Source organism: Paraburkholderia panacisoli (genome assembly GCF_008369935.1).
GTDB lineage: Bacteria > Pseudomonadota > Gammaproteobacteria > Burkholderiales > Burkholderiaceae > Paraburkholderia > Paraburkholderia panacisoli.
In genome coordinates, this window is record NZ_VTUZ01000007.1 from 226,114 (window position 1) to 341,456 (window position 115,343).

92 protein-coding genes (2 of these 92 only partly in view) are annotated in these 115,343 nt (G+C 64.7%); 35 read left to right on the top strand and 57 right to left on the bottom strand.

From position 1 onward, the window contains the following. Window positions 1-435 carry the end of an enoyl-ACP reductase FabV gene (gene fabV / locus FVF58_RS13290; protein WP_149670350.1) on the top strand. It extends 762 nt beyond the left edge of the window, so the window shows 435 of its 1,197 coding nt (coding positions 763-1,197); its start codon lies beyond the left edge, outside the window; it ends in the stop codon at window positions 433-435. A 112-nt stretch (window positions 436-547) separates the two neighbouring features. After that, a complete protein-coding gene (locus FVF58_RS13295) occupies window positions 548-1,120 on the top strand; it encodes a hypothetical protein (RefSeq protein WP_149670351.1) in 573 nt (190 codons plus the stop codon). A 21-nt stretch (window positions 1,121-1,141) separates the two neighbouring features. Here the strand turns inward: FVF58_RS13295 and FVF58_RS13300 are convergent, their stop codons facing one another. The 3 genes from FVF58_RS13300 to FVF58_RS13310 form a co-directional block, all read right to left on the bottom strand. Next, window positions 1,142-1,486 carry a hypothetical protein gene (locus tag FVF58_RS13300; protein ID WP_149670352.1) on the bottom strand — a complete coding sequence of 115 codons (345 nt, stop codon included), beginning with the start codon at window positions 1,484-1,486 and terminating at the stop codon, window positions 1,142-1,144. 151 nt (window positions 1,487-1,637) lie between these two features. Continuing rightward, window positions 1,638-2,261, bottom strand: a complete 624-nt coding sequence (locus FVF58_RS13305) for a glutathione S-transferase family protein (protein ID WP_149670353.1) — start codon at window positions 2,259-2,261, stop codon at window positions 1,638-1,640. A 115-nt stretch (window positions 2,262-2,376) separates the two neighbouring features. Beyond that, the gene (locus FVF58_RS13310; protein ID WP_149670354.1) at window positions 2,377-3,282 is read right to left on the bottom strand and encodes a LysR family transcriptional regulator; all 906 of its coding nucleotides are present in this window, start codon (window positions 3,280-3,282) and stop codon (window positions 2,377-2,379) included. Window positions 3,283-3,427: 145 nt separating this feature from the next. On the opposite strand from FVF58_RS13310, the gene tam reads away from it, so the two are divergent. Continuing rightward, window positions 3,428-4,201 carry a trans-aconitate 2-methyltransferase gene (gene tam / locus FVF58_RS13315; RefSeq protein WP_149670355.1) on the top strand — a complete coding sequence of 258 codons (774 nt, stop codon included), beginning with the start codon at window positions 3,428-3,430 and terminating at the stop codon, window positions 4,199-4,201. A 171-nt stretch (window positions 4,202-4,372) separates the two neighbouring features. Then, window positions 4,373-4,738, top strand: a complete 366-nt coding sequence (locus tag FVF58_RS13320; RefSeq protein WP_149670356.1) for a hypothetical protein — start codon at window positions 4,373-4,375, stop codon at window positions 4,736-4,738. 29 nt (window positions 4,739-4,767) lie between these two features. Here FVF58_RS13320 and FVF58_RS13325 read toward each other — a convergent pair whose 3' ends face one another. From FVF58_RS13325 to FVF58_RS13335, 3 genes are all read right to left on the bottom strand, one after another. Next, a complete protein-coding gene (locus tag FVF58_RS13325; RefSeq protein ID WP_149670357.1) occupies window positions 4,768-5,982 on the bottom strand; it encodes a porin in 1,215 nt (404 codons plus the stop codon). Window positions 5,983-6,039: 57 nt separating this feature from the next. Further along, window positions 6,040-7,491, bottom strand: a complete 1,452-nt coding sequence (locus FVF58_RS13330; RefSeq protein ID WP_188130810.1) for an APC family permease — start codon at window positions 7,489-7,491, stop codon at window positions 6,040-6,042. Window positions 7,492-7,785: 294 nt separating this feature from the next. Continuing rightward, window positions 7,786-8,781: an AraC family transcriptional regulator gene (locus FVF58_RS13335; protein WP_149670358.1), complete on the bottom strand. Its 996-nt coding sequence runs from the start codon at window positions 8,779-8,781 to the stop codon at window positions 7,786-7,788. 156 nt (window positions 8,782-8,937) lie between these two features. Between FVF58_RS13335 and FVF58_RS13340 the strand changes: the two genes are divergently transcribed. The 3 genes from FVF58_RS13340 to styD are packed head-to-tail and all read left to right on the top strand — an operon-like array spanning window position 8,938 to window position 13,458. After that, window positions 8,938-10,923 (top strand): primary-amine oxidase, encoded by a 1,986-nt coding sequence (locus tag FVF58_RS13340; RefSeq protein WP_149670359.1) that lies wholly within the window; start codon window positions 8,938-8,940, stop codon window positions 10,921-10,923. Between the two features lie 25 nt (window positions 10,924-10,948). Continuing rightward, entirely contained in the window at window positions 10,949-11,935 is a 987-nt protein-coding gene (locus FVF58_RS13345) for a hypothetical protein (protein ID WP_149670360.1), read from the top strand. Between the two features lie 44 nt (window positions 11,936-11,979). Next, window positions 11,980-13,458, top strand: coding sequence for a phenylacetaldehyde dehydrogenase StyD (styD, locus tag FVF58_RS13350; RefSeq protein WP_149670361.1), 1,479 nt, complete (start codon window positions 11,980-11,982; stop codon window positions 13,456-13,458). Window positions 13,459-13,572: 114 nt separating this feature from the next. Here styD and FVF58_RS13355 read toward each other — a convergent pair whose 3' ends face one another. From FVF58_RS13355 to nirB, 6 genes are all read right to left on the bottom strand, one after another. Continuing rightward, window positions 13,573-13,938: an ArsR/SmtB family transcription factor gene (locus tag FVF58_RS13355; RefSeq protein WP_149670362.1), complete on the bottom strand. Its 366-nt coding sequence runs from the start codon at window positions 13,936-13,938 to the stop codon at window positions 13,573-13,575. Continuing rightward, the gene (locus tag FVF58_RS13360) at window positions 13,922-14,383 is read right to left on the bottom strand and encodes an SRPBCC family protein (protein WP_149670363.1); all 462 of its coding nucleotides are present in this window, start codon (window positions 14,381-14,383) and stop codon (window positions 13,922-13,924) included. Before FVF58_RS13360 ends, FVF58_RS13355 begins: the two co-directional genes overlap by 17 nt. Window positions 14,384-14,679: 296 nt before the next feature. After that, window positions 14,680-16,047: an MFS transporter gene (locus tag FVF58_RS13365; protein ID WP_149670364.1), complete on the bottom strand. Its 1,368-nt coding sequence runs from the start codon at window positions 16,045-16,047 to the stop codon at window positions 14,680-14,682. A 195-nt stretch (window positions 16,048-16,242) separates the two neighbouring features. Beyond that, window positions 16,243-20,427, bottom strand: a complete 4,185-nt coding sequence (locus tag FVF58_RS13370) for a bifunctional nitrate reductase/sulfite reductase flavoprotein subunit alpha (protein WP_149670365.1) — start codon at window positions 20,425-20,427, stop codon at window positions 16,243-16,245. 43 nt (window positions 20,428-20,470) lie between these two features. Next, a complete protein-coding gene (gene nirD, locus FVF58_RS13375; RefSeq protein ID WP_149670366.1) occupies window positions 20,471-20,821 on the bottom strand; it encodes a nitrite reductase small subunit NirD in 351 nt (116 codons plus the stop codon). A 67-nt stretch (window positions 20,822-20,888) separates the two neighbouring features. Further along, on the bottom strand, window positions 20,889-23,429 hold the full coding sequence (gene nirB, locus FVF58_RS13380; RefSeq protein WP_149670367.1) for a nitrite reductase large subunit NirB: 2,541 nt from the start codon (window positions 23,427-23,429) through the stop codon (window positions 20,889-20,891). Between the two features lie 659 nt (window positions 23,430-24,088). Between nirB and cobA the strand changes: the two genes are divergently transcribed. Both cobA and FVF58_RS13390 read left to right on the top strand, forming a co-directional pair. Continuing rightward, the gene (cobA, locus tag FVF58_RS13385) at window positions 24,089-24,904 is read left to right on the top strand and encodes a uroporphyrinogen-III C-methyltransferase (RefSeq protein ID WP_149670368.1); all 816 of its coding nucleotides are present in this window, start codon (window positions 24,089-24,091) and stop codon (window positions 24,902-24,904) included. A 429-nt stretch (window positions 24,905-25,333) separates the two neighbouring features. Then, window positions 25,334-25,714 (top strand): response regulator, encoded by a 381-nt coding sequence (locus tag FVF58_RS13390; protein ID WP_149670369.1) that lies wholly within the window; start codon window positions 25,334-25,336, stop codon window positions 25,712-25,714. Window positions 25,715-25,809: 95 nt separating this feature from the next. Here FVF58_RS13390 and FVF58_RS13395 read toward each other — a convergent pair whose 3' ends face one another. Continuing rightward, window positions 25,810-26,691, bottom strand: a complete 882-nt coding sequence (locus FVF58_RS13395) for an MOSC domain-containing protein (protein ID WP_149670370.1) — start codon at window positions 26,689-26,691, stop codon at window positions 25,810-25,812. A 97-nt stretch (window positions 26,692-26,788) separates the two neighbouring features. Further along, entirely contained in the window at window positions 26,789-27,556 is a 768-nt protein-coding gene (gene glcC, locus FVF58_RS13400; protein WP_149670371.1) for a transcriptional regulator GlcC, read from the bottom strand. Between the two features lie 245 nt (window positions 27,557-27,801). On the opposite strand from glcC, the gene glcD reads away from it, so the two are divergent. The 5 genes from glcD (at window position 27,802) to FVF58_RS13425 (ending at window position 34,388) form a co-directional block, all read left to right on the top strand. Beyond that, on the top strand, window positions 27,802-29,301 hold the full coding sequence (gene glcD / locus FVF58_RS13405; RefSeq protein WP_149670372.1) for a glycolate oxidase subunit GlcD: 1,500 nt from the start codon (window positions 27,802-27,804) through the stop codon (window positions 29,299-29,301). Further along, entirely contained in the window at window positions 29,301-30,368 is a 1,068-nt protein-coding gene (gene glcE, locus FVF58_RS13410) for a glycolate oxidase subunit GlcE (RefSeq protein WP_149670373.1), read from the top strand. Before glcD ends, glcE begins: the two co-directional genes overlap by 1 nt. Window positions 30,369-30,403: 35 nt before the next feature. Then, a complete protein-coding gene (glcF, locus tag FVF58_RS13415) occupies window positions 30,404-31,681 on the top strand; it encodes a glycolate oxidase subunit GlcF (protein WP_149670374.1) in 1,278 nt (425 codons plus the stop codon). Window positions 31,682-31,700: 19 nt separating this feature from the next. Next, window positions 31,701-32,105 carry a heme-binding protein gene (locus FVF58_RS13420; RefSeq protein WP_149670375.1) on the top strand — a complete coding sequence of 135 codons (405 nt, stop codon included), beginning with the start codon at window positions 31,701-31,703 and terminating at the stop codon, window positions 32,103-32,105. Between the two features lie 108 nt (window positions 32,106-32,213). Continuing rightward, a complete protein-coding gene (locus FVF58_RS13425) occupies window positions 32,214-34,388 on the top strand; it encodes a malate synthase G (RefSeq protein WP_149670376.1) in 2,175 nt (724 codons plus the stop codon). 154 nt (window positions 34,389-34,542) lie between these two features. On the opposite strand, the gene galU is transcribed toward FVF58_RS13425, so the two are convergent. Together galU and FVF58_RS51410 are read right to left on the bottom strand one after the other, a co-directional pair. Beyond that, entirely contained in the window at window positions 34,543-35,448 is a 906-nt protein-coding gene (gene galU, locus FVF58_RS13430) for a UTP--glucose-1-phosphate uridylyltransferase GalU (protein ID WP_149670377.1), read from the bottom strand. A 327-nt stretch (window positions 35,449-35,775) separates the two neighbouring features. Next, on the bottom strand, window positions 35,776-35,919 hold the full coding sequence (locus tag FVF58_RS51410) for a hypothetical protein (protein WP_188130811.1): 144 nt from the start codon (window positions 35,917-35,919) through the stop codon (window positions 35,776-35,778). 240 nt (window positions 35,920-36,159) lie between these two features. Here FVF58_RS51410 and FVF58_RS13435 point away from each other — a divergent pair, with 240 nt between their 5' ends. Beyond that, window positions 36,160-37,371, top strand: a complete 1,212-nt coding sequence (locus tag FVF58_RS13435) for an acyltransferase family protein (protein ID WP_149670378.1) — start codon at window positions 36,160-36,162, stop codon at window positions 37,369-37,371. A 168-nt stretch (window positions 37,372-37,539) separates the two neighbouring features. On the opposite strand, the gene FVF58_RS13440 is transcribed toward FVF58_RS13435, so the two are convergent. The 3 genes from FVF58_RS13440 to FVF58_RS13450 form a co-directional block, all read right to left on the bottom strand. Further along, the gene (locus FVF58_RS13440; RefSeq protein WP_149670379.1) at window positions 37,540-39,987 is read right to left on the bottom strand and encodes a glycosyltransferase family 4 protein; all 2,448 of its coding nucleotides are present in this window, start codon (window positions 39,985-39,987) and stop codon (window positions 37,540-37,542) included. Beyond that, entirely contained in the window at window positions 39,984-41,450 is a 1,467-nt protein-coding gene (locus tag FVF58_RS13445) for a flippase (RefSeq protein ID WP_149670380.1), read from the bottom strand. The genes FVF58_RS13440 and FVF58_RS13445 overlap by 4 nt, the downstream gene beginning before the upstream one ends. Window positions 41,451-41,582: 132 nt before the next feature. Continuing rightward, window positions 41,583-43,730, bottom strand: a complete 2,148-nt coding sequence (locus FVF58_RS13450; protein WP_246217051.1) for an NHL repeat-containing protein — start codon at window positions 43,728-43,730, stop codon at window positions 41,583-41,585. Between FVF58_RS13450 and FVF58_RS52670 the strand changes: the two genes are divergently transcribed. The 4 genes from FVF58_RS52670 (at window position 43,657) to gmd (ending at window position 47,661) form a co-directional block, all read left to right on the top strand. Beyond that, window positions 43,657-44,124, top strand: a complete 468-nt coding sequence (locus FVF58_RS52670) for a hypothetical protein (RefSeq protein ID WP_246217053.1) — start codon at window positions 43,657-43,659, stop codon at window positions 44,122-44,124. The two genes, FVF58_RS13450 and FVF58_RS52670, sit on opposite strands and share 74 nt — an antisense overlap. A gap of 369 nt (window positions 44,125-44,493) precedes the next feature. Beyond that, window positions 44,494-45,621, top strand: coding sequence for an acyltransferase family protein (locus tag FVF58_RS13455; RefSeq protein ID WP_149670382.1), 1,128 nt, complete (start codon window positions 44,494-44,496; stop codon window positions 45,619-45,621). 95 nt (window positions 45,622-45,716) lie between these two features. Beyond that, on the top strand, window positions 45,717-46,454 hold the full coding sequence (locus FVF58_RS13460; protein WP_149670383.1) for an SGNH/GDSL hydrolase family protein: 738 nt from the start codon (window positions 45,717-45,719) through the stop codon (window positions 46,452-46,454). 163 nt (window positions 46,455-46,617) lie between these two features. Continuing rightward, complete coding sequence (gmd, locus tag FVF58_RS13465; RefSeq protein WP_149670384.1) at window positions 46,618-47,661, top strand: GDP-mannose 4,6-dehydratase; 1,044 nt, start codon at window positions 46,618-46,620, stop codon at window positions 47,659-47,661. Between the two features lie 90 nt (window positions 47,662-47,751). Here the strand turns inward: gmd and FVF58_RS13470 are convergent, their stop codons facing one another. The 10 genes from FVF58_RS13470 to FVF58_RS13515 all read right to left on the bottom strand — a co-directional run bounded on the left by FVF58_RS13470 (window position 47,752) and on the right by FVF58_RS13515 (window position 61,070). After that, the gene (locus tag FVF58_RS13470) at window positions 47,752-48,918 is read right to left on the bottom strand and encodes a glycosyltransferase family 4 protein (protein ID WP_149670385.1); all 1,167 of its coding nucleotides are present in this window, start codon (window positions 48,916-48,918) and stop codon (window positions 47,752-47,754) included. A 101-nt stretch (window positions 48,919-49,019) separates the two neighbouring features. Beyond that, window positions 49,020-50,249 carry a glycosyltransferase family 4 protein gene (locus tag FVF58_RS13475; protein WP_149670386.1) on the bottom strand — a complete coding sequence of 410 codons (1,230 nt, stop codon included), beginning with the start codon at window positions 50,247-50,249 and terminating at the stop codon, window positions 49,020-49,022. Then, window positions 50,246-51,736 (bottom strand): glucose-6-phosphate isomerase, encoded by a 1,491-nt coding sequence (locus tag FVF58_RS13480; RefSeq protein ID WP_149670387.1) that lies wholly within the window; start codon window positions 51,734-51,736, stop codon window positions 50,246-50,248. The genes FVF58_RS13475 and FVF58_RS13480 overlap by 4 nt, the downstream gene beginning before the upstream one ends. A gap of 3 nt (window positions 51,737-51,739) precedes the next feature. Then, window positions 51,740-52,993 carry a glycosyltransferase family 4 protein gene (locus FVF58_RS13485; protein WP_149670388.1) on the bottom strand — a complete coding sequence of 418 codons (1,254 nt, stop codon included), beginning with the start codon at window positions 52,991-52,993 and terminating at the stop codon, window positions 51,740-51,742. Between the two features lie 118 nt (window positions 52,994-53,111). Continuing rightward, window positions 53,112-54,035: a glycosyltransferase family 2 protein gene (locus tag FVF58_RS13490; RefSeq protein ID WP_149670389.1), complete on the bottom strand. Its 924-nt coding sequence runs from the start codon at window positions 54,033-54,035 to the stop codon at window positions 53,112-53,114. Window positions 54,036-54,094: 59 nt separating this feature from the next. Continuing rightward, entirely contained in the window at window positions 54,095-56,290 is a 2,196-nt protein-coding gene (locus FVF58_RS13495; RefSeq protein WP_149670459.1) for a polysaccharide biosynthesis tyrosine autokinase, read from the bottom strand. A gap of 143 nt (window positions 56,291-56,433) precedes the next feature. Continuing rightward, window positions 56,434-57,642, bottom strand: a complete 1,209-nt coding sequence (locus tag FVF58_RS13500; protein ID WP_149670390.1) for a polysaccharide biosynthesis/export family protein — start codon at window positions 57,640-57,642, stop codon at window positions 56,434-56,436. Continuing rightward, entirely contained in the window at window positions 57,636-58,076 is a 441-nt protein-coding gene (locus tag FVF58_RS13505) for an arsenate reductase/protein-tyrosine-phosphatase family protein (RefSeq protein WP_149670391.1), read from the bottom strand. The genes FVF58_RS13500 and FVF58_RS13505 overlap by 7 nt, the downstream gene beginning before the upstream one ends. Before the next feature lie 52 nt (window positions 58,077-58,128). After that, a complete protein-coding gene (locus FVF58_RS13510) occupies window positions 58,129-59,592 on the bottom strand; it encodes a UDP-glucose dehydrogenase family protein (RefSeq protein WP_149670392.1) in 1,464 nt (487 codons plus the stop codon). A gap of 80 nt (window positions 59,593-59,672) precedes the next feature. Then, window positions 59,673-61,070 (bottom strand): undecaprenyl-phosphate glucose phosphotransferase, encoded by a 1,398-nt coding sequence (locus FVF58_RS13515; protein ID WP_149670393.1) that lies wholly within the window; start codon window positions 61,068-61,070, stop codon window positions 59,673-59,675. Between the two features lie 664 nt (window positions 61,071-61,734). On the opposite strand from FVF58_RS13515, the gene FVF58_RS13520 reads away from it, so the two are divergent. Then, on the top strand, window positions 61,735-63,303 hold the full coding sequence (locus tag FVF58_RS13520; RefSeq protein ID WP_149670394.1) for a mannose-1-phosphate guanylyltransferase/mannose-6-phosphate isomerase: 1,569 nt from the start codon (window positions 61,735-61,737) through the stop codon (window positions 63,301-63,303). Between the two features lie 163 nt (window positions 63,304-63,466). Here FVF58_RS13520 and FVF58_RS13525 read toward each other — a convergent pair whose 3' ends face one another. Both FVF58_RS13525 and FVF58_RS13530 read right to left on the bottom strand, forming a co-directional pair. Continuing rightward, window positions 63,467-64,666: a transposase gene (locus FVF58_RS13525; protein WP_149670395.1), complete on the bottom strand. Its 1,200-nt coding sequence runs from the start codon at window positions 64,664-64,666 to the stop codon at window positions 63,467-63,469. A gap of 584 nt (window positions 64,667-65,250) precedes the next feature. After that, on the bottom strand, window positions 65,251-65,547 hold the full coding sequence (locus FVF58_RS13530; RefSeq protein WP_149670396.1) for a YciI-like protein: 297 nt from the start codon (window positions 65,545-65,547) through the stop codon (window positions 65,251-65,253). 450 nt (window positions 65,548-65,997) lie between these two features. Between FVF58_RS13530 and FVF58_RS13535 the strand changes: the two genes are divergently transcribed. The 3 genes from FVF58_RS13535 (at window position 65,998) to FVF58_RS13545 (ending at window position 68,052) form a co-directional block, all read left to right on the top strand. Next, entirely contained in the window at window positions 65,998-66,291 is a 294-nt protein-coding gene (locus tag FVF58_RS13535) for a PsiF family protein (RefSeq protein ID WP_149670397.1), read from the top strand. A 272-nt stretch (window positions 66,292-66,563) separates the two neighbouring features. Continuing rightward, complete coding sequence (locus FVF58_RS13540; RefSeq protein ID WP_149670398.1) at window positions 66,564-67,013, top strand: hypothetical protein; 450 nt, start codon at window positions 66,564-66,566, stop codon at window positions 67,011-67,013. A 445-nt stretch (window positions 67,014-67,458) separates the two neighbouring features. After that, window positions 67,459-68,052: a BPSL1445 family SYLF domain-containing lipoprotein gene (locus FVF58_RS13545; protein WP_149670399.1), complete on the top strand. Its 594-nt coding sequence runs from the start codon at window positions 67,459-67,461 to the stop codon at window positions 68,050-68,052. A gap of 401 nt (window positions 68,053-68,453) precedes the next feature. Here FVF58_RS13545 and FVF58_RS13550 read toward each other — a convergent pair whose 3' ends face one another. From FVF58_RS13550 to FVF58_RS13625, 16 genes are all read right to left on the bottom strand, one after another. Continuing rightward, window positions 68,454-69,524 (bottom strand): glycosyltransferase family 4 protein, encoded by a 1,071-nt coding sequence (locus tag FVF58_RS13550; protein WP_149670400.1) that lies wholly within the window; start codon window positions 69,522-69,524, stop codon window positions 68,454-68,456. Between the two features lie 238 nt (window positions 69,525-69,762). Further along, window positions 69,763-70,926: an AAA family ATPase gene (locus FVF58_RS13555; protein WP_149670401.1), complete on the bottom strand. Its 1,164-nt coding sequence runs from the start codon at window positions 70,924-70,926 to the stop codon at window positions 69,763-69,765. Window positions 70,927-70,993: 67 nt separating this feature from the next. Next, window positions 70,994-72,406 (bottom strand): alpha,alpha-trehalose-phosphate synthase (UDP-forming), encoded by a 1,413-nt coding sequence (otsA, locus tag FVF58_RS13560; protein WP_149670402.1) that lies wholly within the window; start codon window positions 72,404-72,406, stop codon window positions 70,994-70,996. A gap of 307 nt (window positions 72,407-72,713) precedes the next feature. Beyond that, window positions 72,714-73,937 carry a mechanosensitive ion channel family protein gene (locus tag FVF58_RS13565; RefSeq protein ID WP_149670403.1) on the bottom strand — a complete coding sequence of 408 codons (1,224 nt, stop codon included), beginning with the start codon at window positions 73,935-73,937 and terminating at the stop codon, window positions 72,714-72,716. 338 nt (window positions 73,938-74,275) lie between these two features. Next, window positions 74,276-74,632, bottom strand: a complete 357-nt coding sequence (locus tag FVF58_RS13570; protein ID WP_149670404.1) for a Rap1a/Tai family immunity protein — start codon at window positions 74,630-74,632, stop codon at window positions 74,276-74,278. Window positions 74,633-74,840: 208 nt separating this feature from the next. Then, on the bottom strand, window positions 74,841-75,581 hold the full coding sequence (locus tag FVF58_RS13575) for an ankyrin repeat domain-containing protein (RefSeq protein ID WP_149670405.1): 741 nt from the start codon (window positions 75,579-75,581) through the stop codon (window positions 74,841-74,843). A gap of 52 nt (window positions 75,582-75,633) precedes the next feature. Next, window positions 75,634-76,425: a TatD family hydrolase gene (locus FVF58_RS13580; RefSeq protein WP_149670406.1), complete on the bottom strand. Its 792-nt coding sequence runs from the start codon at window positions 76,423-76,425 to the stop codon at window positions 75,634-75,636. A gap of 33 nt (window positions 76,426-76,458) precedes the next feature. Continuing rightward, complete coding sequence (locus tag FVF58_RS13585) at window positions 76,459-76,983, bottom strand: GNAT family N-acetyltransferase (protein WP_149670407.1); 525 nt, start codon at window positions 76,981-76,983, stop codon at window positions 76,459-76,461. Between the two features lie 96 nt (window positions 76,984-77,079). After that, window positions 77,080-78,105 (bottom strand): DNA polymerase III subunit delta', encoded by a 1,026-nt coding sequence (locus FVF58_RS13590; RefSeq protein ID WP_149670408.1) that lies wholly within the window; start codon window positions 78,103-78,105, stop codon window positions 77,080-77,082. Window positions 78,106-78,210: 105 nt separating this feature from the next. After that, window positions 78,211-78,831, bottom strand: a complete 621-nt coding sequence (gene tmk, locus FVF58_RS13595; RefSeq protein ID WP_149670409.1) for a dTMP kinase — start codon at window positions 78,829-78,831, stop codon at window positions 78,211-78,213. After that, window positions 78,831-79,841 (bottom strand): endolytic transglycosylase MltG, encoded by a 1,011-nt coding sequence (mltG, locus tag FVF58_RS13600; protein WP_149670410.1) that lies wholly within the window; start codon window positions 79,839-79,841, stop codon window positions 78,831-78,833. The genes tmk and mltG overlap by 1 nt, the downstream gene beginning before the upstream one ends. A 372-nt stretch (window positions 79,842-80,213) precedes the next feature. Continuing rightward, on the bottom strand, window positions 80,214-80,609 hold the full coding sequence (locus tag FVF58_RS13605; protein ID WP_246217045.1) for a hypothetical protein: 396 nt from the start codon (window positions 80,607-80,609) through the stop codon (window positions 80,214-80,216). 126 nt (window positions 80,610-80,735) lie between these two features. Then, a complete protein-coding gene (locus FVF58_RS13610; RefSeq protein ID WP_149670412.1) occupies window positions 80,736-81,158 on the bottom strand; it encodes an ACT domain-containing protein in 423 nt (140 codons plus the stop codon). A gap of 360 nt (window positions 81,159-81,518) precedes the next feature. Next, window positions 81,519-81,977, bottom strand: a complete 459-nt coding sequence (locus tag FVF58_RS13615; RefSeq protein WP_149670413.1) for an MEKHLA domain-containing protein — start codon at window positions 81,975-81,977, stop codon at window positions 81,519-81,521. 401 nt (window positions 81,978-82,378) lie between these two features. Further along, complete coding sequence (locus FVF58_RS13620) at window positions 82,379-82,636, bottom strand: nickel-binding protein (protein ID WP_149670414.1); 258 nt, start codon at window positions 82,634-82,636, stop codon at window positions 82,379-82,381. A gap of 57 nt (window positions 82,637-82,693) precedes the next feature. Beyond that, window positions 82,694-86,317, bottom strand: coding sequence for an AAA family ATPase (locus tag FVF58_RS13625; protein ID WP_149670415.1), 3,624 nt, complete (start codon window positions 86,315-86,317; stop codon window positions 82,694-82,696). Between the two features lie 618 nt (window positions 86,318-86,935). Here FVF58_RS13625 and ygfZ point away from each other — a divergent pair. Then, window positions 86,936-87,994, top strand: a complete 1,059-nt coding sequence (ygfZ, locus tag FVF58_RS13630) for a CAF17-like 4Fe-4S cluster assembly/insertion protein YgfZ (protein ID WP_149670416.1) — start codon at window positions 86,936-86,938, stop codon at window positions 87,992-87,994. Window positions 87,995-88,082: 88 nt separating this feature from the next. Beyond that, window positions 88,083-88,928 carry an NRDE family protein gene (locus tag FVF58_RS13635; RefSeq protein WP_149670417.1) on the top strand — a complete coding sequence of 282 codons (846 nt, stop codon included), beginning with the start codon at window positions 88,083-88,085 and terminating at the stop codon, window positions 88,926-88,928. Between the two features lie 103 nt (window positions 88,929-89,031). Here FVF58_RS13635 and FVF58_RS13640 read toward each other — a convergent pair whose 3' ends face one another. The 5 genes from FVF58_RS13640 to FVF58_RS13660 form a co-directional block, all read right to left on the bottom strand. After that, window positions 89,032-89,991, bottom strand: coding sequence for an alpha/beta hydrolase (locus FVF58_RS13640; RefSeq protein WP_149670418.1), 960 nt, complete (start codon window positions 89,989-89,991; stop codon window positions 89,032-89,034). A 76-nt stretch (window positions 89,992-90,067) separates the two neighbouring features. Further along, entirely contained in the window at window positions 90,068-90,979 is a 912-nt protein-coding gene (locus tag FVF58_RS13645) for an SDR family oxidoreductase (RefSeq protein ID WP_149670419.1), read from the bottom strand. Window positions 90,980-91,053: 74 nt separating this feature from the next. Further along, complete coding sequence (locus FVF58_RS13650) at window positions 91,054-92,052, bottom strand: NADP-dependent oxidoreductase (protein ID WP_149670420.1); 999 nt, start codon at window positions 92,050-92,052, stop codon at window positions 91,054-91,056. A gap of 158 nt (window positions 92,053-92,210) precedes the next feature. Further along, window positions 92,211-92,699, bottom strand: coding sequence for a PaaI family thioesterase (locus tag FVF58_RS13655; RefSeq protein ID WP_149670421.1), 489 nt, complete (start codon window positions 92,697-92,699; stop codon window positions 92,211-92,213). Window positions 92,700-92,893: 194 nt separating this feature from the next. Beyond that, window positions 92,894-94,393 (bottom strand): aminotransferase-like domain-containing protein, encoded by a 1,500-nt coding sequence (locus FVF58_RS13660; protein WP_149670422.1) that lies wholly within the window; start codon window positions 94,391-94,393, stop codon window positions 92,894-92,896. A gap of 177 nt (window positions 94,394-94,570) precedes the next feature. Between FVF58_RS13660 and FVF58_RS13665 the strand changes: the two genes are divergently transcribed. After that, window positions 94,571-94,945 carry a hypothetical protein gene (locus tag FVF58_RS13665; RefSeq protein ID WP_149670423.1) on the top strand — a complete coding sequence of 125 codons (375 nt, stop codon included), beginning with the start codon at window positions 94,571-94,573 and terminating at the stop codon, window positions 94,943-94,945. A 68-nt stretch (window positions 94,946-95,013) separates the two neighbouring features. Further along, window positions 95,014-95,535, top strand: coding sequence for an LEA/WHy family protein (locus FVF58_RS13670; RefSeq protein ID WP_149670424.1), 522 nt, complete (start codon window positions 95,014-95,016; stop codon window positions 95,533-95,535). Window positions 95,536-95,670: 135 nt separating this feature from the next. On the opposite strand, the gene FVF58_RS13675 is transcribed toward FVF58_RS13670, so the two are convergent. The 3 genes from FVF58_RS13675 to FVF58_RS13685 all read right to left on the bottom strand — a co-directional run bounded on the left by FVF58_RS13675 (window position 95,671) and on the right by FVF58_RS13685 (window position 100,933). Continuing rightward, complete coding sequence (locus FVF58_RS13675) at window positions 95,671-96,849, bottom strand: acetyl-CoA C-acyltransferase (protein ID WP_149670425.1); 1,179 nt, start codon at window positions 96,847-96,849, stop codon at window positions 95,671-95,673. A gap of 147 nt (window positions 96,850-96,996) precedes the next feature. After that, window positions 96,997-99,081, bottom strand: coding sequence for a 3-hydroxyacyl-CoA dehydrogenase NAD-binding domain-containing protein (locus FVF58_RS13680; RefSeq protein ID WP_149670426.1), 2,085 nt, complete (start codon window positions 99,079-99,081; stop codon window positions 96,997-96,999). A gap of 175 nt (window positions 99,082-99,256) precedes the next feature. Further along, complete coding sequence (locus FVF58_RS13685) at window positions 99,257-100,933, bottom strand: 3-(methylthio)propionyl-CoA ligase (RefSeq protein ID WP_149670427.1); 1,677 nt, start codon at window positions 100,931-100,933, stop codon at window positions 99,257-99,259. A gap of 201 nt (window positions 100,934-101,134) precedes the next feature. On the opposite strand from FVF58_RS13685, the gene FVF58_RS13690 reads away from it, so the two are divergent. The 5 genes from FVF58_RS13690 (at window position 101,135) to FVF58_RS13710 (ending at window position 105,166) form a co-directional block, all read left to right on the top strand. Continuing rightward, complete coding sequence (locus FVF58_RS13690) at window positions 101,135-102,691, top strand: protein adenylyltransferase SelO (protein WP_149670428.1); 1,557 nt, start codon at window positions 101,135-101,137, stop codon at window positions 102,689-102,691. Between the two features lie 188 nt (window positions 102,692-102,879). Further along, entirely contained in the window at window positions 102,880-103,302 is a 423-nt protein-coding gene (gene msrB / locus FVF58_RS13695; protein WP_149670429.1) for a peptide-methionine (R)-S-oxide reductase MsrB, read from the top strand. Window positions 103,303-103,530: 228 nt separating this feature from the next. After that, window positions 103,531-104,061, top strand: coding sequence for a septation protein A (locus tag FVF58_RS13700; RefSeq protein ID WP_149670430.1), 531 nt, complete (start codon window positions 103,531-103,533; stop codon window positions 104,059-104,061). Window position 104,062: 1 nt separating this feature from the next. Beyond that, entirely contained in the window at window positions 104,063-104,377 is a 315-nt protein-coding gene (locus tag FVF58_RS13705; protein WP_121318239.1) for a BolA family protein, read from the top strand. 9 nt (window positions 104,378-104,386) lie between these two features. Continuing rightward, window positions 104,387-105,166 carry a peptidylprolyl isomerase gene (locus tag FVF58_RS13710; RefSeq protein WP_149670431.1) on the top strand — a complete coding sequence of 260 codons (780 nt, stop codon included), beginning with the start codon at window positions 104,387-104,389 and terminating at the stop codon, window positions 105,164-105,166. Between the two features lie 244 nt (window positions 105,167-105,410). On the opposite strand, the gene purL is transcribed toward FVF58_RS13710, so the two are convergent. Beyond that, window positions 105,411-109,490, bottom strand: a complete 4,080-nt coding sequence (purL, locus tag FVF58_RS13715) for a phosphoribosylformylglycinamidine synthase (RefSeq protein ID WP_149670432.1) — start codon at window positions 109,488-109,490, stop codon at window positions 105,411-105,413. A gap of 306 nt (window positions 109,491-109,796) precedes the next feature. Between purL and FVF58_RS13720 the strand changes: the two genes are divergently transcribed. The 3 genes from FVF58_RS13720 (at window position 109,797) to pgi (ending at window position 114,769) form a co-directional block, all read left to right on the top strand. Continuing rightward, window positions 109,797-111,095 (top strand): FAD-dependent oxidoreductase, encoded by a 1,299-nt coding sequence (locus tag FVF58_RS13720; protein ID WP_149670433.1) that lies wholly within the window; start codon window positions 109,797-109,799, stop codon window positions 111,093-111,095. 188 nt (window positions 111,096-111,283) lie between these two features. Continuing rightward, window positions 111,284-112,873 carry an NAD(P)H-hydrate dehydratase gene (locus FVF58_RS13725; protein ID WP_149670434.1) on the top strand — a complete coding sequence of 530 codons (1,590 nt, stop codon included), beginning with the start codon at window positions 111,284-111,286 and terminating at the stop codon, window positions 112,871-112,873. A 273-nt stretch (window positions 112,874-113,146) separates the two neighbouring features. Further along, on the top strand, window positions 113,147-114,769 hold the full coding sequence (gene pgi, locus FVF58_RS13730) for a glucose-6-phosphate isomerase (protein WP_149670435.1): 1,623 nt from the start codon (window positions 113,147-113,149) through the stop codon (window positions 114,767-114,769). A gap of 230 nt (window positions 114,770-114,999) precedes the next feature. On the opposite strand, the gene FVF58_RS13735 is transcribed toward pgi, so the two are convergent. Then, window positions 115,000-115,343, bottom strand: the 3' portion of a protein-coding gene (locus FVF58_RS13735) for an ABC transporter ATP-binding protein (RefSeq protein ID WP_149670436.1). It continues 343 nt past the right edge of the window; the window shows 344 of its 687 coding nt (coding positions 344-687); its start codon lies beyond the right edge, outside the window; the stop codon is at window positions 115,000-115,002.

A 115,343-nucleotide genomic window follows, 5' to 3' on the forward strand; every position in this document is an offset into this window, starting at 1 on the left:
CGCGCGAAGCTCGCAGCCAAGGGCGCAGACGCGCGCGTGTCGGTGCTCAAGGCGGTCGTCACGCAGGCCAGCTCCGCGATTCCGATGATGCCGCTGTATCTGTCGCTGCTCTTCAAGGTGATGAAGGAGAAAGGCACGCACGAAGGCTGCATCGAGCAGGTCTATGGTCTGTACAAGGAGAGCCTCTACGGCGCCGCGCCGCATCTCGACGACGAAGGCCGGCTGCGCGCGGACTACAAGGAACTCGACCCCGAAGTGCAGCAGCGCGTGCAGGCGCTGTGGGGCCAGGTGACCAACGAAAATATCTACGAACTCACCGACTTCAGCGGCTACAAGACCGATTTTCTGCGGCTCTTCGGCTTCGAGATCGCGGGCGTGGACTATGACGCGGACGTCAATCCCGACGTGCAGATTCCGAAGCTCGTGCAGGTTTGACGGAGTACGGCGGCGGGCACGCGTCGCGCGGGCTCGTCGCTTGACGGCGCAGTTCGTGTCGCGTCGACGGGCTGCCGCAATTCACAGCGCAAGGCGCGAAGGCGTGCGTGCGATGACATTCGAAGCAGCCGAAGCCACGCTGTGGCAGCTCGTGCAGTGCTACACGGGCCGGGTCGGATACCGGCGCGGCGTGAAGTCCGAAGGACTGTCGGCGAGCCCGCCGGTCATCGATTGCTCGGGCTGGACCGCCCTGCTGCTGTCGCGAGCACTGCAAGCGCAAAACGAGGCGGCCGGGCGCACCCTGTTCGCCGCCGACGACATCGATGCGCTGCACAGCTGGTCCGACCGCATCATCGCCGAGATCGGGCAGCGCACGGGATACATGCTGGAAGGAACCGCCATCACGGCCGACGCGCTGCCGCGCTGCGCGACCATCGGACTGAAGATCGGCAAGCCCGCGTGGGCAATCAATCATCCGCGGCTGCGGGGCATCACGCATATCGTGCAGGTCGTCCGCCGTCCGGACGACGACGCGCCGTTCGTTTCGGAATCGTTTGACGGTTCGGTCAGCGGCATCCGGCTCACGCCGCTGGCGCAGTGGCTTGCGCGCGCGCAGCCGACGATCGGCGCGAATGAAGCGTGGGCCGTCGACCCATTCCGGCTGGCCGCCAGCGCCTCGCGTTAGCAGGGCCGGCGGGTCACGGGGTCAGCAGGGAAACGCGCCCTGAAGCGAGCGGAGAATCGCGAGGCCGACCGGAAAATCGTCCGAAATGCCCGGGTGATTGGTGAAAAACGCGTCGAGCAACGGATAGACGGTCTGATTGCCGATTGCGAGCGTTTGCGGCGGGCAGAACAGCGGCGGACGCTTCTTCGAGACCAGGTCGCCGTTCGCCCAGCCGAGCGCGTTGATCGTGCCGGTAATGTACGCGGCGTAGACGGAGTTGTTATCCGTATGCGCCCATTGTTTGTATTGCGAAGCCGTCATCTCGGCGCTCGCACTCACCGTGAAAAACGCTGTCAGCAGAGCCAGCGCCAATTTCGATACCCGCATTCTCGAACCTTCAAACTGAGTCGCAAAGGCGGCCATTGTAGGTGAGTCGGGAGGCGGTATGCACAAGCGTTGCGCGCGCATGAATCCGTAAGCGCGGAGCAAGGATTTTCGTAAGCAGCGCGGGCGCTGCAAAGCGCCCTGGGCGCACCGCTCACGGTGTGCCGTTGCGGCAGTACTCGCGGTAACCTTCGCGCTCGCCAAGACGCGCCATGTAGGCCGCAACCGCCGGAAATTCAGCGTGCTGCAGCGGCGTTTCGAGCCAGCGGTTGACGGACAGCGCGATCGGAATGTCCGCGAGCGAGAACGCCTGCCCCGCGATGAACGCGCCGGTCCGCGCCAACTGCCCTTCGACGATCGCCATATGCCTGGTCCAGTTCGCGCATGACAGTGCGATCTGCTGCCGGTCCTGATGGGCCGGCGAGTGCCGCACCAGCGCGAGAAACGCGTAGCTCCACGAGCGATTCAGCTCGCTCGCCTGCCAGTCGATCCATTGATCGCAGCGCGCGCGCTCGCCCGGGTCGGCCGGGTAAAGCGCGTCGCCGTGATAGCGGCCCGCCAGGTAGCGGATGATCGAATTGGACTCCCACAGCACGAAGTCGCCGTCGCGGATCACGGGAACCATCGCGTTCGGATTGAGCGCGCGAAATTCCGCGGTGTCCGTCGCGCGAAATCCGGAGCCCCAGTCCTCCTGCTCGAAGGACAGCCCGAGTTCCGCGCAGGTCCACAGCACCTTGCGCACGTTGATGGATGAGGTCTTGCCGAGTATCTGCAGCATGGGACGTGGCGTCTCGAGTGGTTGCGATGCCTGGATGAACCGGAACGGAACAGCTTGCGCGCAGGGGTTTGCATGCGATCCGCGTCACGCCGCGCGGCGTGGCACGCACAGCCCTTCAATTGTCTGCCGCTTTGAGCGTCGCCTGCTCGCCGATCATGTCGTACAGCGCCTGCGCGGCCGGCGACAGATGCGCGGTCTTGCGCGCGACCAGAACGAGCGTGCGGGACACGACCGGCTGCGTGAGTTCGACCGTGCAAACCGTAGGATACGCGCCCTTCTGAAGCGCGAGCGCCGGCACCACCGCCGCGCCGACGCCTTGCGCGACCAGCCCCACGGCGGTCGAACTGCGCTGCACTTCGTAGAACGAGCGCAGCGCGAGACCGCTCGCCTCCAGCGCGACATCGAGCAGCGCGCGGTTGCCGCTCACCTCGCCGGCAAAGATCAGCGGATAGGCTTGCAGTTGCCGCCACGCAATCCGCCGGCGCTTCGCCAGCGCGTGATCCTGATGGCAGATCAGCACATATCGGTCCTCTGTCAGGGGCACGCTTGCCAGATCCGGGTGGGGGTCACGCGCGATGTTGATGCCGAATTCGACCTCCCGGCGCAGCACGGCCTCCTCCACCGCGGACGACGCGTGATCGAGAATCTTGATGCGGTTGTGCGGATAACGCGCCGCATACGCCTGAAGAATGCGCGGCAGATATTGCACGCCGACGGTCGGCACGCACGCAATCGACACGTCGCCGCGGCGGGCCTCGCCCGTTTCGCGGATTTCGACCAGCGCGTCGGCTAGTTCGCCGAGCAGGCGGCGCGCCTGCGGCAAAAAACTGCGGCCGATCTCGGTCAGCGCCATCGAACGCGTGGTCCGTTCGATCAGCGTGACGCCGAGAAAGGTTTCGAGCTTGCGCAGCCGCTGGGTGATCGCCGTTTGCGTGACGTGCAGCGAATCGGCCGCGCTCTGGAAGCTGCCGCGATCCGCGATCGCCACGAATGCCTGCACGCCGAGGGTGTCGATTTTCATTAGAAAAATGAAGGAATCGGAATCATAAATTCATTTTACTGCACCGGCTGGGCCGCCGAGAATGCACGCACTGGATCGGTTCGGTACGCCGCCAATGCGGGCGCCGACCGCCGGTCCGGCTATTGCGCACACAAGGAGCAATCAGATGACAGCGACGACGGATTGGCAGGCGAAACAGTACGTGCTGTTCGAAAACGAGCGCACGCGCCCGGTCAGGGATCTGCTGGCGGCGGTGCCGGCCACGGACGTGCGGATCGCCGTGGACCTCGGCTGCGGCCCCGGCAATTCCACCGAAACGCTCGCGGCGCACGCGTCGGGCGCGGCGATCAGCGGGCTGGACAATTCCACCGACATGATCGCCGCGGCCCGTCGACGCCTGCCGCAATGCCAGTTTGACATCGGCGACATTGCGACGTGGAACGCCGCCGGACCGTACGACCTGATCCTCGCAAACGCGGTGATGCAATGGGTGCCTGACCACGAGCGGCTGTTTCCGTCGCTCGTGACAAAACTCGCGCCGGGCGGCAGCCTCGCCGTGCAGATGCCCGACAACCTGGATGAACCCGCGCACCGTCTGCTACGCGAGGTCGCGGCGCACGGCCCGTGGGCGCATCAGCTCGAAGGCGTCGAGCGGACCATGCGCCACGGCGCCGGCTGGTATTACGGCTTGCTCAAGCCGCTGTGCGCGCGGGTCGACGTGTGGCGCACCGTCTACCATCACCCGCTCGCGGGCGCCGACGCGGTGGTCGAATGGTTCAAGGGCAGCGCGCTGCGGCCGTTTCTCGCGAAGCTCGACGCGGCCGAACAATCGGCCTTTCTGCAGTGCTATCGCGACGAAATCGCTGCCGCCTATCCGGCACTTGACGACGGCACGGTGTTGCTGCCGTTTCCGCGGCTTTTCATCGTCGCCACACGGTAGCCGCGCTAGCGGACCGCCACGCTGCGTGCTCGTCCGCGACGCTTGCGGGCCAAGAGTGCGCCAGGGTACGTAGGTAATTGCCGCGCTTGAATTTTGCGTGATATTGTTACTGAAAGCGGAGGATGGCGGCCCGCCGTCCTCACCGGGCAATTTACAGCAGCGAGCGTCGCCATGAGTGATGTACGCCAACATCTGAGTCCACGGGACCGTTTGGAGCTGTTGTGCTGGCTCACATGCGGAAGCCTTGGTGCCTATTATCTGAATGAGGACTGGCCCGACGCGGCGTTCCACGTGCAGGCCGCGCACAAGTGGCTCGACCGCCGCGCGCGCGAAGCCGACTGGCTGAGCATCGCGAAGCTGTCGGCCACGGCGGTCCAGATCGCGCAGCGGCACGCCCGCTTCGTCGATACCGACTGGGCGCGCGACGCGGTCGAAGAAATCCTCGATACCGATGAACTCGACCCGCAAGCACGACTGCTCCAGCAGGTGCTCGCGGATTGCCAGAACGCGCTGGCGGATCGGCGCCTCGCGGATTGAGATTAGATGATTTTCCGGCTGCGGCACGCTCAGAAGTTGTGCCGCAACCCCACGATCACCGAGAGCTGCTTGTCCGAGTCCGAATTCACGATATTCGGAATCTGCGCAAGATTCTCCGTCGCGCCGGTCGACGGATTGATCGCGAGCCCCGCGCCCGACGACTTCTGCCCGATCGCCACCGCGTACACCGCCGTGCGCTTCGACAAGCTGTACACCGCCCCCAGATTCACCTGATGCACGCGCGTCGACGAACTGCCCGACGGTTTTGCGTCGTTGAAGATATAAGCGAAGCCTAGCTGCAAATCCGGCGCAAGCGCGTAAGTGGTGTTCAGCTCGGCGATGTCGAACGAAATATCCGCGCCGTCGGGCCGCGTCGCACTCGCGAAGTACTGGCTCTGCGACAGCCGCGTATGCGTGTAGGTCAGCCCCACGCTCGCCTTGCCGAACGCATACGATCCCCCTGCCCCGAAAATCCGCACCTTGCTCGCGTTCTGCAACTGGCAATACAACGCACCCGGGTTCGCGCAGCTGAAGTCGCCGATATAACCGTTGGCGCCGCCCAATGCCGCGTCGAACGGCTGGTTCAACTCCAGATACCCGGCGCTCAGCGACAACGGCCCTTGCGCGTAATTCGCGGCGAGCGACCATCCCTTGTTGCGCGAAAAATCGCCCGCGACGCCGCCGAGACTGAACAGTCCGCCGACCGTGAAGCCGCCGAAACTCGGGCTGATGTACTTGATCGAGTTGTTGAAGTTGAACGCTTCGTTCAGGTTGTCGACGTCGCCGAAATGCGAACCGTACAGCGTCGCCCAGTTGTTGCTCGACACATACGCGCCGAGGAAATCGGAGAACGGGTCGTATTGACGGCCGAAAGTCAACGCACCATAACTGCTGTTGTTCAAACCGACCCACGCATTGCGGCTGAACAGCGTGTTCGATTGCAGCATCGCGCCATTGCCGATCAGAAAGCTGTTTTCCAACGTGAAGTTCACCGTGGTGCCGCCGCCGATGTCTTCGGCGCCCATCAAGCCCCAGCGCGACGGCACCAAATTGCCGCCCGCCAGCTGGTAGTTCGCGTGCCCGTTGGTGCTGCCGTCGGCGAGCGTGGTCTGCTGGTTGTTCGTGTAGACGAGGCCGGCGTCGACCGTGCCATAGAGCGCGACCGAAGATTGCGCGTGTGCGCCCATCGCGAGGCCGAACGCGGCCAGCGCAAGCGCCGAGCGCTTGACGAATTTGTCTGCCATTTGTTTTATTGCCGGAAAGTGAGGTGGGCTGTTTCGAGCGCGGAGTGCGCGAATGGCTTACTGGCCGAAACGTGCGTAGATGTCCGGACGCTTCTTGCGCAGCACGAGACCGATCAGCACGCCGATCAACGCCACGGCGAACACGATCCACGGGAACGACTTGACGATCGGACTATCGGAGCCGCTGAGCGCGTCGAGATTGCGCACCAGAATCGCGCCGATGTACAAGAGGCCAAGCCCGCCGACCAACGGCGCGATCAACGAGTGCCATACGCGCGTGTCCTTGCGCGTCTTGCGGAAGAATGCGATTACCGAAAAACTCGTCACTGCCTGCAGCATCACGACACCGATCGTGCCGAGCGCCGAACTCCAGCTGAACACGATGTTGAACACGTCGCTGCCCGCTGCGATGAAGAGCCCGAGCAGCACGCACACCGACAGCGTTTGCAGATAGCTCGCCACGTACGGCGAACGGTACTTGTCATGCACGCGATTGAGCACTTGCGGCAGGATGCCCTCCATGCTGAGCGCGTGGATGTAACGCACCAGCGTGTTATGAAACGACAGCAGACTCGCGAAAATACTGCTGAGGAGCAGGAAGCTCATCACCGTCGTCACCGCGCTACCCAAGTACTTGCCGGACTGAATGAACCAGAAATCGCCGGGCTGTTTGGTGGCGACGTCGACCACGTCGGCGAGACCGTAGGCGCAGACGATCGTCCACGTGATGAACGCGAAGAACACCAGGATCATCAGCACCGACACGTATGTCGCGCGCGGTACGGTCACTTTCGGATCGCGGCATTCCTTGCCGTAGATCGCGGTGGCCTCGAAACCGATGAACGACGCAAACGCGAACATCACTGCAATGCCGAGGTGGCCGCTGAAAACATGTTGCGGCGAGAACGGCGCGAGCGTCAGGCCGTTGGGGCCGCCGCCATGAATCACGATCGCGATGGCGAGCAGCAACAGGATGCACAGTTCGAGACACATCAGCACGCCGAGCAGGCGGCTATTCAGATCGATGCCGCGAATGCCGGTGAATTGCACGACCGCCACGCAGATCAGTGAATACCCGTACCAGGGCAACGCTGTATGCAGAAGCGGTGACAGGATCACCGTGCAGAAGAATCCGAACAGCCCGTACAGCGCGATCTGGATGAAGGTGTACGACATCAGCGCGACGAGCGCGCCGGCCATGCCCAACGGCCGTCCGAGACCGGCGGTGATGTACGCGTAGAACGCGCCGGCGCGCACCACGTGGCGGCTCATCGACGCAAAGCCCACGCTGAAAATCAGCAGCACTACGCCGGCTATCACGAACGCGCCGGGAATGCCCGCGCCATTGCCGAGGCTGATTGCGGGTGGCACCGCGCCCAGCATGCCGGTGAGCGGCGCCGCTGCGGAAATCACGAGAAACACGATCTGCCACAAGCCCAGCGTATTGCCCTTCAACTCCACGGGGTTCTCCGCGTCGACCAGATTGGTCGGCGAATAGGGTTCATTCATCGCTGCCTCTATGTTATTGGCTAGTCTGAAACTCGCCAGAACCCTTTCACTCCCAGGTCATGGCGCTCGCTTGACCGACGTCAAATGCTTCGGGCTGAGCGCATGTTAGGTAGCTAAAAAATAAAACGACTTCGCGAACCGCGCCAAATTTTCGATAAAGCGCGCCAATGCGGCGCGAACCTCGAACTCGCTGGTTTGCATGAAATGCTTAGGAAGCCGGAATGGTTTCATTCCGACGTGAGCCTTATTGCGCGGGGCTTTCGGAATGAAAGGTATTGGACCGCAATCGTGCGATTATTTTTTCCAGTTGCGCGTGGCGCGCCACAACACTGTCGCGTCGGCATAACCGACCGCGCGCGCGATCGCCGCATTGGTGAGCCCGTCGCGTTCGAGCAGCCCTTCGACACTGCGTTGCCGCTCCTCGCGCAGGATCTGCCGGACGGACGTGCCCTCTTGCGCGAGATGCCGTTGCAACGAGCGATGCGACAGACCGAGGTCTTTCGCGATGTCGGCGACGATCAGCTTTTCATGCGCGAGGCGCCGCGCAATCAGATCGCGAACCTGCTCGACGATGCTGTGCGGCACCGCATCGCTCGCGATCAGATCGGTCGCGTGGCGCTCCATCATGCGCGCCATTTGCGTGTCGGCGCTTTTGAGCGACGCGTCGAGATCTTGCGGACGCAGGATCACGCCGTTGAAAGGTTGCTGAAATCGCACCGGTACGCGAAAGATCCGCGCATACGGTTTGAGATCCGCCGGTGCGGCGTGCTCGAAATGCACTTCGACCGGATTCCATGCCGCACCGCGCACGAGCCGGATCATGTTGCACATCGTAGACAGGCTGTATTCCGCATCCTGGCGGCGCGGCCAGATTTGCGCGCTGGTGATCCGGTAAGTCCAGATCGGCCATTCTTCGTCGCGCAGCAATTCGCAGCTCGTGCTGCTTTGCCACGACGCCAGTGCGAGCGAGAACTTGCGCATCGCCGAATTCAGCGTTGGCGACGAAAGAAACACCAGACCCGCCGGTCCGAGTTCCGTCAATTGCAATTCGCTGCCCAGGCGCAAGCCTAGCGACGCTTCGCCAAGCAATTCGGCCGCACGCTCGAATGCCGCCACATAACGCGTGAGCGGCAGGATTTCATAGGGATTGGACAGCAGCCGCCGGCTCATGCCGAAGGCTTCCAGCAGCGAGTCGCAATCCGCCCCCGATTGATCGAGTGCACGCACGACCGGTCCCATCACCGCCGCGCGAATCATCGGGAAACTGCCATTGAGCGTGACTTTTTTCATGTTGAGCGTCTCCTCTCCAGTCTGCGCTGTCGTGTTGCCCGAGTCATTTCATCTGGCGCACTTTATCGCCCAATTGGCGCGATAAGCAAGCGCGAAAATATTATTGGGTTCCTACGATTTGCCATCGACTCTAGCAAACGTCCTTACGGAAACCTTATGAATACGAATGCCACGAAAGCTGCTCACGCCACCATTCATCCGCTCGATCCGCTGAGTGGCGAAGAAATGCAGCTTGCCTGCGATCTCGTGAAGGCCGCTGAAAAACTCGATTCGCATGCCCGCTTTCCGATGGTCGAATTGCGCGAGCCGCCGAAAGCCGAAGTGGTGGCGTTCAAGACGGGTTCGTATTTTTCGCGCACGGCCTTCGTACTGGCGATCGACCGTTCGAATGGCGCGACGATCGAGTTCGACGTGGACCTGAGAGAGAAACGCATCGCGTCACGCCGTGTGCTGCCGTTCGATCAGGCGCCTTACGGCCAGCCGCCGATCATGATCGACGACTTCATGAACGCCGAGCAGATCGTCAAGAACGACGAAGCATGGCGCGTGGCCGTGATGAAGCGCGGCCTCAGCGAGCGGGATCTGGAGCGCGTGCAGATCGATCCGTTCTCGGCCGGCTGTTTCGATCGCGACAACGAAAACGGCCGCCGCCTCGTGCGTTGCGTGAGCTACTACCGCGAGACCCTGACCGACAACGGCTACGCGCATCCGATCGAAGGCGTGCTCGCGGTGGTCGATCTGCTCGAAAAGAAAGTGATCGAACTGATCGACGACGGCCGCATCATTCCGATTCCGCGCGCCAAGCACAACTATGACACGCCGAGCCTCGGCGAGCCGCGCAGCACGCTCAAGCCGCTGTCGATCAATCAGCCCGATGGCCCGAGCTTCAAGATCGATGGCTGGCACGTGAGCTGGCAGAACTGGAATTTCCGCGTCGGCTTCACGCCGCGCGAAGGGCTCGTGCTGCATCAGCTGTCGTGGGACGACGGCAAGAGCGCGCGGCCGATCATCTACCGGGCGAGCGTCACGGAAATGTGCGTGCCCTACTCCGACCCGACCACCAACCACTACTGGAAAAGCGCATTCGATGCCGGCGAATACGGTCTCGGCAAACTCGCGAACCAGCTCGAACTCGGTTGCGATTGCCTCGGCACGATCCGCTATTTCGACATTCCGTCCGCCGACGATTTCGGCAATGCGTTCGTGATGAAGAACGCCGTGTGCATGCACGAAGAGGATTACGGCACGCTGTGGAAGCACTATGAATTCCGCACCGGCGTGTTCGAAATGCGCCGCTCGCGCCGGCTCGTGATTTCGTTCTTCGCGACGGTCGGCAATTACGACTACGGCTTCTACTGGTATCTGTATCAGGACGGCACGATCCAGCTCGAATGCAAGCTGACCGGCATCGTGCAAACCTCGGCGGTGGCCGATGGCGATACGTATCCGTGGGGCGGCATGATCACGGAGAACCTGGGCGGCCCGACCCATCAGCACTTCTTCAACGCGCGGATGCACATGATGGTCGACGGCGAGCGCAACACCGTCACGGAGCACGAATTCGTGCCGCGTCCGATGGGCGATACGAATCCGTACGGCAACGTGTTCGATACGACGAAGCGCGTGTTGAAGACGGAAAGCGAAGCCGCACGGCTCGCGAACGGCAGCACGGGACGCTACTGGAAAGTGAGCAACCCGAACGTGAAGAACGCAGTCGGTGCGAATCCGGGCTACAAGCTGGTCGTCAACGATTCGCCGCTGATGCTGGCCGACGAGCGTTCGAAGGTCCGTCAACGCGGCGGCTTCGCGACGCGTCACGTGTGGGTCACGCCGTTCGATCCGGCTGAGCGCTATGCGAGCGGCGACTACCCGAACCAGCACTCGGGCGGCGACGGCTTGCCGCGCTACATCGAAGCGAACCGCAACATCGAGAATCAGGACCTCGTGCTGTGGCACAGCTTCGGTCACACGCACGTGTGCAAGCCCGAGGACTTCCCGGTGATGCCGGTGGAATACGCCGGTTTCATGCTGAAGCCGAACAACTTCTTCTCGGGCAACCCGACGATGGATCTGCCGGCCGAGCGCGATCTGAACAGCGTCGAAGATGGCAAGTCCGCGGACCATGGCTGCTGCAAGCACTGATCCGGCGATGCGCGGCGCGCAGCGCATGAGCACGAGCACGAGCACGGCGGCGAGCGTTCTTGCCGCGTGCGCGGCAGGCTCCGCCTGCGCGCTTATTGCTAGCGGCGGCGCCGCGCTATCGATGCGGGCCGGCCTCGGCCAGCACGCCAGCGCGCTGTGGATGAGTGCGCTGGCGCTGGCGGCGATGATGGGCGTGCCGCTCCTGATGGCGCGCCCGGCGAGCCGGCACACGACGCTCGCGAGCGCTGCCACGCTGATCGTGACGATGAGCGCGATGAACGCATTGCCCGCGTATCTGAATGGAATGCAGCAAGGCGGCGTCGTGGCTGCATTGATGATCGCGGCCGGCGGCATGCTCCTGTATTACTGGCGGCATGTGTGTGCTTCGGCCGCCAACACGCGTCGCCATGCGGACATGCCGATCGAAGCGACTCGCCCTGTGGGCGCGGCCGCCCTGCTCGCGTTGTTCGCGGGACTTTCGAGCGGCACGCTCGCGCGCTTCCAGTTGTACGCGCTGTGCGGTTCGAACGGCGCGCAACCGTGCTGGCAGATCGCGCTGTCGTTGATCGCGGTCTGCGCGTTGGCCTTGCTCGTCGACCGTTCGCGCAACAACAACAGCATGCTGACGACTTTGTACATCGCGCGCGCTGCGTTGATCGGCGCACTCGCGACGCTGGACGATCCCGCGCTTGCCCCACTCGCGGCCAAGTTTTTTCTGCTGCTCGACTGCGTGACGATTCCGGCGCTCGCGACGCTACGCGGAAGCTCTCAGCGCGTATTGAGCGCGAGTTGCCCCGGCATCGCGCATCACCTCGGCATGGTGACAGGCGCGGCGCTCTCGACCACCCCCTACTTTTTCAACGACGGATTCGTCGTGCTGTTCGCACTAAGCGCGGCGGCGAACCTGATATGCGCGGCGTCGCTAGCCACCCATTGGCGCGCGAGGAAAACGCCGCATCCCGTCGCGCAGATTTACCACCGCTTTCACCGTCCGGCCCACTCTTCCAGCTAGCCCCGCGCCGGTCTCACCCCAACACTCAACGGAGACGAAACACCATGAGCGAACACCACCTCGCAACGGCGCTGCCGCAGGCCATGTTCATCAACGGCGAGAAAACCCGCAGCGCCGCGGGCAAAACCTTTCCCGTGTATAACCCGGCCACGTCGGAAGAACTCGCGCAAATTCCCGACGCGTCGGAGTCGGACGTCGATCATGCAGTGAGAACATCGAAGGCTGCTTTCGAATCCGACGCGTGGCGCAGAATGCCGCCGGCCGCCCGCGAGCGTTTGCTGCTCAAGCTGGCCGACCTCGTCGAACAGCACACCGACGAACTCGCGACGCTGGAAACGCTGAACCAGGGCAAGCTGATCGGCTTCTCGAAGATGCTCGAAGTGGCGGGCAGCGTGCAGTGGTTGCGCTACATGGCCGGCTGGGCCACCAAAGTCGAAGGGACCACTTTCGATCTGTCGATTCCGTTTCCGCCGGGCACGCGCTACAACGCGTCGACGCGGCGTGTGCCGGCCGGCGTGGTCGCCGCGATCGTGCCGTGGAATTTCCCGCTGCTGATGGCGGTGTGGAAGATCGCACCCGCGCTCGCGTGCGGCTGCACCGTGGTGCTCAAGCCCGCCGAAGAAACGCCGTTGACCGCGATCCGTCTCGCCGAACTCGCGCATCAGGCAGGCTTCCCGGCCGGCGTATTCAACGTGATCACCGGCCGTGGCAAGACTGCCGGCGCGGCGCTGGTCAAGCATCCGTTGGTGAACAAGGTCACCTTCACGGGATCGACCGAAGTGGGCCGCATCATCGGCCGTCAATGCGCCGAAGATCTGAAGCGCGCGTCGCTGGAACTCGGCGGCAAGAGCCCGGTGATCGTGCTGGACGACTGCGACCCGCGCAAGGCGATCGAAGGCGCTGCTGGCGCGATTTTCTTCAATCACGGCCAGGTTTGCACGGCGGGTTCGCGTCTCTATGTCGCGCGCTCGATCTACGATGAAGTCGTGCAAGGCATCGCCGCCGTGGCCGACAGCATCGCGCTCGGCTCGGGCTTCGATGCGGCGACGCAGATGGGACCGATGGTCTCCGCGCGGCATCGCGACAAGGTCGTCGGCATGATCGCGCAAGGCGGCCAGGAAGGCGGTGAGATCCTGTCGCGCGAGGCGCGCGTGGACGGCGACGGCTACTTCGTGCGTCCTACCGTGATTGCCAACCGCGCTTGCAAACCGCTGACGGTGGTCAAGGAAGAGGTGTTCGGTCCGGTGCTCGTCGCGATGCCTTACGACGACCTGGATGAAGTGCTGGCGCTCGCGAACGCGTCCGAATACGGGCTCGGCGCGAGCGTGTGGACGAACCAGCTCGACAAGGCGCTGCGTCTCGTCGATGGGATCGAAGCGGGCACGGTGTGGGTCAACACGCACAACATGGTGGACCCGGCGATGCCGTTCGGCGGCTTCAAGGCATCGGGAATCGGCCGCGAACATGGGAAGGCGATCATCGACGCTTATACGGAAAGCAAGTCGGTGTGTATCGCGTATTGATGGATTGACGATCAGTTGCACCTGAGCGGGGCTGGCGCGTTGGCAGGCGCCGCCCCCGCTGTGTTCAATCGACTATAGCGCGCACGTCTCACTCGAACGTATACAACGCGTCGCTCACTCCTCCACCATCGCCTTCAACCTCGACAACGCCTGATCCCACTGCTGCGAGATCGCATCGAGCGCACGGCGCGCCTCGTCGACGTGGGCCGGCTCGAACGCCCACAAGCGCTCGCGCCCCACCTTCACGTCGCGCACGAGCCCCGCGTTCGCGAGCACCTGCAGATGCTGAGTCACCGACTGCCGCGTCATCGCCGTGCCCGCGGTCAACTGCGCGATCGACATCGCGCTGCCCGCGCACAACACCGCGATCAGGCGCAGCCGCGTCTCGTCGCCGAGCGCCGCGAAAACAGGTGCGGCGTTTCGCAGCACTGACGCCTTCAGACTCGCGCTTGCCGACGCCGCTCTAACCCTTGGCGACATGCTGTTCGATATTGACCAGTTGATGTTCCCACCCGCCGGTGTTCATGCGGAACGCTTCGTCGCGGCGCGCGGCGGGGATCTGGTCGAAACCCGATTCGACGACGCGCAGCAAGGTGCCCCCGTCGACCTCGGTCAGCTCGAACTCGACCAGCGTGGTCGGCTCAGGCGAGTAGTCAACCGACGCATCGATCGCGGCTGGATGCCAACGCCACGACATATGATGCTCGGGCTCGACGCGCTCGATCAGCAGGTCGATGACGAGATGCTCATAGCCGGGATAGGTCAGATTGCCTTGCACGGTTTTGCCGGCGATGAACTGCTTGCCGGTCAGATTCATGCCGAACCATTTGCCGAATTCCTCGGCACTGGACAACGCGCGCCAGACCCGCGAGCGCGGCGCTTTGAGCAGAATCTGCTTTTCGATGCGATCGGTCGATGAGTTCATATGCAGCCTCCTGACTGCATATTAGAAACGCTGTTCACAATATGCAAGTATTTGCCTGCGTATTTTCATAACGGCTTTTCGTAGGATCGGTCATGGCTCGTCGTGCTCGCTCGACTCCCGGTGAAGTCCGCGTTCGGCGCAGTCATGCGCGCGAACTGCGCGCCGCGCAGCGCTGTCGACTCGCGTCCACGCACTGCGGCGGCGCCCGCGTCCGCGCCCTTGCCCGCTCGCAGGCCCGCGTCCGTCGTGAGCCCACGCGCTTTCAGGTGCGGCCGTATCGCGCCGGTCGCGTGACATCACTCGGTCGCGTGCGCGTGCATCACGCCGGCATGCATCGACCACGCCATCCACGGACGGCGCAGCGCGACGATCGCGACGAACGCGCAGGCGGCCAGCGCGCCGAACGTCGCAAAGCCCATCTGATAGCTGCCCGTGCTTTCCTTAGCGATGCCCATCACGACCGGCAGATAGAAACCGCCAATGCCGCCCGCCGCGCCGACGATGCCCGACATCAGACCCGTGCGGCCCGCCCAACGATGCGGCACCAGTTGGAAGGTCGCGCCGTTGCCGAGACCGAAGGCCACGTACAGGCACAACAGCAGCGCAATGCCGCCCACGATCGAAGGCATCGCGGCAGCGAACACGAAGTCGCACAGTGAGATGATCGCGAGCAGCACAGTCAGTGCGCGCACGCCGGACACCTTGTCGGCGATCAGGCCGCCGAGCGGGCGCACCATCGCGCCGGTTGCGGCGAGCAGCGCCATGAACAGACCCGCGTCGATTTTCGAAAGCTGATAGAGGTTGGTGAGCAGCAGCGAAACATACGACGACATCCCGACGAAACCACCGAACGTGATGCTATAGACCAGCATGATCACCCAGGTGTCGCGCTCACCGAGCACCGAGCGATAACGCTTGGGCAGCACCGCGATCGCCAGCAGCGCGCCAATCACCGGCAACAGCAGCACGCCAGTCTTACCCGACCCGAACAGGCCCGCTTCGACCAGCAGCACGAGCACGATCAAACCGGCCAGCGTCACCGCGAAGCTGCCGAATGCGCGCAGCACGCTGCCCGACTTCACACCTGAGTCGTTGGCCCAGAAATACAGCGTGATCGCGGCGATCGCGAGCAACGGCAGTGCACCGCCGGCGGCCATTTGCCAACCGTAGTGCGTCGCCAGTTGCGGGAACAGAAAACCGTCGAGCACCGCGCCGATATTGCCGGCCGCGGCAAGACCCAGCACCAGGCCCTGCACTTTCGGCGGATAGTTGCTGCCGGCCATCGGCAGCGCCACCGCGAAGCTCGCACCGCCGACGCCGAGGAACACGCCGAGCACCAGCAGCATTTCGTACGACGGCACGGACTGCAACAGCGGCAGCACGATGGTCGGCACCGCCGACAGCAACACGCCCATCAACGCAATGCGCTTGCCATGCGCCGACTGATACAGATTGCCGAGCGTCACGCGCAGAATCGCCGCCGACAGCACCGGCACCGCGACCAGCAAACCTTGTTGCGCGGGCGTCATCGCAATGCTCTTGCTGATGAACGGCGCGAGCGGTCCATACAGCACCCATACGGTAAAGCCGGTGTCGAAATAGAGGAAACACGCCACCAGTGCGCGCCAGTCACCGCTCTTAAGGGAGCTCATCACGTTTTTCATCAGATATCCTCACAAAGCTGATTTCTCGACCATCCAGCGTTGGCACTGCGCCATGCACCAGTCAGCCACGATGTTGAAAGCCGATCAGAACATGCAACCTCCATGCCATCCGGCTCCGTTTTTCAAAACTTCACTGCGTACTCTTTGAACCCTTGCAATCGTGGATGCACGAGTTGCGTTGGCGCGCCTCGCCGCTCAATACACGTCGCGGGCATAGCGCTTTTCGCGCGACAGACGGCTCACGTATTCGGCGGCCTTTTCATTGCTCAAGCCGCCGTGCGTGGCGATCACATCCTTGAGCGCCGTGTCGACATCGCGCGCCATCCGGTTCGCGTCGCCGCACACATAGAAATGCGCACCTTCTTCGAGCCATGACCACAGTTGCGCACCTTGTTCGCGCATGCGGTCCTGCACATAAATCTTGTCGGCCTGGTCACGCGAGAACGCAACGTCGAGCCGGGTCAGGAAGCCGCTGTCGCGCATCGCTTCGAGTTCGTCGCGGTAGTAGAAATCGGTGGCCGCATGCTGTTCGCCGAAGAACAGCCAGTTGCGTCCGCGGTCGCCGCGCGCCTGCCGTTCGTGCAGAAAGCTGCGAAACGGTGCAATGCCGGTGCCGGGGCCGACCATGATCATCGGCGTGTCGGCATGATGAGGAGGACGAAAGTGTGCGGACTTCTGCACGAACACGGGCACATTGGCCTCGTTCGCCCGGTCGGCGAGAAACGTCGACGACACGCCTTTACGATGACGCCGGCCGTTGCTGTATCGCACGGCCGCCACCGTCAGATGCACTTCGCCAGGGTGCGCTTTCGGGCTCGACGCGATCGAATACAGGCGCGGCTGCAGACGCTTGAGCATGCCGGTCAGTTCGGTGGCCGTGAGGCGTACCGGAAATTCGTGCAGCACGTCGGCGAGTTGCTGGCCCCACAGCCATTGCTTCAGGTCGCCCTTGCGCTCGGGCGTCAGCAGATCGCGCAGCCCGCCGTTGCTGCTGCGCGCGGCGATGAACGCGAGCGCGTCCGCGCCAGGCCGCGCGATCTCGTAGTGTTTGCCGAGGGCATCGGCCAGACGCACGTCGCCCGCGCCCGCCACATGCACCGGCTCGTCCGCGCTCAGGCCGCTCAAACCGATCAGTTCATCGACCAGTTCGGGGCAGTTGCTCGGCCATACGCCGAGCGCGTCGCCCGCTTCGTATTCGAGGCCCGAGTCGCCGGTGTTCAGCGAGAAGTAACGCGTGTCCTTTGCCGCGCCCTGGCGGTTCAGGCGCAGATTGCTGACGAGCCGCGAAGCGGCCGGGCGCGCCTTGGTCGGCACCGCACCCGGCACCACCGCGTTGATCATGCCGCCCGGCGGCACCGCATGCAGCGCCGCGTCTTCTTCGTTGATGCGCACGATGACGCGTTCGAGCCACGCGTCGGCGCTCTCCTGGTACTCGCCGTCGCAATCGACACGATCCATCAGACGCAGCGCGCCTTGTGCGGCGAGACGCTCGTCGAGGCGGCGGCCGTGCCCGCAGAACTGATCGTAGTTGCGATCGCCGAGCGCGAGCACCGCGAAGCGCACGCCTTCGAGACGCGGCGCCTCGTCGGCCCTCAACTGCGTCCAGAAGCTTTGCGCGTTGTCGGGCGGATCGCCGTCGCCGAACGTGCTCGTCATCAGCAACACGTATTGCGATTTGGCGAGCGACGAGATCTGATAGTCCTCCATGCACGAGGTGCGAATTTCGAAGCGCGACTCCATCAGACGCGTGGCATAACGCTCGGTGAGCGATTCGGTGTTGCCCGTTTGCGAGGCCCACAGCAGCGTCACCTTCGGACGCACGCGCACGATGCGCACGCCGGAAGCTTGCGCCGTGTCGGCCTGCGCACCCGGAAGCGCAGCGGCGGCGGCCACGCCCGCGATGCTCGCGCTGCGGCTATACAGTCCGGCGAGCAGACCGTCCACGTGCAAACGGCTCGCCGTATCGAACGGTGCGCTGCGCGGCAGAACCGGCACGCTGTCGAGACCCTGCGCTTCGGCCGAACGCAAACCACTGACGAAGCCCGCCAGATACGCGCGCTCGGCGTCGGTGAGCGACGGCGCGGGCGTGGGCGGCAATTGCAAAAGGCTGGTGAGTGCTTCGATACGGGGCATGTCCTGATCCTTGACGCTGGGGGTAACGACAACCTCAACGGCGGGCACTTCGTCATGGCCGTGCTCAAGCGGCTCAAGCGGTTCGACGGCGTCGACTGTCACCGGACTCAGCGCGGCCGCGCAGAACTTCAGTTCGGGCTGCTGGGAGACCGGGTCGATCGCGTCGCTCGTCACCGCGTTGATGCACAGGTCGTCGCCGAACACATCGTTCCAGTGCATCGGCGCAAAACAGTTGCCGGCGCTCACGCGCTCGGTGACGACAGCGGGCAGCACCGCGCGGCCACGGCGCGAACGGATCTCGACCGCGTCGTGCGCCTTGATGCCGAGGGTGGCGGCGTCTTCGGGATGAATCTCGACGAACGGTCCGGGGTTCAGCTTGTTGAGCATCGCGACCTTGCCGGTCTTGGTCATGGTGTGCCATTGATGCTGCAAGCGGCCGGTGTTCAGCACGATCGGGAATTCGCGATCGGGCAATTCAGCCGGGGCCGCATACGCGCGGGCAAAGAACATCGCCTTGCCGCTCGCGGTCGGAAACACGAGGCGTGGACGGCTGCCGTCGGGCAGTTCCTTCAGCGTCTGGCTCACGCCGTCGTTCAGATAGCGAACCGGATTGCGGTCGGCTGAACCGGCTCCCGCGAGCGGCCATTGCAGCGGCGTGTCCTTCAGCCGGCGATGGCTTGCGCCGCGCAGGTCGTAGCCGGTTTTCGGATTCGACGCGCGCGTGATTTCGGCGAACACTTCTTCGGCGCTCGCATAGCTGAATGCATGCGCGAAGCCCATTTCGCAGGCGACCCGCGCGATGATCTGCCAGTCCGGCAACGCGGCGCCCGGCGGTTCGATGCCCTTTTGCATCAGCGTGAGATTGCGCTCGGAGTTGATCATCACGCCTTCCGCTTCGGCCCACAGCGCGCCGGGAAGCAGCACGTCGGCGTAGCGGTTGGTCTCGGTGTCGAGGAACGCGTCCTGCGCGATCACGAGTTCCGCCGCGCGCAAACCGGCAATCGCGTTCTGGCGGTTGGCGACGCTCGCCACCGGATTCGTGCAGATGATCCAGCACGCCTTGATCTCACCGGCGGCCATGCGCGAGAACATGTCGATGGTGCCGTTGCCAACTTCGGTCTTCAGCGTGCCCGGCGCAATGCCCCACAGGTCTTCGATAAACGCGCGGTCCGTGTCGACCAGCACCGAACGCTGGCCCGGCAAGCCCGGACCCATGTAGCCCATTTCGCGGCCGCCCATCGCATTGGGCTGGCCGGTCAGCGAAAACGGCCCGCTGCCGCGCCGGCAGATCTTGCCGGTCGCCAGATGCAGATTGCAGATCGCGTTGGTGTGCCACGTGCCGTGCGTGCTCTGATTCAGGCCCATGGTCCAGCAGCTGATCCACTCCTTCGCGCTGCCGATCATCTGCGCGGCGCGGCGGATGTCATCGGCGGCGAGGCCGGTGATCTCGGCGACGCGCTCCGGTGTGTAGTCCGCGAGAAACGCCGGCATCGCGTCCCACCCTTCGGTGGCCTCGGCGATGAAAGCGGCATCCGTATGGCCGTTTTCGTGCAGCAGATGCAGCAGGCCGTTGAGCAGCGCGAGATCGGTGCCCGGCTTGATCTGCATGAACAGGTCGGCCTTTTCCGCGGTCGCGTTGCGGCGCGGATCGACGACGATCAGCTTCGCGCCCGCCTTCACGCGGTCCATCATCCGCAGGAACAGAATCGGATGACAGTCGGCCATGTTCGCGCCGATCACGAAGAACAGGTCGGCATGATCGATGTCTTCGTACGATCCCGGCGGGCCGTCCGCGCCGAGCGAGAGCTTGTAGCCGCTGCCCGCGCTCGCCATGCACAGGCGCGAATTCGACTCGATGTTGTTGGTGCCAACGAAGCCCTTCGCGAGCTTGTTGACGAGGTACTGCGCCTCGATCGACATCTGGCCGGACACGTAGAACGACAACGCGTCCGGTCCATGTTCGTCGAGCAGGCCGCGCAGACGCGCGGCGGTGGTGCTGATCGCCTGCGCCATCGGCAGCGGCACCGGGTCTTCGTCGCGTGCATGGCGCACGTACGCGCTTTCCAGACGGCCGGATTTGCGCAACGCGACATGCGCGGACTGCCCCTTCGTGCACAGCCGCCCGAAGTTGGACGGATGCTCCTTGTCGCCGGCAATCTTCACGACCTGGCCGTCCTCGACGTGCAGCACCATTCCGCAGCCAACGCCGCAGTAGGGGCACACGGTTTTTACGCTAGTGGAGGACATAAGGGGCGTCGTGGTTGGCAAGAGGTTTCAGGAATTCAACGGCTCACACCGCGACCCACACGTGACCGTCTTCGACACGCGTCTCGAACGCTCCGACCGAATACGACGGGGTCTCCAGACATTCGCCGGTGCGCAGATCGAAGTGATGCTTGTAGATCGGCGACGCAACCACCACGCGTTCGCCGAGGCTGCCGATCAGTCCGCGCGAGAGCACGGCCGCCTGCGAGCCCGGATCGAAGTTTTCAATCGCGTACACGATGTTGTCGTTGCCATCGTTCACATGGAATACCGCCACCTGTTCGCCGTTGACCAGTGCGCACACGCCGGTGTTCGGCACGATGTCGTCGAGCGGGCAGATGGCCGTCCAGGGGCGTGGCAGGCGATCGTTGTTCATGGCAGTAGTCCTCGCAAGGTGAGCAATGAATGGAGCAATGGGTAACGCATCCAGGCGATGCAGAAAATCAGACCGTCTCGACGACGACCGGAATCGCCGCGATCCTCGAATGCCGCTCGGCAGGCGTCGCGGGTCGGATCTGCCCGCGTTCCTCGACGAAGCGCACGTTGCTGTCGGACTCGCCGCTGTTGACGAAATGACGGAAGCGCTTGCGCGTTTCGGGATCGGTGACGGCCTTCTTCCATTCGCACTCGTAGGTGTCGATCACGTGCTGCATTTCCGTTTCGAGTTCGGCGGCCACGTTCAGGTGATCGTTGACCACCACGTCGATCAGGTACGCCAGACCGCCTTCGAGGTTGTCGCGCCACACGCTGGTGCGTTGCAGACGGTCGGCGGTGCGCACATAGAACATCAGGAAACGGTCGATGTAGCGGATCAGCGTGTCCTTATCGAGGTCCGAGGCGAGCAGTTCGGCATGGCGCGGCTTCATGCCGCCGTTGCCGCACACATAGAGGTTCCAGCCCTTCTCGGTTGCGATCACGCCGACGTCCTTGCCCTGCGCTTCCGCGCATTCGCGCGTGCAGCCCGACACGCCGAACTTGATCTTGTGCGGCGTGCGCAAACCCTTGTAGCGGTTCTCGAGTTCGACCGCGAGGCCCACCGAATCGCCGACGCCGTAGCGGCACCACGTCGAACCGACGCACGACTTCACGGTGCGCAACGACTTGCCGTACGCGTGACCGGATTCGAAGCCGGCCGCGATTAGCTCTTCCCAGATCGACGGCAGTTGCTCGACGCGCGCCCCGAACAGGTCGACCCGCTGACCGCCGGTGATCTTCGTATAGAGGCCGTATTTCTTTGCGATCTGGCCGACCGCGATCAGGCCGTCGGGCGTCACTTCGCCGCCCGCCATGCGCGGCACGACCGAATAGGTACCGTCGCGCTGGATGTTGGCGAGGTAGTAATCGTTGGTGTCCTGCAAGGACGCATGCTCTTTCTTCAGCACGAATTCGTTCCAGCACGACGCCAGAATGCTCGCCACCGCCGGCTTACAGATTTCGCAGCCGAGTCCGTGGCCGTGTTTCGCGAGCAGTTCGCCGAAGCTGCGCACGCCTTCGACGCGCACGATGTGATACAGCTCCTGGCGCGAATACGCGAAGTGCTCGCAGACGTGGTTATTGACCGCGAGGCCCTGCTTCTTCATCTCGGCCTTCATGACCTGAGTGACGAGCGGCACGCAACCGCCGCACGAGGTGCCGGCGCTGGTCGCGCATTTGAGCGCGCCGATGTCGGTGGCGCCCGCGCCCACGGCCGCGCACAGATCACCCTTCGACACGTTGTTGCACGAGCAGATCTGCGCGGCGGCGGGCAGCGCTTCGACACCGAGCGCGGGTTTTGCGCTGCCGTCCGCTTGCGGCAGGATCAGGAATTCCGGCGCTTCCGGCAGTTCGATACGGTTGAGCATCATCTGTAATAGCGTGCCGTATTCGCTCGCATCGCCGACCATCACGCCGCCGAGCAGATACTTGCCGCACTCGGACACCACCAGCTTCTTGTAGACCCGCTTGCGTTCGTCGCTGAACTGGTACGCGCGGCTGCCCGGCGTGTTGCCATGCGCGTCGCCGATGCTCGCCACGTCGACGCCCATCAGCTTGAGCTTGGTGCTCATGTCGGCGCCGGCGAATTGCGCCACGTCGCCGAGCAGTTGCTTCGCCACCGCGCGCGCCATGTCGTAACCGGGCGCGACGAGCCCGAACAGCTGGCCGTTCCACAGCGCGCATTCGCCGATCGCGTAGATGTGCGGATCGCTGGTGCGGCACGCGTCGTCGATCACGATGCCGCCGCGCGCGCCCAGCGTCAGACCGCATGCGCGCGCGAGGTCGTCGCGCGGACGGATGCCGGCGGAGAACACGATCATGTCGGTATCGAGGTGGCTGCCGTCCGCGAACTGCATGCGGTGCGTGCCCGCTTCGCCGTCGACGATCGCCGTGGTGTTCTTCTGCGTGTGCACCGTCACGCCCAGTTCTTCGATCTTCGTGCGCAGCACGCGGCCACCGCCGTCGTCCACCTGCACGGCCATCAGGCGCGGGGCGAATTCGACCACGTGTGTTTGCAGGCCCAGGTCGCGCAAGGCCTTTGCGCATTCGAGACCGAGCAGGCCGCCGCCGACCACCGTGCCCGTTTTCGAGCGCGCGCCGCATTCCTGCATAGCTTCGAGATCGTCGATGGTTCGGTACACGAAGCAATCGGCGCGCTCGCGCCCCGGCACCGGCGGCACGAACGGATAGGAACCGGTCGCGAACACCAGCTTGTCGTATGGCAGTGTTTCGCCGCTTTCCAGCGTCACGGTGCGCGCGTCGCGGTCGACCGCGACGGCCTTCGCGTTCAGCTTGAGTTGCACGTTCTGGCGCTCGAAGAAGCCCGGCGCGACGAGCGACAGGTCGTCCGCCGTCTTGCCCGCGAAGAATTCGGACAGATGCACGCGATCGTAGGCCGGCCGCGATTCCTCGCACAGCACCGTGATGTCCAGGCCGTGCGCGGCATCTTGCGCGAGGCTCTCGACCAGTTTGTGGCCGACCATCCCGTGACCGATAACGATGATTTTCATGAGCGCGGTGTCCTCGATGTGCTTGGGCTTCGGGCGTCGCCGTCTGGTGTGTGGCGAAGCGGTTCCGGAAATAAAAACGGCGTCCCGCGAACCCAGTCGATGACTGAATTCGGGGGACGCCGTTGTCCTGAGCTTGGTACTGCGGCGAGCACTTTGTGTTGCACTCGCGGCGGATCCACGTTGATCCGCTCGCAACGTTTAATGCAAAGCCTGTGCCAAGCTTGCGAAATGCGCGCTACAAGGCCGTCGCGCGGGGCTTTGCGGTTAATCGGCCAAGCTCTCGGCGGGCGCCGCGCGCGGTGCGTTTCGATGCGGCCAGGCACATGGATGGTGCGACGCAGCACCTTGCGCGTGCGAGACATGGGCACGCGCAAGGTGCGCTGACCATGCTCATTTCGCGCGGCGCGTGAGGTTTGGAGCGGAATCGGGCGCACATCGCAGATGGCTGGCGTAGTACTTGCATTAATCGACGCGAAGTCATCAACGCAACGTCGCCGCGATGACAGGACGAGGCACGTCGTCGTGCCTCGTCCCGCTCGAACAGGTTTTGAAAACAGATCGCAGCAACGGACAACGGCGTCCCCTCGTGAGCATCACGAGCGGACGCTTTTTTATTTGGCGCAATGCAAGCAGCCAGCAACACCGATAAGGACACCGTGATGAACAAGAACATCGGCAAGGTCACGTTACTCAGCGCCGGTCCGGGCGATCTCGACCTGCTCACGCTCAAGGCCGCCAAAGCGCTCGCGGCCGCGGATGTCGTGCTGCTCGACGACCTTGCGAATCCCGACATCGTGACGCTCGCGCCGCAAGCCCGCGTGATCCGCGTCGGCAAGCGCGGCGGCTGCCGCTCGACGCCGCAAGCGTTCATCGAACGCCTGATGCGGCGTTATGCGCTCAAGGGCTTGCACGTGGTGCGGGTGAAAGGCGGCGAGGCGCTGCTGTTCGGCCGCGCCGGCGAAGAACTCGCGGTGTTGCGCGAGGCCGGCATCGCGGTGGAGATCGTCAACGGCATCTCGTCGGGTTTCGCGGCCGCCGCGGGGCTCGGCATTTCGCTGACGCATCGGCGCCATTGTCATGGCGTGAGCTTCGTCACCGCGCACACCGAGGATCACGGCGAGCCGGACTGGGCCGCGCTCGCCGCAACTCGCACCACACTGGCGATCTATATGGGAATGCGGCGCATCGAGAGGATTGCCGGCGCGTTGCTCGAAAGCCTGCCGGGCGACACGCCGGCCGCGCTGGTGCAATGGGCGGGCGGGATCAACGAGCGGCGGTTGCTCACACGTCTCGATCGGCTTGCCGCCGACGCGACCGACGCGGGCTTCGACAGTCCGGCGGTGATTCTGGTGGGCAGCGCGATCGGCGAAAGTGTCGAGCGCATGTGGGGCGAGGAGGACGGCCAGCGTACTGCGGCCGCTGCCATGCATGTGGACGAAGCAGTCGCCCGCGAAGCGATCGCTTATGCCGCGTGATGAGGCTCTGTCGCTTCGACGCTAAGAAACATTTTGTTTTGACAGGCAAGCGGCGCGGCCAAATACAAGCCCCTCTGCCCGAATGATGACAGGCATCGCGCAGAGATTACCGATAGTGTTGCCGTCGGGAAAAATGATCGGCGCGGGAATATAGCGGTGCAGCGCGTAAATTCGCGCGACGTGACCACCGTGACAGCCCGGGATGTTTGCATGACGTCGGATCGCGCGCTCTGCGCGCAACCGGCACCCTGCGCCGATGCGCTATATCCGCTCCGCTATGACGGGCGCGGTCCGCAGCAGGGCAATCGTGCGACAGGAAAACCGTGCCGGGGCGGCCAGAAAACCGCGCTTTCACTGCGTGAAGGCGGCGGCACATCCAGCGGGACTTCAAATTGCTCGATAAATAGCAACCCACCTCGGAGACGCCGGATGCTCACCCACCCTGCCGCCCGCCTGCTGATCGCCGACGACGACGCGGACCTGCTCGCCGCCTACGCGCTCTACTTCAGCGCGCACGGCTTCGACATCCGCACCGCGCGCGACGGACTCGCCGCGCTCGCCGAGTACTACGCGTGGCACCCGTCGGCCGCGTTGCTCGATGTGGAGATGCCACGTCTGGACGGCCGCGCGGTGGCGCGGCGCATCCGCTGCGTGGCCGACAGGCCCGCGCCGACACTGGTCGCGGTCAGCGGCCTCGAACGCGCGGAAGAGGAAAGCGAGTCGTTGCGCGCGGGCTTCAACCATCATTTCGTCAAGCCGGCGCCGATGCCGGTGATTCTCGCGGCGCTGACCGGACGCATCCGGCATTAGACGGGGCCGCGCTCAAGGCGCGCGGACTCGCTCGTCCAACGAGGGTCCAACCAGGGACCCAGCTTCCCGGTTGCAAAAGACAGGCACCGGTCGAATCAATCCCCGAAACCCAGTTCCGCTTCAACCGTCTGCCCGACCCGCAGCCATGCTCCGGCGCCGCTCGCGACCAGCGCATTCGTGCCAAATGTGAGTGCGCCATTGAGTTGCTGCTTGGCCCGATAAACGCTCATCGTGTCGGTCGGTTCATTCGGCCACTCGGGATCGGGCGCGCCTTTCGCCTGATCGATGGTCGGCATCGGGCAACGCGAGCATAGCTTGACGAGCCGCAGTTGCACGCGTGGCTGCGCGTGCGCGTCGCCGTCGATGCTGAGCATTTCCACATAGTCCTCTTCGAATGCGTCGAGCCCGCTCAGCACGACATTGGGGCGAAACCGGTCGATCGGAATCGACGGCGCGCCTTTGCTGTTCAATCGCGCGTTCAGATCGTCGAGCGAAGCCTGGCCGGCCACCAGCACCGGGAAGCCGTCGGCGAACAGCGTGGAGGCGCCGCCGGTGCTGCTGGTGTAGTCCGGATCGACGATCCGCGCGTGCTCGGGGTTGAAACGCAGGAGCCGCGCCGGCATGCCGAGAAACGTCGAGAACCAGGCAGCGGTTTCTTCGCCGGTGTCGATGCCGTAGGCCGCGTCGCGCCACACCGAGGTCTGCACCTTGCGTGCGCCGTCGAGTCGCGCAGCGTCGAGCGGCGTGCGCAACTCGCTCATGCCGGGTGCGCGGAGCACCAGCTCTTGTGCGCCAAGCTCGACCTTGATCAGCGCCATGCGCGGATACGCGCGCTGCGTGAACATCGCGCCGTCCGGATCGGTGACCATCCAGCTGCGATCATATTCGAGGCCGGTTGCGAGCAGCCGCGCTTCGCGCAGCGCGATGCCCGCGCAGGATTTGACCGGATAGACGAACAGTTCGCTGATGGTAGGCATGGTGGTGTGGGCGCGTGGCGCGCTCGAATGTAGGCACGAGGCCCGATTGTAAAGCGGACTGATAACGCCCACTACCGGGACGCACTACCCGTACCCACTACTCCCACCCTTCCAGCCTCAGCGTGGCGCGCACGAGCCGCTGCTCTTCCTGTTCGATTTCCCGTAGATTCGCGCATACGCTCGCGATGTGATCGGCCGCCGCCTTGCGCGCCTGTTCGGGCAGTTTGCCGGTGACCGCGTTATAGAGCCGCGCATGCTGACGATCGATCACGCGCTTTTGCGGCTCGCGGTGATAGAGATTGTTGACCGACGCGAACACGGAACTCAGCAGCAGATCAGTCAGCGAACTCAGCGTATGCACCAGCACGGGGTTATGCGAGGCCTCGCAGATCGCCAGATGAAACGCGTGATCGAGTCGCGCGTGCGTCGACGCGCTCGTCTCCTTGCCGTGCGCCGCGAGCATTTCCTCGTAGCGGCGCGTGATCAGCACGAAGTCGGCGGCCGTGCCGCGCAACGCCGCGAGCCGTGCGGATTCGGCCTCCAGCAGCGCGCGCACTTCGAACAGGTCGTAAAGCGTGCGCGGCTGCGAACCGAGCAGATGCATCAGCGGCGAGAGCGTGGGCGGCGCGGTGAGGCTCGCGACGAACGAGCCCCTGCCATGCGAAGTCTCGATGATGCCGCGCGCCCGCAACAGCTTCAGCCCTTCACGCAGCGCGGTGCGCGACACGCCGAGCTTGTCGGTGAGGCGCCGCTCGGACGGCAGCGCCTGCCCGGTTTTCAGCACGCCGTCGACGATCAGCCGCTCGATCCGCTCGGCGACCACGTCCGCGACCTGCCGGGGGTTGTCCAGATCCGCTGTCTGCATCGTTCATTCCAACTGGTGTGACCAGTTTGGAATGCTAGCACGTAGCGTCGAATGATGCGCCATATAAACCCTATGCACTATGCCGCTGGCGGTAACCAGTCACAAAACGCCTGCTGAAAAACTGGTACGACCACTTGTCGCAGCCATCGACAGCCGCGCGCCCAGCCGTAACAATCCCGCCAGAGCCATGTTCGCGCACCCGTGCCCACGGGCATTTCCGCCCGCGCGACGCCAGGAGACCCCCTATGAGTTATCACTACGACGAGACCATCGACGGCCCGCTCGCGACGCACGACAAAGCCACGGTCGTAGCGCAGTTGCAGGCGTTGATCCCCGGCTTGCAACTGCTGCACGAGCAGGAAGACCTGCGGCCGTTCGAATGCGACGGCCTCGCCGCCTATCGCGCGACGCCGATGCTGGTCGCGCTGCCCGACAAGGTCGAACAGGTCGAGGCACTGCTGAAATACGCGAATGGGCACAAGATTCCCGTGGTCGCACGGGGTGCGGGCACCGGGCTGTCGGGCGGCGCACTGCCGCTCGAGAAAGGCATCCTGCTGGTGATGGCGCGCTTCAACCGGATTCTCGACATCGACCCCGAAGCCTGCACCGCGCGCGTGCAACCCGGCGTGCGCAACCTCGCGATTTCGCAGGCCGCCGCGCCGCACGGTCTGTACTACGCGCCGGACCCGTCGTCGCAGATCGCCTGCTCGATCGGCGGCAACGTCGCGGAGAACGCGGGCGGCGTGCATTGCCTGAAGTACGGGCTGACCGTCAACAACATCCTCAAGCTCGAGATCCTCACCATCGACGGCGAGCGCATCACGCTCGGCTCGGATGCGCTCGACGCGCCCGGCTTCGATTACCTCGCGCTGTTCACCGGCTCGGAAGGCATGCTCGGCATCGTCACCGAAGTCACGGTGAAGCTGCTCACGAAGCCGCCAGTCGCGAAGGTGCTGCTCGCCTGTTTCGACGACGTCGAGCAGGCCGGCGCGGCGGTCGCGCGGATCATCGGCGCGGGCGTGATTCCGGGCGGCCTCGAAATGATGGACAACCTCGCGATCCGCGCGGCGGAAGACTTCGTCCACGCGGGCTATCCGGTCGATGCCGCGGCGATCCTGCTGTGCGAAGTCGACGGCGTCGAAAGCGACGTGCAGGAAGACGTCGAGCGTGTCGAAGCGCTGCTGCGGGCGGCGGGCGCAACCGAGATCCGCGTCGCGCGAGACGAGGCCGAACGCCAGCGCTTCTGGGCCGGCCGCAAGAATGCGTTCGGCGCGGTGGGCCGTATCTCGCCCGACTACTACTGCATGGACGGCACGATTCCGCGCCGCGAATTGCCGCGCGTGCTCAAGGGCATCGAAGCGCTGTCGAACGAATACGGGCTGAAGGTAGCCAACGTGTTTCATGCCGGCGACGGCAACATGCATCCGCTGATCCTGTTCGACGCGAACGCGCCAGGCGAGGCCGAGCGCGCCGAAGCGCTCGGCGCACGCATCCTCGAACTGTGCGTGGCGGTGGGCGGCAGCATCACCGGCGAGCATGGCGTGGGCCGCGAAAAGATCAATCAGATGTGCGCGCAATTCAACAGCGACGAGCTGACGTTCTTCCACGCGCTGAAGGCCGCGTTCGACCCCAGCGGCCTGCTCAATCCCGGCAAGAACGTGCCGACCTTGCACCGTTGCGCCGAATTCGGCTCGATGCATGTCCACCACGGCGCTTTGCCCTTTCCCGAACTGGAGCGTTTCTGATGCGCATCGAACCCGTCTCGATGGACGACAGCGAGCGGCTCGTCGCCGAAGTCTCACAAGCACTCGCGAGCGGCACGCCGCTGGCGATTCGCGGTGGCAACAGCAAGGCGTTTCTGGGCCGCGCGGTGCAAGGCGCGCTGCTCGACACGCGCTCGCATCGCGGCGTGGTCAGCTACGACCCGACCGAACTCGTGATTACCGCGCGCGCCGGCACGCCGCTCGCGGAGCTGAACGCCACGCTCGACGCCGCCGGGCAGATGCTGCCGTGCGAGCCGCCGGCCTTCGGCGGTGCGGCCACCGTCGGCGGCATGGTGGCGGTTGGGCTCGCCGGACCACGCCGGCCGTGGTCCGGCTCGGTGCGCGATCTGGTGCTCGGCTGCCGCGTGATCACGGGCCACGCGAAGCATCTGCGCTTCGGCGGCGAGGTGATGAAGAACGTGGCCGGCTATGACGTGTCGCGCTTGCTCGCGGGCAGCTTCGGCTGCCTCGGGCTGATCACGGAAGTGTCGCTGAAGGTGCTGCCCAAACCGCGCGCAACCGCCTGCCTGTCGCTCGAACTCGACGCGGACGAAGCGCTGCGCGAACTGTCGGCATGGCGTCGCGCGGTGCTGCCGGTGAGCGCCGCGTGTCACGTCGACGGCCGTCTGCATGTGCGGCTCGAAGGCGGCGCGGGATCGGTGGCGTCGGCGCTGGAGCGGATCGGCGGCGAGCAGTTGGAGCCGTGCTTCTGGGACGACCTGCGCGAGCACCGTCTGGCGTTTTTCGACGACCCGCGCCGGCTGTGGCGTCTGTCGCTGCCGAACGCGTCGCCGCTGCTCGACTTGCCAGGCGCCACGCTGCTCGATTGGGGCGGCGCGCAACGCTGGCTGAAAAGCGATGCGCCGGCCGCGACGCCGCGCCAGATCGCGCACGCGGCGGGCGGCCACGCGACCTCCTTCACGCCGCACCCGGACGCCGAACCGTTCACGCCGCTGCCGCCCGCGTTGCTGCGCTTTCACCGGCAACTGAAGCAGCAGCTCGATCCGCGCGGCCTCTTCAATCCCGGCCGCCTGTACGCCGGGCTATGAAAACCTGAAGGCGATCCACCGAAGGGAACACCAGCATGCAAACCAATCTCAGCGATGCCGCCAAAACCCTGTCGCGCGCGGACGAAGCCGAACAGATCCTGCGCTCGTGCGTGCACTGCGGCTTCTGCAACGCGACCTGCCCGACCTATCAATTGCTCGGCAACGAACTCGACGGTCCGCGCGGGCGCATCTATCTGATCAAGCAGATGCTCGAAGGCGAGCCGGTCACGCAGAAAACCCAGCTGCACCTGGACCGCTGCCTCACCTGCCGCAACTGCGAAACCACCTGCCCGTCGGGCGTCACCTATCACGCGCTGCTCGACATCGGCCGCGCGGAACTGGAGCGGCGGGTCCCACGGCCCGCCGCCGAACGCCTGCTGCGCGAGGGTTTGCGCCGCGCGATCCCGCATCCCGCGGTGTTCGACGCGCTGCTGAAGACCGGCCGCGCGCTGCGGCCGTTTCTTCCGGCCGCGCTTGGACGTAAAATCCCCAAGCGTGGCGCCCGCCCGAAAGCGCGGCCGGCGCCGCGGCATCCGCGCACAATGCTGATGCTGGAGGGCTGCGTGCAACCCGCACTGTCGCCGAACACCAACGCGGCCGCGGCGCGCGTGCTCGACCGGCTCGGCATCAGCATCGTGGATGCCGCGCAGGCGGGCTGCTGCGGAGCGACCGATTATCATCTGAACGCGCAGGAAGCCGGCCTCGCGCGCGCACGGCGCAATATCGACGCGTGGTGGCCCGCCATCGAGGCCGGCGCCGAAGCGATCGTGCAAACGGCGAGCGGCTGTGGCGCGTTCGTCAAGGAGTACGGGCATCTGTTGCGCGGCGACCCGCGCTATGCGGCGAAAGCGCAGCGGGTCAGCGAACTGGCGCGGGACCTCGTCGAGGTGCTGGCTCGCGAGCCGCTCGACGCCTTGCAAACGGATTCACAGGCGAGTTCAGCAATGAATTTAGAAGCAGCATTGCCGGCCGAACCGCCAGCGCAGAAGCAGCGGCGCATCGCGTTTCACTGCCCCTGCACGTTGCAGCATGCGCAGAAGCTGGGCGGCGCGGTCGAGTCGATCCTGCAACGGCTCGGCTTCGATCTGACTGCGGTGCCCGATGCCCATCTGTGCTGCGGATCGGCGGGCACGTATTCGATCACCCAGCCCGAGCTTGCGCAGAGGCTGCGCAACAACCGGCTCGATGCGCTGGAGAGCGGCAACCCGGAGTTGATCGTCACGGCCAACATCGGCTGCCAGACGCATCTGGACAGCGCTGGACGCACGCCGGTGCGTCACTGGATAGAACTTGTAGAAGCATCCTTACCATAACCGAGACAGGACATTCATCATGCTGAGCAAACCCGTGTTGACCATCGCCGAAACGACCCGCATCCTCGAAGCCGCCCGCGCGGAAGCCGGCAAGCATCAGTGGGCCGTCGCGATCGTCGTGGCCGACGACGGCGGCCATCCGCTCGGCATGCTACGCCTCGACGGCAGTGCGCCGGCCAGCGCGTATATCGCGACCGAAAAGGCACGCACCGCGGCGATCGGCCGCCGCGAGACCAAGGTCTACGAAGACATGATCAACAACGGCCGCACCGCATTCCTGAGCGCACCGCTGCAAGGCACGCTGGAAGGCGGCGTGCCGGTGATCGTCGACGGCCATGTGGTCGGCGCGGTCGGCGTGTCGGGCGTCAAGTCGGATCAGGACGCGCAGATCGCCAAGGCCGGCATCGCGGCGATTGCTGCTTAAGACCGGATGCCGTTCGCAACGGCGCTCGCACATCGATTCAACTAAACCGTTGCAACCCCGCGGACCGATGCCCCCTCATCGGTCCCATTCAGACAGATGGAGCAGTCGATGACTCAGATGAACCCGCGCGGCGGACTGCAGGTCGCCGCCAATCTCGACCAGTTCGTCGAAACCGAAGCCCTGCCCGGCACCGGAATCGACAGCGCCGCATTCTGGTCGGGCTTCGACGCCCTCGTGCACGAGCTGGCGCCCAAAAATCGCGCGCTGCTCGCCGAGCGCGACCGGCTGCAAACCGAACTCGACAACTGGCATCGCGCCAATCCGGGGCCGGTGCGCGATTCGCGCGCGTTCCGTGCGTTTCTCGAAGGCATCGGCTATATCGTGCCGACGCCGGCCCGCGTCAAAGCCACGACCGACCACGTGGACACCGAAATCGCCGAACAGGCCGGCCCGCAACTGGTGGTGCCGCTGTCGAATCAGCGGTATGCGCTGAACGCGGCGAACGCGCGCTGGGGCAGCCTGTACGACGCGCTGTACGGCACCGACGCGATTCCCGAAGCCGACGGCGCGGAAAAGCAGAAGGCGTTCAACCCGGTGCGCGGCGCGGCGGTGATCGCTTACGCGCGCAAGTTTCTCGATCAGGCGGCGCCGCTCGCAAACGGCTCGCATGCCGACGCGACGCGCTATAGCGTCGAAGGCGGCAAGCTGGTCGTCGCGCTGAAGAACGGCACGAGCGCGCTGCAAACGCCCGCTCAATTCATCGGTTATCAGGGTGACGAGAGCGCGCCGTCCGCGGTGCTGTTCAAACACAACGGCCTGCACTTCGAGATCCAGATCGACGCGAACGATCCGATCGGCAAGTCGGATGCGGCGCACGTGAAGGACGTGGTGGTCGAAGCGGCGGTGAGCACGATCATCGATTGCGAGGACTCGGTCGCGGCCGTGGATGCCGACGACAAGGTGCAGCTCTATCGCAACTGGCTCGGCCTGATGAACGGCGATCTGACCGAAGAGGTCTCGAAGAACGGCAAGACCTTCACGCGCCGGTTGAACGAGGACCGCGTGTATGTCGCCGCGAACGGCACGGCGCCGGTCGTGCTGCATGGCCGCTCGCTGCTGTTCATCCGCAACGTCGGCCACCTGATGACCAACCCGGCGGTGCTGATGAAAGACGGCGGCGAGATTCCGGAAGGCATTCTCGACGCGGTGATCACCACCTTGTGCGCACTGCGCGACCGCAAGAACCAGCTGAATTCGCGCACCGGCTCGATCTACATCGTCAAGCCGAAGATGCACGGGCCGGCTGAAGTCGCGTTCGCGAGCGAACTGTTCGCGCGCGTCGAAGACTTGCTGAAGCTGCCGCGCAACACCATCAAGATGGGCATCATGGACGAGGAGCGCCGCACCAGCGTGAACCTGCTCGCCTGTATCGCCGAAGCGTCGGAGCGGGTGGCCTTCATCAACACGGGCTTCCTCGACCGCACCGGCGACGAGATGCACTCGGCGATGGAAGCCGGCCCGATGATGCGCAAGGGCGACATGAAGTCGAGCACGTGGATTGCCGCGTATGAGCGCAGCAACGTGCTGGTCGGCTTGAGCGCGGGTCTGCGCGGACGCTCGCAGATCGGCAAGGGGATGTGGGCGATGCCCGACCTGATGCACGCGATGCTCGAACAGAAGATCGCGCATCCGAAGGCCGGTGCGAACACCGCATGGGTGCCCTCGCCGACCGCCGCGGCGCTGCACGCGCTGCACTACCACCAGATCGACGTGCAGGCGGTCCAGCAGGAACTGGAGCGCACCGACTATGCGAAGGTGCGCGACGAACTGCTCGACGGCCTGCTGACGATTCCGGTGGTCGAATCCGCGAAGTGGAGCGACGACGAGATCCGCAGCGAAATCGACAACAACGCGCAAGGCATTCTCGGCTACGTGGTGCGTTGGATCGACCAGGGTGTGGGCTGCTCGAAGGTGCCGGACATTCACAACGTCGGCTTGATGGAAGACCGCGCGACGCTGCGTATTTCGAGCCAGCACATCGCCAACTGGCTGCATCACGGTGTGGTGAAGCGCGAACTCGTCGAAGAGACGTTCAAGCGCATGGCGAAGGTGGTGGACGAACAGAACGCCGGTGACCCGAACTACACGCCGATGGCGCCGAGGTTCGACACGATCGCGTTCAAGGCCGCGCTGGCGCTGGTGTTCGAAGGCCGCCAGCAGCCGAGCGGCTATACGGAACCGCTGCTGCACAAGTTCCGGCTGGAAGTGAAGAAGCAGGGTTGAAGCCGCTTGTTGCCGGGCCGCTTCGCGTGTGACGACTCGCGCAGTGGTTGAAATAAAAAACGGGCGCCGTGTGTGATACGGCGCCCGTTTCTATTCAGACGGGTTTTTCGTGCGGTACTTCTTCGCGCCGTGGCGGCGCGCCGCGCTCAACCCCTCACGCCGCTTCAGCCGTGTACTCAGCCTGCGTGTTGTTCTGCATATACGCGTGTAGATACGCTTCGAAATCCGCCTTCACTTCCGGATGGCGCAGCGCGAACTCCACCGTCGCCTTCAGATAGCCGAGCTTGCTGCCACAGTCGAAACGCGTGCCGAAGTAGCGATATGCGAGCACCTGTTCTTCGGTCAGCAGCGATTGCACTGCGTCGGTCAATTGCAGTTCGCCGCCCGCGCCGGGCTTCAACGCGCGGATGTGCTTGAAGATGGTCGGCATCAGCACATAGCGGCCGACCACGCCGAGGTTCGACGGCGCATTGTCCGGCGCCGGCTTCTCGACGATGCCCGACAGCTTGATCACATTGTCTTCCCACTCGCGGCCGTCGACCACGCCGTACGAACGGCTGTCCTCGCGCGCGATGGTCTCGACGCCGATCACCGAGCTGTGATAGTGGTTGAAGGTGTCGACGAGCTGGCTCATCACCGGCTTCGAGCTGTGCAGCAGGTCGTCGGCGAGAATCACGGCGAACGGGCTGTCGCCCACCAGTTTCTCGGCGCACAGCACCGCATGGCCGAGACCCAGCGCTTCGGCCTGGCGCACGTAGAAGCAGTCCACGTTGGCCGGCTTGATGCTGCGCACCAGATCGAGCAGCTTCTGCTTGTTGCGCGCCTCGAGTTCGGCTTCGATCTCATAGGACTTGTCGAAATGATCTTCGATCGCGCGCTTGCTGCGGCCCGTCACGAAGATCATCTCGGTGATGCCGGCGGCGATCGCTTCCTCGACCGCGTACTGGATCAGCGGCTTGTCGACGATCGGCAGCATTTCCTTGGGACTTGCTTTGGTAGCCGGCAGGAATCGTGTCCCGAGGCCCGCTACGGGAAACACGGCTTTGGTGACTTTCAGCATGGTAGGCATTCCCACATCGGTTAGAAATTGGTGTGTCCGCGGACCTGGCGGCCAATTGGTGACTATTGGATATCGCCGCAAAGACTAGCAAAAAAAACAGTCCGTTTCACGTGCGAATTTTTCTCCGTCGAATTAAAAAATCGACTCGTCTTCGCTATGCCAGATAGTGGAAAATAACAGGAAAAAATGACATATTTCGATCGAATTATTTTCCGGCAATTCCGAAAATTTTACGAGCGCGGCTGCCGGTCCGCGGAGGGCGAGAGTGCCGCGATTATAAATCGCCAGCGTGAATCGCGGCGCGGCGCGGGCAATGCCGCCCGCGCGTCAGTCGTTTTCGTCGACGGGCGGCAGCTTACCCGGATTCATCCGGTAACGGCGGATAGGCTCGTTGCGCAGCGCCTCCCGGTACGCAGACGCGGCGACTAGCATCAGCAGCACGGCGATGCCGGCGAGTATGTGCAGGTTCATGACTTCACCTCTGGTCAGGAAAATCCATGCTTTAAATTAGCACGACAAAAGCGGCAAATAATTCAATGCTGCATCTGCTCATGCTCAATTACAATTCGTCACAAAATCCTTATTCAATTCAAATGCGGCGGGCATTTTTTTAGCGTTTTTTTGCGGCTTCCGTGCTCTAGCATGTGATGCATCGCGGGCGCGCACGGCGCCCGGCAATCCGCTTTTTTCCGTTCAGAATAAGGACCGCGCATGAGCGACTCAGCACTGGAAGCCGCCGGCTCATCCCTGCCCCTCTCCCCGTCCCGCCCGCTCGAAGCTTCACGTACGCGAGACGAAGCGCGCGCCGACAGCGCCGGCAAGGAGCATGTGATCGACGCGATGCGCGGCTTTGCCGCGCTGCTGGTCGCGTATTTTCATTGCCGCCAGGTCGCCTGGGTCGGCATGCAGGCTTTTCACCAGAGCGTCGGCCATGCGTTCAGTCTGAGCGCCATTGCCGCTTATCTGACGTTCCCGATTGCGTGGGGCTCGGCGGGCGTGCCGATTTTCTTCGTGATCAGCGGCTATTGCATTCATCGCGGCGGCGCGCTGCGTCTTGCCGGCAATCCCGCTTACCGGCTCGACACCGCGAATTTCTGGGTGCGCCGCTTCGCGCGCATCTATCCGGTGCTGCTGGCGGCGCTGCTGCTGACTTTCGCGCTCGACTGGTTCAGCCTGCAATTGCCGCCGGTCAGCCACAAGATCCGTGAGATCGGCTTGCACGCGTTCCTCGTCAACCTGTTTTCGCTGCAAGGGGTGGCAGGCAAAACCTATGGTTCGAACGGCGCGCTGTGGACGCTGTCGCTCGAAGTACAGTTCTACGCGATCTATCCGCTGCTGTTCGCGCTGCGCCGGCGCATCGGCATGACGCCCGTGCTCGCGCTCGTCGCGCTGGTCAACGTGGTGTCCGCATATGCGCTCGAACGCCACGACATCCAGTTCTTCACGTCGTACTGGTTCGCCTGGACGCTCGGCGCGTGGATCGCGGATGCGAGAGCCCGCAGCACGGCGCAAACGCGCTCGTCGCTGTGGCTTTATGTGCTGGCCGCGGGCTTTATCGCGCTGGGCTGCGCGGCGTTTCGTTTCGGCCAGTACGGCGCGTTCCAGCTGTGGGCGCTCGGCTTCGCGTTCTATCTGTACAAGGCGCTGGAGCGCCCCAGCGGCGCGCGGCGCGAAACGTTCGGGATGCGCGTGCTGTCCCGCTTCGGCGACTTCAGCTTCTCGCTGTACCTGATCCATCTGCCGATCTTCGTGCTCCTGTCGTCGCTGCTGTTCCGCTCGTCGCTGCAGATGTCGATCTGGCCGTCGTTCGGCTACATGCTGGTGGCCGTGCCGGTCGCCTATGTGTTCTACCGGCTCGTCGAACTGCCCGCGATGAAATGGTCGGCCAGCTTCAAACCGAAGACCGCGCGAGCTTCGCGATGAGCACTTCGCGATAAAAAAACGGAGCGAAGGTCCGTGGACTTTCGCTCCGCTGCGCCAACGACAAGGACGGCCGTGTCCTTGCCTAACCACGCGTCAAACCTGTTACGTCGAACTCGCGTCGGCCAGTCCTGGGAGTGAACTTGCATCCCCCAGGCTGTCCGGCGCTTTTTAACGCCCCGCCACGCGCTTCAGAATCCGCGCGACCCCATCCACATAGGTCGTCGTGCCGAACCGGCTCAGTGCCGTCTGATAGCCGTTGCTGACCAGCTTGTTGCGCAGGTCGTCGTTCGAGCGCAATTCCGCGAGCGTGTCGGCCAGGCCGTGCGCATCGCCCGGCGTGCACAGCATGCCGTTTTCGTGGTCGTCGATGATCTCCAGCACGCCGCCCGCGCGCGCGGCCACCACCGGCCGCTGCGCGAGCATCCCTTCGACGATCACGCGGCCGAACGGCTCCGGCGTAATCGACGTATGGACGACCGCGTCGACCGCGCACATGCAGGCCGGAATGTCATGCTGGAAGCCGAGGAAATGCACCCGGTCGCGCAGATCGTGCGCGGCGACGAACGCGTGCAGTTCGCTCTCGTACTGGTCCTCGCCGAACAGCGGCGCGCCCACCAGCACCGCGTGCATCTGCGGATTGAGCACCATCGCTTCGAGCAGCACATGCTGCCCTTTCCAGCGCGCGAGGCGGCTGAACGAGCCGACCAGGAACGCGTCGCGCGGCAGGTTCAGGCGCTCGCGCAGCGTCGCTTGCGGCATCGTGCGCAACGCGTCGAACGGCTCGGCCGAAATGCCGTTGAAAACCACGTCGACGCGCTTGTCGTCGAACTGCGCAAGCTCGGTGAACGCGCGCGCCGACGCGGCCGAATTGGCGATCACGTGCGTGAGGCCGAGCCGCGCGCACCACTTGATGATCGCGAGTTGTTTGCCGCCGAAATGCTCGGGGCTCACGATGTCGCGCAGGTGCCAGACCACCGGACGCCGCGCCAGCTTGCCGGCAAGCGCGCCGATCACCATCGCGCGCTGGGTGTTCGCGTAGATCACGTCGGCGGCGCGCGCGCGCTTCGCGGTGGCGCGCACGAGCGACAGCAGACCCTTCAGCGCCTGGCCCTTCGGCAACGAACCGCCCTGCTTGCGCACATGGCGCAGCGCGCCGGCATCCAGCACGTCGACCGTGACGCCGGCGTCGGCCAGCGCGGTGCGGAACGGGCCGTCGTCGAACAGCACGACCTCGACACGCGAGCGCAACGCCTTGACGATCTCCAGCAGCGACAACTCGGCGCCCCCGAGCACGCCGCTTTGATCGACGGCAAGAATGCGCGGCGCGCCGGCCGCCGCGTCCGCTTTATACGGCACGTAGGGCGGCAGCTTCGCCGCGCGCAACGCCGGCACCGCCGCACGCACATGCGCGAAGAAGCGCTCGCGAAAATGCGCGGCGGAAAACTGCTCGGCGTTGGCCCGGCAATCCGCCGCCGACACGCGTGCGATGTGCTCGTCGAAACGGCGCACCGCCGCAATGATCGATTCGGCGTCCTGCTCGTCGAAGAACATGCCGGTGGGCCGCGGTTCCGACAGATCGCGCACGGTTTCGAGCGCCCCGCCCTTACCGTAGGCGATCACCGGCGTGCCGCACGCCTGCGCTTCGACCACCGAGATGCCGAAGTCTTCCTCGGCGGCGAACACGAAGGCCTTCGCGCGGCTCATCCGGTCCTTGAGCACCGTGAACGGCTGGTAACCCATGATCTCCACATTCGGCCCCGCCTTCGCGCGGATCTTCTCCATGTCGGGGCCGTCGCCGATCACGACCAGCTTGCGCTCGGGCATGCGCGCGAACGCTTCGACGATCAGGTCGATCTTCTTGTACGGCACCATCCGCGACGCGGTCAGATAGAAGTCTTCCTTCTCGGTGCACAGCGAAAATGCCTCGACATCGACCGGCGGAAAGATCACCTGCGCGTCGCGCTGATAGACCTTCTTGATGCGCCGCGCAATGAAGTCGGAGTTCGCGACGAAACCATCCACCGAGTTGGACGTGCGGATATCCCAGTTGCGGATGTAATGCAGAATGAGCCGCGCGAGCGCCGACTTCGGGCCGTTGGTCAGCTTCGACTGCTGCAGGTACTGGTGCTGCAGATCCCACGCGTAGCGGATCGGCGAATGCACGTAGCTGATATGCACCTGGTCGGGGCCGGTCAGAATGCCCTTGGCGACCGCGTGGCTGCTGGAAATCACCACGTCGTACGCGGACACGTCGAGCTGCTCGATCGCGAGCGGCATCAGCGGCAGATACGAGCGGTACTTGCTGCGCGCGAGCGGCAGCTTCTGGATGAACGACGTCGTCACGGACTTGCCGCGCAGGAAACTGCGGTCGTCGAGAAAGTCGACGAGACTGAACAGGTCCGCGTCCGGAAAGCACGCGACGATCTGCTCGAGCACTTTCTCCGCGCCCGCATAGGTGACGAGCCAGTCATGCACGATCGCGATGCGCACGGTCTTGCCGGCGCGCAACGCGGCGCGGCGCGGCGTGGCCGGCACGCCGGGCACGCTCGTGAGTTCGGCCAGAGCGCTGCGCGTCGCGGGTCGCAGCGCGGGTTCTTCAAGGACTTCCTGGTTCATGCGCTTTTCCTCGGATTCAGTCGCAACAGCAGTGAGCGCGCAAGATTGCGCAAGGCGGGAGTCATCGTGATCGACCAGGCGAGGTTCGCGCCGACCATCAGGACGCCGGCGGCGATCGCCAGCGCGAGACCCGGCAGGAAGCCCGCGAGCCACAGGCTCGCGAGCAGGAAGGCGAGATGGGCGAGCATGTCGAGCGCGATCTGGCGCGCGCGGATCGCCGAAAAGTGCAGCAGCACCGCGTAGTCGAACAGCGCGCGGCCGGCCACTGCCACCGCCGCACCGGTCAGGCCGAAGTGCGTGATGCCGAGCCACAACGCCCCTGCAAACAGCGGCAATTCGACGAGGCCGACACGCGCGGCGGTGGCCGGATTGACCTGCGACTGGATCAGAATCCGCGTGACGTTCGCCTGACCGACCAGCCACACGGCGATGATCATGATGCGGCCCACGGGTGCCGCCACCGTGGCGATCTCATTGCCGACCCACAGATGCAAGAACGGTTCGAGCACCAGCATCGCGACCAGCGCGACCGGCGTGAACACGCCGTTGAGAAATTCGAGCGACTGCTGCGTGATGGTGTCGGCATCCGCGCGGCCGACCGCGGACAAGCGCGGAAACAGCGTGCGCACCAGTGCGGTCGGCACGATGTTCAAACGCGTGACGAGGTTTTGCGGCACCGTGTAGTACGTGACGAAACGCGCGCCGAGGCTCGTGCCGAGCATCACGCGGTCGAGCGAGTCGGCAACCATCGTGGTGACGCTCGCAATCAGCATCCAGCCGCCGAAGTTGAAGAGTCCCTTCGCCACGCCGAACTGCGGCGGCAAAACGCGGCGGATTTCCAGCACCTTCAACGCGGAACGGCCGAGCAGCAGCGCGGCCAGAATCCGCGCGAACACCGCCGCTGCGAGCACGTTCTGCAACGTCGCGCCCAGCCACAGCGCGGCGCCGAGCGGCAGCAACTGGAACAGGAAGGTGCCGAGCGTCTGATTGGTGTTGTAGACGCCGAAGCGTTCCGCGCCGTTGATCGCGCCGGCGAAGACCCACGACACGTTGGCGATCGGAATCGCCACCGCGAGCCACGGCAGCGCCATATACACCTCATGCTGAAGCTCGGGCGACACCTTGGTGAAATACGCGGTGTAGAGAAACGCGCCGAAGTAGATGATCAGGCCGCCGATCACACCGGTCGCGAGATTGAGCCACGTCGCGCTCCAGAACACGCGCGCGCTTTCGTCCTTGTCGCCGGATGCGCGCGCCTTCGAGATGTGGTTCTGCGCGGCCATGCTCATGCCGAGATCGAGAATCCCGAAGTAGCCGATCAGCGTCCACACGAGACTGATCACGCCGTAGCGCTCGACGCCGAGCAGCTTGATATACGACGGCACGGTCACGAGCGAGACGAAGGTCGGCAGCACCAGCCCGAAGAAATTGATCGCTACGTTCCTGAGAATGCCTTTGTCCATCGGATGCCTTGGGTTTGACTGCGATTGCGGTTTCGATTGCGTTTGTTTTTTTGCGGTTGTTTTTGCGTTGGGTTGCGCGGGCTTTGCTTCAGCAGGCAATAGCGCGAAGGAAGACTCCAGCCGCCCGCTTCATCAAGGTTTCCAGCGGTACATCAGCACCTTGCCGCGCGCGTCTTCCTCGACGAACACCAGGTACTCGCCGTTCGCGCGCTTCGCCGCGCTGATGCCATTGGGCACATCGACCCAGCCCGACGCGCGCCCCACTTCCGGGCCCGGACGGATCACGCCCAGTTCCTTGCCGCTGTCCTTGTCCCACACGTGCACCGCGCCGACCGGTTCGACGCCGAAGAGGTATTGCCCCTCGACGGTCAGGCCGATGATCGTCGCGATGGGTTTGCTCTGCGTCTGCCACGGCAACGTGATCGCGTAGCGCTGCACCGGATTGCCGCTCGACCATTTGTCGTAGCGCACCAGCACGCGTCCCACTTCTTTCCAGAAGCCGCGATCGACTGGCGTGTCGGGCGTATAGCCGCTCACGTACAGCGAATCGGTGGCGGGGTCGTAGATCGCGCGATGCAGTTCCGTGAACGGTTGCGGCACCGGGTACAGCGTCAGGTCCGAGTACGCGTAGACCGGATTGCCCTTCGCATCCAGCCCGCCGAAACGGAAGCGGTAGATGCCTTTGGTGTCGCGCGTGCGCCAGATGTCGCCGTTGGTATCGACCCACCAGCCCCAGCCGCCCGCGAGCTTCGTGCCGCTCGTGTTGAGCGTGAATTCGTCGCTGTTGAAGCGGCCGTCGCCATTCGTATCGCGCCAGATCCAGTCGCCGCCCGGCGGCGCATTCGGCACCTTCGCGACCGCGCGCTCGCGGCCCGCGATGAAGCCCGACGGAATCGCCGTTTCGCCGTCATGCTGCGGATCGAAGCGATAGATCTTCAGATGGTCCGCATACATGTCCGTCAGGTACAGGAACGTGCGGCCCTTCAGCTTGCGGGCGATCGGCAGGCCTGGATACTGGTCGGTGTGAAAGACCGGATCGTCCGGATATTTGAAGCGATTCGACAGGAATCCCGCGTATTTCCAGTCCTGCCCGGCGGGCTTCGACAGATCGAGTTCGAAGCGCTTGTTGCCGGTATAGACGCTGTCCGGCCGCGACGGATCGATCCACGCGCCGTCGACGAACAGCAACCCCTGCACCTGCCAGTTCTGTCTGCCGTCGGGCGCATAGCTCTCGAGCGTCGCGCCGAGGCCTGCACCGATCGGCTCGTAGCGCGGACCGATGCCGTTGGTCGACACATAGACATTGCCGCGCGCATCCACGCCGACGCCGGTCAGTCCGTTCAAGCGGCGCGGTCCCGGCTTGCCGGCGATGCCGCTGAAAATGCCGCCCTTCTCGCCTAGCGTGCCGGACTCCGTGTAGCGGCCATCGCTCTTCTTGAAGAACAGCACCTGCTGGCGCGGGCCGTTGTCGGCGATCAGGATGCGGCCTTGCGCGTCGATGGCGAGATCGACTGCCGCCGTGTCCGACGGCAGCGCGAAGTTTTCGTCGATGCGCTGGCCCGTCGCCGTGTAGTGCTCGACGCGCGGCGCACGATCGCTGCGGGTGCCGCTCAGCACCCACAGCGTGCCGTCGGGCGCGAGCGCGAGGCGGCCGGGTTCGTGCACGCTCCACGCGGCCTTCTTCTGCATCGACTCGGCGTCGTACACCTCGATGCGATCGCGCGCGGTGTTCGACGCGTACAGCGTGGTGTCGTTCGCCGCCAGGCCGCCGATTTCCGCGCTCGTACCGGTCGGCACTTCGTTCATCATCAGGAAGCCCGCCGCGAGTTGCGCGTGCGGGTCCGCGCTTTTCGCGGCGGGCTGGAACGGCGCGGCGCGTTTCGGATCGGCAATCTCGCGGCGCGAAATGCCGAACCATTGCTTGCCCTTCTCCGGCCACACGCCCTGCTCGACGAGCCGCCCCTTTTCGTTGCCCACCGCGATCGCCACGAACGCATACTTGCGATTCACCGCGATCGCGTTGCCGCCGCTATTGCCCCAGCCATGCGTGCCGCCCGCGAAGCCGAGCATCTTGCCGTTCTGATAGACGCTGGCTTCGGCGCCGCTCTCGTCCCAGGGCGCGTTGGTGTACACCTTGCCGTCGGGTGCCACCGCAATCGCGGTGATGTTGATCTGCGCCCAGGTGCCGTCGCCGAAACCGAAGCTGTTGCCGATCCATGAGGTCTTCGCGTTCAACGCTGTTTCCGCGCTGGCCGTGAAACTGACCGAGCCCGCAGCCAGTCCGGCGGCGCACGCCGATACGGCGAGCCAGCTTTTGAACGTGAAACGGGACAAGGTAAGTCCTCCAGTCAGCACCGCGCTCGGGCACGAGCCCGCGCGGGTAAAAATTCAATGGATGTGGCGGACCGGGCCGCCGGAAGCCACGCAAGAAAAAGGTGCGGCCGATTCGTGCAGGAAGGACGGATGCGCTGCCGCACGGCGAGGCGATGTTCGTGGCAGGCGGCCGTCATTTCACGGCATGGCCATGGCAGCGCCACGCATCCGGATACCCGAGGACGCATGCCGTGCGCTGCCCACGCGCGGTCCCGGACATGCCAATCCGCACGGCTCACATTACGCGGAAAAAATGCCGCAACGAAAATCGAAAATAATTCAAAAATATTCGACGCTTTAAGCGTGTCGAAAGAAAGTGATTTAAAAATCAATTAAATTGAAATGCGTTACAACGCATAATGCAGCGAACCTGTAATGCACCCGCGTTGCGCGTTTCAACCCATCTTTACCGATGTCTCGGGCCACTCCTGGCAGTTATTACGCATCACCCGAACGTCTCCGCGCAAGCATATAAATCCATTTCTAATGGATAACGAAACACCCTGTTGCAATCTGATTCACTTCTCTCATTCATTACCGTTTTTTCGCGATTTTCTTTTCCCTAGAATCGACTGCACTCCCGTTGCGACGCGAAGCGCGCACGCGTGTTCCGTATGGAATCACGCGCGACGCTTCGCCCGGCCCATCCGCTTCACACCATGGACGGTTCATGACAGCCAGCGCATTGCCCCTCGCGCCTACCCACTCCCGCATCGTGCAGCTCGACGGCCTGCGCGCCATCGCCGTGCTCGCGGTCTTCGCGCAGCACGCGCTGAAGGCGCCGCTGTGGATGGGCGTCGATCTGTTTTTTGTTTTGAGCGGCTTTCTGATCAGCGGCATTCTGCTCGATCGTAAGGAACGCCAGCTGCCGTATTTCAGCTACTTTTACGCGCGCCGCGCGCGGCGCATCCTGCCGCCGTACGTGCTGCTAATGGTGGTGTCGTCGCTGCTGTTCGGCCTCGCGTGGGCTGAGCACTGGTACTGGTACACGTTCTTCGCGACCAATATCGGCGACGCGCTCAATCAGAGCGGTCACGACAGCCTGAATGTGCTGTGGTCGCTCGCGGTCGAGGAGCAGTTCTATATTTTCTGGCCGTTCGTGATCCTGCTGGTGCCCGAGCGTCTGCTCGGCTACGTGGCGGCCGCACTGATCGTGCTGGTGCCGGTGCTGCGCGCAGTCGCCACGCCGTGGTTCGATACGTTCTGGCCGATCTATTACCTGACGCCGTTCCGCATGGACCTGCTCGCGGCCGGCGCGCTGCTGGCGGTCGCGCTGCGGCGCGACCGCGATGCGCTGGAGCCGTTCAAGGGCCTCGCGGTGCTCGGCTTCTTCGCCGCGCTGGCCGTGCTCGCATGGCTGCATCTGCACTTCCCGCGTTTTCGCGCGGCCAATACGCCGCTGTCGAATGCGGGGTTGTATAGCGTTTCGTTGGTGCTTTGTACGTCGGTCGTGGTCATCGCTCTGCAAAGCAAGGGCATCGTCAAACGGCTGCTGTGCAATCCGGTGCTGGTCTATATCGGCACCATCAGCTACACGATTTACCTGATTCATCTGAGCGTGCTGTACGTGCTGTGGCCGCTGCATCTGAACCGCTATCTGACGGCGGCGCTCGCGCTCGCGATCACGCTCGTCTACGCGAGCGTCACGTGGTTCGCGTTCGAGAAGCGGTTGATCTTCGGCGCGCGTGGCAAGGCGCATGCGCAAATGCAGGCGCAGACGCAGACGCACGCGCACGCGCCGGGCGGCGGTGTCGCCGGGGCTCGCGCTGCGCGGCAAGCACCGCAGAGCCGCGCATGAGCCGCCGTGAATGGGTTGGCGCGAGCGCAAACGCCGGGGCGTCGGCGCCTCGTGCGCTTGTGCGGGCGCGTGTGAAACCGCGCGTGGGTGCCTCGATGAGCGCGCTTGTAATCGCACTCGCACTAGCACCCGCGGCCTTCTCCGCCCGTGCCGATGCGGCGCAAAAACCGCAAGCACCGCGGCCGCAAGCACAAACGCAAATCCTGATCGACGCATACGGCGATTCGACCACGCTCGGCATCACGTGCAGCGAAGGCCACTGCGGCCCGCAGCCGCAAAACGCCGTGTCTTATCTGCAAGAGGACTTGCACGCGCATTACGGCGATCGCGTGCGCGTCGCGAACCTCGGCGTGGGCGGCACAATGGCCACGCAACTGCGCGACGGCACCGGCAACCGCCGCGCCGGCCCAACCGCCGGTCTGCCCTGGCAAGAGCGCCTCGCGGCGTCGCCCGCGCAGATCGTGTTGATCAACTACGGCATCAACGAAGCGATGCAGAACCAGACGCCCGAGCAGTTCTACGCAGCCGAAACAGCGCTCGTGAAAACCGCTCGTGCGCTCGGCAAGCAGCCGGTTCTGCAGACCTCGAACCCGATGCCCGACAACCGGCTCAACGCGCGGCTCGCCGCGATGGTCGCGATGACACGCCGTGTGGCCGCCGAACAGCAGGTGCCGCTCGTCGACCAGTTCGCCTACGTCAGCCGTCTGCCGGACTGGCAGACGCTGATGTCCGACGGCGCGCATCCAAAGCCGGGCCTGTACCGGCTCAAGGCCGAACAGGACTATCAGGTCGTCGGACCGCTGGTGCGGCGGCTGCTGGACGGCACGCTCTAAAGCGCTTTTTCAAGCGCGCTTCGCGAGGTTCCGCTGGCGAATCCCACCAGCGGCTCTCGCGAATCGTGCTTCTGAAATGCGCTTCCGACTGTGCCGATGAAATGCGCCCTGACCGGCGCGAATGCTTCTTCCTTTTTTCTTTTAACAATCTCGAAGGCAAGCTATGAGCCAACCACGCAAAGCGATCATCACCGGCGTATCCGGACAGGACGGCGCCTATCTGACCAAACTGCTGCTCGAAAAGGGCTATCACGTGACCGGCACGTACCGGCGCACCAGCTCGGTCAATTTCTGGCGCATGCGTGAGCTCGGCGTGCTCGATCATCCGAATCTGCGGCTGGTCGAACACGATCTGACCGACCTCGGCTCGACGCTGCGCCTGCTCGAAGGCGCACAGGCCGACGAACTGTACAACCTCGCCGCGCAGAGCTTCGTTGGCGTGTCGTTCGACCAGCCCGTGACCACCGCCGAAGTGACCGGCGTCGGCGCGCTGAATCTGCTCGAGGGCCTGCGCATTCTGAGCCCGAAGACGCGCTTCTACCAGGCGTCGACATCGGAGATGTTCGGTCTCGTGCAGGCGGTCCCGCAACGCGAGAGCACGCCCTTCTATCCGCGCAGCCCGTACGGCGTCGCCAAGCTGTTCGCGCACTGGTCGACCATCAATTATCGCGAGTCGTACAACCTGTTCGCGAGCAGCGGGATTCTGTTCAATCACGAATCACCGCTGCGTGGCCGCGAATTCGTCACCCGCAAGATCACCGACACGGTCGCGAAGATCAAGCTCGGCAAGCAGGACGTGCTGGAGTTGGGCAACCTGAGCGCGCAGCGCGACTGGGGCTTCGCGCTCGAATACGTCGAAGGGATGTGGCGCATGCTGCAAGCCGATACGCCGGACACCTTCGTGCTGGCCACCGGCCGCACCGAGACGGTCCGCGATTTCGTGCGCATGGCGTTCGCCGCCGCGGGTTATCAGATCGAATGGTCGGGCAAGGACGAGCGCGAAACCGGCATCGATGTCGCCACCGGCAAGACGCTGGTGCGCGTGAATCCGAAGTTCTATCGGCCGGCCGAAGTGGATCTGCTGATCGGCTGCGCGGACAAGGCGCGCGACACGCTCGGCTGGCAGCCGCAAACCACGCTCGAACAGCTGTGCCACATGATGGTTCACGCGGACATCGGGCGCAACGAGCATCACGAGACGTTCTGATTTCGGGCCTTGTGAAAAAAAAATGCGGCCGGTTGGCCGCATTTTTTCGCGCCGTGGGTTGCCGCCACACGCTGACGGCAACCGGCAAACTCAGTGCATCCCCCCCGCCGCGATCGCCTCGCTATACACCGACGCCACCCGCTTCGCGATCACCGCGTTATCGAAGTTCTCACGCGCGTAGCGGCGGCACGCATCCGCATCCGGCAGCTTCAGCGAGCCGTTCAGCGCTCCCGCCAGCCCATCCGCGATTGCCTTCGCGCCCGTTTCCGGCAACACCAGATTCGGCGACAAGCCCGCCACCGCTTCCGGCAACCCACCCACCGGCGTCACCAGCACAGGCGTGCCCGACGCGAGCGATTCGACCGTGATGAGGCCGAAGCCTTCGAGCGCGACCGTCGGCACCACGCTGATATTCGCCGCGCGATACAACGCCGCCAGATGCTGATCGGGCACGAAGCCCAGCAGCTTCACGTTGTCCTCCAGACCCGCTTCGCTGATGCGCGCCTGCAACTCGCCTTCGAGCCGTCCCTTGCCCGCGATCAGCAACAGCACGTCGGGCGCGCTGCGCTTGAGCAGCTTCACCGCATCGATCAGATCTTCGAGACCCATGCGGCGCACGAGACGCCGCACCGCCAGCACGATCGGCCGGTCTTGCGGCAATTGCAGTTTCAGCCGTGCCTCGGCCGGCGTGATCGGCAGATTGAACTGTTCGACATCGACACAACCGGGCACTACGCGCACGCGGTCCGGCGCGATCCGATAGCGCGAAGTCAGAATCTTGCCGAACGCGTCCGACAGCACGATCAACCGCGACGAGCGCGCATACACCGACTGCTCCAGGTAACGCTTGGCGCGCTGGCCGAGCGAATCCGCGCCTTCGACGTGGCTCTCGTCGGCCCACGGCCCCTGAAAATGCGAGACCTGCGGAATGCCGCGCGTCACGTCGAGGCCGGGAAACGTGTACAGCGCGAAGTGTGACGAGATCACGTCCGGCCGCGACGTGCTGATTTCCTGGCGCAGCGCGCGGCGTGCCGCCATCAGCCGCAACGGCAGCGATTGCGCGGCCGAACCGAAGCCGTTGATGGCGCCGCCGGTGTCCGCGGCCACTTTCGGCGAACCGGCCACCACGCCGCGCACCGCGACGCCCGCGCCCGGCAGCGCGCCGACCAGCGAGTAGTACATGCGGTCGAGGCCGCCCGCGCGTTCGGGAAACCAGTGCATCCCGATCTGCAGCGATTTGATTGAGCTCGTCGTCATGGTTGTTGCCCCTGTGCGTTCTGAGAGTTGTGTTGATGAAGCGCTGAGTGAATGCGCGGCGCGGCACGTCGCAGCAAGCTAGCGCGGCGCTGCGCGTTGCGTCATTCCGCGCTCTTCTGTCCGGCCAGCGTGTTCAGCGTCAGCGCGTCGGTCTTGGCGACCGTCGACGCTTCCACCTCGCTGCGCCGGCGGTTTTCCTGCTGCCCGGCCAACTGCCGGTACAGCGCGATGTACTGCGCGGCCATACGCGCCCAGCCGAAGCCGGTGGCGAGCTGATTGGCGGCGATGCCCATCGCGCGGCGGGCATCGTCATTGCCCGCGAGCCGCGCGACCGCGCCGGCCAATGCCTTGGGATCGTCGGGATCGTCGAGCACGATGCCGCACTCCGGCGTGATGATTTCGGCGCCGCCCGCGGTCCGCGCGGTGACCACCGGCAAGCCGGCCGCCATCGCTTCGAGCAGCGACAGGCTCATCGCTTCGTAACGCGACGGGAACACGAACGCATCGACCGAATGCATCAGCACCGGCATCTCCTTCACCAAGCCGAGAAAATGCACCCGATGCGCGATGCCGAGCGCCTTCGCTTCTTCCGGATACGGACTGCCCGGCAGAAAGCCTGCCACCGCGATCTGCACGTGCTCCGGCAGATGCTTGAGCGCGGCCAGCACGGTGCCGAGATTCTTGCGCGGCGTGCGCAGGTCTCCGACGAACAGCAGCAGGAACGCGTCCTTCGGCAAGCCGAATTTCTCGCGATCGCCGGTGGCCGCCGCGAAGCCTTGCGTGTCGACGCCGTTGTAGATCACGTCCACGCGGTTGTGCGGCGTCAACCCGATCGCACGGATTTCGTCGGCGACTTTCTGCGACACCGCGGTGATCACTTTCGAGCGCCGGTAAGCCCAGCGTTCGAGCAGCGCATTGCAGCGCGTATACACCGACTGATACGCTGACCACACCCCCTTGGTCAGCCCGAACGGGTAGTACTTGCTGCCGAACCAGCCGCTATGCACGAAGTGCGATGTATTGACGTCGGCGGGCATCCACGTGATGAAGCCGTTCACGTGCAGCACGTCGAATTCACGGCGATGCGCGCGCAGCCACAGCGCGCTCTTGAACGCGAACACCTGCTGGCGCAGCAGATTGGTGGGCCACCAGCGGCCGATTTTCACCGGCGCCCAGCGGACGTTCGGATGCGCGAGCAACTCGGGCGCGACGTGCGACGCGACCAGCGTGACGCCGATGTTCTCGTCGAGGGCGGCGCGCGCGATCTCGTGGTTGACGCGCCCCTGGCCGTCGTTATGGCGCACTACGTGCGTGACAATGGCGACTCTCAATCAGTGCCTCCGTGGAGAAATAGCGTGCGGCGGCGATTCATCTTGTCGTGATGGACCGCGGAAAGAATCGAAAAAACACTCATGAAAAGCAGCAGTCCGCCGGTGCCGACCAGCGAGTTGGTGAACACCAGCATCGCGAAGGTCGCGAGACTCAGGCTCAGGCACGCGGACACGAATTTGTCGTCGCGCAGTTTGAACGACGCGAGCACCGCGCGCGTGAGCAGCCAGACGATGCCTGACATATACAGCAGCGTGCCGGGCCAGCCGAGCACGAACGGGATGTTCATCACGCCGCTGTCGAAGTTGCCGTACTGGCCGAGCTGGCCGCCGTCGTTCGACAGTTTGGTCGAGGTGCCGGTCGCGCCCATGCCCTCGCCGGCCACGTCGGTGAACGCGGTCTTCGCAAAGGTCGCGTAGAACTCGTTGCGCGCCGCGTAGCTCTGGTCGTCGTTCAGGTTGACGATCGTGGTCAGGCGCGCCTGCATCCGCTCGGCCACCGGGCCGACCGCCAGCAGCGGCACGCACAGGCCCGCGAGCAGCACCGCGCTGCCGACGATGCGCACGCGCACCTTGTTGTTCGACTTGACGAGCTGGATCAGGAGCGCGATGACCCAGCCGCCCCACGTCGAGCGCACGAGGCTCAGCGCGAACGAGAAGAAGCCGAGCGCCGCGGCGATCCAGCGCACGCGGTGCGTGGCCGCCATCACGAAGACCATCGCGCCCATCATCGCGAATGCGAACGGTCCCGACGAGTTCATCGTGCTGAACACGCGCACGCCCATCGGCACGGGGTCGCCTTGCGAGTTCATCTGCGAGCCGAGCATCCACAGCACGTCCCACGGCGGCATGATGAAGAACTGGATCAGCCCGTAGCCGCCCATCGCCAGCATGCCCCAGATGAACGTGTTGACGATGGTGTCGCGGTACTGCGGATACTGGCGCGTATGCGCCATGATGTGAAAGCCGATCAGGATCGGATAGAGCCAGTTCGCGAGGTCGTAGGTGGCCGCGAGCGGTCCGCTCGACATCACGCCGATCATGAACGCGTAGACGAGGCCGAGCAGGATCAGCAGCACCGGCAGGCCGCGCCGCTGCGCGAGCAGTCGGTAGTAGCGCAACAGCGACAGCGCGCTGATCATCGTGACCGCGAGCGGTGCGACCTGGATCAGGCTGGTCGGCGTGAACGAGCCTTTGGACCAGTCGGCCAGACGCCGCACTTCCGGGCTCAGGAACCACAGCCACCACATGAAGCCGATGTAGCGCGCCGGGCTCTTGAAGTAGAGCCACAGGCCCGTGAGGATCGCGAGCACCGGAAACGCGAGCGTGAGCACCGTGCCCTGATGCGCGACGATCAACACCGCCGTGACGAGCCACAGCAGCAGCGGCGGCAGCCAGTCGCGCCGGCTGCCGGACAGCAGCCGCGCGGGGCCGCTTTCTGCCGAGGCGTCGGGTGCGTGGGGGGCGCCGGCTCGCGGAATCGTCGACATCGTTCAGAGGCCTCCGCTTGATTCGCGCGCGGACGCGCGTGGGGTTTGCGCGGGCTTGGGCGCGTGCGCCGGTTTCGCGGCGTGGGCCTGGGCGGCGGCCGGGGTGCGCGCTTGCGCGTGAGTGCGTGCGTGTGCGTGTGTCTGCGTTTGTATTTGCGAGTTCGCCTCGCCGTGCGCACGCGCGTGCAGCATCTCCCGCGTGATCCGCACGTGCTGCATTGCGTAGTGCTGCGTGGTCAGATCGCGCGACAACAAACCGGCTGCCGCCGCCTGCGCCTGGCGCAACGCGTCGGCCGGCGCAGCGGCGAGCCGGTCGACCGCGTCGCGCAACGCTTGCGGATCGAACGGCGGGATATAGGCCGCCTCGTCTTCCGGAAAATAGTCCTGTAACGCGCCGACGTTCGTCACCACCATCGGCTTGCCGACCGCCGCCGCTTCGAGCATCACGGTGATGCCCGAAGCGTGCGAATTCGGCCGCAGCGGCACCACGATCACATCGGCCCAGTCGTACAGTTCGTGCTGCTTCCTGATGCCCGAGAACAGCGCGATCTCGACGTTCGGCGCGCGCAGCGACGCGGGAATGCGCCGCCGCGTCGCGAGCTTCACCGTGTAGCGCGAATCGTTGCCGAACGCCTTGATGAGCGTTTCCCAGTCGCGGTCGCGGTCGTTGCCGATCGCGGCGATGCGCAGCGGCGTATGCGGCGTCCATTGCGCCGGCACGTTGACCGGGAAGTCGCGCGTATTCAGGCCGTACAGCAGCGGCTGCGCGTCGCGGCCGAAGTACCGCTGGCACAGCTCGGCGTTGTCGCTGGCGAGCGTGGTCAGCTGATCGGCGCGGCGCATCAGCCTGCGATACAGCCAACTGCGCAAAATCCCATACGAAGGCCATTTGTCGAGCAGCCAGACGCTTTGCGCGAGCAGCAGCGGCGCCGCGCCCGCGCCCGCCTTGCGGCCGCTCAACAGCAGCATCAGCGCGGCGGACAGCCATTCCTGTTCGGTGTGCGTCCAGATCACGTCCGAGCGCAGCATCTCGGCGCGATTGCGCCACGTGTGGATGAAATCGAACCCCAGCAGCGCCTTCAGCGCGCGGCGCAGCAGACGCACCGGTTTGCCTTCGCGCGCGTCCTGCGAATAGGTCAGCTTGAACTCATCGGACTCGGCGTGGTGATAGCCGTACAGGCAGCCGATGTTGTCGCCCGGCCGGTAGAAACGCGGATCGGCGCCGTAAAACAGATGAACGTGAACTTTCGTACTCATGCAGACACTCCGCTCTGCCGGTGGAAAGAGGCATCGGCGGCCCTGGCGGGGGCCGCGTGCCGATGCGCGAACGTGGGGGTTGCGGCGGGGCTCAGATGGCTGACGCGGCTCACGTCACTCACGACAGCGCGCGGCGCGCCTCGTGCGCGCCGCTGCGCACCGCGCGCCAGCGCGAGAGCTTGAGCCCCGCCTGCTTCGACACCAGCGCGAGCGCCGCATGCGTGAGCCCCGGGTAGACCCGCGTGCCGACCAGCGTCCACCACCACCACGCGGTTTCGCGGCGCAGCGGCGGCAACTGGTCGCGCAGGATCAGATGGAAGTTGAACGCGGCGTTGCGCAACGCCGTCATGGTTTGCGCGTCGCGGCGATCGTCGTCGAAACGCTCGGCGGGGAAGTGATCGACCGCCACGCGCGGATCGTACATCAGCTTCCAGCCGGCGTTCTTCACGGCGAGGCTGAACGCCATGTCGTTATGGACCTGCGCGCCCGCGCCGCGCAGGCGCGCGTCGAAGCGGATCGTGCGTACCGCGTCGCGCCGGTAGCTCATGTTGGCGCCCTTCAGGATGTCGACTTCGCGCGCGCTGCCCACCCCGAGATGATGATTGCCGATGATCTTGCCGTGCGCGGTCACCTTGCCCACCAGCGGCCGCTCGCCGTCCAGCACACGGCCCTTCTCGTGCACCCAGTCACGCCCGCCGAGCGCGCCCAGACGCGCATCACCGGCGAACGCGGCGGCGATCCGCTCGACCCAGTCGGCGTGCGGCGCGGCGTCGTCGTCGGTGATCGCGATCACGTCGCCGCTGGCGGCATCGAGCCCGCGGTTGAGCGCGGCGACCTGGCCGGGCACGCCGACCGGCGCGACCACTAGCGGCAGCTTGCCCGGCACGGCCGGGTCACGCAGACACGCGTGCGTCGCGTCGTCGTCGGCGCGCGCCACCACCACCACTTCGTCCGGCGCGCGCGACTGCCGTTGCAGCGCCGCGAGGCAGCGCGCCAGATCGGCCGGGCGGCGGTAGGTCGGAATCAGTACCGTCACTTTCATCGTGATGTCCTTTTTAATCGTCGTTGCGCTGGAATCTGCACGTTCAGAACGCGCGGCGCTCAGGTGCTCAGATATTCCTGAACCGCCGCATAGCCGCGGTCGTAGCCGCCACGGCGCGCCGGCATACCGTTGAAGATGCCGCCCTGCACGTGCACGCCGGCCGCGCGCAGACGCTTGAGCGCATCGGTGATCTCGCCTTCGCTGTGCACGCCCGAGCGCATCACGAAGAAGGTCGAGCCGGCATACGCGCCGATGATCGACGCGTCGGTCACGGCCAGCACCGGCGGCGTGTCGATCAGAATCACGTCGTAGCGCTTGGCGAGCCCGTCGAGGTATTGCGGCAGACGCGGCGACATCAGCAGCTCCGAAGGATTGGGCGGACGGCGGCCGCACGCGATGAAGCTCAGGCCGTCGACATGCGAACTGCGAATCGCCTCTTCCAGCGAAATCTGGCCGCTCAGCAACTCGGACAGGCCGCTGTCCTGCGGGCCGCCGAGGTAGCGTTCGAGCACGCCGCGCCGCATGTCGCCGTCGATCAGCAGCACGCGCTTGCCCGAATTCGCGAGCAACACCGCGAGGTTGACCGTCAGGAAGCTCTTGCCGACGCCGGCCATCGGGCCGGTCAGCATGACGATGCGATTGCGCGCGTCCATCATCGTGAACTGCATCGAGGTGCGCAGGCTGCGCAGACTTTCGATCGTCACGTCCTTCGGACGCGCGTTGGCCAGCACCGAGCGCAGGCGTTCTCCGCCGCGCGGGAACGCGCTGTCGAGCTGCGCCTGCTCGGCGCTTTGCGGCACGAGGCCGAACACCGGCAGATGGAACGCGCGCTCGATGTGATCGGGGTCGTCGATGCCCTTGAACATATTGCGGCGCAGGAACACGAAACCCGTGCCGGCGATCAGCCCGAGAATCACCGCCGCCGACAGGATCAGCATCTTCTTCGGCTTGACCGGCGCACCCGGACGCAGCGCGGCGTCGACGATGTGCACATTGCCGCCCGTGCCGGCCTTCTGCACCGACAGCTCCTGCACGCGGTTGAGCAGCAGCACATAGATGTCTTCGGCGACCTTCGCGTCGCGCTGCAACTGCACGGCCTTCACTTCGGTGGCGGGCAGATCGCGGAAGCGGTCCGCGTATTTGGCGCGCTGCGCCTGCAACTCGGCCATCTGTTCGCGCGCGGCCTTGAGCAGCGGATGGTCGTCGCCGTAACGCTCGGTGAGCTGCGCCATCTGCAGGCGCAGGCCGGCGATCTGCTGCTCGTACTGCACGCTGCCTTCGAGGTACACCTTCGCTTCATCGCTCGCGTTGATCGAGCCGGACTGGCGCTGATACGCGGTCAACGCGGCTTCGGCGCGTTCGAGGTCGGACTTCAGGCGCGGCTCTTCGCTCTTCAGGAAGTCGAGCATCCTGATCGCGTCTTCCTGCTTGTTCGACACGTGCTGGCGCACATAGGACTGCGCGAGCGCATTGGCGACCAGCGCCGCGTGCTCGGCGCTCTTGTCCTCCAGCGAAATCTGGATCACGCCGGTCTGCTTGCCCTGCTCCTGCACGGTGATCGCCGACTGGAACGCGGTGATCGCGTCGAGATCGTTGGCGCGCACCACGGTAAATTCCTGACCGGCACGCGCGACCATCGTGTTGACGAGCATCGTCACGCCGCCGCCCTGCGCCTGCTGGCCGACCTGGCCGCGCAGCAGCAGCGCGCCGTTCTCCGCATGCAGTTCGTAGTGCTGGTCGTCGATGACCCGCAGCATCAGCTTCTGGCCTTCGAGCGCGGGCGTCACGTCGATCGAACCGACTTCGACGTTCTCGCCGCCCCATGCATACGAGGTCAGTCCCAGCCACGCACGCGCCGGCTGACCGGGCGTCGCCATGCGCGCGGCGATGCTGCCGAGCAGCGGAATCGTCTTCGGCGTGACGCTGAAGTTCAGCTTCAGCTGCTGCACCACCGGGCCGACCACGCCGCGGCTCTTGATGATTTCGATTTCGGCGTCGGTCGGCAGCGTGCTGGAGCCGGTGGTGATCGCGGCGCCGGTCTGCGTCTGCGTGAGCGCCTGCGACGTGTTGTCGGACTGCTCGACGCGCACGTGCGCGTCGGCCGAATAGATCGGCTTGGCGAGGTAGCAATAGGCGGCGGCCATCGCGACGATCACGCCGGCGATCGCGAGCAGCCACCAGATGTCGTCGAGGATCACCTGGACCAGTTGTCCGAGGACGACGTCCTCTTCTTCGGTCTTGATCGGACCAGTCATGTGTGGAGAGATTTGATTGCTCACAATTCGATCCCGTATCGGTTGCTTCGGCGTTTGCTCTTGCATTGCTTCGGCGTTTTTGCTTCGGTCCCGCGCCGCGTCCCAAGGGGGGCGCGGCGCGGGCCTGTCTACGGCTCAGAGGTTCAGCGCGTCAGCTGCTTCAGGTAGAACAGCGTCTGTATGCTCGGCAGGACCTGCTGCAACACACGGTTGAAGGTGGTCGAAGCAGCAGTGCCGACGTACACGACATCGAGCGGCTGCAACTGGAACTGCGAGGACAGCATGATCGAGTCCGGTTGCGTCATGTCGAGGCGGAATACCTCCGGCGTGGTCGGATGGTCGCGCATGCCGCGCATCACGAAGATCTGACGCGGATTGGCGTCGGTGTCGAGGATGCCGCCACCCTGGGTCAGCGCGTCGGCGATCGTCATCCGGCCGCGGATGATCGGCAGCTGGATCGGCGTCTTCACTTCGCCCATCACGAAGATGCGGGCGTCGGTGCGATCCGGCACGTTGATCACGTCGCCGTTTTGCAGCATCACGTTCTGCGTGGTGTCGCCGCGATCGAGCATGCGGTCGGCGTCGAGCACGTAGAGCTTGTTGTTGCGCGTGAGGCGCACGCGCTGGATATCGGCGTCCGAGTTCGTACCGCCCGAGCGCGTGATGGCGTCGACCAGCGTGAGCGGCACGTCGCTGATAGCAAGCGGTCCCGGCGTCTTCACTTCGCCGGTCACCTGGACTTTCTGGCCGCGATACGACAGCACGCGCACGTCGACCTGCGGATTGCGGATATAGCGCACGAGCCCGGTTGAGAGCTGGTCGCGCAACTCGCTCGTGGTTTTGCCGGCGGCCTTGATGCGGCCGACAAACGGGAAAAAGATCGTGCCGTCGGCGGCGATGGTCTGGCCGTACGGATCGGCCTGGCCCGGCAGCGCGGCTGTATACGGCTGCTGCAATGCGCCGCCGATCGACTGCGTGGTATTGCCGCCCGCCGACAGCGTGCTGCCCTGCGGCGTGGTCAACTCAGGGTGGTCCCAGACGGTGATGCCGAGAATGTCCTGCGGCGAAAGGCGGTACACGTACTGCGACGGGTCCGGCAGGGTCGAGGTCGGCAGCACCTGGGTCTTCGCGGCGGCGGCTTGCGCCTGCGAGACGATCAGGCTGGCGTCGATCAGATGGACCGGATACGTTTCGGTGGGCGCGGTCTGACCGTCTTCCTTCAGGCGCGACGTGTCGAGGAAGTTGCCCGGTGCGGTGGCGCAGGCCGACAGAAAGGACGTCAGCAAAAGCGAAGCGGCGAATTTCGCGCGGAAACTCGCGAGTGAGTTTGCAGTGAGTTTTTTCATCAGCATATTTTTTTCAGCCATCCCATGACCAGATGTTCGATGAGCACGAGACTCTCCCTGTATGCGGTTTCGGCGCCGCCATGCGGATCGGCGACGTCGGAATCGTCTTCCCACTTGCCGAGCGGATAGACCTTGCCGCGCGAAGCCGGATCGAGCGCTTCGACGGCGCTCACCTGGGCGCGTTCGGTGACGAGCACCAGATCGGCGGCGCGCACGAGTTGGCGGTCAAGCCGCCGCGAGTAATGGATGCCGGAAGCGACGCCGCGCTCGGCGAGCAGGCGCTGCATCACCGGGTCCATGCCGTGGCCGTTCATCGCCCGCAAGCCCGCCGAATGAAACGCGATCGGCGCCGCCGCGCGCTGCTTTGACTTGAACAGCATCTCGGCGGCGGGCGAACGGCACACGTTGGCATGGCAGACGATCAGAACGTTGGCGAACATGGCGGGCTCTCTCGCGGCGTGCGCTGACCTGGTGGCTCGGTGGCCTCGCGGCCTAGTGATTCGCGACGGCGGTTGCATGCACCGCATCCGCATCCGCGTCGGCTTCGTCGAGCGGGAGCGCGTGCGCGCCGACTCTCGCCGGCGCATTGCGCAACGCATGCTGCCGGCCGATCGCGTGATACTCGATGCCGAGTTCGAGCAGCGCATCCGGTTCGTACAGATTGCGGCCGTCGAAAATCAGCGGCGTCTTCAGCATCTCCTTGAGCGAAGCGAAGTCCGGGCTCTTGAAGACCTTCCATTCTGTGAGGATCACCAGCGCGTCGACACCCTCGGCCGCTTCCATCTCTTCCTTCACGAACGACAACCGCGCGTGCTGCTGCGGCACGTCCTTCAGATCGAGCGCGAACACGCGCTTCGACTCGTCGATCGCGACCGGGTCGTAAGCCTTCACGCGCGCGCCACGGCGCAGCAGTTCGGCGATCAGCGGACGGCTCGGCGCTTCGCGCATGTCGTCGGTGTTCGGCTTGAACGCGAGGCCCCACACGCCGAACGTGCGGTCAGACAGGTCCTCGCCCAGACGCGCGACGATCTTCTGCGCGAGGATGCGTTTCTGCGTGTCGTTGACCGCTTCCACCGCTTCTAGAATGCGCAGGTTCGCCTTGTGGTCGGCCGCGGTGCGGATCAACGCCTGCACGTCCTTCGGGAAGCACGAGCCGCCATAGCCACAGCCGGCATACAGGAAGTCGTAGCCGATGCGCGGATCGGAGCCGATGCCGCGGCGCACCGCCTCGATGTCCGCGCCGACGCGGTCGGCCAGATTGGCCAGCTCGTTCATGTACGAGATGCGCGTGGCGAGCATCGCGTTGGCCGCGTACTTGGTGAATTCGGCCGAGCGCACGTCCATGTACAGCGTGCGTTCGCGATTGCGGTTGAACGGCGCGTAGAGGCGCTTCATCAGTTCGCGCGCCTTTTCACCGGGCACGTCCTCGTCGCAGCCGAGCACGATGCGATCAGGCCGCGTGAAGTCTTCGACCGCCGCGCCCTCTTTCAGGAACTCCGGATTCGACACCACCGAGAACATGTGATCGAGCTTGCGCGCGGCCAGCTCGGCGGCGACCACCTCGCGCACGCGCGAGGCCGTGCCGACCGGCACCGTCGATTTGTCGACGATCACCTTGAAGCCCGTCATATGCCGGCCGATATTGCGCGCGGCGGCCAGCACGTATTGCAGGTCGGCGGAACCGTCCTCGTCGGACGGCGTGCCGACCGCGATGAACTGGATGTCGCCGTGGGCGACCGCGGCCTCGATGTCGGTCGAGAACTTCAGGCGCCCCGCTTTGCGATTGCGCGCGATGATCTCCTGCAGACCCGGTTCATGGATCGGCACGCCGCCGTTGTTGAGCACGTCGATCTTGCGCTGATCGACGTCGAGACAGAACACGTCGTGGCCGATGTCGGCCAGACATGCGCCCGTCACGAGGCCTACGTAGCCACTACCGATGATCGTCAGGTTCATGTATTACACCTCGGAAAATGGAGTTGATTCAGGAGTGCGCTCACGCGGCGCGTCGTATGGCCCGCGCCCGTGTGCGGGACTCAATATGCGTTGCTGCCCACGAAGCCCTTCCACAGCGTCAGCACGACGATCTTGATGTCGAGCCAGAAGGTCCAGTGCTGCATGTAGTACAGATCGAGCTTGACGCGGCCCATCATCTTTTCGATGCGGTCGGTTTCGCCGCGATAACCATTGATCTGCGCCCATCCGGTGATGCCCGGCTTGATCCGGTAGCGGTGCATGTAGCCCTTCACCAGATCCTTGTAGATGTCGTCGTGTTCGAGCGCGTGCGGGCGCGGGCCGACCACCGACATCTCGCCGCGCAGCACGTTGATGAACTGCGGCAACTCGTCGAGGCTGGTGCGCCGCAGGAACGCGCCGACCGCCGTGATGCGCGGGTCGCGCCGCGTGGCCTGGGTGATCTTGCCGGCCTCTTCCTTGTGCATCTTCATCGAGCGGAACTTGTAGATCTCGAACTGGTTGCCGTCGATGCCCTTGCGCTTCTGGCGGAAGAACACCGGGCCGGGCGAGCTCAGCTTCACCATCGCCGCGATCCCCAGCATCAGCGGCGCCAGCGCGGTCAGCGCGGCCAGCGCGAACAGGCGGTCGAACACGCGCTTGGGCAGCACGCGCAGATCGGTGATCGGCGACGCGGCAAGGTTGATCGCCGGCACGCCGAGCAATTCGACCATCGGCTGATTGAACAGCGTCAGGCTGCGCACGTCCGGAATGAAGCGGATGTTCACGAAGTCGTTGCGCAGATCCATCACGAAGCGATGGATCGCCTTTTCCTTCGAGATCGGCAGCGCCAGCCACAACTCGCGGATCGCGCGCTGGCGCACCAGCTGGATCATTCGCTGATAGTCGCGCTCGACCGGCACGCCTTCGATCGCGTCGGCCGCGTCCGGGTCTTCGTAGGGGTTGATCGTGCCGTCCTCGTCGAACACCACGACGGGGCTAAAGCCCGCTTCCGGACGGCTGCGCATCTGCTCGATCAGAAAGCGCCCATACGGCGCGCCACCGACGATCGCCACCGCGCGCTGATTGAAGCCTTCGCGGCGCAGCCCGCGCAGGATCGAATAGACGATCACCTTGGTGATGATCAGCAAGCCGATGGTGGCCACCGCCCAATACACGAGCCACAACCGCGACAGGTTGTCCGAGCGGTGCAGGCTGAAGCTGATCAGCACACCGGTGATTTCCACCATCACCCAGCCGCCCGCGACGCGCGACAGCAGGTCGTAGAGCGGCTTGCCGCGCCATGATTGATAGATGCCCAGCGCCGGAAAGAACACCACCACCAGCAGGCAGCCGAACGCGAGCGACACGCTTTGCATATCGTCCAGCCACACTACTTTCCCGCTGTGCACGGCCGCCGCGATGGCCGCGCCGAGCGCGACCATGGCGATGTCGATGATTCTCGATAGAACGCTCAGCATGAGCTGCCCCTCAGTTCGTCAGTCAAGTGCCATCCGTTGGTTGATCAAGTCCGTCGCATTCCACTGCAACAGGCGGGCGCGCCACGCCGGCAACCGCGTCCCGCCCTGCCGCGCGCGACGCGAATCTGATTGAACCGGAGCGATTGCCCTTTTATTTCCCGATCCATGATTCGGCTAAATTTCGCCTGAATCGCGCCTGAGTGGCCGGATTGGAAAATCTGTGCCGGAATGAGTGAATACCCTTGTACAGGTATAGATAAGGCGGTATTAAAATTCGTACTGCAAGACCGCAAAATATCTCAAATTGTATCGGTCAATTTTCGGCATTTTTTCTGGATTTTATTCGGTAATTGTTACCTGAATCGGTGCTCTTCAGGCGTCGCGCGGACCTATCTGTAAGGCAATGCAGCCCGTGTTGCGCTGTGATCGGCGAAGCTTGCGGCTTACCTTTCGGCACTATTCTCACGCAGAATTCACGATAAAAAAATTGCCGCCTATTTTTTTCGGAAAATTTTTCTTTTTGATAAATGGGCCGGACATTTTTCCTTCATTAAACGGATAATTTTATCCGGCCGATTTATATCATTTGCATTTAACGCGCTTTTATTGATTCCCGACTTCGTGATAAAACTCGACGCATTCACCCAGCCTCGAGGAGTTCATCATGACAGCTCCGGTCACGGCCACGCCCGCCGACACCCGGTCCACGCAAGCTACGCCCCTGAACGTCAAGCTCAAGGTTCATCCTGTGATTCTCGCGGGGGGCTCCGGTACAAGGCTGTGGCCGATGTCGCGCGAGCAGCATCCGAAACAGCTGATCGGCCTGCTCGGCGAAGACTCGCTGCTGCAATCCACCACGCGCCGTCTCGACGGGCTCGAATCCGGCTACCCGCTCACCGGGCAACTCGTCGTGGTGGCCAATGAAGAGCAGCGCTTCACCACCGCCGAGCAACTGCGCACGAGCGGCAAGCCGACCCGGCTGATTCTCGAACCGATGGGCCGCGACACGGCGCCGGCGTTGACGGTCGCCGCGCTGTCGATTGTCGCGCAGGACGAGGACGGCATCATGGTCGTGATGCCCGCCGATCACGCGGTCACCGACAGCGACGGATTTCATGCGGCCGTGGCCGCCGGCGTGCAGCATGCGGCGTCCGGGCGCATCGTCACGATGGGCATCGTGCCGACTCGCGCCGAAACCGGCTACGGCTACATTCGCATCGGCGCTGCGCTGGGTGCATCGGCGCCTCATACGGGCGATCATGCCGATGATACGGATAACGAAGCATCGAGCAGGATCATCGCGCACCAGCTCGACCGCTTCGTCGAAAAGCCGCATCTGGAACTGGCGCAGCGCTACGTCGAATCGCGCGAGTACTGGTGGAACAGCGGCATCTTCATCATGCGCGCATCGACCTGGCTGAAAGCGATCCGCCATTTCCAGCCGGCCATTTCCGAAGCGTGTGCAGCGGCCTTCACGGGCGGCAAGGCGGACGGCGACTTCTTCCGTCTGCAACGCGACGCGTTCAGCGCGTCGCCGTCGAACTCGATCGATTACGCAGTGATGGAAAAGCTCGGCGCGGATCAAAGCGTCGCGGCCGGCGTGGTGGTGCCGTTGCAGGCGGGCTGGTCGGACGTGGGTTCGTGGGACGCGATCTGGGACATCTCGGAGAAGGACGCCGATCACAACGTGAGCCGGGGCCGCGTGATGTTCGAAGGCGCATCGTCGACCTTCGCGCATTCCGAAGGACGCCTGATTGCCTGCGTGGGCACGCAGGACCTCGTGGTGGTCGAGACGGCCGACGCGATTCTCGTCGCCGATAAATCGCGCGTGCAGGACGTCAAGAAGATCGTCGGCCGGATTCGCGCCGAGGGCGGTCTCGAAGCGGCCAACCATCGCAAGGTGCATCGTCCGTGGGGCAACTACGATTCCGTCGACACCGGCGAGCGCTTCCAGGTCAAACGCATCGTCGTCAAACCCGGTGCGCGACTGTCGCTGCAAATGCATCATCACCGCGCCGAACATTGGATCGTCGTGCGCGGCACGGCGCTCGTCACGCGAGGTGAAGAGCGCTTTATCGTCTCCGAAAACGAATCGGCTTATATTCCGCTGGGGGTCACGCACCGCCTCGAGAATCCGGGCAAGATGCCGCTCGAAATGATCGAGGTCCAGTCGGGTTCGTATCTCGGCGAAGACGATATCGTGCGCTTCGACGACACGTACGGACGCCAGTGATCGGCCAAACCAGGTGACACAGTTGAACCACAACGAATGAAGCGGGAACCTGCGGCGGTTGCTCCTACCAGCCGCGGGGAACTGCTGTGCCGACGACGATGTTTTCAGTCGTGCCGACAGTCATGCTGATAGCCGTGCTTACTGCCGTTGCTTACTGCCGTGCTCATCCCGCGTGGGAGATCAGTTCTGTGTACGACGAAGGAAAACGATCCGCTGCGCTATTGCTGTCGGGCGAGGTTGTTGCGGCAGCCGCGTCACCAGGATAACGGCGCAGCGGTCCACGAAACGCATTGAGCGGACCATGCAACGGCGCACCATGATTCACCGCAACGGGCTCCGGCACGTGACGCTTGGGCAACGGACGAGCCGGCTGCCTCGGCGCATACGACGCCGACTGCGCACGTGCGCTGTCGATGGATTCGCCCGCGACCTGCGTCAAGCGCTCGCGGTCGATCCACTGCCGCGCCCATTCGAGCGCGTATTGCTCGGCTGCGTGCGCATCGGTGAAGCGCGGGCCGACGAGGCCGGAACGCTCGACGCGTTGGCCGTCCTTCATGATTTCCGCCCACGCCCGATACATCGCATTGGGCACCTGCTCGGCCACGACGTAGATCAGATAGCCGTGCGGGCCGGCGATCTGCGTGCCGCGCGGCGCGAGACTCATCGACAGCGGCTTGCGTTGATCGTCCGGTGCTTGCGGGTGGCGTGCCGACGCGATCGCCGCATCGAGGCGCTCCATCGCCGCACCGACCGCGACCGCTTCGCTACTGCCGCAGACAGGCACGGCGGTGCGCATCGCGGGCCATGTGCCGGATGCAGCGGACGAAGAGGATGTGGCCGGCGCACGCGTGACCGGCGCCGCATCCGCGACACCGGACAACTGCCGCGTGATGTCGGCGATCGGATCGGCCGAGCGCCAGTGGCTCAGCGTGCTCGACACGCCGGGCGCCTGCCACGACTCGGGACTTTTCCACGACACGCCACGCAGACCTTCGTCGCGCATGCCGGGTGCTTCCGCCGCAACCGGAGCGGGTTTGACCGCCGGTTTGGCCCCGACCGGCGGCGCCGGCTGCGGGATGTAGGCGAAGGTGCGCCCGGTTTGCGACAACAGCCGGACCATCTCGAGCAGCGTGCCGTTCAGTTGCCATTCTTCAAACCGCCGCCGGCACGTTGGCCCCGACGGATAGCGGCCCGGCAGCTTCGACCAGGGTTCGCCGGTTGTCAGAATCCACAACACGGCATTGGCCACGATACGCGGTTCGGCGCGGGGCCGGCCGCGTCGATTCAGACGGACGGCCGGCTCGTCGGAGACAAGCGCGGCCAGCAGCGCCCACTCGTCATTGCTTAGCTCATCGAAAAACATTGGGTTTTCTCCACGCGGCTCGGCCTGGCCGCGGCTTTGGACCTGCCACGGATTCAGCGTTCACGATCCGTGTGCGGTCCTCGGTTGCACAAATATGTTTTGTACGTTCTGTTGACTGGTCAATACCGCCCCGGTGTAGTGCGGTTTGTCCCTATTGCGAAGCACAAAACGTGGTCTCACTCGTGCATGGGAGAATTTGTGCACGAAGCATACCATCCCAGGGTTTCCATGAATACGATTGAGACAAGTGTTACGGATAGAAACAATCTTGTCCTTTTCGCTGCGTCATTTCACGCATTGCCGTCACAGAACTCAGGAGCGGCTCGCGCGGTATGGCGCGTGATTGTTCGGCACTACGATACACGATCGCGCCGAATTGGATTTACGAACCGCTCGCCTGTTTGAGACGGTATTTCAATGCATTTTGGCAGTTTGAAAGTCGTTCGGACGGCGCCCGAAGCAGCGCCGGAATAGCGCGCTGACATGATCGGGACCGCGCACAGATAAAGCCACATACAGTGACTGCGCATGCGCGCTCCCGGGCGCTTCATGCGCTTCTCGACGCAACTGCGTTGAACCCGCTGTCAGCGCACCGGTTTCGCCGCGCGCTCGCCCACCACCGTCGTCCATTCACGCACGCGCCAGCGCGCCACGAGTCCGGCAAGTACATAGGGATCCGCTCTGGCAAAGGCTTCGGCGGCGGCGGGAGAATCGCTCTCGAATAGCAGCACGGCGCTGTCCGTGGGCTCGGTCAACGCGCCGGCGAGCAGCAACTCGCCGCGCTCCGCCGCCGCCCACGCGAGTTTCAGATGCGCGTCGCGATACTCGGCGCGCCGTTCCAGATAGTCGGACACGAGGTCGTACATCAACAGATAGTGCATGGCGAGCCTCCTATGGCTAGCATCAGAGACGGGCAAAGAGAGACGGACATTTGCCTGCGTTGAAGTCAATATTACCACTCCAAACCATCGCGGAATTTTGTGCCGATTATTTATTCATTTTTACTCGAATCAATGCATCCGGCATTTCAATTTTTATTCGCCCATTCAAATAATGATCTATCCAATTCACATTGAAATCTGGCAATTAATTGATCTGGATTGCATAACATTATTCGACACCACGGTCATTCGCCGGTTTCAAACGGACGGCCCCGGCTGTCACCCCGTCAAGTAGGGGAAAACGAGCGGCAGCGCCTGTCAACCGATTGGTGTTTCTGTCCGTTCTGGCAGACAGCATTTGCCATAATGGACGTGCACAGGGGCCCTGGATGCCGTTGACGCCCGCGCGCATGAACGACAAAAACGTTTTCACCACCGATGGAGTGTCACATGAAAATCCAATCCGCAATCGCTACGCTGGTGCTCGGCGCTGTTCTCGTTTCGCCGGTGTTCGCAGAGAACAGCCAGCAGACAAAAATGGCCGATTGCAACAAGCAGGCCGGCGACAAGAAAGGCGATGACCGCAAGGCGTTCATGAAAACCTGCCTGTCCGCGAAGCCGGCCGCCGCGCCGATGACCCAGCAGGAGAAGATGAAGGTGTGCAACACGCAAGCCGCCGACAAGAAGGGCGACGATCGCAAGGCGTTCATGAAGACCTGCCTGTCGTCCGCGCCCGCCAACTGAACGCAAGCCAGCCCTGCTCTGCTGACGCGTCGTGCTACGAACACGGCGCCTGAGCGCTGATTGTTCGAACAGGGCCGCGCGGTTTTCCGGCGTGGCCCCTCCCCGCCTGCTTCGTCTTCCGCTTCACCGTCCCCCTCTCGCCCTGCGCAGTCCGCCCGCCGGAGCGCGCCGTTTTCTTCTATGATGGCTGCGGAGACGGCCCACCCCCTATACAACATTAGACGGGCCGCCATCTTGTCGTTGGTGCTACTGAGCATCGATTGGAGGCAAGGATGGTATCGAAGCATAAAAACCGCTGGTTGAGGCGGTGGCTGGTCGTCATCGTATTCTGGGCCGTGCCCGTGGCGATCGTTGCGGTCAACGAGATCCGCGAGGAAATGGCGTACAACGACGTCGACCTCGACCGCGCGTTGACCACCTGGAATTTCACCGACGCACAACGCGCCGCCGGCGCGCCCGCGCGCTGCCACGGCAAGCCCGACGAGGCGCAAGCCGCCGGCTGCCCCGCCGACGTGCTGGCCGCCAATGCGCCGCGCCAGCAGGACGCGCGCAATGAATACAGCGTGCGCCGCTCCACCTTGATGGCTTATCTGTGGCACGCGTTCGTCGGCTATTGGGTCGTGCCGGCGGTCGTGCTGTTTCTGCTCGGCGTGCTGATCGGCATGGTGCGCCGCGCGCTGCGGCGCCCGCCGCCGGTGAAGAGCCCGGCGAATCATGGATGAGGCAACGCGCGGCCGTCACGCCAGGCCGTCGCGAAGCGCGGCGACGCAATCGAACCCATGCTGCGCGCCTCGATTCGCAGTCGACAACACGCCGGACTGCTGCATCCGGGCAACACTTTCAGTTTGATTTCGACACTGCGCAGTGACGCTAAAAATCGGTAAAAACGCGACTTTCGCACGCCCCCAGGCCCGCGAGCGTCAGGCAGCTTCGCTTGAAGCAGAAATCCGCAGCCCCCTAACAAACACGCGGCGCGCGCCGCTCCCGCCGTTGCGCCGAGCCGGTCAAATTTACAGCACGACGCCTTACGATTAGCCGCAAAGCCCCGCCGCACAAGGCTTTTCGCGAAACGGCGACGGCGCTTTTTGCACTTGCGTGTGATATAACTCAAAGGCACCCCGGCGATATCGCCTCAGGTTGCGCCCCGGAACCATACGGAGAAAAACGATGCAAAGACGAAACTTCATGTTGAAGACGACCGCTGCGCTCGCTTTCGGAGGCCTTGCACTCGCGGGCTGCACAACCACCTCGCCCAGCAGCAGCAACCCGACGCCTGCCACTAATGCATCCAAGCGCCAGTCGATCGACGCCGCCGTCGACGGCACGTTGTCGCGGCTTTTTACGACCGTGCCGGGTTCGCGTGAGCTGGTCTCGAAGGCGCGCGGTGTACTCGTGTTCCCGTCGGTTATACAAGCGGGCCTCGTTGTCGGCGGCCAGTACGGCGAAGGCGCGCTGCGCGTCGGCGGCGCATCGGTCGGCTACTACAGCACGGCTTCAGGCTCGGTCGGACTGCAGGCGGGCGCGCAGTCGAAGGCCATTATCTTCCTGTTCATGACGCAGGACTCGCTGGACAAATTCCGCAACGCCGATGGTTGGTCGGTCGGCGGCGACGCGTCCGTGGCGCTCGTGAAGGTCGGCGCGAACGGCATAATCGACACAACCACCGCCACCGCACCGGTCCAGGTGTTCGTGCTGACCAACTCCGGCCTGATGGGTGACCTGTCGCTGCAAGGCACCAAGGTCTCGCGGCTGAAGATCTAAGCGGCTCATCCGCTTGTCTGGAGCGCGGGGTGTACGTCTGATCCGCCCGGTTCCGTGAGCCGCGGTGGCCGGGTCAGACGCAAGCCTGCGCAGGTTGTGGTTGTTTCATCGGAATTTGCATCCGCGGTTGCATCGTGGCGGGCGCCGCTGAGAACGGCCTTGTTCGAACTGCCGGTCGCGCCGTGCTGCCAGTCACCCTTCGCTGCATTTACCGCCCTTCACCACTCCCTACAGCTTTGCCGCCGCAATCGGGCGGTAGCGCAATCCATCCGTCCAGCGTGAAGCGACCATAAAAAACGGCGGTGCGCATCGCACACCGCCGTTCTTTTTCACCATGCCGCGCCGTCCAACTCGCTACCTGCTTCAGCGCCTGAACGGGCAACGCCGACTGAAACGCACCCTCAACTCCCCGCCGACGTATCAATCACCTTGAAGCGCGACCGCTTCTGCGCCCGGATCACCGACTGATACACGTCCACGTACTGCTGCGCCATCCGATGCGACGTGAAGCGCTCCTCGAAGCGCTGCCGCACGCCCGCGCGCGGCATCTTGTGCAGACGGTTGACCGCCGCCACCGCGCCGATCTCGTCCTCGACGATGAACCCGGTCAAGCCGTCTTCCAGCACCTCCGGCACCGAGCCGCGATTGAACGCGATCACCGGCGTGCCGCACGCCATCGCCTCGATCATCACCAGACCGAACGGCTCCGGCCAGTCGATCGGGAACAGCAAGGCGTGCGCGCCCGACAGGAATTCGGCTTTCTGGTTATCCGCGATCTCGCCGATGAACTCGACGTGCGGCAAGTCCAGCAACGGCCGGATGTCGCGCTCGAAATACTCGCGGTCGGCGGCGTCCACTTTCGCGGCGATGCGAATCTGCATGCCGCACCGTCCGGCGATCCGGATCGCCGTGTCGACGCGCTTTTCCGGCGAGATGCGGCCGAGAAACGCGAGGTACTTCTGCTCGACCGGTTGCGGCGTGTACAGCTGCTCGGGCAAACCGTGATAGACGGTGGCGAGCCAGCGCGCCTGGGGCAGCGGATGACGTTGCGCGTTCGAGATCGAGATCACCGGCGCCGTGTTGAAGGTATCGAATACCGGCTGCTGCTCGGGCAGATCGAGACGCCCGTGCATCGTCGTGACGAACGGCGTCTCCTGGCGCTTGAAGACCGAGAAAGAATAGTAGTCGAGGTGAAAATGCAGCACGTCGAACTCTTCGGCCTGGCGGCGCACCAGTTCCATCAGCAGCATATGCGGCGCAATGCGGTCGCGAATGCCCGGATCCAGACGCAGCGCGCGTGGCCAGACCGGTTCGAGCTTCGCGCTGGTGACGGAGTCGCCGCTTGCGAACAGCGTCACGTCATGGCCAAGTTCGACCAGCGCTTCGGTGATATACGACACGACGCGCTCCGTGCCGCCATACAGCTTGGGCGGCACCGATTCGGTCAAGGGGGCGATCTGCGCAATCTTCATATTGTGTGTCTCCATGCTCCATGAACTGATGGCGCGCGCCTCGTGACGGTGCGCATCAGCGACGCCGAGTATGACAGCGCCGTTACCTCCAATCAATGCCGGCGGTGTAGCACGATCGCGTGCACCACCGGCATCGGAGCATTATTCCCTGGTATCCGGCAAAAAACCCCCTAGTCTTTCATTTGCTTTGCGCTGTTACAGTCGACTTACATCCGCGGACGCGCCGCTCGTGCCGGAATTACCGCGGCGGCCACTTCCACGCAGGCAGTTCGCGCTCGTCGGCATCGGCGATCCGCGTGGCGCCGAAGTGCTTCTCCAGCACGATCGACTGGCTCGCCTCCTCCCTTTCGAGCGCCGCGATCAGCCGCGCCGCGTGCGACACCACCAGCACCTGCGAATGCGCGGACGCCCGCGCGATCAGCCGTGCGAGCGCCGGCAGCAGGTCCGGGTGCAGACTCGTCTCCGGTTCGTTCAGTACCAGCAGCGCGGGCGGACGCGGTGTCAGCAAGGCGGCGACCAGCAGCAGATAGCGCAAGGTGCCGTCCGACAGTTCCGCGCCCTTCAGCGGCCGCAGCAGGCCGTGCTGGCGCATCTCGACTTCGAAACGGCCGTCGTGGGTCGTGACGTCCAGTCGCGAGCCGGGAAACGCGTCGTCGAGCGCGGCGTCGAGTCCGGCCGGGTCGCCGATCTCACGGATGGTTTGCAAGGCCGCGGCGAGATCCGCGCCGTCGTTGGACAGCACCGGCGTATGCGTGCCGATCTGCGGCAGACGCGCGGCCGCGTCGGCGTCGGTGCGGAAATGGTCGTAGAAGCGCCACGAACGGATCTGTTCGCGCACCGTGATCATTTCGGGCGCGCTGCGCGGGTCGGAGAACTCCGTCATCATGCTGTCGAAGCTCGCGACCGGTTGCGGCACGGTCTGCCAGTCGCCGTTTTCGTCACGCGTGCGCAAGGCGACGCCGTGACGGTCGACCAGCAAGGCCGAAGGCCGCAGCACCGGCCCGCTCCAGATGCACTCGCGCTTGATCACCGGGTCGAGCGTGAATTTGCTCGGCATCGGCGGCGGCAAACCCAGGTCGATCGCATAGCCGAATTCGTCGCCGGAAAAGCCGAGCCTGAGGCTGACCGGGTCTTTGCGGCGCGTGCCCTCGACCGGCGCGTCACCCGCCAGCATCGCGCGCGAAAAGCGCTCGGGACCGGCCCAAAGCGTCGACGGCAAGCCGCCTTCGCGCGCGAGCGACGTGATCACGCCGCCGCGCGCCGTTTCCGCCAGCAGGCGCAGCGAGCGATACACGCTCGACTTGCCGCTGCCGTTCGCGCCGGTGATCACGTTCAGTCGCCCGAGCGGCACGATCAACTCGCGCAGCGACCGGTATCCGGCGACCGCCAACGTGGTCAGCATGCGGCCGCCGATCGTTCGAACGCGAGCGGCGGCACGCCCAATACCCGTACCGCATGCACGCGTTGCATCACTTATGGCCGCCATCCTCGCCCGGCTTCTGCACGGGCACGCTGCGCAAATCGTTGAGGAACGTGTCGCGCCACACGCCGAGATCGTTCTTGCGCAAGGCCGCCATGTTGACTTCGTGACGCCGCTGACGCGCGTCGAGCGGCATCTGCAACGCGCGCTGCAGCGCTTCGCACATGCCGATCGCGTCATGCGGATTGACCAGCAGCGCGCCGGACAACTCCGCTGCCGCGCCCGCGAAGATCGACAGCACCAGCACGCCGGGATCGTCGGGATTTTGCGCGGCGACGTATTCCTTCGCGACGAGGTTCATGCCGTCGTGCAACGGCGTCACGAAGCCGATCTGCGATTCGCGAAACAGCGACATCAGCTTCCAGCGGTCGTACTGCTGGTTCAGATAGCGGATCGGCGTGTAGTCGAGGCCCGAATAGCGGCCATTGATTCGTCCTGCTTCGTATTCCAGGTCCTGGCGGATTTTCTGGTAGGTGGCGACATCTGAACGCGTCGGCGGCGCGATCTGCACCAGCGTGACATTGCCGCGCCATTCGGGCGAGCGCTCCAGCAGATGTTCGAACGCGCGGAAGCGCTCGACCAGCCCCTTCGAATAATCGAGCCGATCGACGCTCATGATCAGCTTGCGCCCTTCCAGGCTCTGCTTCAGATCCAGCACATGCTGCCGGCTTTCGTAGCGCTTGGCCTGTTCGGCGATTTCATCGGGGAACACGCCGATCCGGTAGACCCCCGTGCGCAGCTTGCGCCCGAACGCCTCGACCACGCCGTCCGCGCGCACCGTGCCGCGCGCGTGGCGCGTCACGTAATCGTGGAACGCCTGTTCGTCGGTGGCGGTCTGGAAGCCCAGCAGGTCGTAGCATGACAGCGACTTCACCAGTTCTTCGTGCGGCGGAATGTTGAGCAGGATTTGCGGCGCGGGAAACGGGATATGCAGAAAGAAGCCGATGCGGTTCGTGACGCCCTCGTTGCGCAGCGCTTCGGCGAACGGGATCAGATGGTAGTCGTGAATCCAGATGACGTCGTCGGGTTCAAGCAGTTTGATCAGCTTGTGCGCGAGCCACGCATTGACACGCCGGTAGCCGGCGTACTCCTCGCGCTCGTAGCGGGCGAGGTCGTTGCGGTAGTGGAACACCGGCCAGAGCGTCGCGTTCGAGAAGCCGCGATAGTACTGGTCGTAGTCCTTGCGCGTAAGGCCGACGGTTGCGAAGGTCACCGCGCCGTCCTGCTCGAGCGTCGGGCCGGCGTTGGCCACGGTCTCGCTGACCACGTCGCCGCTCCAGCCGAACCACACGCCTCCCGCATCCTTCAACGCGCCGAATACGCCGACCGCGAGGCCGCCCGCCGATCCCTTGGTTTCCGTCGGCGTTGCGACGCGATTCGACACGACGATCAGTCGGCCCATGTTGGATGTCCTCCTTGGTTCGCACGGCGCGGACTAGTGTGCGTCGGGAGCTTGCGGCGCCGGGCTTGGCGAACTTCTCGCGAGCGCTGCGATGCCGAAGCACCATGATGCGGGTTTGTGCCGCGCCAGGTTCGTGAGTGAGTGGACGGTTCGACCGCGCGGAGACACGATCGGTTCGATGCGTTCTGTCACGCGGCGCTGGTTGCGCGCCGCGCGGGTTCACGTGGTAACGTGCTCGCGCATCGATCTGCCAGCGCCCCCATGCACTCGCATGCGCACGCACTCGCGCCAGTATGCACCCCACCCGCTATACCCTCTCCTTCGATTTCTGCGAAGCTTCCGCCGCGCCCGGCCGACCGAACCGGCTCGCCACCGGATCCGCCTCGGTATGCGCGGCGGTGCTGCCGGCCGGCGCCTGCGCGCTGCGCGGCACCCAGTCGAGCGGCTCGCTGACGGTGGTTTCCAGTTCCGCCGACACGTCGGCGCGCGTGCGCGGCAAATACTGCGGATAGTGCTGCTGGATGAAGCCGAGCAGGCCTTCGCGCACGCGGCATCGCAAGTCCCAGTTCAGGCCGGAGTCCGGCGAACTGACGAGCGCGCGCAGTTGCATCGAGCGCTCGGTGCCGTCGGTGACCTGCAGCACCTGCACGCGGCGGTCCCACTCGGGCGCGCTCTCGACGATGCGCGCGAGTTCTTCGCGCAGCGGCGCGAGCGGCATCCGGTAATCGACGAACAGAAACACCGTGCCGATGATCTGCGAACTGCTGCGGGTCCAGTTGGTGAACGGATTCTCGATGAACCATTGCAGCGGCACGATCAGCCGGCGCTGGTCCCACAGACGCACCGACACATACGTGCCGGTGATTTCCTCGATACGCCCCCACTCGCCCTGGATGACGACGACATCGTCGAGGCGGATCGGCTGGGACAACGCGATCTGCAAACCGGCGATCAGGTTACCGAGCACCGGCCGCGCCGCGATACCGGCGACCAGACCGGCGACACCGGCCGAGGCCAGCAGGCTCGCACCGACCTGCCGGACATTCGGGAAAGTCATCAGCGCGCCGCCCGTGCCGACGATCACGATCAGGATCATCACCGAGCGCGCCAGCACTCGCGCCTGCGTATGGATGCGGCGCGCCTGCAGGTTGTCGGCGCTATCGAGCGGATGGGCGCGGATGATCGCCTCGCCGATGGCCGCCGCCGAGCGCACCGACAGCCACGTGAGCGCGGCGATGAGCGCGATCGCGGCGACGTCGCGGATCGGCTCGATATAGTTGAGCGTGCTGGGCGCCTCGGACAACACGCCTTCGAGCACCAGAATCACGAGGACGAACAGCGACGGTTTGTCGATGTAGCGCAGCACCACGCTGGTCAGCGGATGCGGCCGCGCGATGCGCATCACGATGCGCGCGCCGAACCGGTGGACGCCGACGGCCACCACCACCAGGATGACCGACACGACCAGCGCGCCGAACCAGGTGTGCAGCGGCGCCTCGGCGGCAAGGCTGAATTCGTCGAAAGTAGGCATGACGGGCATTGTCCTCCTGGCGCGAGTGTAGACAGGACCGGGGTGCCTGACACGCGGGCGCGGCGCGCAGCGTCGCGGGATGAGATGCGGCGCCGTCTCGTGCCGGTCAGGAGCCGCGTGGCGCATCCACGAAACTACCGACATCTTAATGTTCACCCCGCGAAGGGGGAGCCGGCCCAATCGCCCCGCCATGCGGAAGCAACCTGAATTTCAACCAGGTTTGACGCGTTCGTCCCGGAGTGGGTTTTCAGACTCGCGACAGTCCGGGCCGCACACAAAAGCACTGGCAAACCGGAACACGCGTGCGTCTCCAGTCTGCTGTCACATCAACTTCCAGATCAACTTCCGCTCTTGCAGGGAAACGCTTTGCCGAGTCCCAGCGAGATCGCCGTGCTGGCGTTGTAGCCCGCGACGTTCGGATTTTCCGCAATGTATTGGCGCACCGCGTCGGTCAACTGCGCCGAGCGCGCGTCGGCCGGCAGGCAGAAGTACTGGCCGACCCGCGGGCCGGTCGTGCCGCCGATCGCGTCGATGGTGTTGAAGATGCCGTCAGCGGCGCCTTCGATATAGGCCGCGCATGCACTGCGCGATGCGACATCGGTCTTGGTGCACAGCTTGTTGAGGTCGCCTCCCGTAAACGCAGCTGCCGATAGCGGTACGGCAAACGCGCTGGCGAAAATCAAAGCCCGCAGCATGGTGTTCCTTTCCAGGGTCGTTTATCAGGCGGTCTTACGCCGCATCCACAGGGCGCGCCGCGCGGCGCACCAAGTCGTCATTCTGCACTGTTTTACGACGCGGCAGCAGCCAGGCTGCCGCGATCGTCAGGCGAAGCTCGGCCAACGCATGGCGAAGCCGCGCCCGACGGCGAGGCCTCCGGTCCGCCTCGCCAGTGTCGCCGGCCGTTCACTTCTGTTGCATCTGCTGCAGGCGCGCGCTCAGGCCTTCGACCACGTCCGGCTCCTTGTAGGTCTTCGCGAAATCGAGCGCCGTCATGCCGATCTGGTTCTTCACGGTCAGATCCGCGCCATTGTCGAGCAGCAGCTTGACCGTCGACACATGGCCGCCGCGCGCCGCCATCATCAGCGGGGTGGTGCCGTTCGGCGAACCGGCGTCGACGTAGGCCGAATGGTCGAGCAGCACCTTGACGATGTCGTCGTGCCCGTTCGCGGCCGCGTAGTGCAGCGGCGCCCAGCCCTTCTTGTTGACCTCGGCGTCTTTCGCGATCAGCAGGTTGACGAAGTTCAGATCGCCGCCCAGCGCGGCCATCATCATCGCGTTCTCGCCGGCCTTGTCCTCGATCTCGATGTTGGTCTTCGGATTGGCGAGCAGCGCCGCGCCCACCTTGTCGGACTTCTCGCGCGCGGCGAGCACCAGCAGCGGGATGCCCTGGTTATCGACGCTGTTCGGGTCCATGCCCTTGGCGAGCAGTTTGTTCACGCCGTCGACGTCGTCGAACTTGACCGCCTTGATCAGCGAATCGATCGGTGCGGCTTGCACCGGCGCGGCGCTCAGCGCCGTCAGCGCCGCACACGCGACGGTGGCCGCGAGCGCCATGCGCGAGGCGCGGCGCCGCGCCGAAGCCAGTGCGCCGCGCATGGCGGAAGTGTGTTGAAGTGCAGCGGTCGACATCGAAATAGTTTTCATAACTTACTTTAGGAGACTTCCCTATCCTTTTGATATTACTAGTTTTTCAGACTCAGGCACCGGCGGGCGCGGGGATCTTGAAAAGGCGGAAGAAGTTCTGCGTGGTGGCGGCGGCCAGCGCCTCGTCCGGCATCTCGCGATGTTGCGCGATGAAGCGTCCGACATAACTTACGTACGCAGGTTCATTAGGCTTGCCGCGATACGGCACCGGCGCAAGGTACGGCGAGTCGGTTTCGATCAGCAGGCGCTCGAGCGGCACGCGGCGCGCGACGTCCTGCACGTCGGTCGCCTTCTTGAACGTGACGATGCCCGACAGCGAGATGTAAAAATTCTGCGCCAGCGCCTGCTCGGCGACCGACCACGGCTCGGTGAAGCAGTGCATGACGCCGCCCGGCTCGCTCGCGCGCTCCTCGGCCATGATGCGCAGCGTATCTTCCGCCGACGCCCGCGTGTGGACGATCAGCGGCTTGCCGGTCGCATGCGCGGCGCGGATGTGGGTGCGAAAGCGCTCGCGCTGCCATTCCATGTCGGCGATCGTGCGGCCTTCCAGACGGTAGTAATCGAGCCCCGTCTCGCCGATCGCCACCACCTTGGGATGCTCGGCCAGCTCGATCAGCTCGGCCACGCTCGGTTCGCGCATGTCCTCGTGATCGGGATGCACGCCGACCGACGCGTACACGTTCTCGTGCCGGCTGGCGATCTCCAGCACGGAGGGCAGCGTTTCCAGATCGACCGAGACGCACAGCGCATGCGTGACCGAATGGCTGCGCATGTTCTCGAGCACCTGCGGCAAGCGGTCGGCGAGTCCTTCGAAGTTGATGTGACAGTGCGAGTCGACAAACATGATGAAGTCCTGCGAAAAATGGATTGAGGCTGATCAGGCGGCGGTGTGGGCCGGCTCGAGGCGCTTGCCGAGAATTACCAGATCGCGCTCGACACCGTCCAGCACGGCCACGCGCGGCAGCGTGCCCCACGCGTCGAAGCCGAAGCCGCGGAACAGCCGCAGGCTCGCGTCGTTGTGGCCGAACACGAAGCCGAGCACGGTGTCGATGCCGAGCCCCGGCGCCGCCGCGAGCGAGGCGGTCAGCAATTGCTTGCCGAGCCCCTGGCCGCGCGCGCTTTCGTCGAGGTAGATGCTGACCTCGGCAGTGCGCTGATAGGCCGGGCGGCCGTAGAAATCCGAAAAGCTCAGCCACGCGATCACGCGGCCGGGCTGCTGCGGGTCTTCCACCACCCACAGCGGACGCTTTTGCGGACCATGCGCGTGAAACCACGCGAGCCGGCTTTCGACGCTGACCGGTTCGAGATCGGCGGTGACTTGCCGCGACGGCACCGTCGAGTTGTAGATGGCGACGATCGCGGGCAGATCGTCGAGGGTGGCATCGCGGTAGGCAAGGCTCATGGTGCTTTTATTCGAAATGAAAGACGGATTACGGGGCCCATGACCGGGCTGGGCGCGCAGCGGAAAACCCGGCCAGCCCGGACGGCGCGGCCGGGCTTACGCGAACAGCTCGCGGTAGCCGATAAACAGTTCCTCGAACACCAGCCGCGCGTTCAACGGATGGTTCTCGACCGCGCGTTGGCGCGTCACGCTGCGCATGAAGCGCGCGAACGCGCTGGCGTCCGCTTGCGATGCGCAGCGCGTCAACGCCGCCGACGCCTGCGGAAAATATCGCGGCGCGCCGGCGGTGCGCTGCGCGAGCAGATCGTACATCCAGCGCTGCAGCCAGCCCAGCACCAGCGGCACCGGCAGCTTCTGCAGCGCCTCGCCGCAGGCGAAGGCGTCGCAGTCCGCCCCGGCGGCCAGTTGCTTGAGCGTCCAGTCGCGCAGCGTGCGGTTCTCGTCGCTGGCGAGCGCGAGCGCCGCGAGCGGCGCGCCGCCGGCTTCGGCGAGCAGCGCGGGCGCCTCGGCGACACCTTGCGCGGCCAGCCACTTCGTCGCCACGTCCGGCGCGGGCACGCTCAACGGCCATTGGCGGCAGCGGCTGATGATGGTGGGCAGCAAACGGTCGATACGCGCCGACACCATCAGGAACACGACGCCCGCGGGCGGCTCTTCCAGCGTCTTGAGCAGCGCATTGGCCGCCGCGAGGTTCAGCGCTTCGGCCGGATACAGCACGACCACGCGCGCGCCGCCACGGTGCGAACCCACGCCGACGAAGTCGAGCAGGCCGCGAATCTGCTCGATCTTGATTTCCTTGCTGGGCGTGCGGGTCTTCTTGCCTTCGTCGGCGTCGGCCTTCTCGGCGGCGGCGGCGCCTACGCCGGCTTCGGCGGCGAGCGCCTCGGGCACGACGATCCGATAGTCCGGATGATTGCCTTGCGCGAACCAGTTGCAGGCCACGCATTTGCCGCACGGCTCGCCGTTGGCTTGCTGCGCCTCGCACAGCAGTCCCTGCGCGAGATGCTGCGCAAAGCGCAGCTTGCCGATGCCCGCCTGCCCATGCAGTAACAGCGCGTGCGGCCAGTGGCCGCGCAGCTGCTGCAGGCGGTTCCAGTCATCGGCTTGCCACGGATAGATCATCGTTTCTCTTTGAAATCAATCGGTTGAAAGCGTTGCATGAGGCACAACATCAGGTTCGCCAGACCTTTGCATAATGTTATAACGGCAATTTATATTCTTTTAAAATCAAATAACTGCGATCAACTCTTCAAGCTGCTTCTGAATTCGCGCAATGCTCTGCGAAGAGTCGATGATAGCGAACCGGTATGGCGCCTCTTCCGCGCGGCGCAGGTATTCGGTGCGGGTGCGCTCGAAAAACGCCGCCGACTCGCTCTCGAAGCGATCCGGATCGCGCGCTGCGCTGCGCCGTTCGTTGGCGATCTCGGGCGGCAGATCGAACAGCACCGTCAGGTCCGGCTGGAAGCCGCCCTGCACCCAGCGCTCCAGCGTTTCCAGCTTGTCGCGCGGCAGGCCGCGGCCGCCGCCCTGATACGCGAAGGTCGCGTCGGTGAAACGGTCCGACAGCACCCAGTCGCCGCGCGCGAGCGCCGGCTCGATCACTTCGGCCAGATGCTGGCGGCGCAGCGCGAACATCAGCAGCGCCTCGGTTTCGAGGTCCATCTTTTGGTGCAGCACGATCTCGCGGATCTGCTCACCGAGCGGCGTGCCGCCTGGCTCGCGCGTCATGACAACGGAGCGGCCGGTGCTTGCGACCTTCTCTTCGAGCCGTTCGCGAAACCAGCCGAGATGGGTCGTCTTGCCGGCGCCGTCGATGCCCTCAAACGTGATGAATTTGCCCCGCGCCATCATTGCCCTCGAATGTATTTGTCCACGGCCTTGTTGTGATCGCCGAGGGTGTCAGAAAAGATGCTGCTGCCGTCGCCGCGTGACACGAAGTACAGCGCGGCGCTTTGCGCCGGGTTCAGCGCCGCCTGCAGCGACGCGACCCCGGGCAACGAGATGGGAGTGGGCGGCAGGCCCATCCGGGTGTAGGTATTGTAGGGAGTGTCGGTCTGCAGGTCTTTCTTCCTGATGTGGCCGGTGTAGCTGTCACCCATGCCGTAGATCACGGTCGGGTCGGTTTGCAGCGGCATGCCCGCACGCAGCCGGTTCGCGAACACCGCCGCCACCATCGGCCGGTCCGACGTCTTGCCGGTTTCCTTCTCGATGATCGAGGCCATCGTCAACGCGTCGTACGGCGTCTTGTACGGCAGGTTCGGCGCGCGCGCGATCCACGCCTCGTCGAGCCGCACGCGCATCAGCCGGTATGCGCGGCGATAGATATCGAGATCGCTGGTGTTCTTGTCGAACAGATAGGTGTCCGGGAAAAACAGCCCCTCGCCGTTGCCGATCGACGCCTCCGGCGCACCGATCGCGGTCATCAGGTCGGCGTCGCTCAGGCCGGACGTATCGTGTTTGAGCGCCGGATTGGCGTCCAGCTCGGCGCGCATGCGCTTGAAAGTCCACCCTTCGATGATGGTCGCCACGTACTCGTTGACGTCGCCGCGGGCGATTTTCTGCAGCACCTCGTAGGGCGTCACGCCGGTCTTGAACTCGTAGTTGCCCGATTTCAGCTCGGTTTGCAGACCCAGCAGCCGCGTCATGATGATGAACAGCTCCGGCTCGACCGGCACACCGCCGCGATTGAGCTGCAGCGCGACGCTGCGCAGGCTGCTGTGCGGTTTGACGGTGACGTCGAGTTGCGCGGGGGTCAGGTCGAGCGGCTTGGTAGCCCAGTGGTATCCGCCAGCAATTGCGACTGCGGCCAGCACAACGACCATCGCGCCGGCGACGAAACATTTCTTCAGGAGGGACACGACGAGGAATGGTTAAATTTTGAACCGCAAGCGGTTGATTTAAAACACGAATGTCTCGCGCCGGTCAGCATTGAGACTTTGCCCGTTTGTAGCCTTTTTGGCCCATTTCGACCCGTATTGTATAGGTGTGGGCAGGATGTGGGCACAAACAGCAAAGCGGCCCGCAGGCGGCTCTCCCGCGATCACTCACTATTCTGGGGTGTCGGGCACGAACTGCTTTGTGCGCGCTGATCCGGCGCTTCGTCTAGGGGAGCAACCTGGTTGATGTGCCAAACCCAGCCAGGACGACGGGTTGCGGCCGCGCTCAGCCCGAAGTTGACTGGCTCGGTTCGAGCAGCGAAGGCGGCATCGCCCAGACTGGCTGTGCGTCGATCAATGCGGTGTACCGAGGCAAGCGTCGGCAACATCGACGATCGGCTCGCTGTCGGCGTGAGCTTGAGGAAACCGGTCAACGCACTTGATTTGAGCGAAGGTCCACCAGGTTCCCGGTGGATCGTGACCCAGCCACATCACAATGGCCGCGACCTTGGTTCGCAACGCCCATTGCCGCCAGTCAGCCCCCGTTGGCGAAAAATTTCCGTGACTGTCCGTGTACAGGTTGCGGTCCAACCCGTACTGCTTCAGATAGGGCGGATTGAGGCGCTCCTCGAGCGTCGCCGGCTCGCCACGCGCGATGCCGGCTTGCGCTATTGCCTCGTCCCGGCGGAAATCGCGCACGGCATAGCCGATCACCGACAGCTCGAACAGCAATGCCCCGCCAACTGCCATGCACGTCGCAATAGTACAGAGCGAGAGCGCCCAAACTACCCGCCTTCTGGTCGTCGGTGTCTTCATCACTCTCGACCTCCTCCCGGCGTCGGGATTCAGGCTGCGTCACCGTCCGGTACGGGTGCTTCAGACCCTTTGCAGAAGGTCAATGGCCTTTTCGGCATCGTCCAACGAGTCGACCGCGAGATACGCAATGAACTGCGTGCCAAGTACAGCGGCCGAGACGCCGCGGAGGTTGACCCCCCCGTCCGACAACGCCTCGGTCAATTGCGCGATGATGCCCAGCTGATCCAGACCCATTACACGGACAGAGTGAAGGCTCGGAGTGACGCTGAACCCCACCTGTGTGGCGGCACGGATCGCACTGTCTCCCTCTAGCGGTGCAACAAATACGACCCCCTTACCCGATGCCTCCGGCGTGCGACGTGCCACGATGAACTGCAAGTCGACACCAGCATCCCGCAAGACGCTTAATACCTTCGCAAGGCCGCCCGGCTTGTCGTCGATGGTAGCCGCCCAAACATCGATACGTTCCACGTTCAGTTCCATGGCAGTCCCTCCCGCCTGACGAACCTCATGAGAAAAATCTACTTCACGAACGGCGCGCAAGCAAGGTACGCAGCGTAACGCGACGACCTACGCCATTCTTTTATTGCCGCAACTTCAATCTAACCGCACTGTGACGCGGTCAAACGGGCTCGCAAGATGAGTCGGACGTTCACTGCACGCGATCGGCGCTTTCCGTCCAACTGTCTAAGTTCAACTGCGGATTCAACCGGTCGATGCAACGATTTGCTGGAATCGCTCAGCTGGTGTATCGAAGTTTAGAGTTTTCCTTGGACGTTCGTTGAGCCGCCTTGCGACGTCACCACTTTGGCCCCGCTCCCGCTCGCAGCTACTTCCTCGCGATCAAATGTCGCGCGTGCGCGGGATGACAACTGCCTGGCCGTGCAATTTGCCTTCCGCATCGAGAAGTTGCCACAGTGTCGCTTCCTCGATCATGAAGCGCCGGCCTGACTTGGTGACACGCACGCCCTTGTAGCCCGCCTCATAGCCGAGCCGCTGTACGCGTGCGAGGAACTGCTGCCGCTCCTCGCGATTCGGGGCTTCAGCTGAGAGCCGGGACGGCAGTCGGGTGATTTCATCCCAGCTATATTCAAAGCGGCACTGCGCAGCTTTATTGCCATAAATAAAGAGCGGGTCGGGATCGGTGTTGTGCGCAAGCACTGCGAACGGTGCACTCTCATAGAGCCATTCGGTAGCTTCGGCCACCGGCATGGCCTGCGGCACTAGAGGGCGACCAAGCACCCGGGCGTAACTATCGGTAAGGAGCTCGTAGAAAGCTGGATTGCGGTGGAGTGGGATCATCTAAGGCATCTCTACGGAGATCGTGGGCTCTGTGCAAAGGCGAAAGGCGTTCACGATACAGCATCTTCAGGCGAAGTTTTCTTGCGTCCAGCGGGGGCAACGGGTGGCGACTGATCAATCTGTAGGTAAAGGGCGGACACTCCGCTATCCGGGCTTCGCAAGCGGCCAAGGACTCGGTCCGGCGCAGACCTCGCACGACCGCTGATCTCAGCAGATAAGCCAACGGCATCAACTGCCCCTCACGGGACGAAGGACCAGGCGCCACCTGATCGGCGGCGTTCAATGCATAACGGGCATCTGCGCCTTTTCAACGGCGGACATGGCCGAGGCCTTTTCGCCTTTCGGTCTCCAACACCTCAACGTTCAACCCGGCCGGCCTTAGGTAAATTGTCACGGCGCCCTTAATTGAACATTTCCGGCCGCAAGTCGCTCACCTCGATGATCACATCAGCCGGCAGGTTCGCCCGGCGCGCGGCGGCGCGGATGGCTTCGGCGTTGGGCGCCTCATATAGGCAATATGTCTTCTTCTTGTCCGCACTGAGGAACGAAAAAAGCCACTCGACGCCCTCTTCGTCGTTGATCCGCCTGACAGCGTCCGCACTTTCGTTGGTGACCTCGAGCTGTTCCGCGAAGTTTCGTTCAATCATAAAACGTGGCATGAGCTTCTCCTCATTGGTAGGTGCTTCGCTGCGCTTCGAATCCTGCGATCGGGCGCGTTAGAGTCTGAGCGCCGCGCTGGCTTGAGCGCCGGCAATGCGCTCGACGAGCGCAAACATCTTGAGTTCTTTCGCTGCAGCATCGGCCTCGGCGAGCAGATGCTGTGCCCGTTCTCTATCGTCGACTCCGTTGCGCGCTGCCAGCATGAGTGCGTATTCGTGCCTGTCATGCGCAAGCCAGGGCCACGCGCGCAAGCGCTCGTCGATGCGCAGCCCGTATTCGAAATGCTCCTCGGCAGCGGACCAATCGCCCAGTGCACGGGCCAGCATGCCAAGATAACGCGCCGCTGACCCGCAGCACAGCGTAAAAACAGGAACGGTGACAACCTGGTCCCGAAACGGCAGAAGAAGCGCATAGATCTGTTCGGCGTGCGCGACGTCCTGGAGCCGCGCGGCAACTTCCGCCAGATACGCCAACGTAATGAGCCGCTTGCTGTCGACGGGAATGCCGAATTCCGATTCCACCAGCCGATCGAGATTGTCGCGGGCTTGCGCTTCGAAGCCGAGATCGCTGCAGATCAGCATGAGCCCGGGCCGCCACGCAGAGCTTCCGGAATGTTCGTCGACGAACCGCTTGAAGAGCGGCGCCACCTCGGCGAGCCGCCCTTGCTCGCGGCGTATCGTGAACATCTGCATGCCGTAGACGCCCGTTGCGAGTGTCGCGTCGACCGTCTGCGCCATCTGGAGCGACTCTCGCGCCTTGTGCTCGGCCGCGGCGAAGTCTCCGACAAGTATCGCCCGCATCGCCTGCGCACCCGTCACACACCACTTGTCGACGAAGTGCTGCCCGCTGGCGGCGATTTGCCGATACCTTTCCAGCGCACTCTCGAAGCGTTCCACCTGGCCAATCTCGAGGTAGCCAGCGAGACATCGGGCGCACGCATGACCTACGGTGTGCGCATCGCCGAGATCCTCGGCAATCCGGCTCAACTCCTGCAACACGCTTGCGCGCTCCGCAAACTTCTCCGCAGGCAACGGCCGGGCTCCGACATGCATCATCTCGCAAACCAATGCGTCGAACAGGCTCGGCAGGTCGTTCAGGCGTCTGGCGAGGGCGACAGCCTCGAGAACGAGTTCGCCCGTCGGTTTGCGCGCACCCGTCATGTGAACGGTGCGGACGAGGCGGCTCAACAGGCGACAACGTTCGACCGACTCCTGCGTGCCGACCAGCGCGAGCGCTTCTTCGAGCAATAAAAGCGACGCGTCGCCGGAGCCTTCGAGGAACGTCTCGGCGGTATCGAATCCCAACGCCGCCTGGACAAGAAAAGTTGTGAGCTTGTGTTCGCGGGCAATCTGGGCAGCCTGCCCGAACGTCGCAATCGCCTCGCGCCGCGCCAGCCTGAGTTCCGCGCCGCCTCTCGTCAGTAGCAAGGACAGCAGATGGGTGGCTCGATCGTGATCGCTGTAAGCGCATCGGTCGATCAGTTCGATCCCGCGCTGCGCGTGCGCGATAGCTTCTTCGTAGGCCGCGCCCGAATGCGCCCGCTCTCCCGCACGCTGCCAGTAACCGATTGCGCGCGCCGGCAGATCGGCCGCAGCGAAGTTCTGGGCGATCAGTTCGGGTTGCCGTTCGGCGACTTCGGGATAATGCTGCTCCAGCGCGATGGCGATCTGCGCATGGTATTGGCGGCGGCGCGCAAGCAAGAGCGATTGGTACGCAATCTCCTGGATCAATGCATGCCGGAACAGATACGTGCCTCGCCCAGCAGGCGTGCCGGAGGCCGGAACGATGATTTCCGCCGCGACCAGGTGGTCAAGCGTTTCCTGCAATTCGTTCTCAGGCTTCGACGCAAGCAGGCTGAGCAGCTTCCTGCCGAACTCCCGTCCCACAGTGGCCGCGATCTGGGCAGTTTCCTTGACGATGGGCTCCAGCCGGTCGAGCCGCGACAACAGCGAGCCTTGCAGCGTATCCGGAATCGCAATGGTCTGTGGCGTTCCCTTTAATTCGTAGCTGACGCCTGCATCCTGCAACAGATCGCCCTGCAGAACCGTCTTGGTTAGCTCCTCGACAAAAAGCGGCACACCGTCGGTCTTGGAGAGGATCTGATCGAGTACGAGACCCGGAAGCCTCTTTCCATCGGTCAGCCGTTCGATCATCGCGATGCAATCGTTGCGCGACAGGCGGTCGAGATTGACTTGCACGAGATGTGGGTAGGCCCATCCTGGTTCGAACTCGGGCCGCGCGGTGAGCAGCACGAGCAGCGGCGCGGACACCAGTCGCTCGAGCAGGAGCCGGACGAACTCCTGTGAGGACGGATCGATCCAGTGCGCGTCCTCTACGACGACGAGCAACGGCTGCACGCGCGCCGATCTTTCGACGATCGTGACAAGCATGTCGAGCGTGCGCCGCTTGAATGAAGGCGATGAGGAATCGATCGCCGGATGGCGCCCGGTCGCCGGAATGCCGAGCAAGGTTCTGAGCACGAGAACCATTTCGTCGACATCGCCCCCGAGTCGTGCGACTGCCGCCTCCAGCGGTTCGAGATCCAGAGCGCTGGGCGCGTCGGGTCCGAGACCAAAGTCGCGGCGTAACCAGCGCAATACCGGCCAGAAAGGGCTGTTGCGATAGTACGGGGAACAGTGGAGCGAAACGACCGCATGGGTGTCTCCCCTGATGCTATCGCCGAATGCCCGGAGCACACGGGATTTTCCGATTCCCGGCTCGCCGGTCAGCAGCACGCCGCGCATTTCGCCATCGACGCTCTGCTTCCAGCGCTGCCGGATCATCTCGAGTTCCACAGCCCGTCCGATGAGCGGCGTCATGCCGCGGGCTGCCTTGACTTCGAAGCGGTTAACCGCATCCGCTTGCGCGAGCACGCGCTGGACCTTAACCGGACCGGAGACGCCTTTCAGTTCCTGCCGACCGAGGTCTTCGAGCAGGAATGATCCTTCGATCAGGCGTTGCGTCGCCGGGCCCACGACGATCGCATCGGGCGGTGCGAGCGATTGCAGCCTTGCCGCAACGATTGGCGCCTCGCCGACGATCGCCTGGCGGTCCAGCGTGGACCCGGCACCGATTGCCCCAACGACGACCAGCCCCGTCTCGATGCCGATTCGTACCTGCAGGCGAACACCGTGCTCGACTTCGATGCGATCGTTGGCCTCGCGCATCGCAGTGACGACGGCGAGCGCGGCAAGTACCGCGCGCACGGCATCGTCTTCGTGTGCATTCGGGTACCCGAAATAGACGAGCAGTCCGTCACCGAGGTAAAGCGCGATGTGACCTTCATGAGCTTCTATCGCGCTGGCGCAGGCTTGATGGTAAAAGCCCAGCAGGCCTCGCATGTCCTCGGGATCGAATCGCTCGGCAAGCCCTGTTGAATCGATCAGATCGACGAACATCACCGTGAGCTGCCGTCTCTCGGCGTCGACGGCTGTGGACGTGGCTGACGCAGGCGGCTGACTTCGTTCCTTCGCATGTTGAAGCAGTCGCCGATGAATTCCCGTGCGCTCCGCAAGACCTTTGGCGAGCCGCTTGCGGTCGCCAAGCGTCAGGCCGAGTTCCTTCAACTCGTCATCGGAAAGATCGCTGAGCACGTCCCAGTCGATCCCTTCGGAGGCGAACTTCGCAGCGTGCTCACCGAGGCCGAGGTGTACCAGCCATGTCGTAAGATCGTCGGTCATCGCTGGATCTGTGGCATACCAATCAGACTATGATCGGCGAGGAAACCTGACTTGTCCATGCGCCCTCGCACGCGTTCCAACGACTGCTTGATAAAGCACCATTCATGGCAGACGCGTGCGCCAGTAGTGCTTAAGTAAGAGCACCGGAAAATGCGGCAGGGCGTGCTCGTTGAAATCCGAGGGACCCTCCTGGCCGATACGGCACGAGTAGGGCCGATCTACGAGCGTCCGCTGCAGCGGCTGGAACCGACGGTCCAATGTCCATCTTTATGCATGGGATCGAGAACGTCCGGTTCCACGACGTGCGCCGGCACCTGGGCGAACTGGCACGTTCGGGCAGGGACGCCGCCGAATCGGTTGAAGAGTTGGTGTGCTGGGCGAAGTATGAACACGTTCTCCGGTACGCTCATCTTGCACCTGACCATTCGACAGAACACGCCAACATGCCCGCAAGCCGGGGACAACCGGCTGCGGACTACCTGCTAGCCCTTGCTGCACAAGCCTTGGGCCTTGGCAGAGACCTCATGCAAGTAGGGCTATGCGGAACGTAGCAGGGTTGGACTGCATATAATGCTTGTTTGCCTCAGCCAAAGTCAGAATTGACTGTTCTCCGAATCCATGAACACACCGCTCGCTACCGCTTCAGGCACCCCCTCAGGTACACAGTCCGGCACACCTTCGCTGGCCGTGCTGCCGCGTCCGTCGGCCGATGAATTCGATGCCGTGCTCGAGCACGGCGCCTACATGCCGCTCACGCAATTCGGCGTGATCGATGCGACCGGCGACGAGGCGGCGAGCTTCCTGCACGGCCAACTGACCAACGACACCCAGCATCTGGACGCCGCCCACGCGCGTCTTGCCGGCTACTGCTCGGCGAAGGGCCGTCTGCTGGCGTCGTTCCTGACGTGGCGCAGCGGCGACACGATTCGCCTGCTGGTGTCGAAAGACGTGCAGGCGGCGGCGCAGAAGCGGCTCTCCATGTTCATCCTGCGCGCCAAGGCGAAGCTGGTCGACGCCAGCGGCGAACTCGCCGTGGTCGGTCTTGCCGGCGACGTGCGTCGCGCGCTGTCCGGCGTGTTCGACGCGCTGCCCGACGGCGTGCACGTGCAGGTGGACGGCACGGCGGGCTCGCTGATCCGCGTGCCGGATGCGCTGCAACGGCTGCGCTATCTGTGGATCGGCCCGAAGGCGCAGGTCGAGGCGCTGCTGCCCTCGCTCGACGACAAACTCAAGCGCGTGTCGCCGGCAGTGTGGGACTGGCTCGACATCCGCGCGGGCGAGCCGCGCATCACGCAGCCGGTGGTCGAACAGTTCGTGCCGCAGATGGTCAACTTCGACGTGCTCGGCGCGGTGAATTTCCGCAAGGGCTGCTATCCCGGCCAGGAAGTGGTCGCGCGCAGCCAGTATCGCGGCACGATCAAGCGGCGCACGTCGCTCGCCAACGTGCCAGGCGAACTGGCAAACGTGCGGCCCGGCACGGAACTGTTCCACTCGGACGATCCGGGGCAGCCGTGCGGGATGATCGTGAACGCGGCGTCGGCGCAAGGCGATGGGGTCGATCTGCTGGTCGAGATCAAGCTGGCGTCGCTCGAAGGCGGCTCGGTGCATCTGGGCGCACCCGATGGCCCGGCGCTGCGCTTCCTCGCGCTGCCCTACGGCTTGCCGACCGAGGTTTGACACCTTCCATCACGCAAAGCGGCGCAAGCAGGCGCCGCTTTTTGCTGACCCCTGCAACGCCGACGCTCTCACCGGGAGACGCTCCCCGATGTGCCTGATCGTTTTTGACTGGCGGCCCGACGCGCTCGATGGCGCGCTTTTCACGCTCGCCGCGAATCGTGACGAATTCTTTCGCCGCACGGCCGAGCCGATCAGCTGGTGGCACGACGCGCCAGGCGTGCTGGCGGGCCGCGACCTGGTGGGCGGCGGCACGTGGCTCGGTCTGTCGCGCGACGGCCGCTTCGCCGCGCTGACCAATTACCGCGCGCCGCACGAAATGCGCGCCGATGCGCCGACCCGCGGCACCCTCGTCAGCGACTGGCTGAGCAGTTCCGCACGTGATCCGGACGACAGCCCGCACGAAAGCCCGCTCGCGTATCTGCAACACGTCGCGCGAACCGGCGACATCTACAACGGTTTCAATCTGCTGGTGGGCGACTGGACGCGCCGCGAACTCGCCTGGTATTGCAACCGTGCGGATCGCGCGCCTGCTCTGCTCTCGCCCGGCACGCACGGCATCTCGAACGCGGTGCTCGATACCGCGTGGACGAAGCTCGTGAACAAGCGCACGGAACTGGGTACGCTGCTCACGCGCGACGCGATGCCGCCGCTCGAGCGACTGATCGATCTGATGCGCGACCCGCGTGTCGCCCGCGATGACGAATTGCCGGCCACCGGCATTCCGCTCGAACGTGAACGGGTGTTGTCGGCGGCGTTCATAGAGTCGCCGGACTACGGCACGCGCGGCACGACCGCGTTGCGCGTGAGCGCGCATGGCGAAGTGATCAGCGTGGCCGTGGCCGAGCGCAGCGACGACAACGGCTCGCATCGAATCGTGCGGCCGGGCGACTTCGAGCGCAGCTTCGCGTTCAACATCGAACGTGAGATTGCGTGAAGCGTGCGTGCGTGAGGAGCGTTGTGAGGTCCGGTAGTCTGGACTCGTTCCGACGCGCTGAAACCAACGCTCCGAACCCGGCACGCTGAAACGAAAACCGCCGCTACTCCAGCCCAAACGCCAGGCGCAGAGCCGCCGCGGCATCCGCATGCGCATGCGCGACCTCGGGCACGTAGCCGCCCATCTTGAAGAATTCGTGGATCATGCCCGGATAGCGCCTGAGCGTTACCTGATTGCCCAGCGTGCACAGTTTCTCCGCATACGCGTCGCCCTCATCGCTCAACGGATCGTATTCGGCGGTTGCGATCCAGGCCGGCGCGACGCCGCGAAAATCGGGCGCGCCGCGCTGACCGTCGAGCGGCGCGAAACGCCAGTCGTGGCGATCGTTTTCGTCGCGCACGTATTGCTCGAAGAACCATTGGATGGTGTCGCCCGACAGCAGGAAACCGTCCGCGAGGCGCGAGTGCGAATCGGTTTGCTGATGGCCGGTCGTGCCCGGATAGATCAGCAATTGCAACGCAAGCCGGATGCCCGCGTCGCGTGCGAGCACGGTGCAGACCGTCGCCAGCGTGCCGCCCGCGCTATCGCCGCCGACCGCGAGCCGGTCCGCGTCGACGCCATATTCCGCGGCGTGCTCGCGCAGCCAGGTCAACGCGTCGAACGCGTCGTCGACCGCGGTGGGGAATTTGTGCTCCGGCGCGAGCCGGTAATCGACCGACAACACCGTGCATTGGCCGTCGCGCGCGAACATCCGGCACAGCGCGTCGTGCGTATCGACGCTGCCTACCGTGAAGCCGCCGCCGTGGTAGTACACGAGCGCCGGTGCGGGCTCGACCCAACTCGGCTCGACCGCCTGATAAAGACGCGCGCGAATCGCCGCGCCGTCGCGCGTTGGGATCGACAGATCTTCCCGCGTGAACATCGGCGCGCTCGCGATCTCCAGGATGGGCGCGCTTTTTTCGTACAACGCGCGCGCCTGTTGAGCGCTCATCTGATGGTATTGCGGACGCTTCGCCCGCGCGATCATGTCGAGCACCTGCTCGATCTTCGGATTCAACGGCATGGCGCATCGGGTGGCGCCTGCGCGCCGGTGGTTGAAAAGAGCCGGCCCGCAACGTGCCGGCGATGCGTTCGAGCGCCTAACCCGCGTTCTTCACTTCGGGCTTGAGCGACATCGGATCGGTGGGTTCGCGCAATTGCTCGATGTCCTCGTGACGCAGCTTCACCGTCGCCATGATGCCAGGATGCGTGACAATGTAGAAGCGTCGCGCGGCGATCGCTTCGAACGTGATGTCGGCGACATCGGCGGCGCTCAGCTTGCCCGACTGCACCGCACGATGCAACTGCCTGTCCGCGGCGATCTGCGAGCGGGTCGGCGCGCCCGCGTTGCGCAGCTCCGACGGACGCGCGCGTTCCGCGTCGGCGATGCCGGTCGGCACGAAGGCCGGGCACAACAGCGAACAGCCGACCTGCCGCCCGGCCGCTTGCGCTCCTGCCACCGTCCCCGCTACTGGCGCTTGCGCGAGTTGCAGGTCGTGATAAAGCGTCTCGGTCAACGACACCACCGCGTGTTTCGACGCGTTGTAGACGCCCATCGCGGGCGGCGACAGCAAGCCCGCGACCGACGCCGTGTTGACGATATGCGCGGGCTCGTTCTGCGCCAGCATGATCGGCGTGAAGACCCGCACGCCGTGCGCGACGCCCATCACGTTGACGCCGAACACCCACGACCAGTCGTTCGCCGGGCTTTCCCACACGAAGCCGCCCGCGCCCACGCCTGCGTTGTTGAACAGCAGATGCACCTTGCCGAACGCGGCGAGCGCCGCTTGCGCGAGCGCTTCGACCTGGGCCGCGTCCGACACGTCGGTCGGCACGCCGATCGCGTCGGCGCCGCGCTCGCGCAACGCGTCGACGGTTTGCGTGAGCGCGACGGGATTCACATCGGCGAGCACCAGCTTCATGCCGAGCGACGCGCCCTTCTGCGCGAACGCATGGCCCAAGCCGCTGGCCGCCCCGGTGATCACCGCTACCTTGCCTGCGAATTCGAACATCGTGTGACTCCCGGATTGAGTAGCGGATTGAGTAGCGGCTTGCGCGCGCATGTGCCTCTCGAGTGCGTCGCCGCTCAGATCAGCTTGACGAGCTGCTTGCCGAAGTTCTTGCCTTTGAGCAGTCCCATGAACGCCTCGGGCGCCGCATCGAGCCCTTGCGCGATGGTCTCGCGATACTGCAGTTTTTTCTGCGCGACCAGCGTGCCGAGTTGCTTGAGCGCTTCCGGCCACACATCCATATGCTCGCTGACGATGAAGCCTTGCACGAGCAACCGCTGCGTGAGCATCAGCGCCGGATGCTTGAGCGGCATCGGCTGACCGTCATAGCCCGCGATGAATCCGCACAACGCAATGCGGCCGAATGCGTTCATGCGCGCGAGCGTCACGTCGAGCACTTCGCCGCCGACGTTCTCGAAATAGCCGTCCACGCCGTCCGGCGTCACGGCCTTGAGTTCCTGATACAGATTGCCCGCCTTGTAATCGACGCACGCGTCGAAGCCGAGCGTCTCGACCACGTAGCGGCACTTGTCCGCGCCGCCCGCGATGCCGACCGCGCGCGCGCCGGCCAGCTTCGCCAGTTGACCGACCACGCTGCCCACCGCGCCGCTCGCCGCGCTGACCACCACGGTCTCGCCCGCTTTCGGCGCGATGATCCGGTTCAGCCCATACCATGCGGTGACGCCGGGCATGCCGACCGGGCCGAGATAGGCCGAGAGCGGCACATGCGTGTCGTCGACTTTCTGCACGCCGACTCCGTTCGACGTGCCGTATTCCTGCCAGCCGAACATCGCCACGACCTTGTCGTCGACCGCGAACTTCGGATTCTTCGACTCGACCACTTCGCCGACCGTGCCGCCGATCATCACTTCGTTCAGCGGCTGCGGCGCCGCGTACGACTTGCTGTCGTTCATGCGTCCGCGCATATACGGATCGAGCGACAGGAAGTGATTGCGCACGCGCAATTCGCCATCGGCCAGGGGCGCGAGCGGCGTTTCGACGAGCCGGAAATTGTCGGGCGTGACCGCGCCTTGCGGACGCGAAGCGAGCACGAGTTGACGGTTGATCTGGGGCATGACGGTCGTCTCCTTGAGTTACCGATGTGTTAGCGATGAGCTAGCGATCGGGTCGGTTAATGTATTGAACGGCGAGCGTGGTGGTCGTGACAGGCGCGCGTGGCTCGCTCGGGCTCACGCGCTTTGCCGTGGGCGCGCGATGGTCGCGCGGCGGTCGATCAGCCGTCGCTCGGGCCGGGTTTCGCCGACGGGTCGCTGCGCAAGCGCTGCTGCGTCACGTCGCGGCCGACCGCAAGCCGTCGCATGTATTTGAAGGTGCCGAGCGCCTTGGCGACGAAATGGCCTTCGCTGTCGCGGATCTCGCCTTCGCAATAGGCCATGGTGGTCGAGCGGTGCAGGACGCGGCCGGTCGCGCGCAGCTCGCCGCGGCCCGGCTGCATGAAGTTGACCTTCATTTCGACGGTGACGACGCCGACGCCGTCGCCGGCCAGACTGCGCGCGGCCATCGCGAGCGCGACATCGGCGAGCGTCATCGTGACGCCACCGTGCGCGACGTCCCACGTGTTCATGTGATCGGGCTGCAACGTCAGCACGACTTCGCTGACGCCGTCGGCGGCCGAGCGCAACTGCACGCCGAGACGATCGACGAACGGGCTCTCAGGCAACGATGGCGCGGCTGCTTGGGGGGATGAGGATGAATCGGTCATTGCGTATTCAGGGTTCGTTGTCGGCACAGCGAAATGTGGCCGATGGGACTGGCGTCTTCGTCGAGCCTTAACATCACACTATGATGAATCGTGAAATCAGCCTCGCTGCGCGGCTTCGTATCACGACTCGTCGCATCCCGTTGCATCGGGACGCACGGCGAGCCGAAGGCGCGCACAGCAGGAAATGATACCCGCTATCGCCTCGGCGCATGGGCGGCCAGCCTTTGCGCCAGGCGCCCCAATCTGCGCACCGCTTCGTCGGCCCGATTGAGATCCGTGCTCGGGCAACTCAAGCGGATGAAGTGATCGAAACGCCCCGCGTTCGAAAACACCGTCCCCGGCATGATGCGAATACCGTCATCCAATGCGGCGTCGAAAAGCGCCGCCGACGAGACGTCGCGCGGCAACTCGATCCAGAAAAACATCCCGCCGCGCGGCGGCGTGAAGCGCGTGCCTTCGGGAAACGACGCGGCCACCGCCGCCGCCATCCGTTCGCGCTGTAGTCGCAAGCCATCGCGCAAACGCCGCAGATGCCGCTCGTAGGCGCTGGTTTCCAGAAAGCCGGCGAGCACCACTTGCGACAGCTGTTCGTTATGCCGCGACTGCGCGAACTTCAGCATGCCGATGCGTGGATGCCAGCGTCCGCCGTTGATCCAGCCGACCCGCATGCCGGGCGCCAGCGTCTTGTTGAACGACGTGCAGTGGATCACCGTGCCGTCGGTGTCCCACGCTTTCAGCGATCTGGGCGGCTGCGCGGCGTCGGCGAGTTCGCGGTACGGATCGTCCTCGATCAGCGCGATGCCGGCGCGCGCGCAGAGTTCGACAAGGCTCGCCTTGTGCGCGTCGGGCATCACGCTGCCCAACGGGTTTTGCAGGTTCGGCACGACCACCACCGCCTTGATGTCGGGATGCGTTTGCAGCGCGAACGCCAGCGCTTCGATCGCGATGCCGGTGCTCGGACTGGTCGGGATTTCGAGCGCGCGCAGGCCGAGACTTTCGAGCGCCTGCAGCAAGCCGAAAAAGCACGGCGACTCGACCGCAACGGTATCGCCCGGCTGCGTCACCGCGCGCAACGCGAGGTTGACGGCTTCAATGCCGCCGTGCGTCATGATGATGTCGTCCGCGCTGATCTGGATGCCCGCGTCGAGCGCGCGTCTCGCGATGATCGCGCGCAACGCCGGGTCGCCCTGAGCGTGGCCGGCGGCGGTCAGCAACGTCGGCTGCCGGCGCAGCGCGCGCAACGCGGCTTTCTGCAACGCGTCGGTCGGGTACAGGTCGGGCGACGCGGTCGCGCCGCCGAGATTCAGCGCGTCAGGATAGCGCTGGAATTTCGACACGATCGTGGAAATCGCCGAATGAATGCCGACGAACTGCGCGGCACCCAGCATCGCGAGATCGGGTTCGGACGCGGCCGGCAATGCGGCTGCCGGCGGCACGCGCACGAAATAGCCGGCACGCGGCCGGGCGTCGATCAGCGCGGCGCGTTCGAGCACGCGATAGCTCTCGGTCGCCGTCGCGAGGCTCACGTGATGGCGTTGCATGAACGCACGCATCGACGGCATGCGGTCGCCGGGACGCAGCACGCCGTTGCCGATCGCGCGGCGGTATTGGTCGGCCAACTGCCGGTAGAGCGGCTGGCTGTCCGAAAGACGGTCGGTGGACGGGCCGCTCTGGCTGAGGATGAATTCGGTCATGAGCCGATGGTGCGGACAGATCGCGCGCCGCGACAGATACACATCGCCGCGATTCTGACCGATACAGCATGTCGAAACGTGGCACTGCACCGGTTCAGATTGTCGACGGCTGCCGCTGTTTTCACGTGGACGGACTCCATAAGCTGTACAGCATGAAAACGATTCAAAGGATCTGTCATGTCTGTGCGTCAACCTGTTGCCGACCCGCGCCGCCCCGGCGCTTTACGTGTTGCCGCCGCGCAGGTGGCCATGCACGACTTGCGCGCGGGTAGTTCGATCGTGGCCGTCGAGGGCGCGCTGCAACTCGGCTTCCGCGATCATTCGCTGGCATGGCTGGGCGATGCCGTGCCGCTTACGTCGCTCGCCTTGCATGAAGGCGAGCGGTTTGTGATGCCGCAACGCGGCGTCGTGACGATCAGCGCGATGCAGGCGCAGGCCGCCGCGTTCATCGTGCTGTGCCCGAGTACGGATCACGGCGTGCAGGGTCTCGTCCGTCGCGCCGCCCATCGTCTGGCCGCGCTCGTCAGAACACGGTTGGGGCGCGCCGCCTGAAACGCTCTGCTCGCGCGATGCCGCCCGGTACAATGCGTGATCAACCCGCTTCCTTCGAGGTGCTGGTCATGTCCTTGCCGCGCGCGCCGCTGTCCAGCGGTCTGTCGGGTCTTTATCGCCTGCTCGCCGTCTTCACGTTTTTCACGCTTGCCGCGCTCACGCTCAATGGCTGCGCCGGGCTGTTCGGCGGCGATCCGTTGCGCGTCAGCGTGGCCGGCATCGAACCGATCGCCAGCCAGGGGCTGGAGATGCGCTTCAACGTCAAACTGCGCGTGCAGAATCCCAACGATTCCACGGTCAGCTTCAACGGCGTGTCGCTCGATCTCGAACTGAACGGCAAGCCGTTCGCCAGCGGCGTCAGCGATCAGGCGGGCACCGTGCAGCGCTTCGGCGAAACCATCGTCACCGTGCCGCTGACCGTGCCGGCTTTCGCCGCCGTTCGCCAGGCCTTCGCGGTCGCGGACGCCGCGCAGTCGGGGCAGATTCCGTACATCCTGCGCGGCAAGCTCGCGGGCGGCATGACGGGCACGACGCGCTTCATCAATCAGGGGACGTTGAACCTGTCATCGCTTGGGGCGGGTTCACCGTGATCCCGGCAATTCCATCGAACAACTCTGATCCCCTCGCGAACAAAAAACGAACACCACGGATTCGGTGCGGATTTCCCGCTACCGCACCGAACCCGCAGCGCCCGCCCTCTCAGGTCTCCTCCAGCACGGCCCGCCTCACACCACTTCGAACAACCCCGCCGCGCCCTGCCCGCCGCCGATGCACATCGTCACGACGACCAGCTTCGCGCCGCGCCGCTTGCCTTCGATCAGCGCATGGCCGGTGAGCCGCGCGCCGGACACGCCATACGGATGCCCGACCGCAATCGCGCCGCCGTTCACGTTCAGGCGATCCTGCGGAATGCCGAGCTTGTCCGCGCAATACAGCACCTGCACCGCGAACGCCTCGTTCAATTCCCACAGGTCGATGTCCTCGACCTTCAGACCCGCCTGCTTCAGCAGCTTCGGCACCGCGAACACCGGGCCGATGCCCATTTCGTCCGGCTCGCAGCCGGCCACCGCGAAGCCGCGGAAAATGCCGAGCGGCTGCAGCCCTTCACGCTCCGCGACTTTCGCGTTCATCACAACGCAAGCCGACGCGCCGTCCGAGAACTGGCTCGCGTTGCCGGCGGTGATCACGCCGCCCGGCATCGCGGTGCGAATCTTCGACACGCCTTCCAGCGTCGTGTCGGCGCGAATGCCTTCATCGCTGCTGACGGTCACTTCCTTCGTGGACAGACGGCCGCTCGCTTTGTCGGCGACGCCGGCGAGCACCGTCAACGGCACGATCTCGTCCTTGAACCTGCCGGCTTCGAGCGCGGCCGCCGCGCGTTGCTGCGAGCGCACGCCGTACTCGTCCTGACGTTCCTTCGAGATCGAATAGCGCTTCGCGACGTTCTCGGCGGTCTGCAGCATCGACCAGTAGATTTCCGGTTTGTTTTTGCTGAGCCAGCCTTCGGCCATCATGTGGCGGTTCATCTCGTTCTGCACGCACGAGATCGACTCCACGCCGCCGGCGACGAACACGTCGCCTTCACCGGCGATCACGCGTTGCGCGGCGAGCGCGATAGTTTGCAATCCCGAAGAACAGAAACGGTTCACCGTCATGCCCGGCACGCTGACCGGCAAACCGGCGCGCAACGCGATCTGCCGCGCGATATTGCCGCCCGTCGCGCCTTCCGGATTCGCGCAGCCCATGATCACGTCCTCGACGCGCGCCGGGTCGAGCTTCGCGCGTTCGACGGCGGCCTGCGTCACGTGGCCGCCGAGCGTCGCGCCGTGCGTCATGTTGAAACCGCCGCGCCATGATTTGGCAAGGCCCGTGCGGGCGGTCGATACGATTACGGCGTCAGTCATGCATATCTCCTACTTCCAGATGTCGATGGTGGCGCGTCGGCAAATCGCCAGGCGATTTACGCTCCGATTCGCGCATCAAAGTACGCTGCGAATCCGGAGCCGAAGCGCGCCACCTCATTCGTTTGATCCGAGGGGCCGTCAGCCCGCTCAGCCGTTGAACCCGTGCCCTTCGGCCACCAGCTTCGCGAGGCCCGGCGCGAGTTGCCACGCGTCGCCGTTCGGCCGCGCCGCGTAGCGGCGGATCGCGCGCTCCACGTTGTAGAGGCCGACCGTGTCCGCGTACAGCATCGGGCCGCCGCGATAGAGCGGGAAGCCGTAGCCGGTCAGATAGACCATGTCGATGTCCGACGCTTTCGACGCAATGCCTTCTTCGAGAATCTTCGCGCCTTCGTTGACGAGCGCGAACACGAGGCGCTCGACGATTTCCTCGTCGCTGATCTTGCGGCGCTCGCCGTTGATTTCCTTCGAGAACGCGCCGATCATCTCGTCGACCACTTGCGACGGATACGCGGTGCGGTCGCCCGTCTTGTAGTCGTACCAGCCGCCGCCGGTCTTCTGCCCGAAGCGGCCCATCTCGCACAGGCGGTCGGCGATCTTCGAGTAATGGATATCAGGACGTTCCTGATAGCGGCGCTTGCGGATCGCCCAGCCGATGTCGTTGCCGGCCAGATCGCTCATGCGGAACGGGCCCATCGCGAAACCGAACTTCTCGATGGCCTTGTCCACCTGCGCGGGCAGCGCGCCTTCTTCGAGCATGAAGAGCGCCTGACGCACGTACTGCTCGATCATCCGGTTGCCGATGAAGCCGTCGCACACGCCGGACACCACTGCGGTCTTCCTGATCTTCTTCGCGAGTTGCATCACGGTGGCGAGCACGTCTTTGGCGGTTTCCTTGCCGCGCACCACTTCGAGCAGCTTCATCACGTTGGCCGGGCTGAAGAAGTGCAGGCCGACCACGTCCTGCGGACGCTTCGTGAACGCGGCGATCTTGTCGACGTCGAGCGTCGACGTATTCGACGCGAGGATCGCGCCGGGCTTGGCGACTTCGTCAAGACGCTTGAACACCTGCTCTTTCACGCCCAGTTCTTCGAACACGGCTTCGACGATCAGGTCGGCGCTCCTCAGGTGGTCGTAGGAAAGCGTGGGCGTGATCAGCGCCATGCGCTCTTCGAGCGCTTCGGGCTTCAACTTGCCTTTCTTGACGCTGGCTTCGTAGTTCTTGCGGATCGTCGCGAGGCCGCGGTCGAGCGCTTCCTGTTTCGTTTCCAGCAGCGTGACCGCAATACCCGCGTTGATGAAGTTCATCGCGATGCCGCCGCCCATCGTGCCCGCGCCGATCACGGCCACCCGGCTGATGTCGCGCAGCGGCGTATCGGCAGGCACATCGGGAATTTTGCTGGCCGCGCGTTCGCCGAAGAACGCATGGCGCAGCGCACGGCTTTCCGGCGTCTGCACCAGCGCGATAAAGCATTCGCGCTCGAATGCGAGGCCCTTGTCGAAACCGTTCTGCACGCCCGCTTCGACAGCGTCGATACATTTGTGCGGCGCCGGGAAGTTCTTCGCGATCGCCGCGACGCTATTGCGCGCGAACTGGATGAAACCGGCCGCGTTCGGATGCTCGATCTTGCGATCGCGCACCTTCGGATGCGGGCCTTGCTTTGCGCCGACCTTGCGGGCGAACGCGAGCGCCGCCTCAAGCAGATCGCCTTGCACGACTTCGTCGAACAGGCCCGAGTCGGCCAGCTTCTCCGACAGCACCGGCGCGCCGGAGACGATCATGTTGAGCGCGGCTTCGAGGCCGATTGCGCGCGGCAGGCGCTGCGTGCCGCCCGCGCCCGGCAGGATGCCGAGCTTCACTTCCGGCAGCGCGATCTGCGCGCCGGGCGCGGCGATGCGGTAATGCGCGCCGAGCGCCAGCTCCAGGCCGCCGCCCATCGCGACGCTGTGGATGGCTGCGACCACCGGCTTCGCGCTGCCTTCGACGATCTTGATGACCGTGGCGAGCGTCGGCTCCTGAGTGGCTTTCGGCGTGTTGAATTCGGTGATGTCGGCGCCGCCCGAGAAAGCCTTGCCCGCGCCGGTCAGCACGATGGCCTTGACGTCCGGGTCGTTCTGCGCGCGCTCGATCCCCTCGACGATGCCCGCCCGCGTCGACAGGCCGAGGCCGTTTACCGGAGGATTGTTCAGCGTGATGACGGCCACGCCGTCTTGAGTTGTGTAATTCACTGCCATCTGCCTGCCTCCATGCGATCCATGCCAATCATGCGATTAGGCGGCACATTGCGCGCCGGCCATCCGGGTTACCGAGTCGGCTCATTGTCCGACTCATTGGCCGGCTCTGCAGCCGACCAGCGTTCCCCGGTCTACAGGCAGGATACACAGAAAAGCACGATCGTTCAATTTATCTCTAGGCAGGGTTTCCCCTGGCAAGCAGGCAGTGCTGTTCATCGTCGAGCGCGGACGGCAGCACGTGGTCGCGGAAAGCTGCGCGCAGCTTCAGTTTCTGCAGCTTGCCGGTAGCGGTATGCGGCAGTTCGTCGACGAACGCGACGTCGTCGGGAATCCACCACTTGGCGACCTTGCCTTCGTAGAACGCGAGCAGTTCTTCGCGCGTGACATCCAGGCCGGCGCGCTTGACGACCACCAGCAGCGGACGCTCGGTCCACTTCGGATGCGCGCACGCGATGCAGGCCGCTTCCGCCACCGCCGGATGCGCGATCGCGACGTTCTCGATATCGATCGAGCTGATCCATTCGCCGCCGGATTTGATCACGTCCTTCGAGCGGTCGGTGATGTGCAGGAAGCCGTCGCGGTCGATAGTGGCGACGTCGCCGGTCGGGAACCAGCCGTCCACCAACGGCGAGTCATTCTTGCAGAAATACCGGTTGATCACCCACGGTCCGCGCACATGCAGATCGCCGAACGCGACGCCGTCCCACGGCAGTTCGCGCCCGTCCTCGCCGACGATCTTCATGTCGACGCCGTACAGTGCGTGGCCCTGCTTTTCGAGCAACTTGCGCTGCTCGGCAAGCGGCCGCTGACTCTGCTCCCAGGTCAGCTTCGACAGCGTGCCGAGCGGTGACATTTCGGTCATGCCCCACGCGTGGATCACCTGCACGCCGTAGTCGTCCTCGAACGTGCGCAGCATGGCCGGCGGACACGCGGAGCCGCCGATCACCGTGCGCTCCAGCGACGAAAACGTCACGCCCGCGTCGCGCAGGTAGTTCAGCAAGCCGAGCCACACGGTCGGCACGCCGGCCGAATACGTGACGCGTTCGCTTTCCATCAGCTCGTAGAGCGACTTGCCGTCAAGGTCCTTGCCGGGGAACACCAGCTTCGCGCCGGTCAACGGCGCGGCGTGCGGAATGCCCCACGCGTTCACATGGAACATCGGCACGACGGGCAGCACGCAATCGCGTGCGGACAGGCTCATCGCATCGGGCAGGGACGCGCCGAACGCATGCAGCACCGTCGAGCGATGCGAATAGAGCGCGCCCTTCGGATTGCCCGTAGTGCCCGACGTATAGCAAAGGTAGGACGCCTGGCGCTCGTCGAGAGACGGCCATTCGAAGTCGCCGTTCTGCGCGGCCATCAGCGTCTCATAGCTGAACACCGGCGTTTGCATGACGGGCAGATGCGCGTCGTCGGCCAGCGCGATCCAGCCGCGCACTTTCGGGCATTGCGGCGCGAGCACGTCGACGAGCGGCGCGAACGTGGTGTCGAACAGCACGTAGGCGTCGTCGGCGTGATTGACGATGTAGGCGACCTGCTCGGGAAAGAGCCGCGGGTTGATCGTGTGGCAGACGGCGCCGAAGCCGGTCGTGCCGTAGTACGTTTCCAGATGCCGGTAGCCGTTCCACGCGAGCGTCGCGATCCGCTCGCCGGGTTCTACGCCCAGCGCGATCAGCGCCTGCGCGAGCTGCTTCGCGCGCTTCTCGCAATCGCGGTAGGTGTAGCGGTGCAGGTCGCCTTCGATGCGCCGCGAGACGATCTCGGTGCTGCCGAAATGCCGCGCGGCATGCGCGAGCAATGAGGGCACGGTGAGCGGCACGTCCATCATCTGGCCCAGCAGCGGCGTCGTCATAAAGCGGGATCTCCTCGGCTTGTCTGTTTTCGATTGGGTTGTGGTCCGGGAGCCGATTGGACGTGTCTCGCTGCGCGGCGGCGAAATCCGCAAAGCCGGCGACAGAGGGGGTACCACATCGGGGTGCAGCATCGTCCAAAGGCCGGCCAGCAGCTCCGCGGGCGCGGACTTACAATATCGGTTAATCCAGAGGCGCTCAACATGTCGTTTTCCCCAAGCATTGCAGGGTTATCCGAAGCTTTAACGGATCTTTCCACCACTCTTGTCACTCCTCCGCCGAGCGCGTTCGCGCAGCTCGGCAGCGCGTTTCTCACGCGTCTGCCCGCCGCGCCGCTCAGCGCGCCGTATATGGTCGGCTTCTCCACGGAGACTGCCGCGCTGCTCGGGCTCGCGCCTGAGCTTCGCAACGATCCGGGCTTCGCCGAACTGTTCTGCGGCAACGCGACGCGTGAGTGGCCAGCCGAAGTATTGCCTTATGCATCGGTGTACTCGGGCCATCAGTTCGGCGTGTGGGCGGGTCAGCTCGGCGACGGCCGCGCGCTCGGTCTCGGCGAAATCGAACACGACGGCGAGCGCTTCGAGCTGCAGCTCAAGGGCGCGGGACGCACCCCCTATTCGCGCATGGGCGACGGCCGCGCGGTGCTGCGCTCGTCGATCCGCGAGTTTCTCTGTTCGGAAGCGATGCATCATCTCGGCATTCCGACCACCCGCGCGCTGTGCGTGATCGGCTCCGATCAGCCGGTGCGGCGCGAGACCGTCGAAACCGCCGCCGTGGTCACGCGCGTGGCGCCGAGCTTCGTGCGCTTCGGCCACTTCGAGCACTTCTATTCGAACGATCGCGTCGATGCGCTGCGTGCGCTCGCCGATCACGTGATCGAGCGTTTCTATCCGCATTGCCGCGAAGCCGACGATCCGTATCTCGCGCTGCTGAACGAAGCGGTGCTGTCCACCGCCGACCTGATGGTCGAGTGGCAGGCGGTCGGGTTCTGTCACGGCGTGATGAATACCGACAACATGTCGATCCTCGGCCTCACGATCGACTACGGTCCGTTCGGCTTCATGGACGGCTTCGACGCCGGCTACATCTGCAACCACTCCGACTCGCAGGGCCGTTACGCGTACCGGATGCAGCCGCAGATCGCCTACTGGAATCTGTTTTGCCTCGCGCAAGGGCTCTTGCCCCTGCTCGGCGAGCAGCACGACGAAAGCGTGCGCAGCGACAAGGCGATCGAAGACGCGCAGCGCGTGCTCGGCGGTTTCAAGGAGCGCTTCGCGCCGGCGCTGGAGCGGCGCATGCGTGCCAAGCTCGGCCTCGAAAACGAGCGCGACGGCGACGATGCGCTGGTCAATCGCCTGTTCGAGTTGATGCACGCGAACCGCGCCGATTTCACGCGGACCTTCCGCAATCTGGCGCGCATGTCGAAACACGACGCGAGCGGCGACGCGCCGGTGCGCGACCTGTTTCTCGATCGCGCCGCGTTCGATGCGTGGGCGAACGACTATCGCGCGCGACTGTGCGAAGAAACACGCGACGACGCCGCGCGCGCCATTGCAATGAACCGTGTGAACCCCAAATTCGTACTTCGCAATCATCTGGCGGAAACGGCGATCCGCCGCGCGAAAGAGAAGGATTTTTCCGAAGTGGAGCGTCTGGCGGCAGTGCTGCGCCGCCCATTCGACGAACAGCCCGAGCACGAAGCCTATGCGGGCTTGCCGCCCGACTGGGCAAGCTCGCTGGAAGTGAGTTGCTCGTCGTGACGCGTCTGCGAGACGCAGAAATGCACCTGATTCTGTGTGATGAGCCGAGTGAACCGTGCAGCCGCGATTCGAGCCGCGATGAAGCGTGAACGAACGCCGACCGAAGCCTGAAAGAAAGCCGATTGAACACCGAACCCGGCCCGCACACCGAGCATCCCCCCAAAACAAGCCCGAGACAGGAACCGACCATGAACAAGCCCGACGACCTGAACCCCGATGCCCCCGCCGTGCAGAAAGACGACGCCGAGTGGCGCAAGCAGCTGTCCGACATCGAATACCAGGTGACCCGCCACGCGGCCACCGAACGCCCGTTCACGGGCCGCTACCACGATCACTGGGACCGCGGCATCTACGACTGTGTGTGCTGCGGCACGCCGCTGTTCGAATCGGACACCAAGTTCGACGCCGGCTGCGGCTGGCCGAGCTACTTCAAGCCGATCAACGGCGAGGTGATCGCCGAGAAAACCGACCGCTCGCACGGCATGTTGCGCATCGAAGTGCAATGCAAGAACTGCGGCGCGCATCTGGGCCACGTGTTCGAAGACGGCCCCGCGCCGACCGGTCTGCGCTACTGCATCAATTCGGCTGCGTTACAATTCGAGCCCAAGTAACGCTGTGCGAAGTCCGGCGCGTTGCCGGCAGGCGCGCGCCATCGGGCGTCCGGCGGCTGCGACGCCCTTGATCCAGCCTGCGGGCCTGCCACCCTTGCGCGGCAGGCTCGCGACGAACAGCCGGGTAAAGCCGTCCGTTTGCCATGGCAGCCTGGCGCGGCTAGCACCACCGGGCGCTTCGCACTGCGCCCTCACCTTCGACTCACTCTGCGAATTCCCGACCAGATAATGAAATTCCTGTTCGATCTGTTCCCGATCATCCTGTTCTTCGTCGCCTTCAAGATATGGGGCATTTTCACGGCGACGGCAGTGGCGATCGTCGCCACGCTGGTGCAGATCGCTTGGGTGGCCTTCCGCCACCGCAAGGTCGATCCGATGCTGTGGGTGAGCCTCGGCGTCGTCACGGTGTTCGGCGGCGCCACGCTCGTGCTGCACAACGACACCTTCATCAAGTGGAAGCCGACCGTGTTGTACTGGGCGTTCTCCGTCGCGCTGATCGTCTCGCAACTGGCCTTCAACAAGAACCTGATCGAAGCGATGATGGGCAAGCAGATCACGCTGCCACACGCGATCTGGGGCAAGCTGAATATCGTGTGGGCGGTGTTTTTCGTGCTGCTCGGGCTCGTCAATCTGTTCGTCGCGTATCACTACACGACCGACCAATGGGTCAATTTCAAGCTGTTCGGCGCGACCGGATGCCTGCTGGTGTTCATCGTCGGGCAGAGTTTGTGGCTTGCGAAATACATGAAGGAAGAATGACATGACGAGCGATGTATTCATGCACGCCACCACCGCCGAGCGCGCCGCGCTGATCGAGGCGCGTCTCACCGCCGCGCTCGCGCCGGTCGAATCGATTCGCATCACCGACGACAGTGCGCAGCACGCGGGCCACGCGGGAGCCTCCGCCGGCGGTCATTTCAGTGTCACGATCGTGGCTGCCGCATTTGCCGGCAAAGCCCGCGTGGCGCGGCATCGCATGGTGTATGATGCGCTGGCCGATGCCATGCAGCGCGGCATTCATGCCCTTGCCATCACGGCGTATACGCCCGAAGAATTTGCTTTGTTGCCCCGCTAGGAACTTCCGATGACTTTGAAGAAAACCCGCCTTTGGGTATTGCTGGCTGCATTTGCGGCCGCACCTGCATTTGCACAGAACATCGCTGTCGTGAACGGCACGCCGATTCCGAAAGCGCGCGCCGATGCGCTGATCGACCAGCTGGTTCACCAAGGCCAGCAAAACACGCCGCAACTTCAAATGGCAGTGCGCGAAGAACTGGTGAACCGCGAAATCCTGATGCAGGAAGCGCTGCGCCGCGGCCTGCCGAATCGTCCGGACATCAAGGCGCAAATCGCCGTCGCGCAACAGACCGTCGTGCTGCGCGCGCTGATCGAAGACTTCGTGAAGAACAATCAGCCGAGCGACGCCGAAATCACCGCGCGCTACAACGCGCTGATCAAGGACGCGGGCGGCAAGGAATATCACCTGCACCACATCCTCGTCGACAACGAGCAGCAGGCGAAGGACCTGATCGCGAAGATCAAGGGCGGCGCAAGCTTCGAAGAGCTCGCCAAGCAATACTCGAAGGACCCGGGATCGGGCAAGAACGGCGGCGATCTCGACTGGTCGGACCCGAAGGCCTACGTGCCTGAATTCGCGGACGCGGCCACGCATCTGCAGAAAGGCCAGATGACCGACACGCCGGTGCATACGCAATTCGGCTGGCACATCATCCGTGTCGACGACGTGCGCGATACCACGCCGCCGCCGCTGGATCAGGTGCGCGCGCAGATCGTGCAGCAGATCCAGCAGGAAAAGCTGCAGGCGTTCGAAGAAGGTCTGCGCAAGAACGCGAAGATTCAGTAAGCGGGATCTCGAGTGACCGCTTCGTCTGGAGTCTGAAGCAGAAAAGCCGCCCACGAGGGCGGCTTTTTTTATTTACTGCGGGTTTTGTTGTCGCAGCTTTTTGCGTTGTGCGAAGCGTAGTGTGAAACCTGGGGTGAGGCTCAACGTCGGGCACATCGTAAAACGCGGTGCGCAGCGCGAGCCGCCTGAACGTGAGTCACACAACAAGGCCGCCACCCAAAGCAAGCGGCGGCCCTGCCTCAGATCACCCCAACCAGCGGCGCGCGTTCTGGAACACGCGCATCCACGGGCTAGCGTCCGTGCCGCCCTCGCCCCAGCCTTCCGGATGCCAGCTCATCTGCACCGCGCGATGCACGCGTTCGGTGTGCGGCATCAGTACCGTGAAGCGGCCATCGGCGGTCGTGACCGACGCGATGCCGTTCGGCGAACCGTTCGGATTGAACGGATATTGCTCGGTCGCCTGGCCACGGTGATCGACGTAACGCATCGCCACCGCCACCGTCGACGCATCGCCTTGCTGCGAGAAGTCCGCATAGCCTTCGCCGTGCGCGACCGCCACCGGAATGCGCGAGCCTTCCATGCCGGCGAAGAAGATCGACGGCGACGCCTGCACTTCGACCAGCGAGAAGCGCGCTTCGAATTTCTCCGACTTGTTGCGCGTGAACTTCGGCCACGCCTCGGCGCCCGGGATCATCGACGCGAGGCTGCTCATCATCTGGCAGCCGTTGCAGATGCCGAGCGCGAACGTGTCTTCGCGGCCGAAGAATGCGGCGAACATGTCGGCCAGTTGCGCATTGAAGCGGATCGCCTTCGCCCAGCCTTCGCCTGCGCCCAGCGTGTCGCCGTATGAGAAGCCGCCGCACGCCACCGCGCCGGCGAAGTCCGCCAGGTTCGCGCGGCCCGCGAGCAGGTCGCTCATGTGCACGTCGTGCGCGTCGAAGCCGGCGCGGTCGAACGCGTAGGCCGTTTCGAGGTGCGAGTTGACGCCCTGCTCACGCAGGATCGCAACACGCGGACGCGCGCTCTTGCCAATATATGGCGCGGCGACGTCTTCAGCCGGATCGAAGCTCAGTACCGCCGTGATGCCCGGATCAGCGGCGTCCAGCAGCGCGTCGTATTCCGCGTCGGCGCAGGCCGGGTTGTCGCGCAGACGCGCGATACGCCAGCTCACTTCGCTCCACGTGCGATGCAGTTCGGTGCGCGGCGCTTCGTAGATCTTCTTTGCGTCGCGATAGATTTCGATCGCGTCGCGCTCGGTGATCTTGCCGATCACATGCGAGCACGCCGACAGCCCGTGTTCGCGCAACGCGACCAGCACCGCGTCGCGGTCCGCTGCGCGCACCTGGATCACGCCGCCCAGCTCTTCGTTGAACAGCGCGCGCATCGTGCGGTCTTCACGGCGGCCGCTGGTCTGCTTCGCCCAGTCTTTCGCGTCGCCGTAATCGGATTCGTGATGCGGATCGAGCACCAGCATGTCGACGTTCAGCGACACGCCGACGTGACCCGCAAACGCCATTTCGCACACCGTCGCCCACAGGCCGCCGTCCGAACGGTCGTGGTAAGCGAGCAGCTTGCCGTCGCTGTTCAGCGCCTGGATTGCGTTGAAGAAGCGCTTCAGGTCTTCAGGATCGTCGATGTCGGGGACCGTGTCGCCGACCTGCTGCGTGACCTGCGCGAGGATACTGCCGCCCAGACGATGCTTGCCGCGGCCGAGGTCGATCGCGATCAGCACCGAGTCGCCGACCTCGCTCATGCGGCGCAGTTGCGGCGTGAGCTGCTTGCGCACGTCTTCGACCGGCGCGAACGCCGAGATGATCAGCGAGACCGGCGCGACCACTTCCTTTGCGACGCCACGGTCTTCCCACTTGGTGCGCATCGACAGCGAATCCTTGCCGACCGGGATGCTGATGCCGAGCGCCGGGCACAGCTCCATGCCGATCGCCTTGACCGTGTCGTACAACGCCGCGTCTTCGCCCGGCGCGCCGCACGCGGCCATCCAGTTCGCCGACAGCTTCAGCTTGTCGAGCGACGCGATCGGCGCGGCCGCGATGTTCGTGACCGCCTCGCCGACCGCCATGCGGCCTGAAGCCGGCGCGTTGATCACGGCGAGCGGCGTGCGCTCGGCCATCGTCATCGCTTCGCCTCTGAAGCCCGCGTAGTCCATCGTCGTGATCGCGACGTCGGCCACCGGCACTTGCCACGGGCCGACCATCTGGTCGCGCGCGGTCGTGCCGCCCACCGAGCGGTCGCCGATCGTAATCAGGAACGACTTGCTCGCGACCGTCGGATGACGCAGCACGCTCTGCGCGACATCCGGCAACGCGATGCCGGTGACGTCCACCGGTTCGAGCCGCTGCTCGACGCGCTTGACGTCGCGATGCATGCGCGGCGCCTTGCCGAGCAGCACTTCCATCGGCATGTCGACCGGCTGATGGGCGGCGGCGTCGTTCAGTTCGGAGTCGATCAGCTTCAACTGACGCTCGGCGGTGGCCGTGCCGATCACCGCGAACGGGCAGCGCTCGCGCTTGCACATCGCTTCGAAGGCCGGCAGATCGGCCGGCGCGATCGCCAGCACGTAGCGCTCCTGCGCTTCATTCGACCAGATTTCGCGCGGCGACAAGCCACTCTCTTCAAGCTGGATCTTGCGCAGCTCGAACAGCGCGCCCTTGCCCGCGCCGTCCACCACTTCCGGGAACGCGTTCGACAAACCGCCCGCGCCCACGTCGTGAATGCTCAGGATCGGGTTCTTCTCGCCGAGCTGCCAGCACGCGTTGATGACTTCCTGCGCGCGGCGTTCGATTTCCGGATTGCCGCGCTGCACCGAGTCGAAGTCGAGTTCGGCGGTGTTGGTGCCGGTCGCCATCGAGCTGGCCGCGCCGCCGCCCATGCCGATGCGCATGCCCGGGCCGCCGATCTGGATCAGCAGCGAACCTTCCGGCAGGTCGTGCTTGTGCGTGTGCTGGTCCGAGATGTTGCCGATGCCGCCGGCGATCATGATCGGCTTGTGATAGCCGCGCACGAGGCCCGCGACGTTCTGTTCATAAGCACGGAAATAACCGCCCAGATTCGGTCGGCCGAATTCGTTGTTGAACGCGGCGCCGCCGAGCGGGCCGTCGATCATGATCTGCAGCGGCGATGCAATGCGGTCGGGACGGCCATAGGCTTCGTGCTGGTCGGCCGGATTGCGGTGCGCGAGCAGTTGCGCGGCGTCGCGCGCGTTTTCCCATGCCTCGACGCCGTCGGGTAACTCGAGGTTCGACACCGTGTAGCCCGCCAGGCCCGCCTTCGGACGCGCGCCGCGGCCGGTCGCGCCTTCGTCGCGGATTTCGCCGCCCGCGCCGGTCGCGGCGCCCGGGAACGGCGAGATCGCGGTCGGGTGATTGTGCGTTTCCACCTTCATCAGCGTGTGCGTGAGTTCGACGCTGCGGCGGTAGTGCTCCGGCATCGCGCCGGGCTCGGCCGGCGTGCGCGGGAACCAGCGCTCGGCCATGCCGCCCGCCATGATCGCCGAGTTGTCCGAATACGCGACGATCGTGCCCTGCGGGTTCAGCTTCTCGGTGTTGCGGATCATGTTGAACAGCGAGATGTCCTGCTTCTCGCCGTCGATGGTCCAGTCCGCGTTGAAAATCTTGTGGCGGCAGTGCTCGCTGTTGGCCTGCGCGAACATCATCAGTTCGACGTCGGTCGGGTTGCGGCCGAGCTTCGTGAACGCGTCGACCAGGTAGTCGATTTCGTCGTCGGCGAGCGCGAGGCCCAGCTCCGTGTTCGCGGTTTCCAGCGCGCCACGGCCGTGACCGAGCACGTCGACGGTTTGCAGCGGCTTGGCCGGCAGTTCGTCGAACAGATGCAGCGCGTGGTCGCGCGACGGTGACACGCTTTCGGTCATGCGGTCGTGCAGCGCCGCCGAGACAGCCTCGCGGGCTTCGTCGGAGAGCACCTTCTTGCCGCCCAGCAGGCCGCTTTTCAGCGTGACCGTGTACTCGACGCCGCGCTCGATGCGGCGCACCTGCGTGAGCCCGCACAGATGGGCGATGTCGGTGGCCTTGCTGGCCCACGGCGAGACCGTGCCGAAACGCGGCACCACGAGGAAGGTTTCGGCGACGCCGCGCTCCTTGCCTGCTTCGAGCGGATCGCCGTAGTGCATGAGCGCCTCGATCTTCGCGGTGTCTTCAGCGGAGAGCGGCGTTTGCGCGTTGACGAAGTGCAGGTATTGCCCGCGTACGCCAGTGATATTCGGGTCGATGCGCGTGAGCGTTTCGAGCAGGCGGGTTTGACGGAAATCGGAAAGGGCCGAAGCGCCGGGGAAACACGAGAAGTGGGCCATGGACTTGACGTTGCGTCGCTCAGTGATGCCGAGAAGTCGCGCATGCAGGCGACGTGAGGCGGAAAGGAAGTCCGGGATTATACCCCGGGAACAGGCTTCCAGCGGGCCTGGCGGTGTGCGTTCGGTCCGCGCTCGGGCGCCGCCGGGCGATGCGCGGCGCGTGGCCGCGGCGGCGCTTTGACTGCTATCATTCGCCCTTTCACCAGATCGGCGCGAGCCGCCCGAGCCATGCCGGGCAGCGCGCCGCATGCCACGTTCAACGGGAATGCGCCGCTTCGGCGTCCCGTCGGCAATTCGAATCAAAACATGGATGTCATCGTCATTGGCGGCGGGATAGCGGGCGTCGCCACCGCTTATCACCTGCGCGCGGCCGGCCACCGCGTATGCGTCGTCGAGCGCCACGCCACCGTCGCGCAGGGCGCGACCTACGGCCACGGCGGCAATGTCCTGCCGACCCCGCTCGACGTCTGGTTCGGCCCGACTTTCCTCGCGAGCCGTCAGAACGCAAAGAACGGCGTCATCAACAAAATCGGCTTCAACGGGGCGGCGCGTCAGTTCGTCAAGCAGCTCGCCGCGTTGCAGGAACCGGAGGCGTTCGCCCGCCAGTATGGCCGCTTGCGCCCGCTGATCGAAGCGTCGCGTGACGCGATGGCCGACGTGGAAGCGCGCTTCGGTCTCGAATTCGAACAGACCAGCGGGCTGCTCCATCTGGTGCGCGCCGAGCACGAATGGGAGCAGACCCAGCCCGCGCTCGGCCTGCTGCGCCAGTACGAAGTGCCGCATCATGTGCTGACGCCGGCCGAATGCGCCGCGTATGAGCATTCCGTGCGCACCGAGCCGGAATTCGCCGGCGGCGTGCTGTTCGAGCGGGAGCGCACGGCGAACTGTCCGCTGTTCGCCAAGCTCATCAAGCAGACCCTCGACTCGCAAGGTGGCGTGCAGTTCATGCTGGGCTGCGAGGTCTCGGCGATCCGCCTCGAAGGCCAGCGCGCGTCCGTGGAGCTGGCGCCGCGCGCCGGTGCGGCCGCCCGTTCGCGCGAAGTCGAAGTGATCCACGCCGACGCGGTCGTGGTGGCCGCCGGTCACGGCAGCCTTGCGCTGCTCGAGCGCATCGGCTTGCGGCTGCCGCTGCATCCGCTGCGCTTGCACACGCTGGTCGCGCCGATCGCGCATGAGGAATGCGCGCCGCACGTGGCGATCGTCGACGCGGTCAAGCGGATCGGCATCAGCCGGATGAACCAGCGGCTGCGGATCGCTGGCGGCGCGGTGCTGCAAAGCGCCGGCCAGATCGACAAGCCATTGGGCGAAGCCGTGACCAAGGAAGCGCTCGCGCTGCTCGGCCAGGCGACGCACGACTGGATTCCTGGCGCCGCGCGGATTTCGGCGGCGCTGCCTTGGGAAGGCGTCAAGCTGCTGTCGCCGGACGGCTTGCCGGTGATCGGCAACGCGCTGCATCCGCGTTTGTTCGTCAACGCGGGCCACGGTCCGGCGGGCTGGGGCCTGGCCTGCGGCGCGGGCAAGCTGGTCGCCGACCTGCTGTCGGGCCACGCGCCGGGCTTGCCCGACGACACGCTGGCGGCGCTGCGCACGGACCGCTTCCAGTAACGTCCGGTTTCAGCGGTAATCCGCTTTCGGCTCTCGCGCGGGCTGCTTTGACGCCGCCCGCGAGCGGGCTGAAAGAGCCGCCCGCAGCGCCTGCATCGGCACTAACATAGCGGTTCCCAAGCTTCCCGCCCCGCACCGGACCGACCGGAACCAGCGGGGACCCACCGGACGAACCGCCAGGCCTCGCCATGACAGACGCCGAAAACACGCCCCCGACGCTCATCGACCCGCACCAGCGGGCGCTGCCCCTGCTCACGCTGACCGACCTGCGGATCGCGGAAGCGCAAGCCGCGGCGGCGTTGCCGCAGCACACGCTGATGGCGCGCGCGGGCCAGTCGGCCGCGAGCCTGCTCGACGAACAGATCACCCGCGACACGTCGATCGCCCGCTCGAAACAGCGCGTGTGGCTGATCGCCGGCCCCGGCAACAACGGCGGCGACGCGTTGGTCCTCGCGACCGGGCTGCATAAAACCGGCATCGCGGTGGAGCTGTGCATGCCGGTGGAAGTGAAACCGGACGACGCGCGCTGGGCACTCGACGCGGCCCGCGCCGCGGGCGTGCCGATCACCACGGCGCCGCCGGCGTCGCTCGACGGCTACCGCTGGCTCGTGGACGGGATGTTCGGCATCGGCCTCAAGAGGCCCCTCGAAGGCGTGTTCGCGAGCGTCGCGCGGCAGTTGTCGCAACGCGCGAAGGCTCGGCCCAGGAAAGGCGGCGTGCTCGCGCTCGACGTCCCCAGCGGCCTCGACAGCGACACCGGCACGATCGTCGGCGATGGCGACGGCGCCGCCGTCCACGCGACCCACACGATCACTTTCATCGGCGCGAAGCCGGGTCTGTTCACCGCGCAGGGCCGCGACCTGGCCGGTGCGGTGACGGTCGCGCCGATCGGCGTCGACAGCAGCCAGCGCACGAGCGTGCAGCTGAATGCGCCCGAGCTGTTCGGCGCGTTCCTGCCGCCGCGCGACTTCGCGACCAACAAGGGCACCTTCGGCAGCCTCGCGGTGGTCGGCGGGGACTCCGGCATGTGCGGCGCGCCGATCCTCGCGGCGCGCGCGGCGCTCTTCAGCGGCGCAGGCAAGGTGCACGTCGCGCTGCTGGGCGACGGCGCCCCGCCCTACGATCCGCCGCATCCCGAACTGATGCTGCATGCGCTCGACGATCTACCGCTCGACAGGATGGACGCGCTCGCCGTCGGCTGCGGAATGGGGCACCGCGAAAGCGCGACGCGGGTGATGCACGACGTGCTGAAGCTCGACGTGCCGAAGCTGTTCGACGCGGACGCGCTGAACCTGATCGCGAAGGACCCCGCGCTCGCCGCCGAACTCACTGCGCGCGGCGTGCAAGGCGACCCGTGCATTCTCACGCCCCATCCGCTCGAAGCCGCGCGCCTGCTCGGCAGCGACGCGCCCGGCGTGCAGCGCGACCGGCTCGGCGCGGCCCGCGCGCTGGCCGCGCGCTTTGCCAGCGTGGTGGTGCTGAAAGGCACCGGCACGATCATCGCCGCGCCGGACGGCCGCCTCGCGATCAATCCGACCGGCAACGCCGCTCTGGCGACGGGCGGCACCGGCGACGTACTCGGCGGGATCATCGGCGCGCTGCTCGCGCAACATCTGCCGCGCTACGAAGCGGCGCTGGCGGGCGTCTACCTGCACGGCCTCGCCGCCGACACCCTCAGCGCGCAAGGCCACGGCCCGGCCGGCCTGACGGCGGGCGAACTCGCGCCGATGGTGCGGACCTTGCTTAACCGCCTGTTCTATCCGCCCGCGCACACGTGACGCACCCATCCCAACCTTTGCGCGCTGAAGCCAAACGGGTACAGCCTGTCACGCAACGCCGCTATACTGATTAACTGCGCCGCACGATCGGATCGTTTGCGGGTGCGGTGAGACTTCAACGGCCCCCTGCGCTGGATGGCGGGCCGTCGAGGCCTCACCGGCGCCCATGCACGAACCCGGCTGCGCGGCATCGCTCTAACAGCCTCGTTGCATCATCCGCGGCAGCGCTTCACGCGCGCGCCTTTCTTCGTGCCCCTTGGTTAGACGGACGCTATGACCCAGAACTCGCTCCCCTCCTGGTCCTCGCTGCAAACGCATTACGAGAAGATTCGCGATGCCCACATGCGCGACTGGTTCGCCCCCGAGAACGATCCCGCCCCTACCCGTGCCGAGCGCCTCACGTTCGCCGGCGGCGGTCTCGCGGCTGATTTCTCGAAGCACCGCGTGACCGACGAAACCCTGCAACTGCTCGTGCAACTCGCGCGCGAAGCCGGCGTCGAGAAGCGCCGCGACGCGATGTTCGCAGGCGACGTGGTCAACCCGACCGAAGGCCGCGCCGCGTTGCATACCGCGTTGCGCGCGACCGATCCGAAGGCGCCGTTCTTCGCCCAGGTGCAGGCCGAGCGCGCGAAGATGGCCGCGTTCGCCGAGCAGGTGCGCAGCGGCGCATGGACCGGCTACACCGGCAAACGGATTCGCTACATCGTGAACATCGGCATCGGCGGCTCGGACCTCGGGCCGAAGATGGTCGTGCACGCGCTGCACCATCTGGCCGCGCCGGAGATCGCCACGCACTTCGTGTCCAACGTCGACGGCGCCGATCTGTACAACGTGATGCAACAGATCGACCCGGAAGAGACGCTCGCGATCATCGTCTCGAAGACCTTCACCACGCTCGAGACCATGACCAACGCGCGCTCGCTGCGCGACTGGTTCATCCAGAAAGGCTGCCCGGAAAGCGCACTTGCGAAGCACTTCGTCGGCGTGTCGGCCAATCCCTCCGAAGTGGTCAAGTTCGGCATCGCGAAAGAGAACGTGTTCGAGATGTGGGACTGGGTCGGCGGCCGTTACTCGCTGTGGTCGGCGGTGGGTCTGTCGATCATGATCGCGGTCGGCCCGCAGCAGTTCGGCGAGCTGCTCGCCGGCGCCAACGAGATGGACCAGCATTTCCGCGATGCGCCGCTCGAGAAGAATCTGCCGGTGCTGCTCGGCATGATCGGCATCTGGTATCGCAACTTTTTCGGCTCGCAGAGCTATCTGGTCGCGCCGTATTCGGAAGCGCTGCATTTCCTGCCGTCGTATCTGCAACAGCTCGAGATGGAGAGCAACGGCAAATCGGCTCGGCTCGATGGCGCGATGGTCGACTATCCGACTTCGGCCGTGACCTGGGGCGAACCGGGCACGAACGGCCAGCATGCGTTCTTCCAGATGCTTCACCAAGGCCCGACCATCGTGCCGATCGACTTCATCGCGGTGCTGACGCCGGAGCATCCGCTGGTCAGTCATCATCCGAAGCTGCTCGCCAACTGCTTCGCGCAAAGCGAGGCGCTGATGCTCGGTCGCACGCTCGAGGAAGCCAAAAAAGTGGCCGGGCCGGACAAGCCGGAACTCGCGCCGCATCTCGTGTTTCCTGGCAACCGTCCGACCGCGACACTGCTCGTCGACGCGCTGACCGCGCGTTCGCTCGGTGCGTTGATCGCGTTGTACGAGCACAAGGTGCTGGTGCAGGCCTCGGTGTGGAACATCAATCCGTTCGATCAATGGGGCGTCGAATTGGGCAAGATTCTCGGCAAGGTGGTCGAGGCCGATCTGACCGCCGCCAGCGTGGATGCGAAGAAGCATGACTCGTCGACGTCGGCGTTGATCGCGCGGGCGCGCGCTGCGTTGAAGCGGTGAGTGTGAGTGGCGCCGCGGTGTCAGCGAGTCGTTGAGCAGCATGCGGTTACGTGCGGTTGCGTCGCTACCTGCATCGTTTGGCGTGCTGCAGAGTTGCCGCAAGTTGCAGCTCCATGCTCGACGGCAACCATGAGCCGCAATGAAAAAGCGGGCCGTCAGTTCACACACGGCCCGCTTTGCTTTTGTATCGATGGTCACCGCTCGCGCCTCGCCGCGCGCGAGCGTCCCGTTCACGCGATCCGTCCCGCCTCGATCGTCACGGTCGTATCGCAACGACGCGCCAGCTCGATATCATGCGTGACGAGAATCAGCGTCGCACCGTTCGCGCGGTTCATCTCGAACATCAGATCGATCACCGCATGACCGGTGGCGGCATCGAGGCTGCCGGTCGGCTCATCGGCGAACAGGATGGCCGGGTGCGTGACGAACGCCCGCGCCAATGCGACGCGCTGCTGCTCGCCACCTGACAGCAGCTTCGGATAATGACTGGTGCGCTGCCCGAGACCCACCTGCTCCAGCAGCGCACGCGCGCGCGCCGCAGCCTCGCGCGTGCCGATGCCGCCTTGCAGTTCGA

Coding starts and splice junctions, on each gene's coding strand:
- nirB (WP_149670367.1), bottom strand. CDS start 23,429: ATGAAAATCATCGTTATCGGTCACGGGATGGTCGGCCACAAACTGGTC.
- FVF58_RS13330 (WP_188130810.1), bottom strand. CDS start 7,491: ATGAATGAACCCTATTCGCCGACCAATCTGGTCGACGCGGAGAACCCC.
- FVF58_RS13520 (WP_149670394.1), top strand. CDS start 61,735: ATGACAGCTCCGGTCACGGCCACGCCCGCCGACACCCGGTCCACGCAA.
- FVF58_RS13620 (WP_149670414.1), bottom strand. CDS start 82,636: ATGCCACGTTTTATGATTGAACGAAACTTCGCGGAACAGCTCGAGGTC.
- FVF58_RS13540 (WP_149670398.1), top strand. CDS start 66,564: ATGGTATCGAAGCATAAAAACCGCTGGTTGAGGCGGTGGCTGGTCGTC.
- FVF58_RS13690 (WP_149670428.1), top strand. CDS start 101,135: ATGTCGTTTTCCCCAAGCATTGCAGGGTTATCCGAAGCTTTAACGGAT.
- FVF58_RS13480 (WP_149670387.1), bottom strand. CDS start 51,736: ATGTCGACGATTCCGCGAGCCGGCGCCCCCCACGCACCCGACGCCTCG.
- FVF58_RS13455 (WP_149670382.1), top strand. CDS start 44,494: ATGACAGCCAGCGCATTGCCCCTCGCGCCTACCCACTCCCGCATCGTG.
- FVF58_RS13320 (WP_149670356.1), top strand. CDS start 4,373: ATGAGTGATGTACGCCAACATCTGAGTCCACGGGACCGTTTGGAGCTG.
- tmk (WP_149670409.1), bottom strand. CDS start 78,831: ATGGCGCGGGGCAAATTCATCACGTTTGAGGGCATCGACGGCGCCGGC.
- FVF58_RS13310 (WP_149670354.1), bottom strand. CDS start 3,282: ATGAAAATCGACACCCTCGGCGTGCAGGCATTCGTGGCGATCGCGGAT.
- pgi (WP_149670435.1), top strand. CDS start 113,147: ATGACCCAGAACTCGCTCCCCTCCTGGTCCTCGCTGCAAACGCATTAC.
- FVF58_RS13545 (WP_149670399.1), top strand. CDS start 67,459: ATGCAAAGACGAAACTTCATGTTGAAGACGACCGCTGCGCTCGCTTTC.
- FVF58_RS13575 (WP_149670405.1), bottom strand. CDS start 75,581: ATGAAAACTATTTCGATGTCGACCGCTGCACTTCAACACACTTCCGCC.
- FVF58_RS13720 (WP_149670433.1), top strand. CDS start 109,797: ATGGATGTCATCGTCATTGGCGGCGGGATAGCGGGCGTCGCCACCGCT.
- FVF58_RS13555 (WP_149670401.1), bottom strand. CDS start 70,926: ATGCTGACCACGTTGGCGGTCGCCGGATACCGGTCGCTGCGCGAGTTG.
- FVF58_RS13445 (WP_149670380.1), bottom strand. CDS start 41,450: ATGGACAAAGGCATTCTCAGGAACGTAGCGATCAATTTCTTCGGGCTG.
- FVF58_RS13505 (WP_149670391.1), bottom strand. CDS start 58,076: ATGTTCGCCAACGTTCTGATCGTCTGCCATGCCAACGTGTGCCGTTCG.
- FVF58_RS13345 (WP_149670360.1), top strand. CDS start 10,949: ATGAGCACGAGCACGAGCACGGCGGCGAGCGTTCTTGCCGCGTGCGCG.
- FVF58_RS13360 (WP_149670363.1), bottom strand. CDS start 14,383: ATGAACTCATCGACCGATCGCATCGAAAAGCAGATTCTGCTCAAAGCG.
- FVF58_RS13585 (WP_149670407.1), bottom strand. CDS start 76,983: ATGAGCCTTGCCTACCGCGATGCCACCCTCGACGATCTGCCCGCGATC.
- FVF58_RS13725 (WP_149670434.1), top strand. CDS start 111,284: ATGACAGACGCCGAAAACACGCCCCCGACGCTCATCGACCCGCACCAG.
- FVF58_RS13355 (WP_149670362.1), bottom strand. CDS start 13,938: ATGTCGCCAAGGGTTAGAGCGGCGTCGGCAAGCGCGAGTCTGAAGGCG.
- tam (WP_149670355.1), top strand. CDS start 3,428: ATGACAGCGACGACGGATTGGCAGGCGAAACAGTACGTGCTGTTCGAA.
- FVF58_RS13390 (WP_149670369.1), top strand. CDS start 25,334: ATGCTCACCCACCCTGCCGCCCGCCTGCTGATCGCCGACGACGACGCG.
- FVF58_RS13645 (WP_149670419.1), bottom strand. CDS start 90,979: ATGTTCGAATTCGCAGGCAAGGTAGCGGTGATCACCGGGGCGGCCAGC.
- FVF58_RS13655 (WP_149670421.1), bottom strand. CDS start 92,699: ATGACCGATTCATCCTCATCCCCCCAAGCAGCCGCGCCATCGTTGCCT.
- FVF58_RS51410 (WP_188130811.1), bottom strand. CDS start 35,919: ATGAACCTGCACATACTCGCCGGCATCGCCGTGCTGCTGATGCTAGTC.
- FVF58_RS13675 (WP_149670425.1), bottom strand. CDS start 96,849: ATGACTGACGCCGTAATCGTATCGACCGCCCGCACGGGCCTTGCCAAA.
- glcF (WP_149670374.1), top strand. CDS start 30,404: ATGCAAACCAATCTCAGCGATGCCGCCAAAACCCTGTCGCGCGCGGAC.
- FVF58_RS13325 (WP_149670357.1), bottom strand. CDS start 5,982: ATGGCAGACAAATTCGTCAAGCGCTCGGCGCTTGCGCTGGCCGCGTTC.
- styD (WP_149670361.1), top strand. CDS start 11,980: ATGAGCGAACACCACCTCGCAACGGCGCTGCCGCAGGCCATGTTCATC.
- FVF58_RS13370 (WP_149670365.1), bottom strand. CDS start 20,427: ATGTCCTCCACTAGCGTAAAAACCGTGTGCCCCTACTGCGGCGTTGGC.
- FVF58_RS13665 (WP_149670423.1), top strand. CDS start 94,571: ATGTCTGTGCGTCAACCTGTTGCCGACCCGCGCCGCCCCGGCGCTTTA.
- FVF58_RS13710 (WP_149670431.1), top strand. CDS start 104,387: ATGACTTTGAAGAAAACCCGCCTTTGGGTATTGCTGGCTGCATTTGCG.
- FVF58_RS13700 (WP_149670430.1), top strand. CDS start 103,531: ATGAAATTCCTGTTCGATCTGTTCCCGATCATCCTGTTCTTCGTCGCC.
- FVF58_RS13510 (WP_149670392.1), bottom strand. CDS start 59,592: ATGAACCTGACGATCATCGGTAGTGGCTACGTAGGCCTCGTGACGGGC.
- FVF58_RS13605 (WP_246217045.1), bottom strand. CDS start 80,609: ATGGCAGTTGGCGGGGCATTGCTGTTCGAGCTGTCGGTGATCGGCTAT.
- FVF58_RS13440 (WP_149670379.1), bottom strand. CDS start 39,987: ATGAACCAGGAAGTCCTTGAAGAACCCGCGCTGCGACCCGCGACGCGC.
- FVF58_RS13295 (WP_149670351.1), top strand. CDS start 548: ATGACATTCGAAGCAGCCGAAGCCACGCTGTGGCAGCTCGTGCAGTGC.
- FVF58_RS13525 (WP_149670395.1), bottom strand. CDS start 64,666: ATGTTTTTCGATGAGCTAAGCAATGACGAGTGGGCGCTGCTGGCCGCG.
- glcE (WP_149670373.1), top strand. CDS start 29,301: ATGCGCATCGAACCCGTCTCGATGGACGACAGCGAGCGGCTCGTCGCC.
- FVF58_RS13565 (WP_149670403.1), bottom strand. CDS start 73,937: ATGCCTACTTTCGACGAATTCAGCCTTGCCGCCGAGGCGCCGCTGCAC.
- FVF58_RS13640 (WP_149670418.1), bottom strand. CDS start 89,991: ATGCCGTTGAATCCGAAGATCGAGCAGGTGCTCGACATGATCGCGCGG.
- otsA (WP_149670402.1), bottom strand. CDS start 72,406: ATGGGCCGACTGATCGTCGTGTCGAATCGCGTCGCAACGCCGACGGAA.
- gmd (WP_149670384.1), top strand. CDS start 46,618: ATGAGCCAACCACGCAAAGCGATCATCACCGGCGTATCCGGACAGGAC.
- FVF58_RS13660 (WP_149670422.1), bottom strand. CDS start 94,393: ATGACCGAATTCATCCTCAGCCAGAGCGGCCCGTCCACCGACCGTCTT.
- FVF58_RS13395 (WP_149670370.1), bottom strand. CDS start 26,691: ATGCCTACCATCAGCGAACTGTTCGTCTATCCGGTCAAATCCTGCGCG.
- FVF58_RS13500 (WP_149670390.1), bottom strand. CDS start 57,642: ATGCTGATGAAAAAACTCACTGCAAACTCACTCGCGAGTTTCCGCGCG.
- glcC (WP_149670371.1), bottom strand. CDS start 27,556: ATGCAGACAGCGGATCTGGACAACCCCCGGCAGGTCGCGGACGTGGTC.
- FVF58_RS13530 (WP_149670396.1), bottom strand. CDS start 65,547: ATGCACTATCTGTTGATGTACGACCTCGTGTCCGACTATCTGGAACGG.
- FVF58_RS13650 (WP_149670420.1), bottom strand. CDS start 92,052: ATGCCCCAGATCAACCGTCAACTCGTGCTCGCTTCGCGTCCGCAAGGC.
- nirD (WP_149670366.1), bottom strand. CDS start 20,821: ATGAACAACGATCGCCTGCCACGCCCCTGGACGGCCATCTGCCCGCTC.
- FVF58_RS13470 (WP_149670385.1), bottom strand. CDS start 48,918: ATGACGACGAGCTCAATCAAATCGCTGCAGATCGGGATGCACTGGTTT.
- FVF58_RS13610 (WP_149670412.1), bottom strand. CDS start 81,158: ATGGAACTGAACGTGGAACGTATCGATGTTTGGGCGGCTACCATCGAC.
- msrB (WP_149670429.1), top strand. CDS start 102,880: ATGAACAAGCCCGACGACCTGAACCCCGATGCCCCCGCCGTGCAGAAA.
- FVF58_RS13550 (WP_149670400.1), bottom strand. CDS start 69,524: ATGAAGATTGCGCAGATCGCCCCCTTGACCGAATCGGTGCCGCCCAAG.
- FVF58_RS13340 (WP_149670359.1), top strand. CDS start 8,938: ATGAATACGAATGCCACGAAAGCTGCTCACGCCACCATTCATCCGCTC.
- FVF58_RS13570 (WP_149670404.1), bottom strand. CDS start 74,632: ATGCTGCGGGCTTTGATTTTCGCCAGCGCGTTTGCCGTACCGCTATCG.
- FVF58_RS13435 (WP_149670378.1), top strand. CDS start 36,160: ATGAGCGACTCAGCACTGGAAGCCGCCGGCTCATCCCTGCCCCTCTCC.
- FVF58_RS13705 (WP_121318239.1), top strand. CDS start 104,063: ATGACGAGCGATGTATTCATGCACGCCACCACCGCCGAGCGCGCCGCG.
- FVF58_RS13680 (WP_149670426.1), bottom strand. CDS start 99,081: ATGGCAGTGAATTACACAACTCAAGACGGCGTGGCCGTCATCACGCTG.
- FVF58_RS13615 (WP_149670413.1), bottom strand. CDS start 81,977: ATGATCCCACTCCACCGCAATCCAGCTTTCTACGAGCTCCTTACCGAT.
- FVF58_RS13485 (WP_149670388.1), bottom strand. CDS start 52,993: ATGAGTACGAAAGTTCACGTTCATCTGTTTTACGGCGCCGATCCGCGT.
- FVF58_RS13515 (WP_149670393.1), bottom strand. CDS start 61,070: ATGCTGAGCGTTCTATCGAGAATCATCGACATCGCCATGGTCGCGCTC.
- glcD (WP_149670372.1), top strand. CDS start 27,802: ATGAGTTATCACTACGACGAGACCATCGACGGCCCGCTCGCGACGCAC.
- FVF58_RS13420 (WP_149670375.1), top strand. CDS start 31,701: ATGCTGAGCAAACCCGTGTTGACCATCGCCGAAACGACCCGCATCCTC.
- FVF58_RS13670 (WP_149670424.1), top strand. CDS start 95,014: ATGTCCTTGCCGCGCGCGCCGCTGTCCAGCGGTCTGTCGGGTCTTTAT.
- FVF58_RS13685 (WP_149670427.1), bottom strand. CDS start 100,933: ATGACGACGCCGCTGCTGGGCCAGATGATGGACGTGCCGCTCACCGTG.
- FVF58_RS13335 (WP_149670358.1), bottom strand. CDS start 8,781: ATGAAAAAAGTCACGCTCAATGGCAGTTTCCCGATGATTCGCGCGGCG.
- ygfZ (WP_149670416.1), top strand. CDS start 86,936: ATGAACACACCGCTCGCTACCGCTTCAGGCACCCCCTCAGGTACACAG.
- galU (WP_149670377.1), bottom strand. CDS start 35,448: ATGCTGAAAGTCACCAAAGCCGTGTTTCCCGTAGCGGGCCTCGGGACA.
- FVF58_RS13495 (WP_149670459.1), bottom strand. CDS start 56,290: ATGACTGGTCCGATCAAGACCGAAGAAGAGGACGTCGTCCTCGGACAA.
- FVF58_RS13305 (WP_149670353.1), bottom strand. CDS start 2,261: ATGCTGCAGATACTCGGCAAGACCTCATCCATCAACGTGCGCAAGGTG.
- FVF58_RS13425 (WP_149670376.1), top strand. CDS start 32,214: ATGACTCAGATGAACCCGCGCGGCGGACTGCAGGTCGCCGCCAATCTC.
- FVF58_RS13300 (WP_149670352.1), bottom strand. CDS start 1,486: ATGCGGGTATCGAAATTGGCGCTGGCTCTGCTGACAGCGTTTTTCACG.
- FVF58_RS13460 (WP_149670383.1), top strand. CDS start 45,717: ATGAGCGCGCTTGTAATCGCACTCGCACTAGCACCCGCGGCCTTCTCC.
- purL (WP_149670432.1), bottom strand. CDS start 109,490: ATGGCCCACTTCTCGTGTTTCCCCGGCGCTTCGGCCCTTTCCGATTTC.
- FVF58_RS13635 (WP_149670417.1), top strand. CDS start 88,083: ATGTGCCTGATCGTTTTTGACTGGCGGCCCGACGCGCTCGATGGCGCG.
- FVF58_RS13625 (WP_149670415.1), bottom strand. CDS start 86,317: ATGACCGACGATCTTACGACATGGCTGGTACACCTCGGCCTCGGTGAG.
- FVF58_RS13490 (WP_149670389.1), bottom strand. CDS start 54,035: ATGAAAGTGACGGTACTGATTCCGACCTACCGCCGCCCGGCCGATCTG.
- FVF58_RS13535 (WP_149670397.1), top strand. CDS start 65,998: ATGAAAATCCAATCCGCAATCGCTACGCTGGTGCTCGGCGCTGTTCTC.
- FVF58_RS13590 (WP_149670408.1), bottom strand. CDS start 78,105: ATGATCTATCCGTGGCAAGCCGATGACTGGAACCGCCTGCAGCAGCTG.
- cobA (WP_149670368.1), top strand. CDS start 24,089: ATGAACAAGAACATCGGCAAGGTCACGTTACTCAGCGCCGGTCCGGGC.
- FVF58_RS13365 (WP_149670364.1), bottom strand. CDS start 16,047: ATGAAAAACGTGATGAGCTCCCTTAAGAGCGGTGACTGGCGCGCACTG.
- FVF58_RS13580 (WP_149670406.1), bottom strand. CDS start 76,425: ATGTTTGTCGACTCGCACTGTCACATCAACTTCGAAGGACTCGCCGAC.